Source organism: Mesorhizobium sp. M0954 (assembly GCF_040319155.1).
GTDB lineage: Bacteria > Pseudomonadota > Alphaproteobacteria > Rhizobiales > Rhizobiaceae > Mesorhizobium.
The window spans coordinates 1-87,416 of record NZ_JAMYNR010000025.1 but is presented as its reverse complement, the minus strand read 5'-3'; the positions used below and the strand labels follow the sequence as shown (position 1 = coordinate 87,416).

Annotated in this window: 71 protein-coding genes and 2 pseudogenes; 36 read left to right on the top strand and 37 right to left on the bottom strand. The window is 63.3% G+C overall.

All coding sequences use genetic code 11. From position 1 onward, the window contains the following. Nucleotides 1-275 precede the first annotated feature (275 nt). The gene (locus NKH93_RS26485) at nt 276-683 is read left to right on the top strand and encodes a carboxymuconolactone decarboxylase family protein (RefSeq protein ID WP_352542966.1); all 408 of its coding nucleotides are present in this window, start codon (nt 276-278) and stop codon (nt 681-683) included. A gap of 213 nt (nt 684-896) precedes the next feature. Here the strand turns inward: NKH93_RS26485 and NKH93_RS26480 are convergent, their stop codons facing one another. The 11 genes from NKH93_RS26480 to NKH93_RS26430 form a co-directional block, all read right to left on the bottom strand. Continuing rightward, nucleotides 897-1,784, bottom strand: a complete 888-nt coding sequence (locus tag NKH93_RS26480) for an amidohydrolase family protein (RefSeq protein ID WP_352823470.1) — start codon at nt 1,782-1,784, stop codon at nt 897-899. After that, a complete protein-coding gene (locus tag NKH93_RS26475; RefSeq protein WP_352973531.1) occupies nt 1,784-2,920 on the bottom strand; it encodes a vWA domain-containing protein in 1,137 nt (378 codons plus the stop codon). Before NKH93_RS26475 ends, NKH93_RS26480 begins: the two co-directional genes overlap by 1 nt. A gap of 226 nt (nt 2,921-3,146) precedes the next feature. Beyond that, complete coding sequence (locus NKH93_RS26470; protein ID WP_352823464.1) at nt 3,147-4,043, bottom strand: AAA family ATPase; 897 nt, start codon at nt 4,041-4,043, stop codon at nt 3,147-3,149. Nucleotides 4,044-4,052: 9 nt separating this feature from the next. Further along, nucleotides 4,053-5,057 (bottom strand): xanthine dehydrogenase family protein molybdopterin-binding subunit, encoded by a 1,005-nt coding sequence (locus NKH93_RS26465; protein ID WP_352973528.1) that lies wholly within the window; start codon nt 5,055-5,057, stop codon nt 4,053-4,055. A gap of 1 nt (nt 5,058) precedes the next feature. After that, the gene (locus NKH93_RS26460; RefSeq protein ID WP_352973525.1) at nt 5,059-6,426 is read right to left on the bottom strand and encodes a xanthine dehydrogenase family protein molybdopterin-binding subunit; all 1,368 of its coding nucleotides are present in this window, start codon (nt 6,424-6,426) and stop codon (nt 5,059-5,061) included. A 14-nt stretch (nt 6,427-6,440) separates the two neighbouring features. Next, nucleotides 6,441-6,923, bottom strand: a complete 483-nt coding sequence (locus NKH93_RS26455; RefSeq protein WP_352852009.1) for a (2Fe-2S)-binding protein — start codon at nt 6,921-6,923, stop codon at nt 6,441-6,443. Nucleotides 6,924-6,972: 49 nt separating this feature from the next. After that, nucleotides 6,973-7,767 (bottom strand): FAD binding domain-containing protein, encoded by a 795-nt coding sequence (locus tag NKH93_RS26450; protein ID WP_352684797.1) that lies wholly within the window; start codon nt 7,765-7,767, stop codon nt 6,973-6,975. A gap of 12 nt (nt 7,768-7,779) precedes the next feature. Further along, nucleotides 7,780-8,229 (bottom strand): SRPBCC family protein, encoded by a 450-nt coding sequence (locus NKH93_RS26445; protein ID WP_352684795.1) that lies wholly within the window; start codon nt 8,227-8,229, stop codon nt 7,780-7,782. 107 nt (nt 8,230-8,336) lie between these two features. Then, nucleotides 8,337-9,164 carry an AraC family transcriptional regulator gene (locus NKH93_RS26440; RefSeq protein ID WP_352922127.1) on the bottom strand — a complete coding sequence of 276 codons (828 nt, stop codon included), beginning with the start codon at nt 9,162-9,164 and terminating at the stop codon, nt 8,337-8,339. Between the two features lie 315 nt (nt 9,165-9,479). Next, nucleotides 9,480-10,478, bottom strand: a complete 999-nt coding sequence (locus NKH93_RS26435) for an ABC transporter permease (protein WP_254820532.1) — start codon at nt 10,476-10,478, stop codon at nt 9,480-9,482. Between the two features lie 34 nt (nt 10,479-10,512). Further along, on the bottom strand, nt 10,513-11,253 hold the full coding sequence (locus NKH93_RS26430) for an ATP-binding cassette domain-containing protein (protein ID WP_023675804.1): 741 nt from the start codon (nt 11,251-11,253) through the stop codon (nt 10,513-10,515). 426 nt (nt 11,254-11,679) lie between these two features. Between NKH93_RS26430 and NKH93_RS26425 the strand changes: the two genes are divergently transcribed. Together NKH93_RS26425 and NKH93_RS26420 are read left to right on the top strand one after the other, a co-directional pair. Further along, entirely contained in the window at nt 11,680-12,669 is a 990-nt protein-coding gene (locus NKH93_RS26425; protein WP_023675805.1) for a sugar-binding protein, read from the top strand. 144 nt (nt 12,670-12,813) lie between these two features. Next, complete coding sequence (locus tag NKH93_RS26420; protein WP_352774458.1) at nt 12,814-13,593, top strand: FadR/GntR family transcriptional regulator; 780 nt, start codon at nt 12,814-12,816, stop codon at nt 13,591-13,593. Between the two features lie 889 nt (nt 13,594-14,482). Here NKH93_RS26420 and NKH93_RS26415 read toward each other — a convergent pair. Continuing rightward, complete coding sequence (locus NKH93_RS26415) at nt 14,483-15,421, bottom strand: NAD(P)-dependent oxidoreductase (protein WP_352973514.1); 939 nt, start codon at nt 15,419-15,421, stop codon at nt 14,483-14,485. Nucleotides 15,422-15,566: 145 nt separating this feature from the next. Here NKH93_RS26415 and NKH93_RS26410 point away from each other — a divergent pair, with 145 nt between their 5' ends. Then, nucleotides 15,567-16,463: an NAD-dependent epimerase/dehydratase family protein gene (locus NKH93_RS26410; RefSeq protein WP_352973512.1), complete on the top strand. Its 897-nt coding sequence runs from the start codon at nt 15,567-15,569 to the stop codon at nt 16,461-16,463. Between the two features lie 82 nt (nt 16,464-16,545). Here NKH93_RS26410 and NKH93_RS26405 read toward each other — a convergent pair whose 3' ends face one another. From NKH93_RS26405 to NKH93_RS26395, 3 genes are all read right to left on the bottom strand, one after another. After that, entirely contained in the window at nt 16,546-17,034 is a 489-nt protein-coding gene (locus NKH93_RS26405; RefSeq protein WP_352503153.1) for a nucleoside deaminase, read from the bottom strand. Nucleotides 17,035-17,922: 888 nt separating this feature from the next. Continuing rightward, nucleotides 17,923-18,780, bottom strand: coding sequence for an EamA family transporter (locus NKH93_RS26400; RefSeq protein WP_352973509.1), 858 nt, complete (start codon nt 18,778-18,780; stop codon nt 17,923-17,925). Next, the gene (locus NKH93_RS26395; protein ID WP_352973507.1) at nt 18,777-19,391 is read right to left on the bottom strand and encodes a nitroreductase family protein; all 615 of its coding nucleotides are present in this window, start codon (nt 19,389-19,391) and stop codon (nt 18,777-18,779) included. Before NKH93_RS26395 ends, NKH93_RS26400 begins: the two co-directional genes overlap by 4 nt. A 110-nt stretch (nt 19,392-19,501) precedes the next feature. Here NKH93_RS26395 and NKH93_RS26390 point away from each other — a divergent pair, with 110 nt between their 5' ends. From NKH93_RS26390 to NKH93_RS26365, 6 genes are all read left to right on the top strand, one after another. Then, nucleotides 19,502-20,503: a LysR family transcriptional regulator gene (locus NKH93_RS26390; RefSeq protein ID WP_352973504.1), complete on the top strand. Its 1,002-nt coding sequence runs from the start codon at nt 19,502-19,504 to the stop codon at nt 20,501-20,503. 30 nt (nt 20,504-20,533) lie between these two features. Continuing rightward, nucleotides 20,534-21,307, top strand: coding sequence for a FadR/GntR family transcriptional regulator (locus tag NKH93_RS26385; RefSeq protein ID WP_352973499.1), 774 nt, complete (start codon nt 20,534-20,536; stop codon nt 21,305-21,307). Nucleotides 21,308-21,514: 207 nt separating this feature from the next. Then, the gene (locus NKH93_RS26380; RefSeq protein WP_352542459.1) at nt 21,515-22,507 is read left to right on the top strand and encodes a substrate-binding domain-containing protein; all 993 of its coding nucleotides are present in this window, start codon (nt 21,515-21,517) and stop codon (nt 22,505-22,507) included. 125 nt (nt 22,508-22,632) lie between these two features. Further along, nucleotides 22,633-23,742, top strand: coding sequence for an ABC transporter permease (locus tag NKH93_RS26375; protein ID WP_352973495.1), 1,110 nt, complete (start codon nt 22,633-22,635; stop codon nt 23,740-23,742). After that, the gene (locus NKH93_RS26370; RefSeq protein ID WP_352542457.1) at nt 23,739-24,590 is read left to right on the top strand and encodes an ATP-binding cassette domain-containing protein; all 852 of its coding nucleotides are present in this window, start codon (nt 23,739-23,741) and stop codon (nt 24,588-24,590) included. Before NKH93_RS26375 ends, NKH93_RS26370 begins: the two co-directional genes overlap by 4 nt. Before the next feature lie 30 nt (nt 24,591-24,620). Beyond that, nucleotides 24,621-25,490, top strand: coding sequence for a polysaccharide deacetylase family protein (locus NKH93_RS26365; RefSeq protein ID WP_352503161.1), 870 nt, complete (start codon nt 24,621-24,623; stop codon nt 25,488-25,490). 12 nt (nt 25,491-25,502) lie between these two features. On the opposite strand, the gene NKH93_RS26360 is transcribed toward NKH93_RS26365, so the two are convergent. From NKH93_RS26360 to NKH93_RS26340, 5 genes are all read right to left on the bottom strand, one after another. Further along, the gene (locus NKH93_RS26360; RefSeq protein ID WP_352822727.1) at nt 25,503-26,597 is read right to left on the bottom strand and encodes a Gfo/Idh/MocA family protein; all 1,095 of its coding nucleotides are present in this window, start codon (nt 26,595-26,597) and stop codon (nt 25,503-25,505) included. Between the two features lie 32 nt (nt 26,598-26,629). After that, on the bottom strand, nt 26,630-27,442 hold the full coding sequence (locus NKH93_RS26355) for an ATP-binding cassette domain-containing protein (protein WP_023675815.1): 813 nt from the start codon (nt 27,440-27,442) through the stop codon (nt 26,630-26,632). A 32-nt stretch (nt 27,443-27,474) separates the two neighbouring features. Then, nucleotides 27,475-28,590, bottom strand: coding sequence for an ABC transporter permease (locus NKH93_RS26350; RefSeq protein ID WP_352922339.1), 1,116 nt, complete (start codon nt 28,588-28,590; stop codon nt 27,475-27,477). 147 nt (nt 28,591-28,737) lie between these two features. After that, on the bottom strand, nt 28,738-29,706 hold the full coding sequence (locus NKH93_RS26345) for a rhizopine catabolism ABC transporter substrate-binding protein (RefSeq protein ID WP_023675817.1): 969 nt from the start codon (nt 29,704-29,706) through the stop codon (nt 28,738-28,740). A 67-nt stretch (nt 29,707-29,773) separates the two neighbouring features. Beyond that, on the bottom strand, nt 29,774-30,748 hold the full coding sequence (locus NKH93_RS26340; protein ID WP_352922328.1) for a polysaccharide deacetylase family protein: 975 nt from the start codon (nt 30,746-30,748) through the stop codon (nt 29,774-29,776). 362 nt (nt 30,749-31,110) lie between these two features. Here NKH93_RS26340 and NKH93_RS26335 point away from each other — a divergent pair, with 362 nt between their 5' ends. After that, a complete protein-coding gene (locus tag NKH93_RS26335; protein WP_352922326.1) occupies nt 31,111-32,355 on the top strand; it encodes a DegT/DnrJ/EryC1/StrS family aminotransferase in 1,245 nt (414 codons plus the stop codon). Between the two features lie 169 nt (nt 32,356-32,524). Beyond that, nucleotides 32,525-32,968 carry an SRPBCC family protein gene (locus tag NKH93_RS26330; protein WP_352465254.1) on the top strand — a complete coding sequence of 148 codons (444 nt, stop codon included), beginning with the start codon at nt 32,525-32,527 and terminating at the stop codon, nt 32,966-32,968. 31 nt (nt 32,969-32,999) lie between these two features. Here NKH93_RS26330 and NKH93_RS26325 read toward each other — a convergent pair whose 3' ends face one another. The 5 genes from NKH93_RS26325 to NKH93_RS26305 form a co-directional block, all read right to left on the bottom strand. Then, nucleotides 33,000-33,365 (bottom strand): GFA family protein, encoded by a 366-nt coding sequence (locus NKH93_RS26325; protein ID WP_352465253.1) that lies wholly within the window; start codon nt 33,363-33,365, stop codon nt 33,000-33,002. A 193-nt stretch (nt 33,366-33,558) separates the two neighbouring features. Beyond that, a complete protein-coding gene (mocR, locus tag NKH93_RS26320) occupies nt 33,559-35,025 on the bottom strand; it encodes a rhizopine catabolism transcriptional regulator MocR (RefSeq protein WP_352740684.1) in 1,467 nt (488 codons plus the stop codon). A 4-nt stretch (nt 35,026-35,029) separates the two neighbouring features. Further along, complete coding sequence (locus NKH93_RS26315; RefSeq protein WP_352453276.1) at nt 35,030-35,236, bottom strand: LacI family DNA-binding transcriptional regulator; 207 nt, start codon at nt 35,234-35,236, stop codon at nt 35,030-35,032. Nucleotides 35,237-35,436: 200 nt separating this feature from the next. Then, a complete protein-coding gene (gene iolE, locus NKH93_RS26310; protein WP_352922323.1) occupies nt 35,437-36,348 on the bottom strand; it encodes a myo-inosose-2 dehydratase in 912 nt (303 codons plus the stop codon). A 119-nt stretch (nt 36,349-36,467) separates the two neighbouring features. Further along, nucleotides 36,468-36,755 carry a DUF3175 domain-containing protein gene (locus NKH93_RS26305; protein WP_023675825.1) on the bottom strand — a complete coding sequence of 96 codons (288 nt, stop codon included), beginning with the start codon at nt 36,753-36,755 and terminating at the stop codon, nt 36,468-36,470. A gap of 174 nt (nt 36,756-36,929) precedes the next feature. On the opposite strand from NKH93_RS26305, the gene NKH93_RS26300 reads away from it, so the two are divergent. The 8 genes from NKH93_RS26300 (at nt 36,930) to NKH93_RS26265 (ending at nt 45,409) form a co-directional block, all read left to right on the top strand. Further along, on the top strand, nt 36,930-38,162 hold the full coding sequence (locus NKH93_RS26300) for an MFS transporter (RefSeq protein WP_352822709.1): 1,233 nt from the start codon (nt 36,930-36,932) through the stop codon (nt 38,160-38,162). A 169-nt stretch (nt 38,163-38,331) separates the two neighbouring features. Then, nucleotides 38,332-39,363 (top strand): HTH-type transcriptional regulator GntR, encoded by a 1,032-nt coding sequence (gene gntR / locus NKH93_RS26295; protein ID WP_352491069.1) that lies wholly within the window; start codon nt 38,332-38,334, stop codon nt 39,361-39,363. A 110-nt stretch (nt 39,364-39,473) separates the two neighbouring features. Then, complete coding sequence (locus NKH93_RS26290; protein WP_352750391.1) at nt 39,474-39,644, top strand: hypothetical protein; 171 nt, start codon at nt 39,474-39,476, stop codon at nt 39,642-39,644. Between the two features lie 507 nt (nt 39,645-40,151). Then, the gene (locus tag NKH93_RS26285) at nt 40,152-41,276 is read left to right on the top strand and encodes a sugar ABC transporter substrate-binding protein (protein WP_352473506.1); all 1,125 of its coding nucleotides are present in this window, start codon (nt 40,152-40,154) and stop codon (nt 41,274-41,276) included. 80 nt (nt 41,277-41,356) lie between these two features. Then, nucleotides 41,357-42,898: a sugar ABC transporter ATP-binding protein gene (locus tag NKH93_RS26280; RefSeq protein ID WP_352922319.1), complete on the top strand. Its 1,542-nt coding sequence runs from the start codon at nt 41,357-41,359 to the stop codon at nt 42,896-42,898. Next, nucleotides 42,895-43,875 carry an ABC transporter permease gene (locus NKH93_RS26275; RefSeq protein ID WP_352684752.1) on the top strand — a complete coding sequence of 327 codons (981 nt, stop codon included), beginning with the start codon at nt 42,895-42,897 and terminating at the stop codon, nt 43,873-43,875. Before NKH93_RS26280 ends, NKH93_RS26275 begins: the two co-directional genes overlap by 4 nt. Next, the gene (locus NKH93_RS26270; RefSeq protein ID WP_292658927.1) at nt 43,872-44,858 is read left to right on the top strand and encodes an ABC transporter permease; all 987 of its coding nucleotides are present in this window, start codon (nt 43,872-43,874) and stop codon (nt 44,856-44,858) included. The genes NKH93_RS26275 and NKH93_RS26270 overlap by 4 nt, the downstream gene beginning before the upstream one ends. 71 nt (nt 44,859-44,929) lie before the next feature. Continuing rightward, entirely contained in the window at nt 44,930-45,409 is a 480-nt protein-coding gene (locus NKH93_RS26265) for a gluconokinase (protein WP_352473509.1), read from the top strand. Here NKH93_RS26265 and NKH93_RS26260 read toward each other — a convergent pair. Continuing rightward, nucleotides 45,406-45,855, bottom strand: a complete 450-nt coding sequence (locus NKH93_RS26260; protein WP_006202816.1) for an RrF2 family transcriptional regulator — start codon at nt 45,853-45,855, stop codon at nt 45,406-45,408. The genes NKH93_RS26265 and NKH93_RS26260 overlap by 4 nt on opposite strands. Before the next feature lie 246 nt (nt 45,856-46,101). Next, nucleotides 46,102-47,088 carry a sulfate ABC transporter substrate-binding protein gene (locus tag NKH93_RS26255; protein WP_352473511.1) on the bottom strand — a complete coding sequence of 329 codons (987 nt, stop codon included), beginning with the start codon at nt 47,086-47,088 and terminating at the stop codon, nt 46,102-46,104. A 284-nt stretch (nt 47,089-47,372) separates the two neighbouring features. On the opposite strand from NKH93_RS26255, the gene NKH93_RS26250 reads away from it, so the two are divergent. Further along, nucleotides 47,373-47,645 carry an antitoxin gene (locus tag NKH93_RS26250; RefSeq protein ID WP_352473543.1) on the top strand — a complete coding sequence of 91 codons (273 nt, stop codon included), beginning with the start codon at nt 47,373-47,375 and terminating at the stop codon, nt 47,643-47,645. Beyond that, a complete protein-coding gene (locus NKH93_RS26245) occupies nt 47,645-48,043 on the top strand; it encodes a type II toxin-antitoxin system VapC family toxin (protein WP_502893814.1) in 399 nt (132 codons plus the stop codon). Before NKH93_RS26250 ends, NKH93_RS26245 begins: the two co-directional genes overlap by 1 nt. Before the next feature lie 14 nt (nt 48,044-48,057). Here the strand turns inward: NKH93_RS26245 and NKH93_RS26240 are convergent, their stop codons facing one another. From NKH93_RS26240 to NKH93_RS26210, 7 genes and pseudogenes are all read right to left on the bottom strand, one after another. Further along, complete coding sequence (locus NKH93_RS26240) at nt 48,058-49,098, bottom strand: sulfate/molybdate ABC transporter ATP-binding protein (protein WP_352465240.1); 1,041 nt, start codon at nt 49,096-49,098, stop codon at nt 48,058-48,060. A gap of 131 nt (nt 49,099-49,229) precedes the next feature. Next, on the bottom strand, nt 49,230-50,114 hold the full coding sequence (cysW, locus tag NKH93_RS26235; protein WP_352922315.1) for a sulfate ABC transporter permease subunit CysW: 885 nt from the start codon (nt 50,112-50,114) through the stop codon (nt 49,230-49,232). Further along, a complete protein-coding gene (cysT, locus tag NKH93_RS26230; RefSeq protein WP_352473514.1) occupies nt 50,107-50,958 on the bottom strand; it encodes a sulfate ABC transporter permease subunit CysT in 852 nt (283 codons plus the stop codon). The genes cysW and cysT overlap by 8 nt, the downstream gene beginning before the upstream one ends. A gap of 18 nt (nt 50,959-50,976) precedes the next feature. Then, nucleotides 50,977-52,005: a sulfate ABC transporter substrate-binding protein gene (locus tag NKH93_RS26225; RefSeq protein WP_352473515.1), complete on the bottom strand. Its 1,029-nt coding sequence runs from the start codon at nt 52,003-52,005 to the stop codon at nt 50,977-50,979. A gap of 218 nt (nt 52,006-52,223) precedes the next feature. Further along, the gene (locus NKH93_RS26220; protein ID WP_352922312.1) at nt 52,224-52,955 is read right to left on the bottom strand and encodes a M15 family metallopeptidase; all 732 of its coding nucleotides are present in this window, start codon (nt 52,953-52,955) and stop codon (nt 52,224-52,226) included. A gap of 9 nt (nt 52,956-52,964) precedes the next feature. Beyond that, nucleotides 52,965-55,048 (bottom strand): annotated as a pseudogene (gene pbpC / locus NKH93_RS26215) (penicillin-binding protein 1C). Between the two features lie 201 nt (nt 55,049-55,249). Continuing rightward, nucleotides 55,250-60,730, bottom strand: a complete 5,481-nt coding sequence (locus tag NKH93_RS26210; RefSeq protein WP_352973470.1) for an alpha-2-macroglobulin family protein — start codon at nt 60,728-60,730, stop codon at nt 55,250-55,252. 273 nt (nt 60,731-61,003) lie between these two features. Here NKH93_RS26210 and NKH93_RS26205 point away from each other — a divergent pair, with 273 nt between their 5' ends. The 6 genes from NKH93_RS26205 (at nt 61,004) to NKH93_RS26180 (ending at nt 75,808) form a co-directional block, all read left to right on the top strand. Next, nucleotides 61,004-62,929, top strand: a complete 1,926-nt coding sequence (locus NKH93_RS26205; protein WP_352820318.1) for an autotransporter assembly complex protein TamA — start codon at nt 61,004-61,006, stop codon at nt 62,927-62,929. Then, the gene (locus NKH93_RS26200; RefSeq protein WP_352973463.1) at nt 62,929-68,982 is read left to right on the top strand and encodes a translocation/assembly module TamB domain-containing protein; all 6,054 of its coding nucleotides are present in this window, start codon (nt 62,929-62,931) and stop codon (nt 68,980-68,982) included. Before NKH93_RS26205 ends, NKH93_RS26200 begins: the two co-directional genes overlap by 1 nt. A gap of 260 nt (nt 68,983-69,242) precedes the next feature. Next, nucleotides 69,243-70,895, top strand: coding sequence for an ABC transporter substrate-binding protein (locus NKH93_RS26195; protein ID WP_352473524.1), 1,653 nt, complete (start codon nt 69,243-69,245; stop codon nt 70,893-70,895). A 221-nt stretch (nt 70,896-71,116) separates the two neighbouring features. Further along, nucleotides 71,117-72,151, top strand: coding sequence for an ABC transporter permease (locus NKH93_RS26190; RefSeq protein ID WP_352453204.1), 1,035 nt, complete (start codon nt 71,117-71,119; stop codon nt 72,149-72,151). A gap of 12 nt (nt 72,152-72,163) precedes the next feature. Then, nucleotides 72,164-73,321 (top strand): ABC transporter permease, encoded by a 1,158-nt coding sequence (locus tag NKH93_RS26185; RefSeq protein WP_352503177.1) that lies wholly within the window; start codon nt 72,164-72,166, stop codon nt 73,319-73,321. A gap of 78 nt (nt 73,322-73,399) precedes the next feature. Next, nucleotides 73,400-75,808 carry a dipeptide ABC transporter ATP-binding protein gene (locus NKH93_RS26180; protein WP_352820323.1) on the top strand — a complete coding sequence of 803 codons (2,409 nt, stop codon included), beginning with the start codon at nt 73,400-73,402 and terminating at the stop codon, nt 75,806-75,808. A 14-nt stretch (nt 75,809-75,822) separates the two neighbouring features. Here the strand turns inward: NKH93_RS26180 and NKH93_RS26175 are convergent, their stop codons facing one another. Next, nucleotides 75,823-76,413: a transglycosylase SLT domain-containing protein gene (locus NKH93_RS26175; protein ID WP_352820325.1), complete on the bottom strand. Its 591-nt coding sequence runs from the start codon at nt 76,411-76,413 to the stop codon at nt 75,823-75,825. A 218-nt stretch (nt 76,414-76,631) separates the two neighbouring features. Here NKH93_RS26175 and NKH93_RS26170 point away from each other — a divergent pair, with 218 nt between their 5' ends. The 3 genes from NKH93_RS26170 (at nt 76,632) to NKH93_RS26160 (ending at nt 81,653) form a co-directional block, all read left to right on the top strand. Then, on the top strand, nt 76,632-78,170 hold the full coding sequence (locus NKH93_RS26170; protein ID WP_352503179.1) for a trimethylamine methyltransferase family protein: 1,539 nt from the start codon (nt 76,632-76,634) through the stop codon (nt 78,168-78,170). An 83-nt stretch (nt 78,171-78,253) separates the two neighbouring features. Then, a complete protein-coding gene (locus NKH93_RS26165; protein ID WP_352820327.1) occupies nt 78,254-80,695 on the top strand; it encodes a GcvT family protein in 2,442 nt (813 codons plus the stop codon). A 151-nt stretch (nt 80,696-80,846) separates the two neighbouring features. Further along, a complete protein-coding gene (locus NKH93_RS26160; protein WP_352473532.1) occupies nt 80,847-81,653 on the top strand; it encodes a class I SAM-dependent methyltransferase in 807 nt (268 codons plus the stop codon). 20 nt (nt 81,654-81,673) lie between these two features. Here NKH93_RS26160 and NKH93_RS26155 read toward each other — a convergent pair whose 3' ends face one another. Then, a complete protein-coding gene (locus tag NKH93_RS26155) occupies nt 81,674-82,066 on the bottom strand; it encodes a DoxX family protein (protein WP_352473533.1) in 393 nt (130 codons plus the stop codon). Nucleotides 82,067-82,221: 155 nt separating this feature from the next. Then, the gene (locus NKH93_RS26150; protein ID WP_352453197.1) at nt 82,222-82,998 is read right to left on the bottom strand and encodes a VOC family protein; all 777 of its coding nucleotides are present in this window, start codon (nt 82,996-82,998) and stop codon (nt 82,222-82,224) included. A 173-nt stretch (nt 82,999-83,171) separates the two neighbouring features. On the opposite strand from NKH93_RS26150, the pseudogene NKH93_RS26145 reads away from it, so the two are divergent. The 5 genes and pseudogenes from NKH93_RS26145 to NKH93_RS26125 all read left to right on the top strand — a co-directional run. After that, a pseudogene (locus tag NKH93_RS26145) lies at nt 83,172-83,294 on the top strand (gamma-glutamylcyclotransferase); the annotation flags it as partial. Between the two features lie 215 nt (nt 83,295-83,509). Next, nucleotides 83,510-84,874 carry an NAD(P)-dependent oxidoreductase gene (locus tag NKH93_RS26140; RefSeq protein ID WP_352820330.1) on the top strand — a complete coding sequence of 455 codons (1,365 nt, stop codon included), beginning with the start codon at nt 83,510-83,512 and terminating at the stop codon, nt 84,872-84,874. Nucleotides 84,875-84,876: 2 nt separating this feature from the next. Beyond that, a complete protein-coding gene (preA, locus tag NKH93_RS26135; protein WP_352922299.1) occupies nt 84,877-86,190 on the top strand; it encodes an NAD-dependent dihydropyrimidine dehydrogenase subunit PreA in 1,314 nt (437 codons plus the stop codon). Nucleotides 86,191-86,290: 100 nt separating this feature from the next. Then, entirely contained in the window at nt 86,291-86,809 is a 519-nt protein-coding gene (locus NKH93_RS26130) for an RrF2 family transcriptional regulator (protein ID WP_352473537.1), read from the top strand. Nucleotides 86,810-86,822: 13 nt separating this feature from the next. Continuing rightward, nucleotides 86,823-87,281 carry a carboxymuconolactone decarboxylase family protein gene (locus NKH93_RS26125; protein ID WP_352922297.1) on the top strand — a complete coding sequence of 153 codons (459 nt, stop codon included), beginning with the start codon at nt 86,823-86,825 and terminating at the stop codon, nt 87,279-87,281. Nucleotides 87,282-87,416: the final 135 nt, after the last annotated feature.

Below are 87,416 nucleotides of genomic sequence, written 5' to 3'. Positions count from 1 at the left end.
ACCGTGCTCAAAGGCCGGACATATGGACGCAAGCGATCGAAAACGACGCAAAACAACCGTTGCAGGCAGGGCGCCGTCCACATATGGATCCCAGGGTCTCCGCGACGGAGCTTCGCTCCTGCTTCGCCCAGGGATGACGAGGGTGAGGGGTCTCGGCCAGCCTTACGGTCGTGCCTCAGCGCGTCAATTGCTGATTCATCCAAGGCGGTTAGCCGCCTTTTCTCCCGACCTGATTCAACGACCTCGCATAACGATCCAAACGAAAGGACCAAGCCATGGCCACGACGAAACTTCTGAGCGATGCCGAGGTGGAAAAAATCCCGGCGGTCAAGGCGGTATTCGACGACATCCGTGCGACGCGCAAATCCGATTTCGTCAACAATTTCTGGCGCGGGCTGGCCAATGATCCGGCGTCGCTGAAGCGGGTGTGGGAACAGCTCAAGGCGGTGATGGTCGCCGACAGCGCCATCGATCCGCTGACCAAGGAGATGATCTATATCGCCGTCTCGACCGCCAATGGCTGCTCCTATTGCGTCCATTCGCATACGGCGACAGCGCGGGCCAAGGGCATGACCGATGCGCAGCATGGCGAACTGGTCTCGATCATCGGGCTGGCCGGGCAGACCAACCAGATGGTCACCGCGATGCAGATACCGGTCGATCCGCAGTTCGAGGTGCGGTGAGGTGAGGCGCGGCGCCTTCCCTTCTCCCCTTGTGGGAGAAGGTGGCCGAGCGAAGCTCGGTCGGATGAGGGGTGCTGGACGGATCGCGGCCTTGGAGACGTAAGTGCTTCAAATCGCTGGGATTTTCTCCGCCGCGTTTCTTCCAGCACCCCTCATCCGTCTCGGCGCTACGCGCCGATCCACCTTCTCCCACAAGGGGAGAAGGGATGCGCGCTACACCGGCCGATAAACCTTCGCCGCAGTGTTCCAGAAGATATCCGCCTCGGCCGCCGTGCCGTGCTTGCCCACCGCTTCCCGATGCGCCTTGATCAACTCGGCATGGCTGGTCCACAGTTTCTCGATCGGGAAGTTCGAGCCGAACATCAGGTGGTTGCTGCCGAGGATGTCGATGGCGTTGTCGACGATATAGCCGATCAGCGCCGGGTCGTTGCGGTGGACGAAGGTGCCGAGGCCGGACAGCTTTGCATAGAGGTTGGGCGCCGCTGACAGCGTGCGCAGGCCTGCCTTCCAGGCCTCGGTGGTTTCGGGCTCCATGTCGGTCAGCATGCCGGCGTGGGTGAGAATGAAATTGGTCTCGGGGTTCTCGCCGACGAGCGTCAGCCCATCCTTCATCTGGGCGGGGAAAAGCTGCAGGTCGAAGGACAGGCCGTAATGCTTGAGCCGCGCGACATTGGCCCGCACCTTCGGGTCGATGACTTGATCGGCCGAGGCGGCGAAGCGGAAGGCCGGCGTTTGGTGCCAGTGCAGCTGCATGCGCACGCCGCGCAGCAGAGGGTATTTGATCAGCCGGTCGATCCGGGAACGCACGTCGTCCACGGTCATGTCGGCATAGCCGACGATGGCGTGCGGCCAGCCGGTTTCTTCCGCGGTCTTCTGCAGGAACGCGACCTCGTTCTCGAAATCCTCCTTGGCCCAGTTGGTCTGGACATAGACCGCCTTCTCGACGCCCGAGCCTTGCTGGTCGGCGAGGAATTCCTCGATCGGATAGTCGCGGCGGATCGGCTCGTAAGGGCCAAAGATGCGCGGCACCATCGGCCCGACCAGCCATGGCTGGTCCTTTTGGCGCCAGATGTGGAAATGCGCGTCGATCGCCTTCTGCATCACGAAACCCTCTTCCAGATTGCCGCGGCCGCCGGGGCGGGGCGGGCGAGCGACAGGATGAACTCTGTGAGGCCCGCGATGGACGAGCCGTCGACCAGGTCGTCGAGCACCGGCAGGATGGCGCGAAGTGCTGCCGTGGCCGGCCGAAAACGCGGATCGCCGGCCAGCGGCGTCGCCAGCGAAAGCCGAAAGGCGCGGGCGCTCAGCCGGCGCATCGCGGTCTCCAGCTCGGCATGATCGCCGCGCTCCAGGGCGTCGGACAGGATGATGATCGCCGCCCCGCGCGCAAAAGCGGAGAAGCGCGGCACCGATAGAAACGCGAGCAGCGTCGGTCCCATGCGGGTGCCGCCGTCCCAGTCGTCGACCTGGGCAGCGGCGCGGGCCAGCGCCTGATTGCGGTCGCGAATGCGCAGCGCCGAGGTGATACGGGTCAGCCGTGTGCCGAAAGTGAAGACCTCCGCCCGGTCGGCGCCTTGCACCGCCGCATGCGCCAGCTTGAGATAGTCCGATGTGTAGAGCTTCATCGAGCCGGACACGTCGATCAGCATGAGAAGCTTGCGCGGCACTGTCTGCCGCCGGCGCAGCAGCGGCGAGGGGATATCGCCGTCGGCACTGACGATTTCGCGCAGCGAGCGGCGCAGGTCGAGCTTGCCGCGGGCATTCGTGCGCACGGTGCGGAAGGAGCGGCGCGCGGGCAAAGCGGTGGCGAGCTTGCGGCGGAAGGCGGCAAGCCCGTCGCTGTCGCGCTGGAACTCGCGGACGCTCAACTGTTCGCTGGCCGAAGACAGTTCGCCGCCTTCCTCCTGGCGGAGCACTTCGATTTCCTCTTCGCTCGTTCCGCCATCGTCCTTGATCCGGGTTTCCTCGTCGGCCTCGCCTTCGACCAGCGCCGCGGCGTCCCCATAGAAATGGCTCCGGAAATGCGCCTCGAATTCGTCGCGGCGGTCGGGCGGCGGCGCCAGCGTGGCGAGGGCCGCTTCGCGGATGTCGGCCATCGAACGGGGACCGAGCAGGGTTACTGCCTGCATGAAGCCGGAGACCTGCTCCGGCGCGACAGCAAAGCCATAGCGGCGGAGCAGCCGGGCGAAGCCGAGGAACGGCGTGGTCGCACGGGGCAAACTTTCCGGACGCATCATTCCTTCGCGCCCCCCTCTGTCCTGCCGGACATCTCCCCCTCAAGGGGGGAGATCAGACATCTCGCCGGCTTTCGCCAATCTTCAACGTTGCAGAATTGAGCGGAGCGCCCAAGCTGCCAATCTCCCCCCTTGAGGGGGAGATGTCCGGCAGGACAGAGGGGGGCGCTGTCCCGCCAGCGTCGCGCACTAGCCCTGGGGTATCGCGCTAGCGCGCTTCGATCGTGCATCACGCCAGCGCCTCCTCGACAATCTTGCCGAGCTCGGGCGCGATGCAGGAAAGGTCCTCCTCATCCTTGATCAGCACGCCGATGGCGCGGCGGAAGGCTTCCGGCCAGGGGCTGCCGCCCTTTTCGAGGATGGTGGCGGCGTTGGCCCATTCGACCGCCTCGGCGATGCCTGGCGGCTTGGCCAGCGGACGCGCGCGGATGTCGCGCACGGCGGAAGCCACGGCGCGGGCCGTGGCCTCGGCGACGTCGCCGGCGCGCAGCATGATGATCTCGGCCTCGCGAATGGCGTCGGGATAGGTGATCCAGTGATAGACGCAGCGCCGCCGCAGCGCTTCCGCCAGTTCACGGGTGCGGTTCGAGGTCAGGATGACGATCGGCTGCGCCGTCGCGCGAATGGTGCCGCGCTCGGGAATACTGATTTGGAAATCGGACAGGAATTCCAACAGCAGCGCTTCGAATTCATGGTCGGACCGGTCGATTTCGTCGACCAGCAGCACGCGTTTTTCCGGTGCCTTCAGCACCTGCAGCAGCGGCCGCGCGATAAGGAAACGGTCGTCATAGATGTCGACCTCGTGCTCGCCGGCATGGCGGATGGCGAGCAGCTGGCGCTGGTAGTTCCACTCGTATAGCGCATGTGCGGCGTCGATGCCTTCATAGCATTGCAGCCGCACCAGATCGCGCCCGAGCAGTTCGGCTATCGCCTTCGCCGCTTCGGTCTTGCCGACGCCGGGCGCGCCTTCGAGCAGCAGCGGCTTGCCCAGCCGGATCGCCAGGAAGATTGCGGTGGCCAGGCTTTCATCGGCGAGATAGTGCGAGGCGGCGAGGCGGGACGCCACCGCCTCCGGCGAGGTCGCGACTGTCTCTGCGCTTGAAGTCCGGGCGCTTCTCTTGGGCATTTCCAGCACTCAGTTCGGGGCTTGCGCCTTCAGCGCCCGCAGGATGCGCTCCGGCGTGATCGGCAGCGTGTCGATGCGCACGCCCACGGCGTCGAAGACGGCATTGGCGACCGCCGGGATCTGCGGGTTGGCGCACATTTCGCCCGGCCCCTTGGCGCCATACGGCCCGTCCGCCGAGGGCCGTTCCAGCACGATGATCTCGGTTTGAGCGAGATCCCCAGGACCCGGCATCAGATATTGGTTGAAGTCGGTGCCGCCATGGTCGCGATTGGGATAATAGGGTTCGGTCGTTTCGTAGAGCGCATGGCTGATGCCCATCCACGAGCCTCCGACGAGCTGCTGCTCGACCATTTTCGGGTTCAGCGCGCGGCCGATCTCAAAGACGTTCTTCACGGTCAGCACGGTGACCTCGCCGGTCTCGTCGTCGACCTCGACCTCGGCAACCGTGCAGGCGTGGGCGTAGCAGGTCGACGGCTTCATCGCGCCGGTTTCCTTTTCGGGATAGGAGCGCGGGATCAAAAACATGCCGCGGCCGGAAATCGAACGGCCGCGCTTGAAATGCGCCGACAGCGCGACATCGAAGATCGAGATCGATTTCTGCGGCGCGCCCTTGACCAGGATGTTGCCCTGGCCGTCGGTCTCAAGGTCGGACGCATTCACCTCCAGCTCCTCGGCCGCCACTTCCAGCATCACCTGGCGGGTTTCCCTGGCCGCCTGGATAACCGCATTGCCGGCGCGGTGCGTGCCGCGCGAGGCGAAGGTGCCCATGCAATGCGGGCCGGTGTCGGTGTCGGCGGTGTCGACGACGACGCGGTCGGTCGGCACGCCGATCGTCTCGGCGCAGATCTGCGCCATGATCTGCTTCATGCCCTGGCCGAGGTCGACGCTCGACAGCGTGACCATGAAATTGCCGGTCGGCGTCGAATGCACCAGCGCCTGCGTTGGGTCGCCGCCGAGATTCATGCCGGTCGGATAATTGATCGCGGCAACGCCGCGTCCGCGCCTGATCGCCATCTCAAACTCCCTTCGCGTAAGACGACATCGCCATGAATTTTTCTGCCATCGGCCAATTGGCGGCGCGCGAGGCTTCCTGCATGCACTCGATCAGCGCAGCACCCTCGGTCGGCTGCCGATGTGCTTTCATGTCGCCATCGCGATAGGCGTTGATGAAACGGAATTCGAGCGGGTCCATGCCGATCAGCCGGGCGAGCTTGTCCATCTGCACCTCCAGCGCGAAATCGCCGATGGTGACGCCGAAGCCACGCATCGCCGAGGAGGGGGTGCGGTTGGTGTAGACGCAGTAGGTGTCGATCCAGACGTTCGGGATCGTATAGGGGCCGGGATAATGGCCGGCGCCCTTCTGCGCGCCGTAGGGCGAATGGCGCGAATAGGCGCCGGCGTCGGTGTAGCCCGTGACTTTACGCGCGACGATGCGGCCGTCGTTCATGACGCCGTCCTTGATGACGACTTTCTCGGCGGCGCGCGGCGAGGAAATCTGCATCTCTTCCTCGCGGCTGTAGATAAAACAGACCGGTCGTCCTGTTATTTTGGCGCCAAGGATGGCGATCGGCTCGACGATGACGTCGACCTTGCCGCCAAAGCCGCCGCCGACAGTGCCGCCGACGAAATGCAGCTTGGTGCCGGGCATCTGCAGGATGATCGAGGCGTTATCGAGAGTGAAGAACATCGCCTGCGTGTTGGTGTAGCAGGTGAAGCGGTCGTTACCCTCGGGTGCGACGATGCAGCCGGTCGTCTCGGTCGGCGCATGCTCGATCGGTGAAGACTGGTAGGTCTGTTCGAGCACGTGGTCGGCCTCGGCGAAGCCGGCTTCGACATCGCCGAAGCGCACCTTGCGGCATTCGCCGCTATCGTAGAGGTAATAATTCCGGCCGTGATATTCATTGACGATCGGCGCGCCGGGCTTCAGCGCTTCGTCCATGTCGAAGACGGCGGGCAGCACTTCGTAGTCGACCTTGACCTTGGCGGCGGCTTCCTGGGCGGCACGCTCGGTCTCGGCCAGCACCGCGACCACCGCCTCGCCCTTCCAGCGCACCTTGCCGTCGGCCAGCACCGTCTCGTCCTCCGGCCCGATCTGGATCAGGATCAGGATGGTGTAGACATTGTGCGGCACATCCTTGGCGGTCAGCACCTTGACGACGCCGGGGTGCTTTTCCGCCTCTGACGTATCGATGCTGCGGATGCGGGCGTGATGATGCGGGCTGCGCACCATCTTCAGGTGCAGCATGCCGGGAAAATTGCGGTCGGCGAAATAGGCGGTCTTGCCGGTGACATGGCCGGGCGAATCCGAACGCGGCCGCGGCTGGCCGATCTCGTGCAGATCGTCCTTGCGCTGGTCGGCAAAGTAGCTCTTGCGGAGTTCCATCTTTTTGACTCCCCTCAAGCCGCGTTCTGCGAATTGGAGCGCGCGGCGCTCAGCACCGCCTGGATGATCGGTTCGTAGCCGGTGCAGCGGCAAATATTGCCGGACAGTGCCTCGACCACATCCTCGCGGCTGGGGTTCGGCGTGTGATCCAGCAGCACCTTGGCGGCCATGATCATGCCCGGCGTGCAGAAACCGCATTGGGTGGCGAAAGCATCGAGGAAAGCGCGTTGCAGCGGATGCAGCACGCCGCCTTCCGCCAGTCCCGAGGTGGTGGTGACGGTTGCGCCATTGCAGGTCTCGGCCAGCGTCAGGCAGGACAGCCTGAGCTCGCCGTCGATGATGACCGAGCAGGCGCCGCAAGTGCCTTGATGGCAGCCGCCCTTCGGCGAGGTGTCGCCGATCTTGTCGCGCAACGCATGAAGCAGCGTCGTGCCGCTGTCGATGAACTCGGCTTTCTCCGCACCATTGAGCGTGAACTGAATCGGGACCTTTGCCATCTTTTTACTCCTTGCGCCGCAGCCAGGCGGACATATGCGCCACGGTCTTTCAGGCGAGCAGCAGCCGGCCGAGATGGACCGGCAGGACTTCGTTGCGATACCAGGCGCTGGCGATCGGATCGGTTGGCGGCGAAGTGCCGTCGCGGGCAACGGCCAGTGCCGGTGCGATGCCCTCGCTGGTGAGTTTCCGGCCAATCAGGGCCTTCTCCGCCGCCCTGGCACGGATCGGCCGGTCGGCCATGCAGCCGAGCGCGATCCGAGCTGACGTGACAGTGCCGTCCGGCGCCTGTTCCAGCACGGTGGCGATGCTCAGCACCGAAATGCCCTTTGGCTTGACCCGCGACACTTTCAGGAAGCGAAAGCCGCCTTCGGTCGGAAGCGTGAAGCCGACCGCGGTGACGATAGCGTCATTGCTCTCGCGCCTTGCCAGGAATGTCTCGATCGGCAGCTCGCCGTCGCTGGTGCTGACCGTTGCGTCCAGAGCCAGCAGCGCAACGGTGAAATCGCCGTAAGGCGTTGGCGCGAAGAGATTGCCGCCGACGCTCGCCATGTTGCGGATCGCCGGGCCGCCGACGGCGCGCGCGGCGTGGGCCAGCGGGGCGAGATCCGGATGGCGGGCGATCGCCGCCATGGTCACCGAAGCGCCGATGCGGACCTCGCCGCCGGAAATGTGGATAACCGACAGCGCCGGTTCGGTCGACCTGACGAAACCGGAGATCGACACGTCGCCTTCATTGGCGGCGCGCACGACCAACGTGCCGCCACCGAGGTAGCGGGTGCCGGCGGCTTTCAGCGCCGCGCCGGCGTCCTTCACCGTCGCGAAAGTCTGCAATGCAAGCGTCATGGAACGCTCCCTTTACGCCTGGCTCTGGCCGGCAAAATGGGCCTTCAGGGCGTTGAAGCCGCCCTGGAAGACGTTGGCGCCCATGCCTTCGGCCAGCTTGTCGGCTTCCTCTGGGGGCGCGTCGAAGCTGGCGGTCCATTCGGCATAGGTGCGGTCGCCGTCGGTCACCCGCCGCAACTGCAGCGTCGCCTTGTGGTTGGTCAGCGGCTGCGGCGTCTCCAGGATGGCGTAGCTGACGAGGAAGTTCTCGTCGGAGAAATCGAGCAGCTTTTCGCGCAGGCGGGCGCCGCTGGCGAGCTGGAAATTGCGCACGCAGCCGATCGTGCCGGCATCCTTGCCGTCCTCGATATGGCTTTCGACCATGCGCGGGTGCCAGGTCGGCAGGCCGTTGAAGTCGCGTATGCGCGCCCAGACCTTTTCGACCGGTGCGTCGATGACGCTGGAGATGGTGACTTTCGCCATATGATCGTTCCCTTGCAAATCAGCTGCTTGGGAGGGTAGGGCGGCAGGCTCGGCAGCGCTTATCAATGCGTCTTGAACGCCTATCAAATAGTCTGAAAAACGGGCGCTCAGCTGATCGCCCGCGCCGCTTCGCGGTAAAGCGTCGGCGGGACGCCGACATGGTCGCGGAAGAAGCGCGAGAAATTGCCTTGCGTGGTGAAGCCGAGATTGCAGGCGACCGAGATCAGCGGCTCCTGCGACCACTGTAACTGCCGCACCGCTTCCTCCATGCGCAGCGTGTTCCAATAGACGTTGGGCGTCAGATTGGTCTGTTCCTTGAACAGTGCGAAGAAATGCGGCCGCGACAGGCCGACGCTGCGCGCCACGTCGTCGAAGCAGATGCGCTCGCAGACATTGGCTTTCATCAGCTGGATCGCCTTGCGGACGCGGAAATCCTGCATGGTGCTGACGCGGGCACGCACGGTCTGCGGTGCGGACGCGTCGGCGGCATCGAGCACGCTGTCGATGAAGCGCTCGATCTCGTAATTGGCGATGTCGTCGATGCTCTCATTGTCGCTGAGATGGTCGAGAAGGTTGGCCGCTGCCTTGTGCAGCCAAGGCTCGAGCGTGATTGCGGGAGTGGAGAACAGCGGCGCGGCGGAAGGCAGCTCGCGGCGCCTTCGAGCCCAGTCCGGATCGATGTAAAAGGCGAGGAACAGGCCGGGCGTGCCGTCGCGGGACAGAGCGTGGCTGTGCGGCTGGAAGGAATTGATGCCGGCGGCGGTGCCCGGTCCAAGCCGCACCGTCTCGCGGCCGATGGTCATCTCGCCGGCGGTGCCTTCCAGCCAGATGATGATATGCGCCTCGACGTGGGCATGGGTGACGAAGTCGCTGGCGACGTTCAGGACAGAAACATGTCCGAACCGGCCCCAGTAGAGCCTGATCGCTTCCGTCATGGGTATATCCTCCCGCAGGCGACTGGCCTCCCTTCGCCTGCTGCGAGCGATTGTGCGGCGCAGTTCGGGCTTGCGTCAAGACGCATGTGCACGTCCGGGCGCCGGCCATGCGCCGCAGCGGCGGATTATCAGACCCGGCGATAGGAGCGCGTCCCCTTCTCCCCCTGTGGGAGAAGGTGGATCGGCGCGCTAGCGCCGAGACGGTTGAGGGGTGTTGGAAGAAATGAGGCGATGCCAAACTGGAGCACCCCTCATCCGTCGCCTTCGGCGACACCTTCTCCCACAAGGGGAGAAGGGGGAGGCTGCGCTTGAACGTCAGTCGTTGCGCCTGAAATTGCGGATGCGGTCGAACAGCACGGCGAGCAGGATGGCGCCGCCGATGAACACGCCTTGCCAGAAGGCATTGATGCCGAGCAGGCCGAGGCTGTTGCGGATGACCTCGATCAGCGCCGCGCCGACGACCGCGCCGAAGGCGGTGCCCATGCCGCCGGCCAGGTTGGCGCCGCCGATGACGGTGGCGGCGATCACCTGAAGCTCCATGCCGTTGCCGAGATTGGTGGTGACCGCGCCCAGCCAGCCGGTCTGGATGATGCCGGCAAGGCCAGCCGCCAGTGCCGAGATCATGTAGACGACGACCTTGATCTGGCGCACCGGAACGCCGGTCAGCGTTGCCGCATGCTCGTTGCCGCCAATGGCGAAGATGTGCCGGCCGAATTTCGTCCAGCGCAGTACAAAGCCGGTGATCAACGCCAGCACGATCATGTAAAGCACCGGATTGGCGATGCCGAACACCCAGGCGCCGCCGCCCAGCGCCAGCAGCTTGTCGTGATCCGGCCCGAACTGGAAGACGACGGTGTTGTTGGAGGCGACCATGGCTAGGCTGCGCGCAATCGACAGCATGCCGAGCGTCACCACGAAGGGCGGGAAGCCGAGATAGGCGATCAGAACCCCGTTGAAGGCGCCGATGATCAGCGCCGTCGCGATCGCAGCGCCAATGCCGATCTCGATGCCGTAGCCGGCATGCATGGTGACGGCCAGCACCATCGAGCACAGGCAAAGCACCGAGCCGACCGACAGGTCGATACCGCCGGTGATGATGACGAAGGTCATGCCGAGCGCCACGATGGCGACGAAGGTGACGTTGCGGGTGATGTTGTAGAGGTTCTTGGTCGTGGCGAAGGAATCCGTGGCCACCGACAGGAACAGGCAGGCGAGGATGACCGCGATCACCACCCAGAAGGTCTGGCTGGCAAACACCTTGCTCAGCAAGGTGTGCTGCTTGTGCGCGATCGTCTGATCAAGGGTGACTGCCATTATCGACCTTTTTTACTCATGGTTGAGGCGTCAATCATACCTGTTCGATGGCGCCGGTGATGAGCCCGGTGACTTCTTCCGGCGAACTCGATGCGATCGTCTTGTCGGCGACCTTGCGGCCGCGCCGCATGACGATGACGCGGTCGGCGACGTCAAAGACGTCGGGCATGCGGTGGCTGATCAGCACGACGGCGATGCCCTGGTCGCGCAAATGGCGGATCAGGTTCAGCACCTCGGCGACCTGGCGCACCGAGATCGCCGCGGTCGGCTCGTCCATCAGCACGATCTTGGCCTGCGAAAGCATGGTGCGGGCGATCGCCACCGCCTGCCGCTGGCCGCCCGACATTTGCTTGACCAGGTCGCGCGGGCGCGTTTCGGATTTCAGCTCGGCGAAGATCTGGCCGGCGCGCTTGTACATCGCGGCATAGTCGAGGATGCGAAGCGGCCCGAGGCCGCGGCGCAATTCACGGCCGAGATAGACGTTGGCGGCGGCCGTCAGATTGTTGCACAGTGCCAGGTCCTGATGGACGATTTCGATGCCGTGCTGGCGCGCCTCGACCGGCTTGTGCAGGATCAGCTCCTTGCCGTCCATCTGCATCGTGCCATGGCTCGGCGGGAAATTGCCGGCGATCATCTTGACCAGCGTCGACTTGCCGGCGCCGTTGTCGCCCATCAGGCCGACAACCTGTCCGGCCTCGATCGACAACGAAACGTCGTTGACCGCCTGGATGGCGCCAAAATGCTTCGAGATGTTGGTGAGTTCGAGAACCGCCACCAGCCTTCTTGCCTCCCCGTGCTTTGCGGCCTGCGGTTCTGCCGCGGCCATTCGCTCTCCCCAGTTCCTCCCGGAAGCAGCGATTTTGCCCATTTACGCATAAGCCTCCTTGGCGTCAACCACGGCTTCTTTCGAAAAATCAGTTTTGTAGGACAAATAGCATTGACGTCGGTGACAAGGCGATATTAGCTAAGTGTCGGAGGAGCTTGCGCCGAGCCACCGGGTTGCCGGAAGGAATCGGTGAGGGTTTGTCGGTCAGGGATCTGGCAACCAGCGATATCTGTCGGTGCCGGTCTGAGACTGAATATGAAAATGCTTATCGACCTGGCTTGGCGACACGAGTGCGACGTCCTCTGTCATCTTGCTCCGGGTCGATCTGTGTGTGGCGGGCACGCCGTGTCCGTTTGTTTCAAAGGGAGGACTGACATGAGGAAATCACTATTGCTCGCTGCCGCCGCCGTCATGGCGCTGGGTGCCGGGCCGGCCATGGCCAAGAAACAGCTCGTCATCGTCGTGAAGGGTCTCGACAATCCATTCTTCGAGGCCATCCACCAGGGTTGCGAGAAATGGAACAAGGAAAACGCCAGCTCGGAATATGAGTGCTTCTACACCGGACCGGCATCGACCTCGGATGAGGCCGGTGAAGCCCAGATCGTCCAGGACATGCTGAGCAAGCCCGATACGGTGGCAATGGCGATTTCGCCGTCGAACGCGCCGCTGATCGCGCAGACGATCAAAAGCGCCAATCCGTCGATCCCGATCATGACCCTCGACGCCGACCTCAGCAAGGAAGATGCGGCGCTGCGCAAGACCTATCTCGGCACCGACAATTACCTGATGGGTCACAAGATCGGCGAATACATCAAGAAGGCCAAGCCGAATGGCGGCAAGATCTGCACCATCGAAGGCAATCCGGCGGCCGACAACATCCTGCGCCGCGCGCAGGGCATGCGTGACGCGCTTTCGGGCAAGGACGGCCTCGCGGCGCTGGCAGGGGAAGGCGGCTGGACGGAAGTTGCCGGCTGCCCGGTGTTCACCAATGACGACGGCGCCAAGGGCGTGCAGGCGATGACCGACATCCTCGCCGCCAATCCCGATCTCGATGCCTTCGGCATCATGGGCGGCTGGCCGCTGTTCGGCGCTCCGCAGCCCTACCGCGACCTGTTCAAGCCGATGGCCGACAAGATCGCCAGCAACGCCTTCGTCATCGGCGCCGCCGACACGATCGGCGACGAGGTGGCGATTGCCCGTGACGGACTGGTGACCGCGCTGGTTGGCCAGCGGCCGTTCGAGATGGGCTACAAGGCGCCCTCGGTGATGATCGACCTGGTCGACGGCAAGCCGGTCGCCGATCCGGTGTTCACCGGTCTCGACGAATGCACCAAGGACACCGTCGACACCTGCATCCAGAAGTAGGTTCGCAGTTTCGGGGCGCCCGTCGGGCGCCCCGTTACGCATCGTCCATACAAACGCACGAGGCGACGCTGCTTTGGAGCGTAGGCCGCTGCTTTGTCGTGCCCTGAATTCAGGCTTTCGACAAGAAGCTGCCGGGGAATACGAATGCCGGACGCGACATCAAAAAAGCGACCCGCCAAGTTGAAGGCAGAGCCTGGGCGGCCGGCCGGCGTTCGGCGTGCGGACGCCGCACATTTTCCCGGCTCGAGCGTGCATGCCTCGCTCGCCAATGAAATCGGGCTGAGGATCGTGCGCGGCGACTATCCGCCGGGAACCATCCTGCCCAACGAAGCCAAATGGTCGGAGACCTTCGACGTCAGCCGCTCGGCGGTGCGCGAAGCCATCAAAATGCTGATGGCGAAGAGCCTATTGGCGTCACGCCCGAAAATCGGCAGCTGGGTCGAGCCGAAGGAACGCTGGAACCTGCTCGATCGCGACGTGCTGGCCTGGTACGCGACCTCGCCGGACCGCGAGGTGTTCCTCAGGACCGTGCAGGAATTCCGCCACATCATCGAGCCGGAGGCCAGCGCCTTTGCCGCGATGCGGCGCACCGACGAGCAGATGGCCGAGATCAGCCAGGCCTGCCGCGAGATGGGCGAGGCGACCAACCTGCAGGAGCGCACGCGCGCCGACACGCGGTTTCATCTCGCCATCCTGCGCGCCTCGGGCAACGATCTGCTGGTGCCGCTCGGCGTGCTGATCGAATCGGCGCTCGACCATTTGTTCCAGTTCGTCACCCGCGAGACCAGCGATCAGCGGCGGGCGCAGGCACTGCACGAGGCGATCGAGAAGAACATCCGCCTGCAGCGACCGGCTGCAGCCCGTGCCGCGGTGCACAGGCTTCTCGCCAACACCGACGACGTTATCGGCCGGTCGCGGCGGTGATGGTTGCACAGGGCGGTGTTGCTCCAAACGATTGCAAAACTCGCATTCCTTCGCGCCCCCTCTGTCCTGCCGGACATCTCGCCCACGAGGGGGCCATCGCAGATAGCAAGCCGAGGCTTTCGCTCTACGACGTACCCCCACCCCTAACCCCTCCCCACAAGGGGGAGGGAGACTTCCGTTGGCGCTGACCTCGGCAAATTGCCTGCCTTTCGGCGCCAAAAGGGGAAGTGAGGGCGCGCGGCAGCGTTCCCTCCCCCTTGTGGGGAGGGTTAGGGTGGGGGTCCATCTTCGTAAGAATCCAAATGCGATTGCCCAGCGCAACAGAGGGGGGAGATTGGATGCCATTTCGGCTGTCGCTGATCATCAACGCTAGGCAATGAGGGCGGCGACCTCGGGTGGGACAGGAATTCGGACTTTTTTGCCTTCGCAGCTATTTTGTTCTTGCTTTGTGCCGGCAGCTATGCTACTAATTTGGGTATGGTGCCAATTGGCTCCAACGACCCGCCCGCCGAGGCGGTTTTTTTGTTTTTGGCTTCTTCCGATCGGAAGTGCGCGTGCTTTGGTGCACAGACTTCTCGCCGATACCAACGTTATCGGCCGGTTTCGGCGCTGATTCGATCGTTTCTCGGCCAACTGCGTGTAAGTCGGGTCAACCAGCAACGAAGGTCGATCATTCCCGTTAGTCGCAAATCGCAAATTTAGGAGATTAGCCGAAACCCTCCCTTCGTCATCCCAGGGTCTGCGCGACGTCGCTTCGCTCCTGCTCCGCCCTGGGAGGACGAAGGTGTGGTGTCATATGCTAATCGCCAGCGTTGGAGATTGGCGGATGTAGCTGGTCGGCAGCGAACGTTTGCAGTTGCGACACTCCCAGGCGTTAATCCCAACGTTCTCAGATCGTCTGCTTTTTCCCATCTTTTGTCGGCACCAGGTCGACGCCGTTGACCTTGCCGATATGCGTCGCCAGCATCGGTACATATTGATCGGCGGGGCCGGTGGCGAAGGCGCCGGCGAAGGCGTTCTTGGTGGCGTTGCCGAGCGGGTTGGCGATGCCGGCAGCACCCGCCATCGATTCGAGATAGGTGAGATCCTTGAAGGCGTTGGCGATGGTGAATTTGTGCGCGTCGCGGTCGCCTTCCAGCGTCCAGCGCATGAAGGTCTGGTAGAAGCCGCAGTCCATGCGGCCGTTGCGGATGACGCTGTCGAAGCGCGGCGGCGAGATGCCGACCTTCTGCGCCAGCGCCAGCGCCTCGGAATAGATCGCGGCGTAGCCGAGCGAGATGAAATTGTTGAGCAACTTCATGCGATGGCCGTCGCCGGTGTCGCCGATATGGACGATGCGCCCGGCCCAGGTTTCGAGCACCGGCTTCAGCCGGGCAAAGACCGCATCGGGCGCGCCGACCATGGCATCGAGCGTGCCTTCCCAGGCCTCCTTCGGCGTGCGGCTGAGCGGGGCATCGACATAGTCGACGCCGAGCCCCTTGAGTTCGGCGGCCAGCGCCACCGTCGAGACAGGATCCGAGGTCGAGCAGTCGACGACGACCGATCCCGGCTTCAGGCCTTCCTTGAGGCCGCCTGGGCCGCGGATGATGGCTTCGACCTCGCGCGAGCCGGTGACGCAGATGAAGACAACCGTCGATCCCGCCGCGACGTCGCGCGAGGTCGCCGCTTCCCTGGCGCCGCGGCCGAGCAGGTCTTCCGCCGGCGTGCGGTTCTTGCGGCCGAGAAACGTCAGCGGATAACCCTTGTCGACGATGTTCTTCGCGATCCCGTGCCCCATCAGGCCAAGCCCGATGAAGCCGATCTTTTCGCTCGCGGCAGTCGTGTTCATGTCGTTTCGTCCTATTTGCACTGGTGGATGACGGCGCTGCACATTGCCGGCGAATTGTTGAAGCGGGTTTTTGCCGCTCGCTGTGGCAGGCGATTGCAGAGTTCGATATTGTCTGACAATACACATGAATCTTAGGGAGAGCAAAATGACGAAGCGGATCATGTTCACCGGCGGCAGCGGCAAGGCCGGGCGCCACGTCGTGCAGTATCTGGTCGAGCAGGGCTGCCAGGTGCTCAACATCGACACCAAGCCGCTCGACAATCCCAAGGTGCGCACGCTGATCACCGACATCACCGACAGCGGGCAGGTGTTCAATGCGCTGTCGAGCTATATCGGCCTGCATGAATTCGACCCGTCGCTGCGCTCGCAGCCGGTCGATGCCGTGGTGCATTTCGCGGCGATCCCGCGCATCATGATCACGCCCGACAATGAGGTGTTCCGCATCAACGCGCTCGGCACCTACAACGTCATCGAGGCTGCGGTGAAGCTCGGCATCCGCAAGGTGGTGATCGCCTCCAGCGAAACGACCTACGGCCTGGTCTTCGCCAACGAACCGCGCGATCCCACCCATTTCCCGCTCGACGAGGAGTACGACGTCGACCCGATGGACAGCTACGCGCTGTCCAAGGTCGTCAACGAGAAGACCGCGCGCGCCTTCGCGCTGCGCAGCGGCTTCGACATCTATGCCTTGCGCATCGGCAACGTCATCGAGCCGCATGAATATTCGCTGTTTCCGAAATGGTTCGCCGATCCGGGTTTCCGCAAGCGCATCGCCTGGAGCTATATCGACGCGCGCGACCTCGGCCAGATCACGCTGCGCGCCATCGAGAAGAACGGGCTCGGCTATCAGGTGTTCAACGCCGCCAACGACGACACCTCGTCCGATCTGCCGACAGCCGAACTCCTGAAGCGGTTTTATCCCGATGTGCCGGTCAAGGCCGAACTTGACGAATACGAGACGCTGCTCTCCAACCGCAAGGCGCGCGACATGCTCGGCTTCCGGCCGGAGCACAGCTGGCGGAAATACGTCAAGACGAGCTGACGGACGCAGCTGACGCGGAACCGGCACTGGGCCAGCCCCGAATTGCGGCTGGCACCCGCTCGTTTGCCGCGCGGCAATTGAGCTAGTTGTCTTTCCAGAATTCGGCCTGGAGTTGCGCCGCTTCATCGGCAAGCAGCGGGCCGATGACTTCAGTCGGACGCTGCCCGGCTTCGAAGACGATCCTGCAGGGCAGGTCGAGTGTGGGGTTCTCGACATGTGCACCCGTCACCCGCTTGAGGTCGTGTTCGCTCTGGCCAAAGACGACCCGTCCAATGCCCGCCCAATAGATTGTCCCGGAGCACATCGCGCAAGGTTCGGCCGAACTGTAGAGCGTGCAGGAGGCCAGCTTTTCGAGGCTGACATTCATCCCTGCCCACGAGGCCAGCAGCCTTTCGGCATGAGCGGTGCGGTCGCCGCCGCCGGCTTTGTAAGCGTTGGGCTGCTCGCGCAACACATTGCCGTCCTTGTCAGCGAGCAGCGAACCAAAGGGATGTTCGCCGGCATCGCGGGCCTTGCGCGCGACTTCGAACGCCTGACGGAGCAGGCGCTCATCATAGGGGCGTTGTGGCATCGGCAGATCCTCCGGCAGCTGCAGCGGGGTCTTTGCCGTCGTAAATCACTTCGTCGGCTTCCTCGCCTGTCGCAATGCGCATGACATGGACTGCGTTGCCGATCACATCGGAGGGCGCTTCTGGCCTCTAGGACCGGTTGGCATAGGCTGGCTTCCCAAGTGTCCGGGCATCATTCATGCAGTCGGCCTTTATAGCCTCATAGTCCGGGCCCTGCCGTTCAACCGAGCGTCCGTCATAATGGCGACCGCTAAATCGGTAAACGCCAGTTGAGACCTCGCCAGAGGTAAACGTCCAACCTTCCAATGCGTCTTGATTGTGATCGCTCACGATTGCTCCCATGCTTTCCGGTAAGCATACAGGAGCTCAGCCCGATATGGGAAATGCATGTTGCATTCCGTCAAATTTCAAACTGAGACACTACCGGCCCCTGGCGTCACTGGCAAGCGTTGGGAAATCAGTGATATTGTCGCGCTGATCCAAGCCAAAGAGGCAGAGAAGCCTATGGTTCGCGGCCAAAAGCAGGGAGTGAGGACATTTGAAGTACGAGTGGGCGAACAATCCTCACTTGTTTATTCCAATAACAGCATGTGTCGTTGTCTTGGCCCTGAGTTTCGCAGCCATGTTCGTCGCACTCCTAAGCATAATTCTGCGCACCGATTTCTATGGGTCAATCGATGACCAGAACCTTCCATGGGGCGAACAACTGGGGAAGCGAGACGCAAGGCTTCGTGCTGGATTTTGGTCAGCGCGCTTCCTGATACCGCGCCGGGTGATTGCATATGGTGCTGTTGTGTTCTTCTGCAGCTTCGGTGCGGTTGAGCTTATTTTAACCGTCTTCGGCCATCCGTCTTGATCGAATTTTCAAACTGACCCACTCCCGCCCAGGCTCAAGCCTCGTTGCGGCTAGGGCGTTGAGCCAGCCAGATGCTGCCGATGACGAAAACGACGCCGGCGATTTGAGGCAAGGTCAGCGTCTGATCCAGGAATACCCATCCAAGCAGCACGGCGGTCACCGGGCTGAGGAAAAGCAGCGATGACACCACTGCGGATTCCAGTCGCGCAATGCCCCGGAACCAGAGGACATAAGTCAGCGCCGCACCGATCAGGCCGAGCCACACCAGTCCAAGCAGGTTGGCCGCGGTCGGGAACGGGATGGGTGGTTCGAAAAGCAGAGCCACCGGAACGAGAAGGAGACCGCCGGCGGTCAGTTGCCATGCCGTAAAGGCGAGCAGCGATGCTGGCGGCTGCCACTTGCGGCTCAACACGCTTCCGAAGGCCATTGAGGCCGCCCCGGCGAGGCCGGCGGCAACGCCGGCCGCATCGAGCGTCGCGTTCGGGGTCAGCACCAGCAATGCAACACCGGCGATCCCGACAAGGGCGGCGACAATCGCCAACCGGCGGACAGGGCTGGCAAGCAGGGCAGCAGCGAGGAAAATCACAATCAATGGCTGGACCGACAGCACGGTCGCCGCGACCCCGCCCGGAAGCCGGTAGGCGGCGACAAACAACATGCTCAGGAAGATCGAGATGTTGAGGGCTCCGAGGACGAAACTGCGCAGCCACCAGATGCCGGTTGGCAGTTGCCGAACGATCGCCAGCAGCAGCAATCCGGCGGGCAAGGCACGCAGCATTGCGACCGTCATCGGCGAAAAGTTGGGCAGGAACTGCGTGGTGACGATATAGGTGCTGCCCCATATTGCGGGTGCAATGGCTGTAAGCAGCAGATCGGAACGGTGCGTTTTCATAAGATTTCCAGAACTTCGGCAAGAGGGCGGCGCGGCTTTTGCGGCCAGTTTCCGGGCGCGGCGCGGCCGACCGCGATGAGCATCACCGGCACTTCATTCAGTCCAAGGCCGAACTCGCGGGCCACGCCTTCGGCATCGAAGCCGGCCATCGGACCGGAGACGAGGCCGAGCGCTTCGGCCGCGAAAATCAGCGTTGCGGCGCCAAGCGTTGCCGAGCGCACGGCTTCGTCGCGGGCCGCTAGAGGATCGGCATATTGGGCGCGGGCGCCTTCCTGCCAGCCCGAAGCCATATCCGCCGGCATGAAGCCGGCTTCGACGAACGGACGCAGCCTTGCATCGAGGGCAGCGTGGTCGGGCAGTACGCCGCAGATGATGAAGGTGACCGCTGCTTCCTGTACCTTCACCTGGCCGTGGGCCAGGCTGCGCAACCGTGCCTTTGCTTCCGGCGTCCGCACGGCGATGAACCGCCAATTCTGAAGGTTGTAGGCGGTTGGCGCGCGTGTTGCGAGACGTGCCAGTTCCTCGACCTCGGCATCCGTCAATGCGTGCGAGGCATCGAACCGATTGGCCGACATGCGTCGCTCGATAAGGGAGATTGCGGGGTTGGTCATCATGTCATTCCAAACCTGAGAAAGTCGTTCGGAAAGCAGATAAACAATTTACCAAGGAGCGATAATATGCAGCAATTGCAAGACATTATTTACTGAAAGAGAATGGTGCGATGGATCGCCTGACTGCGTTGCAGGTTTTCCGCCAGGTGGCGGAACTGAACAGCTTTGCCGAAGCCGGACGGCGGCTCGGTCTCTCGGCTCCCGCGGTCAGCAAGAACATCGCCGAACTGGAGGCGCATCTGGGGGTGCGGCTCATCAACCGGACAACGCGGCGCATGGCGCTGACCGAAGAGGGCAGGATCTACCTGGAGCATGTCACGCAGGGGCTCGATGCGCTGGCCAGGGCCGACCAGGTGCTCGGCCCGATCAAGACGGCGCCGAGCGGCACGTTGCGGGTCAGCGCGCCGATGACTGTCACGTTGACGCGGCTTTCGGCTGCCATCCCCGCGTTTCTATCGCGCTATCCCGATTTGAAACTCGATCTGCATCTTGACGACAGGCGCGTCGATATCGTGCGGGAGGGATTTGACCTGGCCATTCGCGGCAGCGACAATCTCGAGGATTCCAGTCTGGTCGCCAGAAAGCTTGCGGTCATGCCGCACGTGCTTTGCGCAGCTCCGTCCTACTTTGAGGAGCATGGCCGGCCCAAAACGCCTGCCGATTTGAAGGCGGCCAATTGCATCCGGTTCAGCCTCTCGGGGCATGCGGACATATGGGAATTCCGCAAGGACGGCCGCGCCGAGCGGATCGCCATCGACGGACGATATACGGTCTCGTCAAGCCTTGCCGTGCGCGATGCGCTGCGCGCCGGCTTCGGCGTCAGCCTGATCCCTTATCCCTATGTCGAGAGCGACCTTAAAGCAGGCCGGCTGCAATCGGCTCTGGATGATTGGGACAAGGTCGAAACCACGCTCTACGCGGTCTATCCGGCACGCCAGCATCTTGCCCCGAAAATCCGCGTCTTCCTTGATTTCCTGATCGAGGAATTCAGCCGGAACAAAGAGAAACCGTTCGTGCCTCCCCGGCGTGAACGCTTGGCAAAGCGCGGTGTCGGCGAGGGGACGGAGGCGGAAAATCAAGCTGAGATATTGCCGTCGATTTCATCTCCTTGACACGCCTCCAAATCCGGACTTTGTGGAGCTATGCAGGACGCGAAGCCGAATAAGGGAAAGACAGCGGCCGAGGCGTTCGCCGAACGCACGAGCGGTATTCGCCGGGCCGATGCGGCGCGCATGCCGGGATCGAGCGTGCATGCGTCGCTGGCCAACGAGATCGGGCTGAGGATCGTGCGCGGCGATTATCCGCCGGGAACCATCCTGCCCAACGAAGCCAAATGGTCAGAGACTTTCGACGTCAGCCGCTCGGCGGTGCGCGAAGCCATAAAAATGCTGATGGCGAAGAGCCTGCTGTCGTCACGTCCCAAAATCGGCAGCTGGGTCGAGCCTAAGGAACGCTGGAACCTGCTCGATCGCGACGTGCTGGCCTGGTATGCGACCTCGCCGGACCGCGAGGTGTTCCTCAGGACCGTGCAGGAATTCCGCCACATCATCGAGCCGGAGGCCAGCGCCTTTGCCGCCATGCGACGCACCGACGAGCAGATGGCCGAGATCAGCCAGGCCTGCCGCGAGATGGGCGAGGCGACCAACCTGCAGGAGCGGACGCGCGCCGACACGCGGTTTCACCTCGCCATCCTGCGCGCCTCGGGCAACGATCTGCTGGTGCCGCTCGGCGTGCTGATCGAATCGGCGTTCGATCATCTGTTCGCTTATACCACCCGGGAACTCGACGATTTGCAGCATGCGCAGAGGCTGCATGAGGCAATCGAGAGGAGCATCCGCCTGCAGCGGCCGGACGCGGCGCGCAATGCGGTGCGCAAGCTGCTGGCCAATACCGACAGCGTCATCAAGTCCAGATAGCCGCCGCCACACATTCAAACAGTCGGATTGTGTCGGTGCGGCCGCCGATGGTGCGCGCTTGACCAATGTTTGCCGGCGAGGTTTCGGCACGAATGGTTCCCGTCAATCGATACGAAATGGGTCTGTTTGACGAACCGGCTGCCGATTAGCTTCCAGATGCGCAAGTCGCTTGGGTCGACCTTAACAACAAGCATAGGGGAAATCGGCATGAGCATGAAAAATGGGCTATCGAAAATTGGCTTCCACGTCAGCCGGGTTGTCGCCATTTCGGCGGTGGCCTTGCTGCCGGTCTTCGGCGCGGCGGCCATGGCGCAGGACAAGGATATCTCGATCTACTTTGTCGGCTGTGCCGCACCGACGGGCTTTCATGGCTATCTGGCACGCGGCGCCGAGGAGGCCGGCAAAAACCTCGGCGTGAAGGTCACCTATATTTTCCCGGATCAGCTTACCATTCCAAACCAGGTGCAGAAGATCGAGGAGGCGATCGCCGCCCAGGCCAACGGCATCGCCATCTGCGCCTTCGCCGAGGATTCGTCCTATGCCGATGTCGCCGCGCGCGCCAAGGAAGCCGGCATTGCCTTCGGCAGCGCCGCCGCGCCGCCGTCCGGCTCGCAAGTGCGCGATCCCAACGATTTCTTCCTGTTCCGCACCGGATCTGATGAAGCGGCGGCGGGCAAGTTGACGGCGCAGCGACTGGTCTCGATGGGCGTCAAGGGCCGCGTCGTGGTCGCCAATCAACAGCCGGGCGACGCGAGCTGCCAGCTTAGGGCGACGTCGCAGATCGATGAGCTCAAGAAGGCCGGCATCGAGGCCGACTTCCTCGAACTGACCATGGATCCGGGCCAGCAGGCGGAAGCGCTGTCAAATTACCTGCGCGTGCACCCCGATACGGCCGCGGCCACGAGCACATGCGACGTGATCGACGGTTTCCTCTCCGCCAAGGCAGATAGCGGCCGGGACGACCTGGTGCTCACCGGCTACGACATCGTCGCGCAATCGCTCGATGCGATAAAGGATGGCCGGCAGGCGTTCACCATCGACCAGCAGCAGTTCTGGCGCGGCTACATGCCTGTGCTGCTCCTGACCCACTACCTGAAATACGGCCTGATCGAAGGTAATTACTTCCTGACCGGTCCGACGGTCGTCGACAAGGACAATGTGGAGCGCGTCTCGGCATTGGTGAAGGAGGGCTATCGCTGATGCACGCCGCCCAAAAGTCCATCAGTGGTTTTTGGACGACAGCAAAAACCTAGCACGCGTCCAGGACGGGCGGCCAAGCCGCCCGTTCGCCATCTTCGTGGCCACTCTTGTATCGGGGTGACGGCATGAACGAACAGCCCGGGCCGAATGCGGCCAACAAGCCTTCCTCCCGTGTGGTCGCCGGCGAGGCGCTGAGACGGCTGATGCTGCGGCCGGAGGCGACGTCGATCGCGGCCGTCGTCATCCTGTTCCTGGTCTTCACCGCGCTCAGCCCGCAGCTTTTCCCCACCAGGCTGTCCTACATCAGCATCATGGCCGTCGCGGCCGAACTCGGTATCGTCAGCGTCGGCGTCACGCTGCTGATGATCGGCGGTCACTTCGACTTGTCGGTGGGCGCGGTGCTCGGACTCACCTCGTTCGTCTGCGTGGTGCTGATGCGCGACTTCGGCCTGCCACCGATCGTCGCCGCGCCGGTCGCGGTGGCCGTCGGAGCCGCGCTTGGCTGGGCCAACGGCATGATCGTGCTCAGGTTCCGCATCCATTCCTTCGTCGTGACGCTCGGCACCATGCTGATCTGGCGCGGCATACTGATCGCGCTGACCGGCGGCTTTCCGATGACGGTCGCCATTCCGCCTGGATTCAAGGCCATAATGGCGGGTCCGCTGCTTGCCGGCTTTCGTATGTCGATGCTGTGGTTCCTGGCAATCGGGCTGGCAGGCACCTTCCTGCTGGCGCGCACCAGGTTCGGCAACTGGATCCAGGCACGTGGCCAGAACGAACAGGCGGCGCGCAATCTCGGCGTACCGGTGGACCGCGTCACCGTCATCCTGTTCATGATCACATCCGCGCTGGCAGCCATCGCCGGCGTCATCCAGGTTGCCCGCTTTTCCTCCGTCGACGCATTGCGCGGCGAGGGCATCGAACTGCAGGCGGTAGCCGTTACCGTTATCGGCGGGACGCTGCTGGCCGGCGGCTACGGCAGCGTCATCGGCACCATTCTCGGAGCCGTCACCTTCGGCATGATCCAGGTCGGCCTGGTGCTGGCAGGCGCTCCCGGCCATTTCTTCCGCACGCTCACCGGCATCATTGTCGTCGGCGCGGTCATCCTCAATACCTCGGTGGCGCGCCGCATCGCCAAATCCAGGCCGATGGGCGGCTTCAAGCGCGACAGCAGTGCTGCCGACGCGGCGATTGCCGGCAACGCCGCAACGGCGGCGAAGGAGAAGACGCGATGAGCGAGCCGTCTGGCCTGGATGCCCAGCGCGGGGCCCGGCTGCCGGCCGGCAGCGGCTCCGACGACCTGACCCTTCGCCGCCCTCCGGTCGAGCCGGTCGCTGCCGGCGCGGTGCCGGTGATCGAGGCTGTCAACCTGTCGAAAGGGTTCGGCGCCACCACCGCGCTGGTCGACGTGTCGCTAAGCGCCTATGCCGGACGCATCCTGGCGCTGCTCGGCGACAACGGCGCCGGCAAATCGACCTTGATCAAGATCCTGTCCGGCGTCTTTCCGCCGGACAGGGGAGAATTGCGCTTCAACGGCGAGAAGGTGGCTTTCGCCAACCCGGCTCAGGCGCGCGAACGCGGCATTGCCACGGTGTTCCAGGACCTTGCCGTCTGCGAATTGCTGTCGGTCACACGCAATGTCGTGCTCGGCCGCGAACCGCTGAAAGGTTTCGGACCGTTCAAATGGCTCGACATGAAACGCGCCGACGACATGGCGCGCTCGGCGCTGCATCAGCTCGGGGTGCGCTGGGAACGCGGCCTGGACGAACGCGGCGTCAACATCTCCGGCGGCGAACGCCAGTCCCTGGCAATCGCAAGAGCCATGTTCTTCGGATCGTCGCTGCTTGTGCTGGATGAGCCTACGTCGGCTCTGGCCGTGCGTCAGGCAGGCCGGGTGCTCGAGCACATTCTCAGGGCACGCGAGCAGGGCCAGGCGGTCATCCTGATCACCCACAATTTCCGTCACGCGCTCTCGGTGGCCGACGATCTGGTGGTTCTGGCGCAGGGGCGCGTGGCGGGCCGGTTCCGGCGTGACGAGATCGAGCTCGACGAATTGACCGACCTCGTTGCCCGTGTCGGGTGAGATGACAATGCAGCAGTTCAGGAGCAGGAAATGACCGTAAAGACCGCAAGGAAGCGTGTCGTCATCCACGAGGACGACGTCGGCATGAGCCATGGCGCAAATGTCGCGTTTTTCGAACTGTCGAAGTTCGGCACATGCAGTTCCGGTTCGGTGATGGCGCCATGCCCGTGGTTCCCGGAAGCCGCTCAGATCGCCGTCGCCAATCCCGATTTCGACCTCGGCGTGCACTTGACGCTGACCAGCGAGCAGAAGCCGTATCGCTGGCGTCCGCTGACCAACCCGCCCAAATCGGCTGCGATGACTGACGAGTTCGGCTATTTCTGGCCGACCGTACCGCAGGCGCGCAAAGCCCATCCCGATGCGGTGGAAGCGGAACTGCGTGCGCAGATCGAATGCGCCATCGCTGCCGGCATCGACATCACCCATCTCGACGCTCACATGGGCACGGCGCAGATGCCGGAATTCATCGCCATCTATCGCAAGCTCGGCCGGGAATACCGGCTGCCGGCGCTGCTGGTGAAGGACCTGTCGGGCTACAACCCGGCGAGCTATGCCGGTGAGCTGGACATTGCCCGCTACGATGCCGAAATCGTAAAGGCGCAAGCGGCAGGCGAACCGGTGTTCGACATCGTTCTGGAAACGCCTTGGGCGCGCAAGACGGATGCGCAGACGGCCTACCACGCGATGTTTGCCAGAATCCCGGAGGGGTTGAGTTTCCTGTCGCTGCATTTCAACACGGTAGGCGATTTCGAGGCGATCAATCCTCCGGATGCCCATCTGCGGACCGAGGAATACGCGTTGTTCAAGACGGCGCGCGTCAAGGCGTGGATCAGCGAGTTCGACATCGAAGTGATCGGCATGCGCGGCATGCGTGATGAACTGCGCGCCGCCAAGATCTGAAAGCCGACGATCTTATGAGGCCAGATGCCGCCGGGTCAGCCCGATCAGCAGCGCCTGGTCGCGGGCGGCGTGTTCGGGCGGGTTGACGACGGCATCGCCATTGACGATCGCCGCCCAGAAGCCACGCATCTCCTCGACGAAGGCTTCGGCGTAACCGGCCCGCAAATCTTTCTTCGACAGCGTGTGACCGTCCGAGGTCGTCACCGTCAGCCGGGTCGGATGATGGTTGAGCCAGGGCGAGGGGAATTCGAGCTCGAGGCTGGCATCGTCGAAGAACAGCGTGATCCGCTCCTTGTAGTCGGCGAGCTTGGGCACGGTGAGATGCGTCATGGTCCACAGTGCCTGCCCGTCCAGCAGCCTGACGGCGCCGTGGCCGCCGTCGCCATTGGCAAAGATCTGCGCGCCGACGACCTCGCCGTCCGGCACGCCGAGCGCATCGAGCAGGCCATGGACGGCATTGACATCGTGAATCAAGGCCGAGCTGTAAGCGCCGGTAAATCCACGGAAAGCGAGATCGGTCAGATGCACGCCGACGGCCTCTTCGACCTGGCGCTTCTGCTTGGCGGCGACAGTGGCGACCATGTCTTTTGGGATATCGGTACCGCGCCTGTAGGGCTGATGGGCGATGAACGGCCAGGCGTCGGGATCGTTTACCTCCACCGAGACCGCGCGCAGCCTGCTCGATGTTCCAGGCAGCGAAGCGAGCGCCAGCCGGTAATTCGGATCGAAGCGCTTCATATAGCCGACCTGAACGATTTTCCTGGCGGCATCGCGCGCGGCAACGATCTCCAGGATTTCCGCCAGCGAATAGCAGAGCGGCTTTTCGCAAAAGACATGCAGGCCAACCGCCAGCGCCGCCAGCACCTGTTCGTGATGCAGCGGGTCCGGCGAGCCGATCACCACCGCGTCGAGGCGCTGGTCGAAGAGCTGGTCGATCGTTTCGAAATTGGCAATGCCATGGGTGTCGGTGACGAACTGCCGCGAAATCCTGGAGGGATCGGCGACGCCGACCAGCTCGAACAATTCACCGAGGCGCAGCAGATTGGGGATGTGCTCGACCTGCGAGATCATGCCGGCGCCGACGACCCCGACGCGTATCCTGCTCATTGGATCATTCCCCGCAATGTCCGATTGTCAGCTCAAGGCGCCGCAGGCGGCCGGTTGCCGATCTGGGCGAGCAGGCCGGCAATCTCCGCCTCGACCGCTTTCAGATCCTCGCCGCCCGACATGATCGAGATGACCTCGTCGCGCGAAATCTCGGACTTGGCGTAGGTGCCGCGATTGCGGCCGCGGTTGAGCAGCGTGAAGGTGTCGCCGACCGGATAGGCATGGTGGATGTTGTGGCTGATGAAGATCACGGCCAAACCCCGCATGCGTGCTTCGATGATGAACTTCAGCACCATCGCCGCCTGGTGGACGCCGAGTGCGGACGTCGGCTCGTCGAGAATCAGCACGCGCGCGCCAAAATGCACGGCGCGGGCGATCGCCACCGACTGGCGCTCGCCGCCCGACAGCGTGCCGACGGCCTGCGTCGGATCGCGCACGTCGATGCCGATATCGGCCATCGCCTGCCTGGCGATGGTGTTGGCGCGCTCTTTGTCGATGCGCGAGAAGGGCAGGCTGCTTTTGGTTGGCTCGCGGCCGAGGAAGAAGTTACGGGTGATCGACATCAGCGAGATCATGCCGAGGTCCTGGAACACCGTTGCCACACCGAGCTCCTGCGCGTCGCGCGGGCTGCGGAAGGTGACCGGCTTGCCGTCGACCAGGATTTCGCCCTTGCTCGGCCGATAGACGCCGGACAAAACCTTGATCAGCGTCGACTTGCCGGCGCCGTTGTCGCCGAGCAGGCAGTGGACCTCGCCCGGATAGACCTTGATGTCGATGTCCTGGAGCGCGCGCACCGAGCCGAAATTGACGCTGACGCCGCGCAGTTCCATTGCTGGTTCGGTCATTTGGGCCGGTTCGGTCATTTGGGCCGGCTCGGTCATTTGCCACCTCCGCGGCCGAGCGCCTTCAGCCTGATGTAGTTGTTGACCAGCACGGCCATCAGGATGACGATGCCGAGGAAGACCTTGAACCAGTCGGTGTCGATGCCAGTGTAGAAGATGCCCATCTGCACCAGCCCGAAGATCAGCGCGCCGAACAGCACGCCATAGACGGTGCCGTAGCCGCCGGTGAGCAGCACGCCGCCGATGACGGCGGCGATGATCGCCTCGAATTCCTTGAGCAGGCCGCGCGTGGTGTCGGCGGAGCCCGCCTCCATCACCTGGATGGTGGCAAGCAGCGTCGCCGCGCAGGCGGTGTAGACGAACAGGCTGATCTTGACGCGATCGACCGGCACGCCGACGTTGCGGGCTGCGATCAGGTCGCCGCCGGTGGCGAAGATCCAGTTGCCGTATTTCGTCTGGGTGAGCACGTAGCCGGCCAGCGCCGTCAGGCCGAGCCACCAGACGATCGACATCGGAATGCCGGCGACGAACGGTATGCCGTCGCTGCGGGTGGCGATCCAGCCTTGCGCGCCCATCCAGTGGAACAGGCCGGTGAGCAGATGGCCGTTGAAAATGCCGGCCGTCGCCGGATCCGGTGCGCCTTCGAGGATGTAGGGGATCTGGGTGCGGCCGGTGACGGCGCGGGTGATGCCGATCGACAATCCGCGCAGGATATAGAGGGTGGCGAGCGTGACGATGAAGGAGGGCAGGCGCGTCTTCACCACGATCAGGCCGTTGAGATAGCCGGTGAGGATGGCAACGGCTAAGGCACAGGCGATGCCGCCCCATAGCGGCAGGCCCCAGTACTTCACCGTCAGCCCGATGACGACACCGGCAAAGCCGACCATGGAGCCGACCGAAAGATCGAACTCGCCGGCGATGATGAGGAGTGCTGCCGCGGTGGCGACGATGCCGAGCTCCGCCGACAGCGTCAGGAAGGTCATCGATCCCTGCAGCGAATAGAGGTTTGCCGCGCCCGGCAGCAGCGCAAAGATGATGATCGTCGCAAGCAGCCCACCGGCGGCACCGGCTTCCGGCCGGCGCAGCCACTGGGTCAGCTTGCCGGTGCTGGCCAGCCGCTCGTCGGCGCCGGCGGCCCGCTTCGACGTCATGCCGAAGCGGTCGGTCGCCTTCAGTTCGCCCGGAGATATAGCCTTGTCTTCCACGACCGCCATTAGGCTCTCCAATCGCTCAAATCGCAATCTTCGAAGGAACGGGAGAGCGCTTGGCGCATTCTCCCGTTCCGTCGGAGCGCTTGCCTAGCGGATGCCCTCTTTGGCGAGCGCCAGGATCGCCTTGGCTTTTTCCGGCGAGTCGATGAACAGCGGTCCGGTATAGGCGTTGTTCTGCGGCCAGAAGCCGTGCGTCGCCTGCTCGACCAGATAGATCACCGGCAGATAGCCCATCAGATATTGCTGGGCATCCATGCCGAAGCCCATTTCGCCGGCCACGACCGAATCGAGGACCTCCGGGCTGATGTCGAATGTGTAGAGCTTGAGCTTGCCGAACAGTTCCTTGTCGCGGAACATCGGGATCAGCGGGTTGGCGGCGGTGGCGCCGAGCGCAAAGACGGCCTGCGTGTCGGGATGCGCCGACAGATAGGCTTCCGTGCGGCGCTGGATGTCTGCGGGATCGGGCGCCACGGCCAGAACCTCGGTGCCGCCGCCGGAGGGCTTCAGCCCGTCATTGAGGCCCTGGCAGCGCTGGTCGAGGCTGACATTGCCGACCTCGTGGTTGATGCAGACGACCTTGAGCGTGCCTTCCTTGGCCAGCCGCTCGCCGGCCTTCTTGCCGGAATCATATTCGGAAACGGTGCCGACATAGAGCGTCGTGCCGAGCTCGGCGCCTTCCTTTTCGCCGGAATCCAGAACCACCATGGGAATATTGGCGGCAAGCCCGGATTTGACCGATTTGCCGAGCGCATTGGCGTCGGCGATGGAGACGGCGATACCGTCCGGCTTGGTGGCGATAGCGGCGTCGAGAAGCCGGGCCTGCTCGACCACGTCGAAGACCTGCGGTGCGTAATATTCGACCTTGGCGCCGGTAAGGGCGGCCGCGTCATCGACGCCGCGCTTGACCACCGACCAATAGGGATCGGACGCCGACCCATGCACCACGAAGGTGATGCGGACGTCCTTCGGATCCTTGAGGCCCGCGGCATGCGCAATACCTGTCATCAGGCCCGCCGAAACGAAGGCGCCCAATGCCACTTTCAGAAGAGTTTTCATCTTATTCTCCCATTTGTCGTTGCAGTTCCAATCCCTCTGGCGCCGTTTTCCGGCCGCGACGATCGGCTCACGTCGCGGATCGGGTGGCCGCTTTGCGGGCCTTTGCCGACGCCAATCGCTGCTCGCCCGTGGTGTTGCCGCGGGCTGTTGTTGATAATCGCCCGGCCGAGAGCGCTACGCGAAGCTCCTCGCGCAACGGCTTCATGCCGATGACGTCGATCGGCTGTGCGGCGAGCCAGTCGCGAAAGCCCTGGTCGCGGAACAGTTCGTACTCTTCGGTGCGGATGTAGGCGGAGCGCGGCTCGATCAGCTCGAGTTCACCGGGCGCGTTGCAATGCAGGCAAAAGAAGGTCAGGCCGTCGCGCACACCGTCGATGAGCGCTTTGTAAGCCGGCTCGATCGGCCTGGAACGCGGCCGGCCCCAGGTCGTCTGGATGGCGGCGTCGAAAATGGCAAAGCCGCCGGCACGGGCCAGCGCCACGCCGCGCTGGAACGCCTCCTCGGTGACGCCGACCAGATTGTCGTTGGGGGAATAGGCGGACAGCGTCTTGGTCAGCAGCACGGGCAGTTGATATTCGAGCCCGAGCTTGATGTAGATGTTGCAGAATTCCGGCGACAATGCCGCTCCCATATGCGCGTCGAGATGGGTGACGTCGATGCCGGCGCGATAGGCGGTGTCGATCTGGGCGCGAAGCTCGGCCTCGACCGCCTGCGGCACCGCCTTGCGGCGCGTGGTCGCCACATCCGGCCACAAGAAGCCGAACTCGTCGGTCAAGCCGGCCGCCCGCGACGGCGCGGTCAACGGCCGCCATTTGTAGTGCTGCTTCTCGCTGTTCAGCGTAAGGTGGACGCCGAGGTCGAGGCCAGGGTTGGCGGCGGCGCTTTCGGCCATTTCGAGGAACCACGGGCACGGCACCATCACCGCGCCGGAACTGCAGACACCCAGCCCGCTCAATTCGAGGAAGGCGCTGTTGGCGCCGTGGCACATGCCGACATCGTCCTCGTGGAGTACGATCCGTTTGCTGGAGCCGGCGGCGTTCACGAACGGCCGCCTTTCCGCCGGCACGCCGGTTTCCAGGGTCTTCCAAAGTGTGTCCCGTATTTCATGGAACCAACCGTTTGCCCAACTGGCCGGAATGGAACGCCGAAACCTGCCTTTCCGACAGGGCCACTTTGGCGAATTCGGATGGGTACGATTTGCCTGCCGGCTGAGACACTTAGCTGCCGATTTCCCCAATCACGGTTCAAAACCAGTCATAGGAACCGTCTTCCGGGCGCAGATGGCTTGGTCGAATAGCGGCGGAGTGGTTCTTTCAAACCGTGCCGACAAGCCTACAGCTGTCCACACCATCAAGCGACCACATTATCAAGTGACCCACATTATCAAGTGACTGGAGGCCTGTCATGTACACCGCCGGCGAAGAGGAAATCGAAGCCATTGCCAGGGTGATCCGCTCGGGCGCGCTGTTTCGTTACGGCAAGGACAGCGAATGCGACCGCTTTGAGGCCCGCTATGCGCAGCATCTTGGCGTCGAGCATTTCGCGCTGGCCGCCAGCGGCACCTATGGGCTCGCCGCCGGCCTGATCGGCCTCGGCATCGGCCCGGGGGACGAAGTGCTGGTGCCGGCGCACACCTATATGGCGACAGCGACCGCGGTGCTGTCGGTCGGGGCCATTCCCGTCATCGTCGACATCGACGAGAGCCTGACCATCGATCCCATCGCCCTGCGCGATGCCATCGGGCCGCGCACCAGGGCGGTCATCCCGGTGCATATGTGGGGCGCGGCCTGCAACATGAATGCGATCATGGACATTGCTGCCAAGCGCGGCTTGCTGGTGCTGGAGGATGTCTGCCAAGGCATCGGCGGCGGCTATGAGGGCCGCAAGCTCGGCTCGATCGGCCATGCCGGCGCCTATTCCTTCAACTACTTCAAGAACATGACCTCGGGCGAGGGCGGCGGTATCGCCACCAGCGACCCGAAAGTGGCGGAGCGGGCGCGCTGCGCCATCGACCCTTGCCATTTCTACTGGCAGGGCAGAAGCGACAGCATCAAACCCTTCGCCGGCATCGGCGCGCGTGCTTCCGAACTGATGGGGGCGATGCTCAACGTCCAACTCGACCGGCTGGACGGCATCATCGAGGCGATGCGGGTCGAGAAGAAGACGGTGCTGGCCGGTACCCGCCACCTTAGCAATCTTGGGCTGACGCCGTCGCCGATGAACAGCGCGGACGACGATTGTGCCGCACAGGTGATGTACCTGCTGCCGAGCGAGCAGGCGGCGCAGACTTTTTCGAAGACCATTCCGAGCGTCGTTGCCGGCAAGACCGGCCGTCACAATTTCACCCAGTGGGACCAGGTGCTGATGCATGAAGGCGCGCATCATCCGGCGCTCAATCCTTACGCACTGCCCGAGAACCAGGGCCTGCGGCTGGATTATTCCGACGACCTCGGCAAGCGCTCTCTCGACATCCTCAACCGCACCGTGATGGTCGCCATGAACCCGGCGCACAGCGATACCGACATTCAGGACATGATCCACAACATCGACGCGGCGGCGCGGGTGGCGCTGGAGAATGCTTCGCTCGATGATATCGAATTGCGCAAGGCGGCACCGGTTGATCTGCAGAAGTTCGACAGTGTGAACTAGACCAGATCCGGCGCGGTTTGCTACCCTGCGGTCGAGTTCCTTGCCCGGTGGCCGGCCGAGGATTCCGGCCGGCATAACCGGCCGCCAAAAAATCCGCAGGCCCGTGTCGGATAGGCCGGGCTCCGCTCGTCCTAGGGGGCATCGATCACCAACACGGAGGATTAACGATATGCCCGGCACCGTACGGCTGCACCGCGTTCTGACAACCAGCTCGGAGAAAGTCTACCGCGCGTTCCTTGAAGCGGATGCACTTGCGAAATGGCTTCCGCCGAACGGCTTCACCTGCACGGTTCATCACTTCGAGGCGAAAGTCGGCGGTGCGTTCAAAATGTCCTTCCGCAACTTCACCACCGGCGACAGCCACTCGTTCGGCGGCGAATATGTCGAGCTCGTGCCCAATGAGCGACTGCGTTACACCGACCGGTTCGACGACCCCAACCTGGCCGGCGAGATCGAGGTGACCGTGACATTGAAGAAAGTGTCGGTCGGCACCGAAGTGAATATCACGCAGGCAGGTATCCCAGACGCCATCCCGGTTGAGGCCTGCTATCTCGGCTGGCAGGAGTCGCTGCGAAATCTGGCGAAGCTCGTTGAACCCGAGATCAACCAGTAAGGTAAAGCGCTGCGCTGGCGGGTTGGCGTCGCTAACCGGAAACCCAGGGATGACGCCGGTCTTCCCACCCAACATGCGCCGGGGCCGGAAAGGCGGGATCGGCGAAGCAGCCGACCGCGACGGCGATCCATTCAGGCTTTCGCTCGGGCTCCCAGAAGACGCTCGAGCCGCAGCCCGGGCAGAAATGGAAAGTGACATGGTGGCCGCTCCGAGCTGATCGCCTGTAGGTACTGGCGTCGCCTTCGGCTTCTACCTTGTCGCGCGCAAAGAAGGCGGCGACGCCGTATGTGCTGCCGGTCCGTTTCTGGCAGTCGAGGCAGTGGCACTGTGCGACCAGCTGCGGCTCTCCGTTACAGGAGATCCTCAGTTGCCCGCAGGCACAGGATGCGGTTCTCATGGCAATCCTCATGGTTCAGATGAATGCGTTGCCCGCCAATACCGGCGGTGGGCATGCTTCTGGTTTTCGGGGAGGTTCGGCCTTGGGAAGCGCGCTTTGCGCGAACGCCGAAAACAAGGACCGACGCCCCATATTCCTAATCACTGCGGGCGACCGACTCAACCCCGCGGTGAACGAGATGGAGAGCCTGGCTCTAGCTTCTATCCAATCTTAGGAACGCGGCGCGCAACGCCAGAACGGCGCGCAGGATCTGGCGTTCGTCCATCGCCGCATAGCCGAGCAGCAGGCCGTGCTCGGGCTCAGTGGAATGATAGTTGATGGAGATGCCCTGAACGTCGAGCCCCTCCTTGAGGGCGGCGGCGACCACGTCGCTGTCCTTATAGGGCCTGACGAAGCTCGCCAGCAGCTGCATGCCGGAATCGTTTTCCGTGACGATCAGCCATTCGGCCAGATGCTCCTGGCACAGCTTGACGAAGTTCGCCTGCCGGCGCGCGTAGAGCCGGCGCATGCGCTTGAGGTGCGTGGCGAAATAGCCCTGCATGATGAAGTCGTTGACCGTTGCCTGCAGGATCAGCGGCGCGAACTGGCCGGTGATGCTCACCGCCCGGTCGAACGGAACCGACAATTCGCGCGGCACGATCAGATAACCGATGCGCAGCGCCGGAATCAGCGTCTTGCCGAAGCTGCCGATATAGACGACGCGGTCGGCATGGTCGAGCCCGCGCAGCGCCGGCACCGGCCGGCCGCGGAACCGGTATTCGCCGTCATAGTCATCCTCGACGATCCAGGCGCCGTTGCGTTCGGCGATGTCGAGCAGTTGCAGCCGCTCCTCGATGCGCATGATGGTGCCGAACGGCCATTGGCAGGATGGCGTCACATAGATTAGCCGCGGCGGCGGCAGCTCCGGATCGGCAAGATGCCAGCCGCGCCGGTCGACCTTCAACGGTGCCAGCTTGGCGCCGCTGGCGAGAAAGGCGCTTTTGGCGCCGAGATAGCCGGGCTCTTCCATCCAGACATGGTCGCCTTCGTCCATCAGCACGCGCGAGACCAGATCGAGCGCTGCCTGCGCACCGGTGACGATGATCACCTGGTCGGCGGTGCAACTGATGCCGCGCGACAGGCCGATGGTCGAGGCAATGGCCTGGCGCAGGCCGGGGTGACCGGCAAAGGAGAGATAACCAAGCAGACTATCGTCGCGGCTGCGTGCATTGCGCACCAGAAGGCTTGACCAGATGGTGAACGGAAACGATGCCGTTTCAGGCACGCCGGGATGGAAATTGATGACGCCGGCATTACGCGGCGGTTGCGGGCCGTTGACGATGGTCTGACCGCGCCGCGACAGCTTTTGCGGCGCTGCCAGTCCGGCGCGCAGGGATGCCAAGGGGCGGTTCTGCTGGATCGGCGCCACCCAGGTGCCCGATCCGGCACGCGCCTCGATAAAACCTTCGGCAAGGAGCTGGTCATAGGCGGCGATGACCGTGTTGCGCCCGACCTTCAGATCTTCGGCCAGCGAGCGCGTCGACGGCAGCAGCGTGTTCTGCGGGATCTGGCCGTCAAGAATGAAGCGTCGCAAGGCGCCGTAGATCTGACGATGCATCGGTTCTTCCGAAGCGCGGTCGACCGACATGATGTCGAGGGAAAGGCGCATGTGGTCGGGCAAGGCACTATCCCCCGACGAACCGGGCGGCGCGGGCGATCTTTTCCTCGTTGAGCCGGCAGACGGTGTCGAGCACCAGCCGCCTGGTTTCGGGACGGATCTCGCGGCTGTTCTTCAGCGCGCGATGCACGGTGGCGGCGCCAAGTTCCGCCTTCTCGGCAATCTCGCGGATGGTGCAAAGCCGTTCCATGCCAAGCGCAGCTTCGAAAGCCATATCGCTCCTCCTCGGTTGCATCAAGGCACGGCTTCCGGTCGGCCTCAAGCTTGAAAGTCGGGGTTTGCAATCCAGAGCCGGGATTCTGCGATCCGCGCCGCGCAGGGAGCAAGGCGGCGCGGATCGCCGGGCGCTTTCGCGTCGCTAACCCCATCGCGGCGCGCGCTCATCGTGTCCCCCGGCTCGCAAATGCGGGCCGGTCAGTTTGCCTGCCGCGTCGCCACTTCGAAGCCGGCCTCGCGGGCGGTGGCGAGCAGCGAGAAATAGCCCTTGCTGGCATAGGTCAGCGGATGCGCCTTGGCCGGATCCTGCTCGGCCTCGACAACGAGCCAACCTTCATAGCCGCGCGCGGCGAGGGGCTTCAGCAATGACAGGAAATCGACCGAGCCGTCGCCGGGCACGGTAAAAATGCCGTCCATTACCGCCGCCATGAAGCTCATGTCCTCGCGGCGTGCCCGTTTCAGCATCGCCCTGCGAACATCCTTGCAATGGAAATGCACGATACGGTCGAGCTGCCGTTGCAGCAGCGATTGCGGGTCGCCGCCCGAAAACAGGCAGTGGCCGGTATCGAACAAAAGGCCGACGCTTCGGCCCGTCGCCGCCATCAGCCTGTCGACTTCATCGTCCGTCTCGACGATGGTGCCCATGTGGTGGTGGAAGGCCATGCCGACCCCGAATGCGGCCATGCGGTCGGCGAGGGCGGTCAGTTTCTCGCCATAGGACGGCCAGTCCCTGTCGGCGAGGCGCGGACGCTCGGAGATCGGTGCGAAAATGCCGTCATGGCGACCGCGCGAGGTGTCGGCGTAGACGACGATCCTGGCGCCAAGGTCGCGCAACAGCTGAAGATGTGGGGTGATCGCCGCGAATTCCTCGTCGACCGTGCGGTCGAGAATGCGGCCATCATACCAGCCGGAGACGAGTTCCAGGCCATAGGAAGACAGGAGCGGCCCAAGCACTTCAGCCTGGCGCGGAAATTTGCCGCCGAGTTCGGTGCCGCGGTAGCCGGCCAGCGCCGTTTCCGACAGGCAGGTCTCCAAGGACGTATCCCCGCCAAGCGCCGGAACGTCGTCATTGCTCCAGGTGATGGGATTGATGCCGATCTTGACCGTCATGACGCCAGGCTTTTGCGGGCTTGGGAATACAAGCCGAGCCTGCAGACTGGCGACAAAGAGGCCCTGTCACTAGGTCCAGTTCAGCCGAATTTGGCAGAACCAATTAATGGAGACCGACCCTAATCTTCCTTTGGGCGGCCAAAAAGGGCGCGCAGCTCGTCTTTGGCGTCCTCCAGCACTTTCTTCTGCGCCGCCGGCAGGTTCTTGCCGGCGCGGTTGATGTAGAAATTCAGCATCGACATGGCGGATTGAAACGGCCCTGCCTTGCGTCGGTCGCTGTGCTCGGCCGATCGCTTCAAAGAGGCGGCGATCTTCTTGGGATCGTGGGATTCGAAGATGTGTTCCTCGAGGTCCAGCGCGTCGCTGTGCTCGGTGACGTCGGCGGACCATTTCCGTTGCGCGGTCATGGCAAACTCCTTCCACTAGGTCGTTGCCGGAAAACGCCTTATGGCGCACCCCTGTTCCACTTCGGCCCGAATCCCTGGAGCCACGGATTTGCCTGTCGTGGCGCTGCTCGGCGATGCGAATGCGCCGATAGTGGTCAGAACCGCCGATTCAAGAACTGCGGACAGGAAACGCTCTTGACCCCAATCGTCTCAAGCCAGGCAGGAAGTTCCGGCATCGACAGTGCCTATGCCTGGATACGGCTGGGCATCTCGATGCTGCTGGCAACGATCGGCGGGGTCGGCATGTGGGCGGTGGTCGTGGTGCTGCCTGCCGTGCAGGCAGAATTCGGCGTCGACCGCGCCGCTGCCTCGATGCCCTACACCGCGACCATGGTCGGCTTTGCCGCCGGTAATGTGCTGTTCGGCCGCGCCATCGACCGCATGGGGTATTGGATCCCGGCGCTGATTGCCGCGATTACACTTGGCGCCGGCTTCCTGCTGGCGTCGCTGACCAGTTCGATCCTGCAGTTCACCCTCGTCCAGGGCCTGTTGATCGGCGTTGGCTCGTCGGCGATCTTCGGGCCGCTGATCGCCGACATCTCGCACTGGTTCAACCGGCGCCGCGGCGTCGCGGTGACTGCTGCCGCATCAGGCAACTATCTCGCCGGAGCGATCTGGCCGACGGCGATGCCCTATGTCATGCAGGCGCAAGGCTGGCGCTTCACCTATGCCGCGATCGGCGCCGTCTGCCTGGTCACCATGGTGCCCTTGATCCTGCTGCTCCGGCGCGGCGCACCGCCCCAGGCGGCTCCGGGATCGCCGGGCAGCCGCGTGGTCCAGCCGATCTCCCTGTCGCCGGCGGCCTTGCAGGCGCTGCTCATCGTGGCCGGGCTCGGCTGCTGCGTGGCGATGTCGATGCCGCAAGTCCATATCGTCGCCTATTGCATGGATCTCGGCTACGGCGTGGCGCATGGCGCCGATATGCTGTCGATCATGCTGGCGGCGGGCGTCGTCAGCCGGCTAGGCTCGGGCTTCCTTGCCGATCGCATCGGCGGCGTGAAAACCCTGCTGATCGGTTCGATGCTGCAATGCCTGTCGCTGTTGTTCTATATCCCGTTCGACGGGCTTGCCTCGCTCTATGTCGTCTCGCTGGTCTTCGGCCTGTCGCAGGGCGGCATCGTGCCCTGTTATGCGATCATCGTGCGCGAATATATGCCAGCCAAGGAGGCTGGCCAGCGCGTCGGCATCGTCATGATGGCGACCATCTTCGGCATGGCGATCGGCGGCTGGATGTCGGGCTGGATTTACGATCTGACCGGCTCCTATGCCGCCGCGTTCCTCAACGGCATTGCCTGGAACCTTCTGAATATTTTGGCCATGGTGCTGCTGCTGTGGAAGGCCCGGCGCAGCGCTGCTGTGGCGGCCTGAAGCACAGCGGTACGGATACAGTCTCTCCGCCGTCGCTTGACAATAGCCGAAGGCTGCGCGACGCCAGACAAGGTGTGGCAACGGGCCAGGTTGGCAAGGCAGCAGTGGCAAAGACCCTGAACATCGTCTCACGGTCGCGTCTGGGCGGTTGCCCGGCCTCGGGACCAGTATGGTGATCAAGCCGCGCACGCGCCGCGGCGGCGGCCGCCCGACCATCGCCGATGTCGCCCGCAAGGCCGGCGTCGGCGCCATTACCGTATCGCGCGCCCTGCGCGAGCCGGGGCGTGTCTCGGAAGATCTGCGCCGCCAGATCGAGTCGGCCGTGAACGAGCTCGGCTATGTGCCCGACCCGAATGCGCGGGCGCTGGCTTCGGCGCGCGCCGAGGTCTTTGGCGTTCTGGTGCCGTCGCTTACCAACAACGTCTTTGCCGAAGTGGTGCGCGGCATCTACGACAGCCTGTCGGACGGCCCTTTCCGGATCCAGCTTGGCAACACCCACTATTCCGGCCTCGAGGAAGAGCGGCTGCTGCAGGTGTTTGGCCCGCAACGCCCGGCGGCGCTGATCGTGGCCGGCATCGACCAGACGCCGGCCTCGCGAAAACTGCTGGAAACGGCGGGCTGTCCGGTGGTGCAGGTGATGGAGACCGGGCCCGATCCGGTCGACATGATGGTTGGTTTCTCACATTTCGAGGGCGGCAGGGCGGCTGCGGAACATCTGATCGAGGCAGGCTATCGCCGGATAGGCTTCATCGGCGCGCGCATGGATCCGCGTTCGCAGCGGCGCTTGGCCGGCTATCGCGCGGCGATGGAGGCGGCCGGCCTGTTCGATGCGCGGCTTACCACCACCACGCCGGTACCCTCCAGCGTCACCCTCGGCCGCGAATTGTTCCGCGACGCGCTGGCCAAGGTGCCGAGCCTCGACGGCGTGTTCTGCAACAATGACGATATAGCACTCGGGGTGCTGTTCGAATGCCACCGCGCTTCGATCGCCGTACCGAAGACGATCGGCATCGTCGGCTTCAACGATCTCGACATGATGGAGGTGGCTTTTCCGTCGGTCACCAGCGTTCGGACGTATCGCTACGAGATCGGCCGGCGGGCGGTCGCCATGGCGCTTGCGGCGATCGAAGGCAACAGGCCGGAACAGCGGGTCGTCGACCTCGGCTTCGAACTCAAGCGGCGTGAAAGCACGGCGCGCTGAAAGCTCGAAAAAAGGGTCCGGCGATCCGGTAGTATTCGAGCACCATCGCGATGCGCCGGAGGTGTTCGAGGAACTGAGTAGGTCTCGGACACCTACGCAGGCCAGGGTCCATGAACATCTGGGCGACTTCCTATGGGAAAATCCGGAGGCCGAACCGCTTCATTGAGGCGCATGGTTCTCCAGACGGCAAGGTCGTTCTTGGCCCAGTTCTCCACAATCTGGCGGTCTTCATCGGAAAGAAGGAGCGCAAGGCTCGCCAGTACATCGAATACGCCAGCTGAGTAGCCACGGCGGTACATGTGTTCCAGTTTTGGATCAATATGTCCTTCCATCATTGGCTCCCCACATCCAGCGTTGTTCTGCGCAAAGCGACGAAACAGTAATGCGTTTCATAGACGCTGTCGCCGTTTTGGATGCAACGGATCGACGGGTGGCGCAGGTGTCGTCGCGACCTCGGCTTCGAACTCAAGCGGCGTGAAAGCACGGCACGCTGAAGCGCGCTTCAACGCAATGGCGCTTTACACTACGTCATGGTAGCGCTACCAGTTATCGCCGGGCAGTACTTCGCTCAGAGGATGGGGCTGTTTATTATACATAAGCGACAGCTCATGCTTGTTTATTATGTATAATATGATAGTTTTTGCGGGACTAGCCGGGCAGCAAAGGAGGGGATCGGGTCGGCATTCGGCCACCTGAACGCGCGACGGGTACGGCGGGAGGTGCCGGGCCGGAAAAGCGCAAATTCATCGGCGTAACAACAAACAAAACTGCAACTGGGAGGAATATCGATGATCAAGTCACTCGTTGGCGGTATCGTTGCCGCCACTGCTTTCGTCATGCTGAGCTCGTCGGCGATCGCCGATCCTGAAATCGTCAAGGGGCCATCGGCCGAGCCTGACTGCTTCGCGCCCTGGTCGGCCGATACGCAGTTCTTCAAGTTCCCCAAGAAAGACGGCCCGTACCGCATCGCTCTGGCCAACGGCTATATCGCCAACACATGGCGCATCCAGATGGTGCAGACGGCAAAGGCCTATGCAGCGCAGCCGGACGTCGCGGCCAAGCTCAAGGAATTCAAGGTGGTCTCGACCGGCGAAGACGTGCCGGCGCAGATTTCGGCGATCAACAATTTCATCGATTCCGGCTATGACGCGATTGTCGTCAACGCCCAGAACCCGACCGCATTCGGTCCTGTCATCAAACGGGCCAAGGAAGCCGGCGTGGTGCTGGTCGCCTTCGACAACATCCTCGACACCAAGGATGCCATCAACGTCAATGTCGACCAGAAAGGTCTTGGCGAATTGTGGGGCAACTGGCTGGTCAAGCACGTGCCGAACGGCGGCAAGGTGCTGGAAGTGCGCGGCGTAGCCGGCACGTCCGTCGATACCGACCGCCATAACGGCATCCACGAGGTTCTCGACGCCTCCGGTAAGAAATGGGATGTCACCGAGGTCGTCGGCAAGTGGGATGACGGCGTTGCGCAAAAGGCTACGGCCGATGCCATTGCCACCAACGGCCCCTTCGACGGCATTACCGGACAGGGCGGCGATACCGGCATCGTGCAGGCGATGATCGATGCCAAGCATCCGTTCGTGCCGTTCGGTGGCGAGACGGAGAACGGCTTCCGCAAATTCTGCGCCAAGTTCGCCGCTGACGGCCTGAAATGCTCGTCGGCCGGCACCGGCCCGGCGCAGGTCGCGGTTGCCATCAAGACGGCGATTGCAGCACTTGAAGGCCAGGTCGTGCCGCAAGCGGTCAAGCTGCCGCTGGCGATCGTCGAGGATCCGAACTTCAAGGCAGGCCAGGACTACTTCCCCGACCAATCCGACAATTTCTTCGTCGGCAATTCCTTCCCGACCTGCGGCATCAATTTCACGGCGCAGGAAATCATGGGCCAGAGCAAGGAAAACCAGTAAACTCCGACAGCCCGACGCCGCGGGAGATCCCGCGGCGTCGGCGCTCGACATCCTGATTGCCAAGCGCCTGGGGAGGGCCGATGGACGGTGCGATTCCGCTCTTCCGCATGGAAGGCATATCCAAGCGCTATGGCGGCGTGCGCGCGCTGGAGAAGGCCGAACTGTCGGTCACTCCAGGCAGCATCCACGCCATTCTCGGCGAGAACGGCGCCGGCAAATCGACGCTGATCAAGGTCATGGCGGGGGTCGTCGCGCCCGACGAGGGCCGCATGATGCTGGACGGAAGCGAAGTTACCTTCGCTTCGCCGGCCGCTGCCAACCAGGCCGGCATCGTCTGCATCTTCCAGGAACTGTCGCTCGTCCCCGAACTCAGCGTTGCCGACAACATCGTCATTTCCGATCCGCCGAAGCGTTTCGGCATGATCGATCGCAAGGCGCAGCGCCGCATCGCCGAACAAGCCCTCGCTCGCGCCGGCGCTTCCGATATCCATCCGCTGGCGCTGGTCAAGGATCTTCCTCTTTCAAGAAGGCAGATGGTCGAGATCGCCAAGGCACTGGCGCGCAAGCCACGCATCCTGATCCTCGACGAGGCGACCTCGGCGCTGACCGCGGCCGACGTCGCCAGGGTTTTCGCCGTGTTGAAGCGGCTGCGTTCGGAAGGGCTGGCGCTGCTCTATATATCGCACCGCATGAACGAGATCGCCGAGCTGGCCGACCAGTGCACGGTGTTCCGCAATGGCCGCAATGTCGCCAGCTACGCGGCCGGTACAAAAAGCGACAACGAGGTCGTCGAACTGATGATCGGGCGCGAATACAGCCACATCTTTCCGCCCAAGCCCGCGCGGGCGGCTGCCGCAGCCACGCCGGTTCTGGAGGCGCGCAGCCTGTCCTGGACGGATCGGCTGCACGATGTCTCGCTATCGGTCGGGGCGGGCGAGGTGGTCGGGCTTGGCGGCCTCGACGGCCAAGGCCAGCGCGAATTGCTGCTCGCCTTCTTCGGTGTGCTGCGTGGCCTGTCGGGCCAGATCCTGATCGACGGCAGGCCGGTGGCGATCGCCAGCCCGGCCGCGGCGCGCGACGACCGGATCGGCATGGCGCTGATCCCGGAGGACCGCAAGACCGAAGGGCTGATGCTGCCGATGACGGTGCGCGAAAACCTCTCATTCGCTGCCCTCGACCGGCTGTCCAGGGCCGGCATCATCGATCGCGCCGCCGAGCAGCGGCTGATCGACGATATGGTGGGTCTCCTGGCGATCAAGACCGCCGGCCTCGACATTCCGGTCGGCGCGCTATCCGGTGGCAACCAGCAGAAGGTCGTCATCGCCAAATGGCTGATGCGGCAGCCGCGCATCATCCTGCTCAACGATCCGACGCGCGGCATCGATGTCGGCACCAAGCAGGAGCTTTACCAGTTGATGCGCAAGCTTGCCGACCAGGGTGCGGCGATCCTCTTCTATTCGACCGACTATGACGAGCTGATCGGCTGCTGCGACCGCGTGCTGGTGCTCTATGACGGCGCGGTCAAGCGCGAACTGGTCGGCGCCGAAATCACCGAGCGGGCGCTGATCGCCAGCGCGCTCAACATTCACGAAGAGATGCCAAAGCAAGGAGCGGACGCGTGAAGGATTGGCGCTACTGGCTTGCCGAACAGCGCGGAACGTTGCTGGCGTTCGGCATCTTCGTTGTCATGTTCGTCATCTACACCTCGAACCATCCGGCGGGCTTCACCGCCAATGTCGTACAAACGGCCTCGAACAAGGGTGTGCTGCTCGCCTTCGTCGCGATGGCGCAGACGCTGGTGGTGATCACCGCCGGCATCGATCTTTCGGTCGGCATGATCTTCACCCTGACCAACTGCCTGGCGTCGTGGCTGGTCGTCGGCACCGGCATCGAGACCGCCTTCGGCGTCATCGCCGTGCTCGGCACCGGCCTGCTGTGCGGGGCAATCAACGGCGCCATCGTCATCTATGGACGCCTGCAGCCGATCGTCGCCACCATCGCCACCGGTGCGGTCTATTTCGGCATTGCGCTGCTGCTTCGGCCGTTTCCGGGCGGCTCGGTCAATGAAGGGCTCGCCGATGCGCTGACCGGGCGCCTGTTTGGCATTGTGCCGGCGAGCCTGGTGGCGCTGCTGGCGGTCGTGCTTGTCGTCTGGGTGCCGTTCAGCCGGTCGGTGCTCGGCCGCGCCGCCTATGCGGCCGGCTCCTCGGAGATGGCGGCCTACATGTCCGGCGTGCCGATCCGGCGTGGAAAGTTCGCCGCCTATGCGCTTGCCGGTCTGCTTGCCGCGATCGGCGGGCTGTTCCTGACGTTCTTCACCTATACCGGTGATGCGGCCTATGCCAGCGGCAACGCCTATACGCTGTTTTCGATTGCCGCGGTCGTGCTTGGCGGCGTGTCGCTGTTCGGCGGCAAAGGCAGCGCCATCGGCGCGATCTTCGGCGCGCTTGCCTTCCGCACCATCGGCGACCTGCTGTTCGTCTTCGATTTCGATCCGCTCTGGCAGCCCCTGTTCCAGGGCGTCATTCTGCTGATCGCGGTCAGCCTCGGCGCCTTCGCCCTGTTTCGGGTCCGCAACCGGCTGGAGTGGTTCCTGTGAGCGAAACGACTGTGAGTGGTCTCGCCGGCCGCATGCCGAAATTCCTCCGCCGCGCCGACCCGGCGGTGCTGACGGCGTTCGCCTGTATCGTGCTGCTGCTGTTCCTCGGCAGCCTCTATTCGCGCAGCTTCCTGTCGCCTGAATACCTTTTGCAGCAGCTCAAGGTGGCGTCGTTTCTCGGCGTCATCGCGACCGGCATGATGCTGGTCATCCTGCTCGGCCAGATCGACCTGTCGGTGCCCTGGTCGGTGGCGGCCGGCGCGATGATGGCCTGTGCCGCGGCCGCATACGGCCCGGTCGGCGTGGCGCTTGCCATTCCGTTCGGCATCTTCTGCGGTGTTCTGATCGGCATCGTCAACGGCATCGGCGTCGCCTATCTGCGCATTCCCTCGATGATCATCACGCTTGCCACCAACGCCGTCGCGCAGGGGCTGATGGTGGTCTACACGGGCGGTTTCTCGCCGCAGGATTCGGCGACCGGTGCGATGCGCTATCTGGCGACCGGCTTTGCCGTTCCTGGCGTGCCCAACGCCGTTCTCATCTGGGCACTGATCGGCGCCGCAATGGTGTTCGTGCTGACCCGCACCGGCTTCGGCCGCACCGTCTATGGCATCGGCAATCGCGAGCGCGCAGCCTATCTTTCCGGCATCGATACAAGGCGCGTAGTGATGATCGCCTTTGCGGTTTCGGGCGGGCTCTCCGCCTTCGGCGGCGTGCTGTTGGCCGGCTATGCCTCCAAGGCGGCACAGTCGATGGGCGATGCCTATCTGCTGCCGTCGATCGCCGCGGTGGTGCTCGGCGGCACCTCGATCCTCGGCGGGCGCGGCTCCTATCTCGGCACCGTCGCCGGGGTGATCCTGATCACGCTTCTGCAGTCCATTCTCTCTGTCATGCAGATGCCGGAGGCGGGACGGCAGATCATCTACGGCGTCGTCATCGTCGCCATGCTGCTGCTCTATGGCCGCGCGCCGGCAAGCCGCTGACCTGCATGACCGGTAAAGACGTGGCATATAAGCCGGCGAGCACTGTTCGAACGGTACCCGCCATCGTGGTGATGGGCGTTGCCGGTTGCGGCAAGTCGGTTGTCGGCGAAGCGCTTGCAGCGGCATTGGGCGCCGTCTTTATCGAAGGCGACAGGCTGCATCCGCCCGAAAACGTCGCACGCATGGCGAGCGGCCAGCCGCTCACCGACGCGCTGCGCGAAGGCTGGCTCGACGCGATCGGCCAGCGGATGGCCGCGTCGGTCGCAAGCGGGCAAGGTGTGGTCGCCGCCTGCTCAGCGCTGAAACGCAGCTACCGCGATCGCCTGCGCGGCTTTTGCGCGGATATCGTTTTCGTTTACCTGGAGATCGACCCGGCAACAGCAAAACAGCGCGTCGGCAATCGCAAGGGTCATTTCATGCCGGCGAGCCTGGTCGACAGCCAGTTCGCCACGCTCGAGGCGCCAGCGGCGGACGAGGCGGCAATGACCCTGGATGGCACGCGTCCGGTCGCCGACACCGTCGCGACCGCCTTGAGCCTGCTCGCGCGCTAGATTTGCGACGTCAGTTCGACTGGGAAATCGTCATTGTCGGCGTCGCGCATGGCCGCGAGGCTGCGGTTGTCCAGCACCTCGGCGATCGCCTGCCGGACCTCCAGCATCATGTGCCGAACCTGGCAGGTCGCCTCGTCGCAATCCTCGCAGCGCTGGTATTGCGTGCGGCTGGCGCAGGGGATCGGCGCCAGCGGCCCGTCGAGGACACGCACGACATGGCCGATCTTGATCTCGGAAGCCGGCCGGGCAAGGCGGTAACCGCCTTCCTTGCCCTTGCGGCTCTGGACGAAGCCGGCGTTACGCAACTCGCCCAGGATGGCATCCAGGAATTTCTTGGGGATATTATTGGCGACCGCAATGTCGTTGACGAATGCGAGCTGGCCGACCGGCAGGCCCGACAGATGCACGAGGGCCTTGAGGCCGTATTTGCCTTTTTTGGTAAGCATGCCCCGAGTCAACCCATGAAGCCCCAACCACCTGCGTCTGGCGGCTGTTTGTGTGCAAATCATGACGGTTTGATCACGCGAAGCCGTTCGCGAAAACAAGCCGTCCGTTCTCACGGTAGGCACAAACGCGTTGATTCTTTGTAACCTTTTGGACGGAATGCGCCCGGAAAGTGCCAGAAATCACCTTTCGCGGCGCGAAAGCAAAGAAGCCAACAAGCCGGCTTCTGTCAAAGTTGGAGGATCGCCTCAGCGGCTGCCATAAGTCTGGTCGAGCAGGCCGCCCGCTGCAAAGTGCTCGGCCTGGACCTTGGCCCAGCCGCCGAAGACCTCCTCCACCGTCAGCAGGCGGACATCGGGAAACTCAGCCTTATATTTGGCAGCGACCGCCGCGTCCCGGGCCCGCAGGCCGTTGCGGGCGGCGATGTCCTGGCCCTCCGGTGTATAGAGGAAGTCGAGATAGGTCTTGGCGAGATCGCGCGTGCCATGCTCGTCTGCAACCGTGTCGACGATCGCCACCGGAAATTCCGCCAACAGGCTGACCGAAGGCGTTACCTGCTCGAACTTGTCCTCGCCATACTCCTTGCGGACGCCGCGCGTTTCCGACTCGAAGGTGATGAGTACGTCGCCGATTTCGCGCTGCACGAAAGTGGTGGTCGCGGCGCGCCCGCCGCTGTCGAACACCGGCACGTTGTTGAACAGCTTTGTCACGAACTCCTTCACCTTGGCATCGTCGCCCTTGAAGGCTTCCTTGGCGTAGGCGGTGGCCGCGAGATAGGTGTAGCGCGCATTGCCCGATGTTTTCGGATTGGGGAAGATCACCTGGACGTCGTCGCGCACGAGATCGTTCCAATCCTTGATGTGCTTCGGATTGCCGGCGCGCACCAGGAAGGAGGGCAGCGAATAGAAAGGCGAGGCGTTGTCCGGAAAGTCCTTCTGCCAGTCGGCGGAGATGAGGCCCTTCTTGACCAGGAAGTCGATGTCGATGACCTGGTTGAACGTGACCACGTCGGCGCCGAGGCCTTCGGCGATGGCGCGTGCTTGTGCCGAGGTTCCGGCATGCGACTGATCGATGGTGACGCCGGGGTGGCCGGCGACGAACGCCTTGTTGACCTGCGCAAACAGTTCGCGCCCGACATCATAGGAAGCATTGAGCAATTTGTCGGCCGACCAGGCTTGGGAGGATGCGAGGAAGAGGCCGGCCAACGTGGCGATGCCAAGCAAAAATCGCTTCATGAAAACAGGCTCCAATGCCATGAGCTTAATGCCGGACCATAGCGGCAAGGCATCGTGCGCGACGAGGCACGCAGAGCGGCCGCTCCACGTTGTCGATAGAAGAAATATTCCCGCTGTGGGCGATTTCTGGTTTTTTCTTTCAAGCAGAGTCTCAGGACAGCTTGGCAGCGGCGCCGATGCCGTCGGCGTGCACGATGGTTCCCGGCCGGCCAACGCGGTGCAAGGCGATTGCATCGCCGCCCTGTCTGGCATATACAAATAGTATATACAAGGGAGCTGTTGTCATGTCTCAACACCGCCATTCAACAACCCCGCCGAAGGAGGCGAAGCTGTTTCGTAACAATCGCAGCCAGGCGGTGCGCATTCCCGTCGAGTTCGAACTTCCCGGCGAAAAGGTCTTGATCAGCCGTGAAGGCGACCGCCTGATCATCGAGCCGGTCCGCAAACCTGGCCTCACCGCACTGCTCGCGCAATGGGCGAAAGAGCCGCCGCCCGGTGCCGAGGAAGACTTTCCCGAAGTCGAGGATATGCCTGTCAAATCCGAGGAATTTTTTTGATGCGGTTCATGCTGGACACGAACATTGTCAGCGACATGATCCGAAATCCGGCCGGGAAAGCCGCAAGCGCTGTCCTGCGCGTGGGAGACGCCGCCGTGTGTACCAGCATCGTGGTAGCGTCGGAACTGCGATATGGCTGCGTCAAGAAAAGATCAGCCAAGTTGCACAAGAAGGTCGAGGAATTGCTGGCTGAGATTCCCGTCTTGCCGCTCGATGTGCCGGTGGATGCCGAGTACGGCGCGATTCGCGCAGAACTGGAAGGCAGGGGCCAGACCATCGGCCAGAATGACCTTTTTATTGCTGCCCACGCCCGTGCGCTTGGAACTACCCTGGTGACCGCCAACACCGGGGAGTTCAACCGGATCAAAGGCCTGAAGATCGAGAACTGGCTGGTGTAGCGCCTGATAGAGGATCAAGCAGCCGGAAAAAGCTTCCAGCGCCGCGGCCTGAAAGCCACGCGACTTTTCTGCGCCGCCGGATGATCGACGGGCAATTCGATCTCGACCCGCTGACGTTCGCCGCCGATTTCGAGCTCGACCCGCCTGGTGCCGGCGACGCGGCGGCTGGCGGCGACCGTGCCGGCGATGCAGCCGTTGCATTCTTCCACCAGATCGACGTCGTGCGGGCGAAAGAACAGCGTCGCTTCGCCTTGCGGTGCGTGCGGCGCGGAAAGCCCGATCGGCCGGTCGGCGATCCAGACCTGGCCGTCCTCGACCTTGACCGGAAGCGAACTCGATTCGCCGATGAAGCCGTAGACGAAGGGAGAGTTCGGCGTGTCGTAGATCTCGTCGGCGGTGCCGACCTGCTCGATGCGGCCCTGGCTCATCACCACGACACGGTCGGCAAGCTCCAGCGCCTCTTCCTGGTCATGGGTGACGAAGACCGTGGTGTGACCGGTGGCGTCGTGGATGTCGCGCAGCCAGCGGCGCAGTTCGCGGCGCACCTGCGCATCGAGCGCGCCGAACGGCTCGTCGAGCAAAAGCACGGCCGGTTCGATCGCCATGGCGCGGGCCAGCGCCACGCGCTGGCGCTGGCCGCCCGAAAGCTGTGCCGGATAGCGTTTTTCCAGACCGGAAAGCTGAACGAGGTTGAGGAGTTCCGAGGCGCGGCGGCGGATTTCCTTCGCCGACGGGCGTGACGGCCCGTGCCGGACCTTGAGTCCGAAGCCGATATTGTCGGCAACCGTCATATGGCGAAACAGCGCGTAGTGCTGGAAGACGAAGCCGACATTGCGCTCCTGAATCGACTTTTGGGAGGCATCCTCTTCGCCGAAGAAGATCTTTCCGCGGGTCGGCCGCTCCAATCCGGCAATCAGCCTGAGCAGCGTCGTCTTGCCGGAACCGGACGGTCCCAGCAGGGCGATCAGTTCTCCCGACTTGATGTCGAGCGAAACGTCGTGGAGGGCCGGAAACCGCTCAAACTCCTTGCGCACGTTGGCAACGCGAACTTCCATGCAAATCCCTTTTGTAGTTGATGCATGCCGTTATCCCAAAACCGGTTCCCACTTTTGGGCGACATCAAATCTTTGTTTTATGCATGTCGTTGTCCAAAAACCGCTACACACTTTTGGGCGACATGCATTTGTCAGTGTCCGCGCGTCGCGGCGATCTCGGCGCCGTAGCGCATCTCGAGAAGTGTTTTCAAGACCAGCGTGACGAGCGCCAGGCCGGCAAGCAGCGAAGCGACGGCAAAGGCGGCGGCGGCATTGTACTCGTTATAAAGGATTTCGACATGCAGCGGCATGGTGTTGGTCAGCCCGCGTATGTGGCCCGACACGACCGAGACGGCGCCGAACTCACCCATCGCGCGGGCATTGCACAACAGCACGCCGTAGAGCAATCCCCATTTGACGTTGGGCAACGTCACGTACCAGAACGCCTGCCAGCCATTGGCTCCAAGCGACAGGGCAGCCTCCTCGTCGCCATTGCCCTGTTCCTGCATCAGCGGGATCAATTCGCGGGCGACGAAGGGGAAGGTGACGAAGACGGTGGCCAGCACGATGCCCGGCACGGCAAACAGAATGACGATGCCATGTGCTTTCAGCCAGGCGCCGAGCAGGCCTTGCGCGCCGAACAAGAGCACGTAGACAAGCCCCGAAATGACCGGCGAGACGGAAAAGGGCAGGTCGATGAGTGTGGTCAGGAACGCCTTGCCCTTGAACTCGAACTTGGCGATCGCCCAGGCGGCGGAAATGCCGAAGACGATGTTGAGCGGCACCGAGATCGCCGCGACCAGAAGCGTCAGGCGGATCGCCGAGCGCGTATCCGGTTCGCCTAGCGCCTGTGTGTAGGCCTCGATTCCCTTGGCGAAAGCTTCCTTGAAGACGATGACCAGCGGCAAGAGCAGGAAGATGGCGAGGAACGCAAACGTTACCGCCATCAGCACGGCTTGCGCAGGACGGCTTTCGGTTACCGCCGCCGAGCGGCTTTCGTGGTGCGGCGCGTAGGATTTGATCTCCGGGTCAGCCATAGCGCTTGCGGCTCCAGGTCTGCACCAGGTTGATGACCAGCAGCATCACGAAGGACAGTGCCAGCATGATCGCCGCGATCGCGGTCGCCGCGGCATAATTATATTCCTCGAGCCGGATGACGATCAGAAGCGGTGCGATCTCGGATTTGTAGGGCAGGTTGCCGGCGATGAAGATAACCGAGCCGTACTCGCCGACGCCGCGCGCGAAGGCCAGCGCGAAACCGGTGACGATGGCCGGTGCCAGTCCGGGAAGCAGAACACGGCTGATGATCTGGAAGCGATTGGCGCCGAGCGTGGCGGCCACTTCCTCTACCTCTTTGTCGATTTCCTCCATGATCGGCTGCACAGTGCGCACGACGAAGGGCAGCCCGATAAAGATCAGCGCGATGACGATGCCGAGCGGCGTATACGCGACCTTGATGCCGAGCGGCGTCAGCAGGCTTCCGATCCAGCCATTCGGTGCGTAAAGCGTGGTCAAAGCGATGCCGGCAACCGCCGTCGGCAGCGCGAAGGGCAGGTCGACCATGGCATCGGCGATGCGGCGGCCTGGAAAGCTGTAGCGCACCAGCACCCACGCGACGATCGTGCCGAAGACGACGTTGACCGCAGCGGCAATGAAGGCGGTGCCGAAGCTGATTTCAAGCGCGTTGATGGTGCGGCGGTCGGTGACGATCGCCCAGAAGTCGGTCCAGCCGAGCGCCGCCGAGCGCCAGACCAGCCCGGACAGGGGAATGAGGATGATGAGGGTGAGGTAGGCAAGCGAGAAGCCGAGCGTCAATCCGAAACCCGGAATGACGCTCGGCTGCCTGAATCGCCACCCCGCCTTGGCGGGTGCTGTGGTCATGTCGTCCTGATCTAAATGCTACTGGGCCGGCTTGTAGATCTGGTCGAATATACCACCATCGCCGAAATGATAAGGCTGTGCTTTCTTCCAGCCGCCAAAAAGCGGGTCGTCGATGGTGACCAGCTTGATCTCAGGCAGCTTGGCCAAGTCCTCCGCCGGCACCAGTTCGGGCTTCGAAGGGCGATAATGGTTTTTGGCGATGAGCGTCTGGCCTTCCTTGGAATAGAGGTAGCTCAGATAGGCTTCGGCAACTTTGCGCGTGCCTTTGGCGTCGACATTGGCGTCGACCACGGCTACCGGCGGCTCGGCCAGGATCGAGGTCGGCGGGTAGACGATATCGAAATTGTCGGCGCCGAACTCGTCGAGCGCCAGATAGGCCTCGTTTTCCCAGGCGAGCAGCACGTCGCCCAGCCCCTTTTGCGCGAAGGTCACGGTGGCGCCGCGCGCACCGGTGTCGAGAACCGGGACATGCGCATAGAGATTGCCGACGAATTCCTTGGTCTTGGCCTCGTCGCCGCCATCCTTGGCGCTGGCATAGGCCCAGGCGGCAAGATAGTTCCAGCGCGCGCCGCCGGAGGTCTTCGGATTGGGCGTGATCACCTGGACATCGTCCTTGACCAGATCGCCCCAATCATGAATGCCCTTGGGGTTTCCCTTGCGGACGAGGAAGATGATCGTCGAGGTGTAGGGTGCCGAATTGTTTTCGAATTTCGTCCGCCAGTCGGGATTGATCTTCTTCGTTTTCGAGACAATGGCGTTGATGTCGCCTTCGAGCGCCAGCGTCACCACGTCGGCGTCGAGCCCGTCGATCACCGCGCGCGCCTGGGCGCCGGATCCGCCATGCGACTGCTGGACGGTGACGGTCTCGCCTGTCTCGGCCTTCCAGTGGGCGACAAAGGCCTCATCGAATTGCTTGTAGAGCTCACGCGTCGGGTCATAGGACACGTTGAGAATGGTGGTGTCGGCAAACGCGAAACCGAGCGTGCCGAACTGGACAGATGTGGCGACCAGTGCGCCGAGCAGTTTCCTGAAATGAGGTTTGGTCATTTCCGCCTCCGTTGAACTCGCGCCAATCTACCGAATTGATAGAATTTAGATGCATTCAATGTTGCCTTTTTTGGCCTATTGAAGCAATTTTTCGCCCAGTTTCGGCGATGCGAGAAACTATTTTCCCCGCATGGACCATGATTGCGATCCCGACGCGATTATCTAGAGACGGCTAGCTCTTCGGCAATGGCTGCGTCGCGCCCGAAGGTTGCGACCGGCTATTCGGCGGTAACGGGAAAGTTGAAGCGCTCTTTTGGAAACGGCTCGTTCTCCAGCGTGAAGTGCCACCATTCGCGGGCGTAATTCTTGAAGCCGCGGGCACGCATCGCCTCGACAAGTCTTTTGCGGTTAGCCGCCGCTTCACTGGCTATCGGTCGGTGAGCCGTTTCGCTCGCTGGATCGAAACAGTCGAAACCCGTGCCGAAATCGAGCGTGTCGGCATCGGTCGCGCCGCAGGCCGGTTTCGGAGCGCTCTTGCGGTCGGCTCGCGCGATCGCGACATCGACCGTCGATCCGCGCGAATGGGTGGACAGTTCGCCGATATAGCCCTTGGCGATGAGATCCTTGCGCTTGACCTTTGGGTACCATTGCGCGTCCGGTGGCCCACTCGTTTTTGTCCAGTCACCCATGTCGGAGACAGCCCGTGCAGGGCGATAGCAGTCGAACACGACCAGCGTCAGTCCTTCGGCGGCAATCGCTTTCTGCACTGCCGAAAGCGCTTGCGCCGCTTGCCTGGTGAGGATGCATGCCGGCGCATCGTAGCCGCTTACCTTGCGATGCAGGAAATTCTCGAGGCCGGCATAGCGGATATCCTGCCGGATATTGGGATCGATGTCGGCTAGCCGAACAAAGCCGGCGGGGAGGGTGTCAGCAAAGGCCGAGGAAATACCGGCGCCCGAAAGCAAGACGTAAAACCCAATCCCCTGAATCACCTGCCGGAAATTATTCAAGGGAAACTTTCACTCGACGAAAACCTTCACACTGGCCGCGCGTCCCGCCGCGTCGATCACGGTCAGGGTCGAATAGCCGGCGCCGTCCGGCTGCCAGGTCGCGGTGCGCCGCCGGTCGATGCCGACCAGCGGCTTGCCGTTGGCCAGCCAGCGGAATGGTGCGCGGCCGCCTTGCAGCTTGAGCACCAGCGGCGAGGCGTCGGCCGAGGAAGTGCCGAGATCGACGCGAGCGCCGTCGGGCGGAAAGATGATGGTTGGCGCAGGTTCGGTCGGCGTCGCCTGCACCAGCCCATCGGTGCCGGCGCCGAAGCGCGTCAGCGTCACCGGCAGCTCCTCGCGTTTCGGACGCCGGACGGCTGGCTCGGCAGTGGTACGGCGGCCAGGCCGGAACGGACAAAACCTTCGAACAGGATGGGCGCAGCCGAGACATAGCCGGACAGGCCGGGCACCGCACCGGCGTCGGGGCGGCCGACCCAGACGCCGAGCACGTAGCGGCCGTCGAAGCCGACCGACCAGGCGTCGCGATAGCCGTAGGAGGTGCCGGTCTTGTAGGCGATGCCGCGTTGGACGGCACCCTGGGGAGGCTTGACGCCTGACAGGATGTCGGTGATCTGCCAGGTCGCCTGCCCGTCGAGGATGGTGGTGGTCGAGCGTTCGGCATTCGCCGGCTCGGTGCCGTCATGCAGCGTGTGTGCCTTGCCGCCATTGGCAAGGCCGGCATAGAGTTGGACCAGGTCGCGCAGGGTCACCCCGACGCCGCCGAGGCCGATCGCCAGGCCGGGCGCTTCGTTGACGGGCAGGATAGGGGTCACATCGGCCTGGCGAAAGCGTGCCATCAGCCGGGCCGGGCCGACCGCGTCGAGCACGCGGATCGCCGGCACGTTGAGCGACAATTGCAGCGCCTGCCTGATGCTGACATCGCCCTGATAGCCCATGTCGAAGTTCTTCGGCCGATACCCGGAGAAATCGGCTGGGCTGTCCTCGATCAGCATCTCCTGCGCCACCAGGCCTTGTTCGAAGGCGAGGCCGTAGATGAACGGCTTCAGCGTCGAGCCAGGCGAGCGAACGACCTTGGTCATGTCGATCCAGCCCGAACGGCTGGCATCGAAGAAATCGGCAGAGCCGACCTCACCAAGAATATCGCCGGTACGGGCATCGGCCAGTACCATGGCCACCGAGAGGCGAGGGCCGAGCCTGGCGGCCGCATCCTTGGCCACCTGCTCCAGCCCTTCCTGGACACTCTTGCGGATCGTCAGTTGCAGCTTCTGGCCGGGAATGGCCTTGGACAGCATCGTATAGGCCGCATGGGCAGCGAGCGCCGGCAAGGTCCGCCGCAGCCCCGACACATCGTCGAGCGCGGCACGCGCGGCCTCACGTTCGCCGAGCAGGCCTGCCGAGACCATGCGGGTCAGCACGCGGTCGCGGGCGGCATGGGCGACGTCGAGGTTGCGGTCAGGGCGCCGCTTTTCCGGCAATTGCGGCAAAGCGACGAGCAGGGCCGCCTCCGAGACCGTCAGCCGTTTCGGCTCCTTGCCGAAATAGGCAAGCGAAGCGGCGCGCACACCTTCGAGATTGCCGCCATAGGGCGCCAGCGTCAGATAGCGTTCGAGGATCTCGCGCTTGGAAAGCCGCCGTTCGATCTGGAGGGCGCGCAGCATCTGCTTGATCTTCGAGCCGAGGCTGCGGCTGTCGCGCGGTTCGATCAGCCGGGCGAGTTGCATCGGCAGCGTCGAACCACCGGAGACGATATGGCCGCTGGCCGCGAACTGGCCGGCGGCACGCGCCAGTGCCAGCACGTCGACGCCTTGATGATCCCAGAAACGCTTGTCCTCATAGGTGACCAGCATGTCGACGAACTGCTTGTCGACCTGGTCCAGGCTGGTAGCGAGCCGCCAGTAGCCATCCGGCGTAGCGAAGGCGCGCAGCAGCTGGCCGTCTCGGTCCTGCACCTCGGTCGAGACCGTCAAAGCAGCCGGCAGCGGCGGCGGAAATGCGCGGTCGAGCTGCCAGAGGCCGAAGGCGGTGATTGCCGCGAGACCGGCCAAGGAAATGCCCGTGATGGCCGCTCGGCGCAGGAATTTTCTGGAGAGCATGGCGCCGCCCCTCATCCGCCTGCCGGCACCTTCTCCCCGTTTAGTGACGGGGAGAAGGGGGCTGTCGCGACCCTTGGCGCCTTTTCTGCGACGTTAAAGTTCGGCGAAAACTTCGGCGCATGGCTCTTTCTCCCCGTCTCTATACGGGGAGAAATGCCCGGCAGGGCAATGAGGGGCAGCGCCACCGCCATATTCCTATCCTTACGGCGCCTTGACCTCCATCATGCCGGTGGCGGTGCGGGCCGAATATTGCGGCCGGTACATGTCCTCGATCGTTGCCGCCGGGTGGGCATAGGTGCCCGGCGTCACCGCGCGCACGACGTAGGCGAGCGTGATGTTGCGGTCGCCGTCGCCGTCGTTGGGATTGAAAGCCGCGACGAAACGGTCGTCGCGGAATTCGAGATGAGCGGCATCGGTCTGCGCCAGCCAGGAGAAGTTCGTCAATTGGGCGCTGGAGACCAGGCCCGGATTGTCGATCTCGAAGCCGGCCGGCAACAGGTCGGTGATCAGCAGTCGCGAAGGCCAGGTGTTCTGCTCGTAAACCTTGAGCACGACGACATAGCGTTCGTTCTGCTTGACCTCCGTCACGTTGGCCTCTGTGCCGTCTAGCTTGTAGTAGGTACGGCTGATGGTAAAGCCGTTGCCGGCGGCCGGCAGAGGCTGGATCGGCGAGGCCACGGTGGTGACGACCGCCTGCAGCGGATTTCTGCCGGTGTTGACGATGGTCAGCGGACTGTCGGCCAGGTCGCCACCGGCGATCTGGTCCGCATAGCCGCCGGCATGCGGTGCGCCGTTGACGGTCAGTGCGATCGAATCATTGCCGGCCTTCAGCGCGCGGGCCGCAAGCAGCATCCAGGACTCGTCCTGTGTGCTGGTCCACCTGGCGTCGGCGCGTTCCCTGGTCACTAGTTGGATCAGCGCCGGCACGATGGTCGGCACCGGCTTGCTTTCCGCGGCAAGCGCCAGGATCGCCGCGCCGTCGCGCAGCGGCGAGCCATAGTCGGACCGGTAATAGTCATATTCGGGCGTCGACTTGGCCAGTTGCAGCGCGGCCTGGAAGGTTGCCTCCGAGCGCTGGGTGTCACCGTAGAGCGCGAGAGACGCCGCCAATTGGGCGACGGCCATCGGGCTGGTAAAGGCTTCGAGCTGGGTGTCGGCATAATAACGCAGATCGCCGACCGAGGCCTTCTTGTTGCGGGCAAGCACATAGAGCGCATAGGCGATCTCGCTGCCGCGATCCTGGACGTCCTGATCGTAGCCGATCGCGTTCTGCAGATTGCTCAGCGCCTGGTTCATCGCCAAAGCCGGCACGTCGTATCTCTGCTCGCGCGCCCGGGTCAGGAAATCGGTGACATAGGCGTCGAGCCACAGATCGCCGGAACCCGGACCCCACAGGCCGAAGCTGCCGGCCGATGCCTGGTAGCTCAGCACCTTGTAGATAGCGTCCTGGACGCGGCCATGCAGATCGGGGTCGCTGGCCATGCCGATGCCGGAAGCCATCTCGTTGACGTAGAGAAGCGGCATGGCGCGGCTGGTGGTCTGTTCGGCGCAACCATAGGGATAGCGGTCGAGCGTCATCAGCAGCGACGGTACATCGAAGGCAGCCGCCTGCGAAACGCCGACGCTGACCGAAGCGCCATCGAGCAGGCTTGCCGCCAGCAGTTCCTTGTCGACGCGCAGCGCGCCGCCATTGCCCTTGAGGTCGACGACCATGCGGGTGGTCACCGGCAGTTGCGCTGGGCGCACCGGCACATAGAGCGTCTGCTCGACAGCGGTGCCGTCGGCATGCGCAAGCTTGATGGTGATCGAGGCGTTGCCCGCGGTCCGCGCAATCAACGGCACGGTCAGCGTCTGCCGCTTGCCTTTGGCCAGCGTCAGCTTTTCAGGCAAGGCGGCACTGCCGGTAGACAGGTCGCCCGTCGTGTCGATGGTCAGCTTGTAGTCGCCAGCAGGGCCGTCGGTGTCGGCGACATCGAGCCGCATGACGGCGGAATCGCCGGGCGCCAGGAATCGCGGCAGGCCGGCGGTGATCACCACCGGATCGCGAACGATGACGTCGGACTGGGCATGGCCGACTGCTTCCTTTGTCCAGGCGACGGCCATGACGCGCACGGTGCCGTTGAACTGCGGTATGTCGAAGTCGATCCGCGCCTTGCCGTCGGAGTCGAGCTGGACCGGGCCGGAGAAGAAGGCGACCAGCTTTTCGGTCGGCGGACTGCCTTGCGATTGCATGTTGGCGCCGTCGCCGCCGGTGCGCAGCTTACCGGTTGTGCCCAGCGAGCCGTCGATCAGCCGGCCATAGATGTCGCGAACGTCGAGACCGAGCATGCGCTGGCCAAAGAACCAGTTCTCCGGATCCGGTACCTTGTAGTTGGTCAGGTTGAGGATGCCGACGTCGACGGCCGCGACCATGACATAGGCGTTGGTGCCGGGCTGCACGCCTGCTACGGCCACCGGGATCGACAGCTGCTGGCGCGGCATGGTCTTGTCCGGCGGCGCCAAGCTGACGGCAAGCTTCCGCGAGCCGGGATCGAGCTTCAGCCATTTGACGCCGATGGCGCGCGCCGGCATACGCGTCTCTTGCGCATCGCCCGGCCTGAACAGCGTTGCCGTGACGTAGGCGCCGGCACCCCAGTCGTCGCCGACCGGGATGTCGACGGTGCTGCCGCCGGCCGGCACGCTGGCGGTGACGGTCTTCAGGAGCTTGTCGGTGCCGATGGTGACGAGCAGCTCGCCGGCAAAGTGCGGCGACACTTTGAGCTTGGCCACTTCACCCGCCGCATAGGTATCCTTGTCGAGGGCGATCTCTAGGCCGTCGGGCGTTTCGGTGGTGGTGGAACTGACATACCAGCCGGCGTCGAACTCGTAGCTGGTGGCCGGGCCTTCCGGATCCGCTGTCTCGATCTCGAGCCGGTAGCGGCCCCAGTCGACCGGCAGCGACACCGTCGCCTCGCCATCGGCGCTCAGGTCGACCTGGCCGTTGGCCACCGCCTTGGTGAAGGTGACCGGCTCATAGTTCCAGGAGTTGCTCGAGCGGTACCACTGGTAGCTGCGCTCGACCTTGACCAGCGACCACTGCGCGCCCTTCAGCGCCTCACGCTTGCCGTCTGGGTCGACAGCGATCAGGCTGAACTTGGCCGTGCCGCCTTGCGGCACCTCGTCGTCGTCGAAATCCGGGCGGATGCCGATCATGTGGCCCTGCGGGCGGATGCCGATATTCAGCGAGCGCTCGACGGCACGGCCGCCGGTTTCACGCATCCTGACAGTGACCTTTGCATCGACCAGCTTGGTGGTGGATGGCAATTGATCGACGGAGACCGGGAAAGTCGCCTTGCCGTCCTCGCCGACCACCGGCAGGCCGGTGAAGGGCGTCACCGTCGGTTCAGCCGACTGTTCGTCGGCCAGACCGAAGGAATAGCCTTTGAAGCGGTCCCAATCGCGGGCGGTCGACAGCGTCAATTCGCCTTCGAGCGCGAGGCCCGCGGCCGGCGCGCCGTAGAGAAAGCGGCCGTCGACGGTAATGTTGGCGGTCTCGCCCTGGGCGATCTCCTGCTTGTCGGAGGACAGGTCGAACTCGATGCGGTCCGGCACGAAGTCCTCGACCAGGAACATCTGGCTGGCGACCGCCGCCTGCTTGGGATCGGTATGGATCGCCACCGTCCAGGTGCCGCGCATGGCGTTGGGTTCCAGCGGCAGGTCGACAGCGTGACCGCCGGCCGATGCGCCGTCGCTGACGATGCGGCGGTCCTCGACGCCGTCGGGCCGCGAGAAGATGAAGGTCAGCGGCAGGTTCTCGACCGCCTTGGCGGCACTGTCGCGGGCAAGGGCCGCGACATGGACATCTTCGCCGGCGCGGTAGATGCCGCGCTCGGTCCAGGCATAGACGTCGAGCGCGCCAGGTGCCGGCCGTCCGGCGACGCCACGGTCGGACAGGTCGAAGCCGGCGCGGCCCATATCGAGGAAGACGAAATCGTCGTCGCCCTGTTTGGCCATCAGCACGGCCGGCGCCATGCCGCTGTCGCCGCGCGTCAGGCCGGGATTGAACATCGCCCGCCCTTCCGCGTCGGTGGTCGCGGTGCCGAGGATTTCATTGTTCCTGGCCAGCAGCGTCAGCTCGGCGCCGGCGATCGGCTTGGCGGTTGCGAGCGAACGGGCAAAGACGTTCAGCCCATCCTGTCCGGTATAGGTCGACAGGCCGATATCGGAGACGACGAACCATTGCGTGGCGTGCGAATCATAGTCGTCGCTGCGATCGTTGACGGCTTGTGCGGTCAGCACATAGACGCCGGGCTTGCGCTTCGGCAAAGCCTCGTCGATTGGGAAGGAGGTGGTGACTTCCTTGTTGAGGTCGTTGGCGATGTCGAGCTGGCCTTGCCAGACCGGCTCGCCCATCTGTTCGGAGATGTTCGAAATGTCGTAGCCGTCAAGCTGGCGCAGGAACTGATATCCCGACAGAAGCTGGGCCAGCGAGCGGTCGCCGATGCGGAAGAGCTTCATTTGGGCGGCATTCATGTTGACGGTGACGACCGGTATACCGCGGCGTGCGCCGGCGGGCAGCACGAAGCTATCGCCGGTGAAGCGGGCCGAAGGCGCGCGGTCCTGCACGTAGATCGACAGAACCACCGGTGCCGCGGTGACCTCGCCAATGGCGGCCGGCAAGCCGGCGCGGAAGGTCACGTCATAATGTTGGCCGTGCTCGAGTCCTTCGACGCAGATCTGCTTGTCCTTGGCTTCGACGCCCTTGGGAGCGGCGTTGTCGACAGTAACGAACTGCGAGTAGTCGACGCCGGTCTTGACCAGTTCCTCGGAGAACTGCGCGCAGATGCGTGGCGCGCTGGTGTCGGCATCGACGGTATGATCGATGACGCGGAAGCCCTTGCGGGCCTTGAGATCCTGATAGGCGGCCCTGACTGCCGGCGAATTGACGAGAGCGAGGCTCGCCTCGTAGGCCTGCAGAGCCGGCCTGTAGAGATCGCGGCGATCAAGGCCGTCCCCGAGCAGCGCCAGCACGTCGGCGCGCGTCTTGGTGGTGCGCAGCAATTTGTAGGCGTTGAAGGCGGCGGAAGTGGCGTTCGCCGGCAGGGTCGACGGCTCCGAGCTGTTGGCGGTCGGATGGACGGCAAGCGTTTCGCGCGCCAGCTCGAGCCAGAGCTGGCCATCATAAGGCAACACCGAAACCGCCGCTTCGTATTTGTGCATGGCCGAGCGATGGTCGCCCGTCAGCGCCGACTGTTCGGCGGCGGCCCTCAGCGCGGTCAGCCCTTCTGTCGGCTTGGTGTAGGTCGGGCCAGTGAGCTTGTTGCGGTATTGCTGGGCCTGGTCGGCCATCCAGTTGGGGAAGAAGGCGAGTTCGGGTGGCGCGCCGATGTCGGGATCGCCATCGATGTTGACGACCTTGCCGGCGACGGCGCCACCGAAGGGTTTCAACGAATTGTAATCGGATTTAAGGAAGCACCATTTGGCCTTGAGGTTGTAGGTGAAGGCGCGGCAGGCCGGGTCGCCGAGGCAGGTGGTCTTGCACTGGTCGAGGCTGACATTCTGGTCGGATCTGAGATCGAAACCGAAATAGTCGGAATTGTCCGATGTCACCACCCGCCGGGCTTCGGCCGCTTGCGCGACACCGCTCCAGGCAAAAAAGAGAAGGAAAAGAATCGATAGACCACGAGCCGCGCGCATTGCCATAAACCCCTCCAGACAAGTGCTTACGTCCAGAAATCTTCAAGCTTCAGTCGCGCTTGTCAACATCGGGACGCGGCAGGATCCGCCTGCCAACCGTTTGCTTTCCGGCCGGTGACCGGTAGTAGCTCCATAGGACAGGGGATCACGCTTTCTTGCGGCGACGCAGAAGGTGTGAGTTCCAAGCCCTGTCTATTTCAGCAATTGGATTGTGGCCCCTTTACGAGTGCTTCAGAACTTCATTCCAATTTTAGGTTTGCGAGCTAGGCTAGGAGCGTAATGCCGGCGTATGAAAGGCAGATGTCGGGAGGAACCGCGCCACGGCGCGCGCTTTCGCGCGCCCTGCTTTTCGCATTGTTGTGCTCTACGGCACTTGTTGCCGAAACCGGAAGTGCGGCAGCCTTCGAGATTTTCGGCATCAAGCTGTGGGGATCCAAAGACGAAGATGCCGATATCGTCGACCCGCTGCGCTATGCGGTGACGATCGAGGCGCCGGACGCCGACAAGGATCTCGCCGAGAAGCTCGAAAACGCCTCGGCGCTGAAGGCCGACGAGGAACATCCGGTATCCGGTTCTCTCGGCCTACTGGCCAAGGCGCGCAGTGACCGTGAGCAACTTGTTGCCGCACTCTACACTGACGCCCGCTACGAGGGTGTCGTCACCATCACTATTCAGGGCAAGCCGCTCGACGATCTGCCGCCCGATGCCGAGTTTTCGGGTCCGCAGCCGATACCGGTGGTGATACGCATAGCAGCCGGGCCGAAATTCACGCTTGGCAACATCAGACTGGAAGGCGATGCGGCGGGGCTGGCAAGTGCCGATTTCGGTCTGATCGCCGGCGGTGACGCCAGTTCGGGCGCCGTGCTCAAGGCCGAGGCGGCGATCGTGCGGGCACTCAAGCAAGAAGGCAGGCCGCTGGCCAAGGTGACGGGCCGCGAGATCGTCGCCGAGCACGCCGGTTCGACGCTCGACGTGACGCTTGCCGTCGCGGCCGGCCCGGTCGCCGGCTATGGCGACACCACTGTCGAGGGCACGGAAAAGGTCGACCGCGACTTCACCGAATATATGACCGGCCTTAAGCGCGGTCGCCAATATTCGCCCGATGAGATCGACGATGCGCGCGACCGGCTGCTCGGGCTCGAGGTCTTCAACAGCGTGACGGTGAAGGAAGCCGACGCACTCGACGCCGAGGGCAACATCCCGATCGGTGTCCAGGTAAGCGAACGCAAGCCGCGCTATTTCGGCATTGGCGGCAGCTTCTCAAACACCGAAGGGCTGGGCCTCGAAGGCTATTGGGGGCATCGCAATCTGTTTGGCCGCGCCGAAAAGCTGCGCATCGACGGCAAGATCAGCGGCATCGGCAGCAACGACTTGACCCAGCTCAATTACAATGCCGGCGTCATGTTCGAAAAGCCGGGCGTGGTCGGGCCGGCGTCGAAATTCATTGCCAGCGTCAATACCGTGCTGGAACACCCCGACGCCTACGACCATTTCTCGGTCAAGGGCAGCACCGGCCTATCCTACGAATTGGACAAGAAGCAGACGGTTTCCGCGCAAGTCGCGCTGGATTATTCGAGGATCCACGACGCTTTCGGCAAGCACACCTATCTGATCGCCAGCATTCCACTGCAATATGTCTACGACAATCGCGACAGCAAGCTCAATCCGACCCGGGGCTTCAGGGTGCTGGCCTATGGTGAGCCGAGCTACGACATTTTGAGCGGGGCTGCGTTTGTCAAGCTGAAGGGCGAGGGGTCGGCCTACCAGTCACTCGATTCGGCCTCGAAATTCGTTTTCGCCGAACGTGTCGCCATCGGCTCCATCATCGGCGCCAGTCTTCAAGATGTTCCGGCAGATCGACGCTTCTACTCAGGCGGCGGCGGTTCGGTGCGCGGCTATGCCTATCAAGGCATCGGCCCGAAGGACAGCAATGGAGAACCGATCGGCGGGCTTTCCTTCTTTGAGACCTCGGTCGAGATGCGCATCGCCGTCACCGACAAGATCGGCGTCGTGCCGTTCGTCGATGCCGGCACGGTGTCGACCAGGCAGGTCCCCGATTTTTCGGACATGAAGGTCGGCGCGGGTGTAGGCTTGCGCTATCTGACGGCGTTCGGGCCGCTGCGCGTCGACGCGGCGGTGCCGCTCAACCGCGGCCCCGACGATCCTCATTTCGGCATTTATGCCGGCATCGGCCAGGCATTCTGATGGCAATATTCAGGCGCATCCTCCGTATCCTTTTTTACACGCTGCTCATCGTCGTGGCAGCGGCGGTGGGGGCGCTCGTCGTGCTGACCAAAACCGAGCGCGGCCGCGAAAAGCTTGCCGGCATCATCTCGACCATGGCCTCGACCGGCGACCGCAAGGTGACTGTCGTCGGCATCGACGGTATCTGGTCGGGCGCGCTGAGGGTCGATCATGTCGTTCTGGAGGATCGCGAAGGCGCCTGGATGGTGGCGCGCAACGTGGCCGTCGACTGGTCGCCGCTGGCACTCCTGTCGAAGAGCTTCAGCGCCGATCGCATTGGGGCCGAGCGTATCGAGTTGGCAAGGCTGCCGGTGGCCAATACACAGCCGAGCCAAAGCGGAGCGACGACGCTGCCGGTTTCCATCGACGTCAGGCAACTCGACCTTCCCGAAATCGCGCTCGGGCAGGCTCTGGCCGGCAGCGGTGTCGCCGAACTTGCAGCCAAGGGAGCGCTCAAGGCGGACGCCTCTCCATTGGCGATCGAGACCAACCTCAACATCGTTCGCCACGACGGCAAGCAAGGCACGGTCGACGCCAAAGCCCATTTCGCGCCGGCCGACAACAAGCTCGACCTCGACCTTAAGGCATCCGAGCCGGCCGGCGGCATCATCGCCAACCTGCTCAACCTGCCGGGCGCGCCGCCGGTCAACATTGTCGTTTCCGGCACCGGACCGCTCGCCAACTGGAATGGCATCGGGACCTTCGTTGTCGACGGCCGGATCGTCACCCAGCTTACCGGTCGCCATCAGCTCACCGACAAGGGTCATTATGTCGAGGCCAACGGCGATGGCGAATTCGAGCGCTTCCTGCCCGAAACCCTGAAACCGCTGTTTGCCGGCAAGACCACCTTCGACCTCGCCGGCACGGCGACCGCGGCCGGCGGCGTCGATGTCGAGCGCGCCAATATCGACAGCGGCGCCTTGCACGCGACCGCCGCCGGCATTGTCGATCCGAACGGCGCCAGCGACCTTTCGGTGAAGCTCGCCGCAAAGGGGCCGCCGATCGTGCTCAGCCTCGGCAGCGAGGCGCAACCGATAACCGTGGCAATCAAGGATGCCACGGCCCGCGCTTTCGGCGATGGCAAGGCGCCGATGATGGATATCGGCGCGTCGCTGGTCTCGGTGGTGGCGGGCGGCACGCGGGTGGACGACCTGATCGGGCAAGTGCATTCCGATGGTTTCGACATCCAGAACCGTAGCGGGCCGGTCACCATCAAGCTGACGGCGGCCGGCCTGAACACCGACGTCGCGACTTTGGCGCCGCTGATAACGGGCAGGGTCAGCGCCGGTCTCGCCGGCTCCGTCAGCAAGGAACAGATTGTCGTCGATAAAGGCACGCTACGCAGCGACGCGCTCAATGCGTCCGTAACAGCCACAGTGGCGCTTGCCGATCTGTCGATGACGCTCAAGATGAATGCCGACGCGGCTTCGACGGCGCTGCCGCCGCAAATCAGCTCGGTTCTCGGTGAGCGCGTGCAGTTTTCCGCAACCGCGACACGCGACCCGGACGGTGCGTTCGCCGCCAACGCATTGCAACTCACCTCCGGTACGCTTAGCGCCAGCGGCACCGCCAGTGTGCAAGGCACCGATATCCGAGCCGATATCAAGGGTACGCTGGGCGACGTGTCGGTGCTGTCGCCGCTGGTCGGCGCCAACGTCGGCGGCGCCGTCGGTTTCGGGCTTACCGCAAGCGGCGCGCGCAGCGCACCGGATTTCTCGGTTTCGGCCAACAGCGACAGCCTGACGGCGTCCGGCCATACGGTGAAGCAGATCAGGCTGAGCGCGAGCGGCAAGGCCGATATCGCCAGTCCCGCCGCCGATGTCTCGCTGACCGGCTCGGTCGACGACCAGCCGCTCGACCTCAAGGCATCGCTGGTCACAACCGACGGCAAGCGCTCCATCAATGGACTTGCCGTCTCGTTAGCCGACAACAAGGTCTCCGGCGACCTCGGGCTCGACGACAACCTGCTGCCGCTCGGCACGTTGACCCTCGATGCCGCCGATATTGCTCCGCTGGCCGCACTCACAGGCCAGTCGGTAGCCGGCGACGTGCGCGGCACCATCCGCTTTGCGAACGACAACGGAGCGCCGACGGTCGCGATCGATGCGACGAGCACCGTGATTTCGCGCGGCGAACTGGCGGCGAAGACAATCGCCGTCAACGCGCTGGTCGCCAATTATCTCAAAGCACCGGCAATCGCCGGCAAGATCAAGGCCGACACGATCACCTCCGGACCCACGGTGATCAGCGGCATCGATGTCGACCTGAAGCGCGATGGCGACTGGACCGGCTTTAGCGGCGGCGCCACGGTCGCCGGCATTCCGGCCAGCGCGTCCGGGCGGGTCAGGGTTGCGAACGGCACCACCAGCATCGAGCTTGCCTCGGGCGAGGCGGCCATCCGCGGCATCAAGGCAGTTGTCGCGCAGCCATCAGCGCTGACAATCGCCAATGGCAGGGTGAGCATAGAGAAATTGGCGCTCGGTGTCGGTGGTGGTTCGGTTGCCGTGTCGGGTACGGCTGGCCAGACGCTCGATCTCACTGCCACCTTGTCGGCGGTGCCGGCAGCGCTTGCCAATGATTTTTCACCGGGTCTCGATGCCGTGGGCGCGCTCAGCGGCACCGCGCAGGTCACCGGATCGTCGGCTGCCCCAGATATTCGCTTCACCGCCCGGCTCAGCGGCGCCGAAACCAGCCAGACCCGGCAGGCTGGGCTCGGGCCGCTGGATCTCGATGCGGCAGGCCGTTTCTCGTCGGCCAGCGGCCTGGCCATCGAGCAGGCGACGCTTGCCGGCGAGAAAATCTCCGGCAAGGCAGCCGGCACCCTCAATCCGAACGGTGCCAGCGATTTTTCGCTCGACCTGGCCTCTACCGGTCCGAGCCTGCCGTTGTCGCTTGGCAGCAAGGAGAGCCCGATCAAGCTCGAGCTGCAGGCGATATCGCTAACGGCGGCCGGGCAGGGCGCCCAGCCGAAGCTCGACATTTCCGCGACGCTGCCATCGGCCGCCACCAATCTAGCTATGATCGAGGGCATCACGCTTGCGCTGCACTCCGATCGCTTTGACGTGAAAGCCCGGAGCGGGCCGATCTCCGGCACCGTGATTGCCGAAAAAATCGGCCTCGACAATCCGTCTATCGCGCCGCTGATCGCCGGCAAGGTCACCGCCAAACTCGCCGGCAGCCTTGCCGCCGATGCCATCGTCATCGATAGCGGCACGGTGACCAGCGACGCGTTGAACAGCGGCTTCAACGGGCGGGTCTCGCTGGCCGACGGCGCCATCGACCTCAATGTCAAGGCGGACGCCGCCTCGGCGGCACTGCCGGGGGCGGTACGTGGCGTGCTCGCCGAGCGAACGCAATTCAGTGCCGCGCTGAAGCGGGACGCCAATGGCAATGTCACCGCCAATACTGTCAGGCTGTCGTCCGGTTCGCTGACGGCAGACGGCCAGGCGAGCCTTGCCGACAACAACAAGCTCAGCGCCGACGTCAAAGGCGCGCTAGGCGACGTCTCGCTGCTATCCAAGGACGCCAAAGGCGCCATCTCTTTCGCGCTGAATGCGCAAGGCGCCAGCACCGCGCCGGATCTGTCGCTGAGTGTCAACAGCGACAGGCTTTCGGTCGCGGCGCGCGAGATCACCGGTCTGAAGCTCACTGCCACCGGCAAGGCTGATGCCGCCAACCCGGCTGCGAATGTGCGACTCACCGGAAATGTCGGCGGCCAACCGCTGCAGGGCAGCGCCGTGCTGGCGACATCGGACGGCAAACGCGCCATCAACGGGCTTTTGCTGTCGCTCGGCAAGAACCGTATCTCCGGCGACCTGGCGCTCGACGATGCCTTCGTTCCGGCCGGCACCGTGGCGCTCGACCTGCCCGATATCGGTCCGCTTGCGGCCCTGGCACTGGAAAAGGCCGATGGCGATGTGCGCGGCACGATCGCCTTCTCCAAGGCGGGTACCGTGCCGCAAGTCGCCGTCAAGGCGACGACGGCCTCGATCTCGCGCGGCGATGTCTCGGCCAAGGCCGTGAGCATCGATGCGCTGATCGCCAACTATCTGGCGGCACCGGTGATCTCGGGCAAAATCCGTGCCGACAGCGTAACTTCCGGCGGAACGGCTATTCGGGGCGTCAACGTCGATCTCAAGCGCGACGGCGAATGGACCGGCTTTTCCGGTGGCGCCACCGTCAAGGATATTCCGCTGAGGGCGGCCGGCCGGGTCAAGGCGGTCAAGGGCACGACGACGGTCGAACTTGCCTCCGGCGAGGCGACCATCCGCGGCATCAAGGCGGCCATCGCCCAGGCCTCGACCATCAACATCGCCAATGGAGTGACCAGCCTCGACAGGCTGGTGCTCAACCTCGGCGGCGGCACGGCGACGGTCACGGGCAAGGCTGGGCAGGCGTTCGACCTCAACGCGACGCTGGCCCGCGTCCCGATCTCGATAGCCAACAGTTTTTCGCCGGGCCTCGATGCCGCCGGTTCCATCTCGGGCACGGTGAAGGTGACGGGCGCGCCGGCCAATCCGGCCGTTGCCTTCAAGATCGACGCCGCAGGCGTTCAGACGTCGCAGACCCGTGGTGCAGGTTTCGCCGGCATGGGCGTTTCATCCTCAGGTACGTATTCGGGCAACAGACTGACCTTCGACGCCAACATGAGCGATGCCGCCGGCCTCGGCCTCAAGGGCGGCGGCACGATGACGACATCAGGCGCGCCCACCCTTGATCTCAACTTTTCCGGCAAGGTGCCGTTCGCCTTCCTCACCAGGACACTCGCCGCGCAAGGCCTGTCCCTGAGCGGCACGGCCGACGTCGATGTGCAGGTGCGCGGCCCGGCGACGTCGCCGGTGATCTCAGGCACGGTCCACACGTCAGGCGCCCGCCTGCTCGACGCGCGCTCGGGGCTTGCGATCAACGATATCACTGCCGATGTCGCCATCGGTGGCGGCGTGGCCAGGATCAATCGCCTGACCGGCACGCTGTCGACGCGCGGCAGCCTTTCGGCCAGCGGCACCGTCGGCATCGATCCGGCTAAGGGTTTTCCGGCCGATCTGTCGATCAAGCTCGTCGACGGCCGCTATACCGACGGCAAGGTGGTCACCGCCAATCTCGGCGGCGACCTGACCGTCAAGGGACCGCTCACCTCCGCGCCGGTAATTTCCGGTACCGTCAACCTGGCCAAGACCGTCATCACCGTACCCGAAAAGCTGCCCGGCTCGCTGGCCGAGCTCAACGTCAAGCACAAGAATGCCCCGGCAGCCGTGCGTGCGCAGGACAAGGCGTTGCGCCCGGCCGCTGCAAGCAGCGGCGGTGGAGGTAGCGGCCTCAACCTCGACGTCACGGTCAACGCGCCGAGCCAGATCTTCATCCAGGGCAGGGGCGTCGACGCCGAGCTCGGCGGTTCGCTGCGGCTGACCGGTCCGGCATCGTCACCCCAGGCGGTCGGCACCTTCACCTTGCGGCGCGGGCGGCTGACGATCCTTGCCAAGCGGCTGACCTTCACCGAAGGCTCCGTCGGCTTTTCCGGCTCTCTGGTGCCCTACCTCAATCTTACGGCGCAATCGAAGACGACCAGCGCCACCGTGACCATCGTGGTGTCGGGCGAGGCGAACAACCCGAAATTCACCTTCTCCTCGGTACCCGCGTTGCCGGAGGACGAGGTGCTGGCGCAGCTGATCTTCGGCCGTTCGATGTCGAACCTGTCGCCGCTGCAGATCGCGCAGCTTGCCGAGGCTGCCGGACAACTAGCCGGCGTCGGCGGCTCGACCTCCCTGCTGCAGAACCTGCGCAGTGCGATTGGCGTCGACGATCTCGACGTGATCACCGACGAACAGGGCGGCACCGCCGTCTCGGCGGGCAAGTATCTCAACGACCGCACCTATGTGACGATCCAGAAGGGCGACAGGCCGGGCTCGGGCAAGGCAACCGTCGATCTCGACGTTGGACGCGGCGTCAAGCTGCGTGGCGAGGCAACCGACGCCGGCGAAGCAAAAGGCGGTGTTTTCTACGAACGGGAATATTGAAACCGGCCGTTCGCGCAGAACAACTGGTTGCCTGAGAACGAGTGGCGCAGCGGCGAATGTCCCAGTTTAATTGCCTGTGGGGATTTCGGACGAAATCCCTGGCGCAGTAGCAAATTTGCGCCAAGACTGTCGTTATCGCGCGAACCGCCCTGCTTTCAAAGTTGCACATTCCTTGGCATGTTCCCAATCCCTGCCGTCTTTGACATCATGGCGAGGATGCGGAATGTTAAAAGGCAGAAAGCCAACAATGGGAGTAAGTCATGACGATCTACAAGAGTAACGGCGACCGCGTTCCCGATCACATCCTGGCCATGGCCGAAGACGCCAAGGCAGGCAAGATGGATCGTCGCGAATTTCTAGCTCTCGCCAGCGTCTTCGGCGCGTCGACGGCGATGGCCTATGGCATGCTTGGCCTTGCAGACCCGACGCCGGCCAAGGCGGAAGAGGTCCAGGGCAAGAAAGGCGGCGTATTGAAGGTCGCGCAATGGATCAAGGATCCGAAGGATCCGCGCAAGGCCGACTGGTCGGAAATCGCCAATGCCGAGCGCCAGGCGCTCGAGCCGCTTGTCAAATACACCACCGAATACACGTTCCGCCCCTATCTGCTGGAGAGCTGGGACGTGAATGACGACGCTACCGAATACACGCTGCATGTGCGCAAGGGCGTCACCTGGAACAACGGCGATCCGTTCTCCGCAGACGACGTCATCTTCAACCTCAAGCGTTGGGCCGACAAGAAAGCCGAAGGCAATTCCATGCCCGGTCGCCTCGGTTCGCTGGTCAAGGATGACAAGCTGGATGAGAGCGCGGTTACCAAGGTCGACGATCACACGGTCAAGCTGACGCTCAGCAAGCCGGATATCGCCCTCATTCCCAACGTGTGCGACTATCCCGGCCTTATCGTCCACAAGACCTTCGACGAGAAGGGCGGCGACTTCAAGTCCTGCCCGATCGGAACCGGCCCGTTCGAGTTGGTCTCCTACGATGTCGGCCAGAAAGTGGTCTACAAGCGCCGCGAAGACAACAAATGGTGGGATGGTGACGTCTTCCTCGACGGCATCGAGTTCATCGACTACGGCACCGATCCGGCGGCGATGGTCAGCGCTTTCGAGGCAGGCGAGGTGCACACCAACTTCGAGACGTCGGCCGACTATGTGTCGATCCTCGACGGCATGGATTTGGTGAAGTCGGAGATCGTCACCGCCTCGACGATCGTCTGCCGTACCAATGTGACCAACAAGCCTTACGGCGACCAGAAGGTTCGCAACGCCCTGCAGCTCGCGGTCGACAACAATGTCGTCCTCCAGCTCGGCTACGGCAATGCCGGCACGGTTGCCGAAAACCACCATGTCGCTCCGATCCATCCGGAATACTATGAATTGCCGAAGATTGCTCGCGACCCGGCCAAGGCAAAGGCGCTGATGGCCGAAGCCGGCCAGGCCGATTTCGAGCACGAACTGATCACGGTCGACGAAGACTGGCACAAGAACACAGGCGATGCGATCGCCGCGCAGATGCGCGACGCCGGCATCAAGGTCAAGCGTACGGTGCTGCCGGGTTCGACCTTCTGGAACGACTGGACGAAGTATCCGCTGTCGATGACCAACTGGAACATGCGGCCGCTCGGCGTCCAGGTTCTGGCGATCGGCTATCGCACAGGTGAGGCCTGGAACGAGACGGCCTGGTCGAATCCGGAGTGGGATGCCAAGCTCAACGCTGCGCTGGCAGTTGCCGACGCCGCCAAGCGCAAGGAAATGATGAAGGATATCGAGCAGATCCTGCAGGATTCCGGCATTATCATCCAGCCTTATTGGCGCAAGCTCTACAGCCATTCGGTCAAGGCGGTGCAGAACTACAAGATGCACCCGACCTTCGAGCGCGACTACGGCAAGGTCTGGCTCGACCAGGCCTGACCGGACGATCCGGAAAGGGGCGTCTCGCCCCTTTCCCTCGCTCTTTGCATGGTCCTTGGACCGGAAGTCGGCGCAGCAAAAAGTTGCGGACTCTTCGGCCTGGGTCTGCAATAAAAAGGGTATTGCATCTGGGACTGGTCTGAAGGCTTGTTCTGCCGCTGGCGGCAGCGCACGGCTTGCAAACCGGTTCCACCCCCCAACCCGACCGGCAGGGGACCGCCATGCTTTCTTTCGTTATCAGGCGTCTCGGCACCATGGCAGTGACGATGCTGTGCCTGACGATGATCGTCTTCTTCCTGGTCAATCTCGGGCCTAATCTGAAGAAGCTCGCGATCAGCCAGACCGAAATGCACACATCCGCCGAGCAGCTTGAGGCTTGGCTGGTCAACCATGGCTATCGGCAGAATTTCTTTATCCGCTACGGTCAATGGCTGGGCATCATGCCCAAGCAGCCGGTGACCGACCCGGCGACCGGCAAGCCCGCACAGCGTTTCTCCTTCTGCAACGATCCGGTCGTGCCGACATTCTCCGGCATCCTGCAAGGCGATTTCGGTTGCTCGACCAAGTTCAAGACGACGGTCGCTTCGAAACTCTTTCCGGCGCTCAGCGCCACCGGCATCCTGATGCTCTGCGTGCTGGCCGTAATGGTGCCGATCTCGCTTTTGATCGGTATTCTCGCCGGTATGCGCGAGGGTTCACGCACCGACCGCACATTGTCGGTGGCTTCGATCGCCTCGACGGCGACGCCCGAATATGTTTCGGGCGTCATCTTCACCGTGATCTTTGCCTCCTGGCTCGGCGTGCTGAACGGTTCGGCGGCCTCGGCCAGCCAGGGCATCACCTTCTATAATTTCACCTTGCCGGTGATGACGCTGGCGATCTACGGCATCGGCTACATCGCTCGCATGACCCGCGCCTCGATGGTCGAGGTGATGACCCAGCAATATATCCGAACCGCCCGGCTGAAGGGCCTCTCCTTCGGCAGCGTGGTGATAAAGCACGCTCTGCGCAACGCCCTGATCGCGCCATTCACGGTCATCATGCTGCAGTTCCCCTGGCTGCTCACCGGTGTCGTCATCGTCGAGGTGATGTTCCGCTACCAGGGGTTCGGCTACACCCTGGTCGAGGCCGCCGGCAACAACGACATCGATCTTCTGCTCGGCTGCTCGCTGGTCTCGGTGTTTATCGTCCTGATCACACAGCTCATCTCCGATGTCGGCTACGCGTTCCTCAATCCGCGCATCAGAGTTCAATAGGAGACCGGGCGGATGCAGGTCGAATATCTCAGCGCCTTCAACGTCGTACTCGGCGTGCTTGCCCGCTTCTGGCCGGTCTGGATCGCTCTCGCCCTGGTGATGGGGGCGAGCTTCGGCTACAAGAAGAAGCTAGGCCTTTACGGCCAGCTTTTCGACAGCGGCGTCGGCATCGTCGGCGTCGGCATCTGCCTGTTCTGGCTGTTTACGGCGATCTTCGCGTCGACCATCTCGCCCTTCGATCCGCTCGCCCAAGTGCCGATCATGAAGGACGCGCTGCCGGGCGCAATCGAGCCGGGGTCGAAACTTGTATACTATTTCGGCGGCGACAAGCTCGCCCGCGACGTGTTCTCCCGCATGGTCTATGGCAGCCAGATCGTGCTGATCATCGCGCCGGCGGCGACCGGTTTTGCGCTGATGGTCGGCATTACGCTCGGCCTGCCGGCCGGCTATTATGGCGGCAAGATCGATACGGTGCTGTCCTTCCTCGCCAACCTTGTGCTGGCCTTCCCGGTGATCCTCCTGTTCTACCTGCTGGTGACGCCGGGCATCATGGACACGCCGATCCCCTACGCGATGGCAGGGCTGTTCTTCCTGTTTCCGATCATCTTCTTCAGTGTGCTGTTCTGGACGCGCTACAAGAACCGCCCCGACCGCCTCTATATCCTGCTTGGCCTGACGTTGGTACTTGGCGGCTGGATCTATGCGGGCCTTGTCTTCGATGCCGATCCGTTCAAGATCATCCACATCGATCCCAACCAGCTCAACATCTTCGTGGCGGTGGTGTTCGCCTCCAGCCCCGGCGTGTTCCGCATCGTGCGCGGCCTGGTCATGGACATCAAAACGCGCGACTATGTTGCGGCGGCACAAACGCGCGGTGAATCGCCCTGGTACATCATGCTGTGGGAGATATTGCCCAATGCGCGCGGGCCGCTTATCGTCGACGCCTGCCTGCGCATCGGCTACACCACGATCCTGCTCGGTACGCTCGGCTATTTCGGGCTGGGACTGGCGCCGGAAAGCCCGGACTGGGGCACGGCGATCAAGGATGCAAGCCGGCTGCTGCGCTCCTTCATCCACCCGGCGCTGCCGCCGACGATCGCATTGATGTCGTTCGTGCTCGGCCTCAACCTCCTGGCGGATTCGCTGCGCGAACAGTCTATGAAGGATTGATGCCGGCAAAGATTGACGCCGGGAAGATCGATGCCGGTTCGGCCCGACATGCCTGAAGAACAAGGATTGGAGCGACCCATGAATGAGGCAGTTCGAAATCCCGCCAAGCCGACGAATGGCCCGATCATCGAGATCGAGAACCTGTCGATCTCCTTCTTCACCCGCAAGGGCGAGATCCCGGCGGTCATGGATTTTTCCTGCACGGTCATGCCCGGCGAGGCGATGGGTATTGTCGGCGAATCCGGCTGCGGCAAGTCGACCGTGTCGCTCGGCATCATGCGCGACCTCTCCAACATCGGAAAGATCGTCGGCGGAAAGATCAAATTCCAGGGCAAGGACATGGGAGAATTGTCCGACGAGGAACTGCGCGCCATCCGCGGCAACAAGATCGCGATGATCTACCAGGAACCGATGGCCAGCCTGAACCCGGCGATGAAGGTCGGCCAGCAGCTGATGGAAGTGCCACTGATCCACGACAAGGTGTCGAAGGACGAAGCTTACAAACGCGCCTTGGAAATGGTGCGCGCGGTGAAGCTGCCGGATCCCGAGCGCATGATGCGTTCCTACCCGCACCAGCTTTCCGGCGGTCAGCAGCAGCGCATCGTCATTGCCATGGCGCTGCTGTCGAAGCCGGCGCTGCTTCTGCTCGACGAGCCGACGACAGCGCTCGACGTGACGGTGGAGGCCGGCATCGTCGACCTGGTCAAGGGGCTGGGCGAGAAGTTCGGCACCTCGATGATCTTCGTGTCGCACAACCTCGGCCTGATCCTGGAGACCTGCGACCGCATCACGGTGATGTATTCGGGCGAAGCGGTGGAGACCGGCAAGATCAAGGACGTCTTCGACCGGATGCGCCATCCCTACACGCAAGGCCTGTTCCGCTCGATCCCGTTGCCGGGCGCCGACAAGAATTCGCGGCCGCTGATATCCATCCCGGGGCAGTTGCCGCTACCGCACGAGCGGCCGAAGGGCTGCAATTTCGGCCCGCGCTGCCACCATTTCGTCGAGGGCGTCTGCAACGCCGCCGAAATTCCGATGATCGCGGTCGAAGGCCATGACGGGCATTTCTCGCGCTGTGTGCGCTTCAACGAGATCGACTGGGAGGCGCTGCCACCCGGCGCCAAGAAGGTCAACGAGCGGGTGGTGCCCGGTGCGCCGGTGCTCCAGATCGAAGACCTCCGGAAGTACTACAAGGTCGGCGGCAGCGAAGTGTTCGGCTCGAGCGAGGGCCGTGTCGTCAAGGCCAACGAGACGATCTCGTTCATGGCGCGCGAATCCGAGACCGTCGCGATCGTCGGCGAATCGGGCTGCGGAAAATCGACCCTGGCCAAGGTGCTGCTCGGCCTCGAAACGGCAAGCTCCGGCCGCGTCAAGCTCGGCAATAAGGAGATCCAGTCGACCGGGATCGAGAAGCGCAGCGTCGACACGGTGTCGTCGATCCAGATGGTGTTCCAAAATCCGTTCGACACGCTCAATCCCAGCCATTCGGTCGGTTCGCAGATCATCCGTACGCTGGAAAAGTTCAACGTCGGCGACACGGTGGCCGACCGCCGCAAGCGAATGCTGGAATTGCTCGACCTGGTGAAGCTGCCGAGGGCGTTCGAGTCGCGCAAGCCGCGCCAGCTTTCAGGCGGCCAGAAACAGCGCATCGGCGTTGCGCGTGCCTTTGCCGGCGACGCCAAGGTGGTGGTGGCCGACGAGCCGGTCTCGGCACTGGATGTGTCGGTCCAGGCCGCGGTGACCGAGCTCTTGATGGACATCCAGCGCAAGAACAAGACGACGATGCTGTTCATCAGCCACGATCTGTCGGTGGTGCGCTACATCGCCGACCGCGTCGTCGTCATGTATCTCGGCTATATCGTTGAGCAAGGCACGACCGACCAGATATTCGCGCCGCCCTATCACCCCTATACCGAGGCATTGCTGTCGGCGATCCCGATCGCCGACACAAGCGTGGTCAAGAAGCACATCGTGCTGGAGGGCGACATCCCTTCGGCGATGAACCCGCCGTCCGGCTGTCCGTTCCAGACGCGCTGCGGCTACAAGAAACTGGTGCCGGACAACCTTTGCGAAACCACGGTGCCGCCAGTCAAAAATCTCGGCGACGGCCATATGAGCTTGTGCTGGCTGTCCGACGACGTGCTGGCGAAAATGGAGCCGGTGATCAAATTCGACAAGGAGCACGCCGCGAATGAGGGCGTGCCGGATGATGCAAACCACGGTGTTGGCCCGGGCTTTGCCGGAGATCCGCCCAAGCGCCCGCATGGAAAGACTGGCAGCGTTGAAGCCGATGCCGAGGGTCAGGCAGTGGAAAATGCCGAAGCGGTCGCCAAAGCCCGCCGTCACGAGGTTCGCGACGAGGTTTCAGAGACCGGCACCTCAAGCTCTGCCGACAGCCAGGTGGCGCCAATCATGCCGCCGACTGTCGGCGACGGCCGACAGGCCGAGGACGTGACGCGCAAGCCGCGCAAACCCAAGGGCGGCTGAGAGCCGTTAATAGGCTAGGGCGCGCATTGCCGTAGCTGCGCGGCGTAGTCCTGCGCCATCTGTTCGGTGGCATGCGCATAGCGCTGCACGTCGGCATCGCCGCGACTGCCGCGCTTATAGGCATTCCAGCCGAGATAGTAGGCGAGATACAGATTGTAGGTGTCGTTGCGGGCGACGCCGAGCGCGTCGGCGGTTTTCGAATGGTACCAGCCGACGAAATCGACGGCATCGGCAAACCTGGTGCGGCGCGCCGCCCAGCTGCCGGTCTCGTTCTGGTATTGCGCCCAGGTGCCGTCGAGCGCCTGCGAGAAGCCGGTGGCGCTGGAGATATGTCTCCAGGGAATGAAGCCCAGCAGCTTGGTGCGCGGCGGCCTTGCGTTGCTCTTGAAGCCGGATTCCTTGCGCACCGTCGCCATCAGCACGGGAACCGGCACACCGTATTTCTGCTCGGTGCGTTGTGCCGCCGCCTGCCAATTGTCGAACCAGCCGTCATTCTGGTCGAAAACGGCGCAGACATCGTTGATGTGGTTCGGCGGCGTCGCGCAGGCCGAAAGCGTCAGCGGCACGGCAATCGCTACAATTTTACTAAAACTCGACCTACGCATTGGAAGAGCATTAGGCCGAAAACATAAAAGGAATCTTGCGGCGTTTCTTAACGGCTGGTCAGCCGCTTTAGCAGGCGCTGAGGAAATATGAACATTCCGACGTTTGTTGTCGCTTTTACCGATGTGAAATTCCCGGAATGGCGCCTTGGCTAAAATCACGCCCGCAAGTGGCGGATTCTTGACAGCTCGATCCTCGTGCCGGCGCTTTGATGCGCCGCATGAGCGAACCAAGACGCAAGCGCGGCGCCGAGCGAACCAGCAACAGGGGACCGACCGCCATCCCGCAACTGCCGCTCAGGCGGGTGACAAACCCTTATCCGCCGATGGCGATGCTCTCGGCCGATCAGATCGAGGCGATCCACCAGGCGTCGATGCATATCCTGGAGAATTTCGGCATCGAGGTGATGAGCCCGCGGGCGCTGTCGCTGTTCGAGAAGGCCGGGGCCAAGGTCGATCATGCCACGATGAACGTCCGCATCGATCGCGGCATGATCGAGGAAGCGCTGAAGACGACGCAGTCCAGTTATACGCTGACGCCGCGCAATCCCGCCCATGCCGTCCACCTCGGCGGCAATACCATCAACTTCACGCTCGTCGCCGGGCCGCCGAATGTGCACGACATGGAGCGCGGCCGCCGTGCCGGCAATTTGCGCGATTATTCCGATCTCGTCCGGCTGGCGCAGCATTTCAACTGCATCCACATGCTAGGCAACCAGGTCTGCGCGCCGGTAGAATTGCCGGCGAATTCCCGTCATCTCGACACCTATTTCGCCAATCTGACACTGACCGACAAAAGCTTTCACGTCTCGGCCATCGGCCGCGGCAGGGCGCTCGACGGCATCGAAATGATGGCAATCGCGCGCGGACTGACGCTTGACGAGATGCGCCATGATCCCGGCGTCACCACGATCATTTCGGTCAATTCGCCGCGCCGCTTCGACGAGATGATGGCCGAGGGGCTGATGACGATGGCCGAGTTCGGCCAGTCGGTGGCGGTAACGCCATTCACGCTGATGGGAGCGATGAGCCCGGTGACGCTTGCCGGCGCGCTCGCCCAGCAGAATGCCGAGGCGCTGTTCGGCGTGGTGCTGACGCAGCTCGTCCGCCCCGGCGCGCCGGTGATGTATGGCGCCTTCACCTCCAATGTCGATATGAAATCGGGAGCGCCGGCGTTCGGCACGCCTGAAAACACCAAGGCGAATATCGCGTCCGGACAGTTGGCGCGGCGTTACAACCTGCCTTATCGCACAACGCCGGGCTCGGCTTCCAATGCCGCCGACGCGCAAGGCGCCTATGAGACGCTGATGGCGCTGTGGGGCGCGGTGCTCGGCCATGGCAACCTCGTCTACCATGCCGCCGGCTGGCAAGAGGGCGGACTGACAGCGTCGTTCGAAAAGTTCATCATCGACGTCGAGATGATCCAGCACATGATGGAGTTTTTGCGCCCGATCGAGGTCAACGAGGCCGAGCTTGCCGTCGAGGCTCTGGGTGCGGTTCCGACCGGCGGCCACTTCTTCGGCGAGCCGCACACGCTGGAGCGCTACGCCACGGCCTTCTACCAGCCGATGCTGTCCAACTGGCAGAATTTCGAGGCTTGGCAGGAAGCTGGTGGGCTAGACGCCACGGCGCGAGCGACGAGGCTGTGGAAGAAGGCGCTGGAGGACTATGTCGAGCCGGTGATGGAAATCTCCAGACGCGAGGCGCTTGAGGCGTACGTGGCCAAGCGCAAGGAAGCGATCGGGGCGGGCGAGCCTTAAGCGCCGCTCGTCTTGTTCGGCTTCATTCTCTTCTCCTCCAGAATCATGAAACCCATCCAACTCTTTGAAACGACGAGAATCCCATGAAATCGCATGCAAAGGTCGTTGTTATCGGCGGTGGCGTTGTCGGGTGCTCCGTGCTGTTCCATCTGGCCCGGCACGGCTGGACAGACATCGTGCTTCTGGAGCGCGATGAATTGACCTCCGGCTCGACCTGGCATGCCGCCGGCGGCATGCACACGATCAATGGCGATCCCAATGTCGCCAAGCTGCAGAAATACACAATCTCGCTCTACAAGGAGATCGAGGAACTGTCCGGCCAGACGACCGGCGTGCATTTGACTGGCGGCGTCTTGCTGGCAGCGACGGAGGCGCGGCTCGACTGGCTGCGCGGCGTCGTCGCCAAGGGCCGCTATCTCGGCATCGAACTCGAGGAGATATCGCCTGATGAGGCGGCCGAGCTGATGCCGTTGCTCGATCCCAAGCAGTTCGTCGGTGCCGTGCGCAACAAGGAGGACGGTCATCTCGACCCGTCCGGCGTTACCCACGCCTACGCCAAGGCGGCGAGGAAGCTTGGTGCCGAGGTCGAGCGTTTCACCAAGGTCGAGGAGATTGTGCGGCGCGCCGACGGGTTGTGGCGCGTCATCACCAACAAGGGCGAGGTTGTGGCCGAACATGTCGTCAATGCCGGTGGCCTGTGGGCGCGTGAGGTCGGCCGCATGGTCGGGCTGGAGCTGCCGGTGCTGGCGATGGAGCACATGTACCTGATCACCGAGGACATGCCGGAGGTCGCCGCCTGGAACCAGAAGACCGGCACGGAGATCATCCATGCGGTCGACTTCGACGGCGAGCTCTATCTGCGCCAGGAACGCGGCGGCATGCTGATGGGCACTTATGAAAAGGCCAACAAGCCATGGTCCGAATTCCAGACGCCATGGAATTTCGGCCACGAACTGCTGGAGCCCGATATCGACCGCATCGCACCGTCGCTGGAGGTTGGCTTCCGGCATTTCCCGGCGTTCCAGAACACCGGCATCAAGCAGATCATCAACGGACCCTTCACCTTCGCGCCGGACGGCAATCCGCTGGTCGGGCCGGTGCGCGGCCTGCCGGGGTTCTGGGTAGCCTGTGGTGTCATGGCGGGGTTCTCGCAGGGCGGCGGCGTCGGCCTGGCGCTGTCGAACTGGATGATCGAGGGCGATCCCGGCGCCGACATCTGGGCGATGGATGTGTCACGCTACGGTGACTGGGCCACGATGGCCTATACCAACGCCAAGGTGCGCGAGAATTATTCGCGGCGGTTTTCGATCCGCTTCCCGAACGAGGAACTGCCGGCTGGGCGACCGCTCAAGACGACGCCGGTCTATGATCTGTTGTCGGCCGAGGGCGCGCAATGGGGCGTCGCCTATGGGCTGGAAGTGCCGCTGTGGTATGCGCCCGAAGGGGTCAAGGACGAATTCTCCTGGCGCCGCTCGAGCGACTTCGAGCATGTCGCGAAAGAAGTGGAGACGGTTCGGCAACGCGTTGGTCTGTTGGAAATCTCGTCATTCGCCAAATACAGAGTCACCGGTGAGGACGCAGCAACCTGGCTCGACAGTATGCTCGCGTGCAAATTGCCAAGGCCCGGCCGCATGACGCTGGCGCCGATGCTGAAGGAAGACGGCAGGTTGATCGGCGATTTCACGCTGGCCAATCTCGGCGGTCCAAATTCTGCAAGCAAGGATTGGTTCCTGGCCGGCAGCGGTGTCGCCGAGCAGTACCACATGCGCTGGTTCGAAGCGCATCTGCCGAAGGACGGCTCTGTTAGCATCGAGGCGCTGGGAGCAAAACTCACCGGCCTGTCGATCGCCGGGCCGAGCGCGCGGAACCTTCTTGAAAAGGTCACACGATCTGACGTGTCGAATACGGCCTTTCCGTTCATGGCCATCAGCAGGATGGATATCGGCATGGCACCGTGCCTGGTCGGGCGCGTCAGCTACACCGGCGACCTCGGCTACGAAATCTGGGTGGCGCCGGAATATCAGCGTGCCGCCTATCAGGCGCTGATGGCGGCGGGCGAGGAATTCGGCATCGGCCTGTTCGGCTCGCGCGCGCTCAATGCGCTGCGGCTCGAGAAGAATTACGGCTCATGGGCGCGCGAATACCGGCCGATCTATGGGCCGCTGGAGGCCGGCCTCGACCGCTTCGTCGCCTATGGCAAAGAGGCCGATTTCATCGGCAAGCAGGCAGCGCTGGCAGAGCGCAAGCAAGGCGGCAGACTGCGGCTGCGGGCCTTTGTCGTCGATGCTGCCGATGCCGACGTCATCGGCGACGAGCCAATCTGGTATGGCGGTGCCGTGCGCGGCTGGATCACGTCGGGTGGCTACGCGCATCATTCAAAAAAGTCCGTCGCCATCGGTTACGTGCCGAAAGAGATCGCCGATGAGGCCAACGGTTTCGAGATCGAGCTATTGGGCAAGCGTTACGCCGCACGTATGCAGCAGACACCGCTGTTTGACGCCAATTTCGAGCGGATGCGCGGTTGAGGAACCGAGTGGCATGGCGAAGTCGCCGTGCCGGTGGCACGATGAAAGGGGGAGGACGATTTCGCGATAGTGAAAATTCTTTCGCGCGGTGACCTTTGGTTTTATTGTCGAGCTGCGGCGGAAGGCTGGGCAATTGCTTCGGAGGTCCACCATGCCCGATGTGTATGCGCAGATCACAACCGCTGATCCGGCTGTTGTCGCGGTTCTTATCAACGCGATGGAGTTGCGGGCCGCAGACCCGCGCCAGAAGGCAATCCGCCACTCGTTTTTCTCGTCGATCGATTTTCCGGAAAGGGCACGCGTCCTCGAAGGCGGCTGCGGCTCGGGACCGATCAGTCGCGAGCTTGCGCGCTGGCCGGGGGTGAACGAGGTTGTTGGGCTCGATCCGTCGCCGATATTTCTGGCGAAGGCGCGCGAGCTTGCCGCGGATATCCCCAACCTGAACTTCGTCGAAGGGGATGCCAGGTCGCTGCCGCACGAGGACAACTCGTTCGATGTGGTCATCTTCCATACCTGCCTGACCCATGTGCCCGGTCCCGAAAAGGCCCTGACGGAATCGTTGCGCGTGCTTCGCCCAGGCGGCTGCCTGGCGATCTTCGACGGCGATTACGCGACGACGACGGTTGCCATCGGCGATCATGATCCGCTGCAGGATTGCGTGGATGCCGCAATGGCGGCGCTGGTGAATGACCGCTGGCTGACGCGCCGGCTGCCGCTGCTGGCGAAATCGGCGGGCTTTGTCGTCGAAAAATTCGACAGCTACGGCTACGCCCAAATTGCCGCGCCCGACTACATGCTGACTCTGGTCGATCGCGGCGCCGATATTCTGGCCGGCTGGAAGCGACTCGACAAGGCGCTTGGCGACGGGCTGAAGCACGAGGCGCGCCGGCGTGTCGAAGCCGGAGAGTTCTTCGGGTTCATCGCCTTCGCGGGCCTGATTGCGCGCAAGTCGGCCTGAGCGCGCGCTGATCCGCCCGGCTACGATGTTTTGCGGTTGTCCAGTGCCAGGGCGCCGGGGCCGGCGAATACCAGATAGAAGAAGATGAAGCAGAAGGAGATCGCGGCATCGCCGCCATTGTTGACCGGGAAGAAGCTCTGCGGCATGTGCGCCATGAAATAGGCGATCGCCATCTCGCCGCTGAGAAGGAATGCCACCGGCCTGGTGAAAAGCCCCAATACCAGCAGGATGCCGCCTCCGAATTCCAGGATGGCCGCGGTCAGCGATAGCGCGCTCAGGGCGCCGGCATGGTCGCCGACGGGGAAATTGAACAGTTTCTGGGTGCCGTGCTCAATGAACTGCAGCGCCGTCATGATGCGCAAGGCGGCAAGGGCGAACGGTTGATATCCGGCGAGGCCTTCGAAAAGCTTCATCTACGACTCCATTTTCACCTAGCCCGGCCATAGGTCATCGCCAAAGGCCGGACCATTCACATAGTCCGGCCTTCATTCAACTGTCGGTGAGTGAGTCGTGAGGCGTGCTGCAGCCTTGGGGCCGCACGATGGCGGCCCCCAATTGGCGCGGCCTGTTACCGCGTCGGTGCCATTAGCGCGAAATGGGCGCCTTGCGGATCCGTGCACTGTACGATCCAGCTGCCGCCGGGGACCTCCATCGGACCCATCAGGATCTTGCCGCCATTGTCGGTGACGCGCTTGGCTGCCGCGTCGATGCCGGGCACGTTGAAATAGAACTGCCAGACCGGCGCCGGGATCTGCTCGGGCTTGTTCATCATGCCGCCAACGGGCTCGCCGCCGAAGGCGAAAAGCTGGTAGACGCCCATCGGACCCATATCCATGGCGTCGCCCTTCTCCCAGCCGAACTGGCTGGAATAGAAATCGAACGCCGCCTTCCAGTCTGACGTGTAGAGCTCATGCCAGCCGATGTTGCCGGGGGTCGCCAACGGTAGCGGCGGCTGGTCGGGGCCGCTGGGCTGCAGGAAGTTGAACATCGCGCCTTGCGGGTCTGCAACGACGGCGAAGCGGCCGACGCCAGGAATGTCGTCGGGCTCGCGGTGAACCGCGCCACCAGCCTTCTTGAGGGAGGCCGTTGCGGCATCGATGTCCCTGGTGAGGATATAACCGACCCAGGCCGGCGGCATGCCCATCTTGCGCGCGTCATCGGGCAGCGTCATCATCCCGCCGACGCCGCGCTCGCCGACATTCATGACGATATAGCGCGGCATGCCCTGGGCCCCTTCGAAAGGCTGCCCCCTCCAGCCCACCACGGAGGTGTAAAACGCCTCGGCGGCGTCGAGATCGGTGGTCATCAGCTCGTACCAGAAGAAGGGCATGGGGGACTGTGGCATTGTCGTGCTCCTTGCGGTTTGTACATCGATCATGCGCGATCCATTCTAGGACGATCTTCACGACGAAAATCCGACAGCCAACCAAAAAAGATGACGGCAAATTGGAAATGTTACCGGGTTGCGCGCCCTGCGGTTTTCGACTTTGCTCGCAGTCAACGAGGGGTTGTTGATCCATGCGCCGGATGTCGCTCACTTCCGAACTTGTCGCGCTGTGCCATCGGGAGGAGGCCGATCCCGGCCCCGATGGCAGCTGGACGCAGCTGACGGACGAAGACTTCAGGGCCCTTTGCCTTCGGTGATCAAAACCAACGCTAAGCTTACCAGGCTGACCACTCAGTCCAGCAACGGCAGTGCCGCTATGGCCAAGCTTCCCTGTCGGCGGCTTTGGTAACATGAGTACACTTGTCATGTTTATTCGTGGCTTTTCAGCAGTTTGCGCCGAAAATTGACCAATTGATAAAAAAACAAAACGTGCTAGCCTTCCCCAAAACAAGAACATGGGGAACTGACGATGCCAGAAGGCCAGTTCAAGCAAGGCATTGCCGGCGGGCGGCTCTCGCCGGACCAATATGCCGACAATTTCGCCGACCTGCACCCGCCACTCGATCATCACGAGGCGCTGGTCGAGTCCGACCGCTGCTATTTCTGCTATGATGCGCCGTGCATGAATGCGTGTCCGACCTCGATCGACATCCCGCTGTTCATCCGCCAGATTTCGACGGGCAATCCGATCGGCTCAGCCAAGACCATTTTTGACCAGAACATTTTGGGCGGCATGTGCGCCCGCGTCTGCCCGACCGAGACGCTATGCGAAGAAGTCTGCGTGCGCGAGGTGGCCGAAGGCAAGCCGGTGCAGATTGGTCGCCTTCAGCGCTACGCCACCGATGTCGCCATGGCCGAAAACAAGCAGTTCTACAACCGCTCCGAACCGACCGGCAAGACGGTCGCTGTGGTCGGCGCCGGACCGGCCGGGCTTGCGGCCGCGCATCGGCTCTCCCGCTACGGCCACGACGTGACCATCCTGGAAGCCCGCCCGAAGGCCGGCGGCCTCAATGAATACGGTATCGCCGCCTATAAGAGCGTCGACAATTTCGCCCAGGCTGAAGTCGACTATGTCACGTCGATCGGCGGCATCGACATCCAGAACGGCAAGGCGCTCGGCCGTGATTACCAGCTGTCGGACCTGACCAGGAATTACGATGCGGTGTTCCTCGGCATGGGGCTTGCCGGCGTCAATGCCTTGCGAGCGGATGGCGAGGAGGCGCAAGGCGTCAGCAATGCCGTCGAGTTCATTGCCGAGCTTCGTCAGGCCAGTGATCTGGCCAGCCTGCCGGTCGGCCGGCGTGTTGTCGTCATCGGCGGCGGCATGACGGCGATCGACGCGGCGGTGCAATCGAAGCTGCTCGGAGCCGAAGAGGTGACGATCTGCTATCGGCGCGGCCCGGAGCACATGAATGCCTCCGAATTCGAGCAGGATCTGGCTGCCGCCAACGGCGTCATCATCCGGCACTGGTTGCAGCCGAAGCGGGTCATTGCCGATGCCGGCAAGGTGTCGGCGATCGAGCTCGAATACACCGCGATGGACAGCGACAGGCTCGTCGGCACCGGCGAGCGGCTGACGCTCGTCGCCGATCAGGTGTTCAAGGCGATCGGCCAGAGCTTTGTCCCGGCTGCGCTCAACGGCAGCGGTGCGGAGGTCGCGCTGGAAGCCGGCCGCATCAAGGTCGATGCGGAAGGGCGCACCTCGCTGGCCAATGTCTGGGCTGGCGGCGACTGCATTTTCGGCGGCGACGACCTGACTGTTTCAGCCGTCGCGCAAGGCCGCGATGCGGCGGAGAGCATTCATCGGGCACTGACCTCGAACGGGAGGGCATGAGCATGGCAGACATCCGCAACAATTTCGTCGGCATCAAGTCGCCGAACCCGTTCTGGCTGGCTTCGGCGCCGCCGACCGACAAGGCCTATAATGTCATTCGCGCCTTCAAGGCGGGCTGGGGCGGCGTGGTATGGAAGACGCTCGGCGAAGAGGGCCCGCCGGTGGTCAACGTCAACGGTCCGCGCTATGGCGCGATCTGGGGCGCCGACCGTCGTCTGCTCGGCCTCAACAACATCGAGCTGATCACCGACCGCGACCTGCAGGTCAATCTGCGCGAGATCAAGCAGGTCAAGATGGACTGGCCCGACCGGGCGATCGTCGTCTCGCTGATGGTGCCTTGCGAGGAGCATGCCTGGAAGGCGATCCTGCCGGTAGTCGAGGAGACCGGCGCTGACGGCATCGAACTCAATTTCGGCTGCCCGCATGGCATGTCGGAACGCGGCATGGGTGCGGCGGTCGGCCAGGTGCCGGAATACATCGAAATGGTGGTGCGCTGGTGCAAGGCCAACACCCGCATGCCTGTCATCACCAAGCTGACGCCCAACATCACCGACATACGCAAGCCGGCACGCGCTGCCCTTGCCGGCGGCACCGACGCGGTGTCGCTGATCAACACCATCAATTCGATCACCGGCGTCAATCTCGACAATTTCGCACCGGAGCCGACGATCGACGGCAAAGGTTCGCATGGCGGCTATTGCGGTCCGGCGGTGAAGCCGATCGCCATGAACATGGTGGCCGAGATCGCGCGCGATCCGGAAACGCATGGCCTGCCGATCTCCGGTATCGGCGGCATCACCACCTGGCGCGACGCCGCCGAATTCATGGCGCTCGGCGCCGGCAATGTGCAGGTGTGCACGGCGGCGATGACCTACGGCTTCAAGATCGTGCAGGAGATGATCGCCGGCCTGGAAAACTGGATGGACGAGAAGGGCCATGCCACGCTCGACGACATCGTTGGCCGTGCCACGCCCAACGTCACCGACTGGCAGTATCTCAACCTCAACTACGTCGCCAAGGCGCATATCGACCAGGATGCCTGCATCAAATGCGGCCGCTGCCACATCGCCTGCGAGGACACTTCGCACCAGGCCATCACCAGCATGGTCGACGGCGTCAGGCATTTCGAGGTGATCGAGGCCGAATGCGTCGGCTGCAATCTCTGCGTCAATGTCTGTCCGGTCGAGAACTGCATCACCATGGAGGCGCTGGCGGTCGGCGTGATGGACCAGCGCACCGGCAGGCCGGTGTCGCCGATCTATGCCAACTGGACGACGCATCCGAACAATCCGATGGCCAAGGTGGCGGCGGAATAGCATTGCGAAAAAAGCGGCGTCCATGGGCGCCGCTTTTTGACTTTCCTATTGCGGATAAAAGATATCCAAGATAATCTATATCCATGAACAGGAGAGCGCAATGAAGCTGGGCGAAGGCGTCGAAGCGGCCATCCACTGCGCCGCGATGCTCGCCGGCGTTGATGGCGCCGCGACCTTGCCAGGTGCTGCCATGGCCGAAGCGTTCGGGCTGTCGCCGAGCTATCTGCTTAAGCATCTCAACGCGCTGACTGCGTCCGGCATTCTGGAATCAGTGCCGGGGCCGTCCGGCGGCTACCGGCTGGCGCGGCCGGCGGAACGCATAACGCTGCTCGATATCGTGCTGGCCGTCGAGGGGCGTGAACCGGCGTTCCGCTGCGCCGAAATCCGCCAGCGCGGCCCAGCGAAGCTCGATGCCTCGGTCTATGTCAAACCCTGCGGCATCAACGTAGCCATGCTGAAGGCCGAGCGTGCCTATCGCGCCGCGCTCGCCGACGCCCGGCTGTCCGACATCGTTGCAGAATACACCGCCGATGCCGATCCCCGTTCGGTCGCCGCGAACTGCGCCTTCGTCGAGCGCCATCGGCGGCCGCAGAAATCAGGTTCAACCAAGCAAGCATGAAAGGCTACAGACGATGAAACAGAGGCTGCAATTTTTCGGCGCGGCGCCGGAGATCATGAAGGCGGTGTCGGCGCTCAACAAGGCAGTCGACGAATGCGGGCTCGAAAAAAGCCTGTTGCATCTGATCAAGCTCAGGGCGTCGCAGATCAACGGCTGCTCGTATTGCGTCGAGATGCATAGCCGCGAAGCGCGCCGCGACGGCGAAAGCGAGCAGCGGCTCTATCTCGTCTCCGCCTGGAAGGAATCGCCGCTGTTTTCAGAGCGCGAACGCGCGGCCTTGGCCTGGACCGACGCGCTGACCAGGATTGCCGACAACGGTGTGTCGGACGAACTCTATGCAAGGACGCTCGAGAATTTCTCGGAAGAGGAGCTGGTCAAGCTCTCGGTTGCGCTCGGCATGATCAACACCTGGAACCGGCTTTGCGTTCCGTTTCATGCAATCCATCCGATGCCAGCAGTCTTGGCCGCTTGAGCATGGACCAGGGGCGCGGGCCTTGGCCGCGCGCCGCGTTTTTGGCCCAAGACCCCCCCCCCAGTTTTTAAAAATTTTTATTGTGGGGCTATTAGCCCCCCCCCAGCTGGGTTGGGGGGGCCTTTTGTTTTGCGG

What these genes read in the sequence shown, in the direction of transcription:
- NKH93_RS26485 (WP_352542966.1), top strand. Translation starts at nt 276, where the DNA reads ATGGCCACGACGAAACTTCTGAGCGATGCCGAGGTGGAAAAAATCCCG.
- NKH93_RS26480 (WP_352823470.1), bottom strand. Translation starts at nt 1,784, where the DNA reads ATGCAGAAGGCGATCGACGCGCATTTCCACATCTGGCGCCAAAAGGAC.
- NKH93_RS26475 (WP_352973531.1), bottom strand. Translation starts at nt 2,920, where the DNA reads ATGATGCGTCCGGAAAGTTTGCCCCGTGCGACCACGCCGTTCCTCGGC.
- NKH93_RS26470 (WP_352823464.1), bottom strand. Translation starts at nt 4,043, where the DNA reads ATGCCCAAGAGAAGCGCCCGGACTTCAAGCGCAGAGACAGTCGCGACC.
- NKH93_RS26465 (WP_352973528.1), bottom strand. Translation starts at nt 5,057, where the DNA reads ATGGCGATCAGGCGCGGACGCGGCGTTGCCGCGATCAATTATCCGACC.
- NKH93_RS26460 (WP_352973525.1), bottom strand. Translation starts at nt 6,426, where the DNA reads ATGGAACTCCGCAAGAGCTACTTTGCCGACCAGCGCAAGGACGATCTG.
- NKH93_RS26455 (WP_352852009.1), bottom strand. Translation starts at nt 6,923, where the DNA reads ATGGCAAAGGTCCCGATTCAGTTCACGCTCAATGGTGCGGAGAAAGCC.
- NKH93_RS26450 (WP_352684797.1), bottom strand. Translation starts at nt 7,767, where the DNA reads ATGACGCTTGCATTGCAGACTTTCGCGACGGTGAAGGACGCCGGCGCG.
- NKH93_RS26445 (WP_352684795.1), bottom strand. Translation starts at nt 8,229, where the DNA reads ATGGCGAAAGTCACCATCTCCAGCGTCATCGACGCACCGGTCGAAAAG.
- NKH93_RS26440 (WP_352922127.1), bottom strand. Translation starts at nt 9,164, where the DNA reads ATGACGGAAGCGATCAGGCTCTACTGGGGCCGGTTCGGACATGTTTCT.
- NKH93_RS26435 (WP_254820532.1), bottom strand. Translation starts at nt 10,478, where the DNA reads ATGGCAGTCACCCTTGATCAGACGATCGCGCACAAGCAGCACACCTTG.
- NKH93_RS26425 (WP_023675805.1), top strand. Translation starts at nt 11,680, where the DNA reads ATGAGGAAATCACTATTGCTCGCTGCCGCCGCCGTCATGGCGCTGGGT.
- NKH93_RS26420 (WP_352774458.1), top strand. Translation starts at nt 12,814, where the DNA reads ATGCCGGACGCGACATCAAAAAAGCGACCCGCCAAGTTGAAGGCAGAG.
- NKH93_RS26415 (WP_352973514.1), bottom strand. Translation starts at nt 15,421, where the DNA reads ATGAACACGACTGCCGCGAGCGAAAAGATCGGCTTCATCGGGCTTGGC.
- NKH93_RS26410 (WP_352973512.1), top strand. Translation starts at nt 15,567, where the DNA reads ATGACGAAGCGGATCATGTTCACCGGCGGCAGCGGCAAGGCCGGGCGC.
- NKH93_RS26405 (WP_352503153.1), bottom strand. Translation starts at nt 17,034, where the DNA reads ATGCCACAACGCCCCTATGATGAGCGCCTGCTCCGTCAGGCGTTCGAA.
- NKH93_RS26400 (WP_352973509.1), bottom strand. Translation starts at nt 18,780, where the DNA reads ATGAAAACGCACCGTTCCGATCTGCTGCTTACAGCCATTGCACCCGCA.
- NKH93_RS26395 (WP_352973507.1), bottom strand. Translation starts at nt 19,391, where the DNA reads ATGACCAACCCCGCAATCTCCCTTATCGAGCGACGCATGTCGGCCAAT.
- NKH93_RS26390 (WP_352973504.1), top strand. Translation starts at nt 19,502, where the DNA reads ATGGATCGCCTGACTGCGTTGCAGGTTTTCCGCCAGGTGGCGGAACTG.
- NKH93_RS26385 (WP_352973499.1), top strand. Translation starts at nt 20,534, where the DNA reads ATGCAGGACGCGAAGCCGAATAAGGGAAAGACAGCGGCCGAGGCGTTC.
- NKH93_RS26380 (WP_352542459.1), top strand. Translation starts at nt 21,515, where the DNA reads ATGAGCATGAAAAATGGGCTATCGAAAATTGGCTTCCACGTCAGCCGG.
- NKH93_RS26375 (WP_352973495.1), top strand. Translation starts at nt 22,633, where the DNA reads ATGAACGAACAGCCCGGGCCGAATGCGGCCAACAAGCCTTCCTCCCGT.
- NKH93_RS26370 (WP_352542457.1), top strand. Translation starts at nt 23,739, where the DNA reads ATGAGCGAGCCGTCTGGCCTGGATGCCCAGCGCGGGGCCCGGCTGCCG.
- NKH93_RS26365 (WP_352503161.1), top strand. Translation starts at nt 24,621, where the DNA reads ATGACCGTAAAGACCGCAAGGAAGCGTGTCGTCATCCACGAGGACGAC.
- NKH93_RS26360 (WP_352822727.1), bottom strand. Translation starts at nt 26,597, where the DNA reads ATGAGCAGGATACGCGTCGGGGTCGTCGGCGCCGGCATGATCTCGCAG.
- NKH93_RS26355 (WP_023675815.1), bottom strand. Translation starts at nt 27,442, where the DNA reads ATGACCGAACCAGCAATGGAACTGCGCGGCGTCAGCGTCAATTTCGGC.
- NKH93_RS26350 (WP_352922339.1), bottom strand. Translation starts at nt 28,590, where the DNA reads ATGACGTCGAAGCGGGCCGCCGGCGCCGACGAGCGGCTGGCCAGCACC.
- NKH93_RS26345 (WP_023675817.1), bottom strand. Translation starts at nt 29,706, where the DNA reads ATGAAAACTCTTCTGAAAGTGGCATTGGGCGCCTTCGTTTCGGCGGGC.
- NKH93_RS26335 (WP_352922326.1), top strand. Translation starts at nt 31,111, where the DNA reads ATGTACACCGCCGGCGAAGAGGAAATCGAAGCCATTGCCAGGGTGATC.
- NKH93_RS26330 (WP_352465254.1), top strand. Translation starts at nt 32,525, where the DNA reads ATGCCCGGCACCGTACGGCTGCACCGCGTTCTGACAACCAGCTCGGAG.
- NKH93_RS26325 (WP_352465253.1), bottom strand. Translation starts at nt 33,365, where the DNA reads ATGAGAACCGCATCCTGTGCCTGCGGGCAACTGAGGATCTCCTGTAAC.
- NKH93_RS26315 (WP_352453276.1), bottom strand. Translation starts at nt 35,236, where the DNA reads ATGGCTTTCGAAGCTGCGCTTGGCATGGAACGGCTTTGCACCATCCGC.
- iolE (WP_352922323.1), bottom strand. Translation starts at nt 36,348, where the DNA reads ATGACGGTCAAGATCGGCATCAATCCCATCACCTGGAGCAATGACGAC.
- NKH93_RS26305 (WP_023675825.1), bottom strand. Translation starts at nt 36,755, where the DNA reads ATGACCGCGCAACGGAAATGGTCCGCCGACGTCACCGAGCACAGCGAC.
- gntR (WP_352491069.1), top strand. Translation starts at nt 38,332, where the DNA reads ATGGTGATCAAGCCGCGCACGCGCCGCGGCGGCGGCCGCCCGACCATC.
- NKH93_RS26290 (WP_352750391.1), top strand. Translation starts at nt 39,474, where the DNA reads ATGAACATCTGGGCGACTTCCTATGGGAAAATCCGGAGGCCGAACCGC.
- NKH93_RS26285 (WP_352473506.1), top strand. Translation starts at nt 40,152, where the DNA reads ATGATCAAGTCACTCGTTGGCGGTATCGTTGCCGCCACTGCTTTCGTC.
- NKH93_RS26280 (WP_352922319.1), top strand. Translation starts at nt 41,357, where the DNA reads ATGGACGGTGCGATTCCGCTCTTCCGCATGGAAGGCATATCCAAGCGC.
- NKH93_RS26265 (WP_352473509.1), top strand. Translation starts at nt 44,930, where the DNA reads ATGGGCGTTGCCGGTTGCGGCAAGTCGGTTGTCGGCGAAGCGCTTGCA.
- NKH93_RS26260 (WP_006202816.1), bottom strand. Translation starts at nt 45,855, where the DNA reads ATGCTTACCAAAAAAGGCAAATACGGCCTCAAGGCCCTCGTGCATCTG.
- NKH93_RS26255 (WP_352473511.1), bottom strand. Translation starts at nt 47,088, where the DNA reads ATGAAGCGATTTTTGCTTGGCATCGCCACGTTGGCCGGCCTCTTCCTC.
- NKH93_RS26250 (WP_352473543.1), top strand. Translation starts at nt 47,373, where the DNA reads ATGTCTCAACACCGCCATTCAACAACCCCGCCGAAGGAGGCGAAGCTG.
- NKH93_RS26245 (WP_502893814.1), top strand. Translation starts at nt 47,645, where the DNA reads ATGCGGTTCATGCTGGACACGAACATTGTCAGCGACATGATCCGAAAT.
- NKH93_RS26240 (WP_352465240.1), bottom strand. Translation starts at nt 49,098, where the DNA reads ATGGAAGTTCGCGTTGCCAACGTGCGCAAGGAGTTTGAGCGGTTTCCG.
- cysW (WP_352922315.1), bottom strand. Translation starts at nt 50,114, where the DNA reads ATGGCTGACCCGGAGATCAAATCCTACGCGCCGCACCACGAAAGCCGC.
- cysT (WP_352473514.1), bottom strand. Translation starts at nt 50,958, where the DNA reads ATGACCACAGCACCCGCCAAGGCGGGGTGGCGATTCAGGCAGCCGAGC.
- NKH93_RS26225 (WP_352473515.1), bottom strand. Translation starts at nt 52,005, where the DNA reads ATGACCAAACCTCATTTCAGGAAACTGCTCGGCGCACTGGTCGCCACA.
- NKH93_RS26210 (WP_352973470.1), bottom strand. Translation starts at nt 60,730, where the DNA reads ATGGCAATGCGCGCGGCTCGTGGTCTATCGATTCTTTTCCTTCTCTTT.
- NKH93_RS26205 (WP_352820318.1), top strand. Translation starts at nt 61,004, where the DNA reads ATGCCGGCGTATGAAAGGCAGATGTCGGGAGGAACCGCGCCACGGCGC.
- NKH93_RS26200 (WP_352973463.1), top strand. Translation starts at nt 62,929, where the DNA reads ATGGCAATATTCAGGCGCATCCTCCGTATCCTTTTTTACACGCTGCTC.
- NKH93_RS26195 (WP_352473524.1), top strand. Translation starts at nt 69,243, where the DNA reads ATGACGATCTACAAGAGTAACGGCGACCGCGTTCCCGATCACATCCTG.
- NKH93_RS26190 (WP_352453204.1), top strand. Translation starts at nt 71,117, where the DNA reads ATGCTTTCTTTCGTTATCAGGCGTCTCGGCACCATGGCAGTGACGATG.
- NKH93_RS26185 (WP_352503177.1), top strand. Translation starts at nt 72,164, where the DNA reads ATGCAGGTCGAATATCTCAGCGCCTTCAACGTCGTACTCGGCGTGCTT.
- NKH93_RS26180 (WP_352820323.1), top strand. Translation starts at nt 73,400, where the DNA reads ATGAATGAGGCAGTTCGAAATCCCGCCAAGCCGACGAATGGCCCGATC.
- NKH93_RS26175 (WP_352820325.1), bottom strand. Translation starts at nt 76,413, where the DNA reads ATGCGTAGGTCGAGTTTTAGTAAAATTGTAGCGATTGCCGTGCCGCTG.
- NKH93_RS26170 (WP_352503179.1), top strand. Translation starts at nt 76,632, where the DNA reads ATGAGCGAACCAAGACGCAAGCGCGGCGCCGAGCGAACCAGCAACAGG.
- NKH93_RS26165 (WP_352820327.1), top strand. Translation starts at nt 78,254, where the DNA reads ATGAAATCGCATGCAAAGGTCGTTGTTATCGGCGGTGGCGTTGTCGGG.
- NKH93_RS26160 (WP_352473532.1), top strand. Translation starts at nt 80,847, where the DNA reads ATGCCCGATGTGTATGCGCAGATCACAACCGCTGATCCGGCTGTTGTC.
- NKH93_RS26155 (WP_352473533.1), bottom strand. Translation starts at nt 82,066, where the DNA reads ATGAAGCTTTTCGAAGGCCTCGCCGGATATCAACCGTTCGCCCTTGCC.
- NKH93_RS26150 (WP_352453197.1), bottom strand. Translation starts at nt 82,998, where the DNA reads ATGCCACAGTCCCCCATGCCCTTCTTCTGGTACGAGCTGATGACCACC.
- NKH93_RS26140 (WP_352820330.1), top strand. Translation starts at nt 83,510, where the DNA reads ATGCCAGAAGGCCAGTTCAAGCAAGGCATTGCCGGCGGGCGGCTCTCG.
- preA (WP_352922299.1), top strand. Translation starts at nt 84,877, where the DNA reads ATGGCAGACATCCGCAACAATTTCGTCGGCATCAAGTCGCCGAACCCG.
- NKH93_RS26130 (WP_352473537.1), top strand. Translation starts at nt 86,291, where the DNA reads ATGAAGCTGGGCGAAGGCGTCGAAGCGGCCATCCACTGCGCCGCGATG.
- NKH93_RS26125 (WP_352922297.1), top strand. Translation starts at nt 86,823, where the DNA reads ATGAAACAGAGGCTGCAATTTTTCGGCGCGGCGCCGGAGATCATGAAG.